Origin of the sequence: Kitasatospora purpeofusca (genome assembly GCF_036010405.1) — a bacterium.
Taxonomy (GTDB): Bacteria; Actinomycetota; Actinomycetes; order Streptomycetales; family Streptomycetaceae; genus Kitasatospora; species Kitasatospora purpeofusca.
In genome coordinates this window covers 9,085,243-9,200,585 of record NZ_CP108561.1, presented here as the reverse complement: position 1 = coordinate 9,200,585, position 115,343 = coordinate 9,085,243, and the positions used below count along the sequence as shown (strand labels likewise).

Genomic DNA, 115,343 nt, shown 5'->3' with positions numbered 1-115,343 from the left:
GCAGCAGGGGATCGGGGCGGTGCCCCGGCAGCTGGCGGCCGGGCTGCCGCCGGGGCGGCTGGTGTGCGGTGCGCCGGTGGACCGGCTGACGGCGGAGGGCGTGGTGCTCGCCGACGGGGTGCGGGTACGGGCGCGGACGGTGGTGGTGGCGACCGGCCCGGGCCCGGCGGCCCGGCTGCTGCCGGGTCTGGAGGTTCCGGCGGCGCGGGCGGTGACGACGTTCTACCACGCGGCCCCGGTCCGCCCGCTGGACGGACCGCTGCTGGTCGTGGACTCGCGGGGGCCGGTGCTGAACACCGTCGTGCTGTCCGAGGTGGTGCCGGACTGCTCCCCGGACGGGCGGGCGCTGGTGTCGACGTCCGTGCCGGGTGTGGCGGCGGACGAGGGCGCGGTGCGGCGGCGGGCCGGCGAGTTGTACGGCGTGGACGTGTCCGGTTGGGAGCCGCTCGCCGCCTACCGGATCCCCGAGGCGCTGCCGGCCGGTCCGGCGCCGCTCGAACTCAGCCGGACGACGCGCTTCGCGCCGGGCCGCTACGTCTGCGGGGACCACCGGGCGACGGCCTCGCTGCAGGGGGCGCTGGCCTCGGGGGCACGGGCGGCCCGGGAGGTGTCGGCCGACCTGGCGGGCGCGCGGCCCTGACGGTCCGGGTGGGTCCGGGCCGGTCTCCGGTCCGAACCGCTGAGGCCCGGGGGCCCGGGGAGGCCCGGAGAAAAATCCCGGCGGCCCGGGCGCGGCCCCGGGATACTGACCGCCATGGACGAGGCCACCGTGGACGAGGTCGAGGTCGTCGTCGCCCACTCCGAGCGGGCGACCCTGCGCGTCGGCGACGTGTTCCTGAAGGTGGACGGCGACCGGGCGCGCGCCGGGGTCGAGGTCCGGGCGATGGCTCTGGCGCCCGTCCCGACCCCCGAGGTGCTCTGGCACCGACCGCCCGTGCTCGCGATCGCCGCCCTCCCGGGGCGGGCGCTCGGACTGCTGGGCCGGCCGTCGACGGCCTCCCCGGCGGCGTGGGCGGCGGCGGGTGCGGCGATCCGGACCCTGCACGACGCGCCGCTGCCGCCCTGGCCGGGACGGAGCGCCGACGAACTCGCGGCGGCCCTCGACGCCGAGTGCGCGTGGCTGGTGGCCAACGGCGTGCTGCCCCGCGACCTGGTCGCCCGCAACCGCCGGATCGCGGAGGCCGCGCTCCGCCCGTGGACCCCGGTGTTCGTGCACGGCGACCTCCAGCCGAGCCATGTGTTCGTCGAGGACGAGCAGGTGACCGGCATCATCGACTGGTCGGAGGCAGCCTGCGGTGACGCGCTGTTCGACCTGGCCCTCCTGACGCTCGGGCACCGGGAGCGCCTCGGTGACGTCCTGGCCGGGTACGGCGCCGGGCCGGGCTCCGACCTCGACGTGATCCGCGCGTGGTGGGTGCTGCGGAGCCTGCTGACGGTCCGCTGGCTGGCCGAGCACGGCTTCGACCCGTCCGCGCCGGGCTGCGAGATCGACGTGCTGAGGGCCCGGCTCTGACGCCCCGCGTCGTCCGCGCGTCCGGGTTCCGGGGCGCCGTTCGACTCGATGCGGAAACGCTGCACAAACGACGCGAGTGGGCGGAGTGCATCGGATCGCTGCACGGTGGACGGGTGAGGTCAAGAGCGCTGGTATGCGAGGACGCCGCCCTCGACCCCGGACCGTCCGGGGCGGAGGCCGGGGATCTGCGCGGTCTCCTGACGCGCTCGGCGAGGGGCGACGACGCGGCGTTCGAGCTGCTCTTCCGCGCGGTGAGCGGGCCCGTGTACGGGACGGCGCTGCGGACCCTGCGCAGTCCGGCGCACGCCGAGGAGGTCGCCCAGGAGGTGCTGCTGGAGGTGTGGCGCACGGCGGCCGCCTACCGGCCCGAACGCGGCACGGTGCTGGCGTGGGTCCTGACCATCGCCCACCACCGCGCCGTCGACCGCGTCCGCTCGGCCCGCGCGGCCGCCGACCGGGAGCGGCGGCTCGCCCTCCCGGAGACCGACCCGGACTGCGAGCCGCCGGAGGAGCAGGCGGCGCGCTCGCTCGACCGGGTCCGGGTGCGGTCCGCGCTGGCGGGACTGAGCGCGGCGCAGCGCGAGGCCGTGGTCCTGGCCTACTACGGCGGGTACACGCAGCGGGAGATCGCCCAGCGGCTGGCGCTGCCGCTGGGCACGGTCAAGACCCGGATCCGTGACGGCCTGCGGCGCCTGCGGGACACGTTCGACCCCGGCCGGGCTCCCGACCGGAGCCCCGTCACCAGCCCAGTCGCCGGCACCGGCACCGACACCACCGGACCGGCGGGCACCGACAGAACGCCCCGCAGGGCGACCGTGATCGTAGAATCGCCGACCGGCCCCCAGCACGGCGCCGGGTGCCCCGGTGCCCGGACCGTCCGCTCCGCGGGAGGACACCATGGCTCTCGACCGACCGCCCGCCCCGGACGTCCCGCCCCCGGGGGCGCCCGATCCGCACCCCGGCCGCGGGGGCCCCACCGCGGGGAGGTCCTGGCCGTGGTGACGCCGCGCACCCCGCAGGAGGAGGCCCGGGACGCCGACGAACCGGGCCTGCCCACCGGAGGGGTCGCCCGGCGTCTGGGGGTGTCGCCCACGACGGTCCGTTCCTGGGAGCGCCGCTACGGCATCGGCCCCGCCGACCGCCGCGCCGGGCACCACCGCCGCTGGAGCCCGCAGGACATCGCCGTCCTGGAGGCGATGTGCCGGCTGACGGCCAGGGGCGTGCCACCGGGCGAGGCCGCCCGCGCCGCGCTGGCCCGGCGCGGGGCCGACACCGCCGACCTGATCGACGAGACCGGCCCGGCCGACAGCACCGGCCCCGACAGCACCGGCCCCGAGGACGGCGCACCCGGCCCTGCCCCCGGTGGCAGCCGGACGCTGCGGGTCGGAACGGTGAGCCCCGAATGCCGCGGCCTGGCCCGGGCCGCGGTACGGCTGGACGCACCCGAGGTCACCGCGATCCTGCGCGGGGCCGTCGAACGGCTCGGCGTGGTCGACGCCTGGACCGAGGTGATGATGCCCGCGCTCCAGGCCGTGGGGCGCAAGTGGGCGGTCGACGGCGAGCAGTACGTCGAGGTCGAGCACCTGCTGTCCTGGCACGTCTCCAGCGTGCTGCGCGGTGCGGCGGTGGAGGCCGTCCGGGTCCGGCCGGTGCGGCCGGTGCTGCTGGCGGCGACGCCCGGCGAGCAGCACACCCTCCCGCTGGAGGCCACGGCGGCGGCCCTGACCGAACGCGCCCTCCCGTTCCGGATGCTGGGCGCGGCCGTCCCGCCCCGCGCGCTGCTCGACGCCGTCCACCGGCTCGGGCCCGGCGCCGTGATGATCTGGTCCCAGGACCGGCAGACCGCGGACCGGGGGCTGGTGCGCCAGGTGAGCGCCGGGGTGTGGGGCCCGCGCGGCTCCCGGGGCCGGGCGACGGTGGTCGCGGCCGGTCCGGGCTGGGGCCGGACCAGGGCCCCGGAGGAGGCCGCGACGCCCCGTACGCTCGCCGGCGCCGTCGACCTCCTGGAGGAGGCGGTCACGGCCTGACGCCCGGCCGGGGCCCGCCCCGCCGACGCCCGGAACAAGAAACCCGCAATCCGGCAACCCCGAACCCCCGCAACCCGAAGTCCCCGACCGCGCCACCTGCGAGGCACCACCCGTGACCGTATCGATCGCCCTGTTCACCCAGGACCTGCGCCTGCACGACAACCCCGTGCTGCACGCCGCGCGCACCTCGGCCGACCAGGTCGTCCCCCTGTTCGTCTCCGACCCCGCCGTCGAGGCCGTCGGCTTCGCCGCCCCCAACCGACAGGCCTTCCTGGCCGACTGCCTCGCCGACCTGGACGCCTCGCTGCGCGGGATCGGGTCCCGGCTGACCGTGCGCCGGGGCGGGGCCGCCGAGCAGACGGCGCGGGTCGCCGCCGAGACCGGCGCCGCCACCGTGCATGTCGCCGCCGGGGTGACCGCCTTCGCCCAGCGCCGCGAGGAGCACCTGCGCAAGCTCCTCGGCGACCGCCTGCACGTCCACGACGCCTCCGTGACCGTGCTCCCGCCGGGCCGGGTCACCCCGGCCGGACGCGACCACTACGCGGTCTTCACCCCGTACCACCGCGCCTGGCAGCAGGCCCCCCGCCGTACCGTCCTCACCGCCCCCAGGACACTTTCCACACCGGACGGGATCCGCAGCGACACCCTGCTCGTCGACGGCGCGACCTCCCCCGGCCTGCCGCCCGGCGGCGAGAGCGCGGCCCGGGCCCGCTGGCGCCGGTGGGACATCGACGCCTACGCCGACATCCACGACGACCTGGCGGCGGACGACACCTCCCGGCTCTCCCCCTACCTGCACTTCGGCTGCCTCTCCCCCACCGAACTCGTCACCCGCGCCCTGCGGCACGACGGGCCCGGCGCGCAGGCGTTCGTCCGGCAGCTGGTCTGGCGGGACTTCCACCACCAGGTCCTCGCCGCCCGCCCCGACGCCGCGCGCCGCGACTACCGCGACCGGGACGACCGCTGGCACCACGACGAGGCCGAGGCGGAGGCGTGGCGGCAGGGCCGCACCGGCTACCCGATCGTCGACGCCGGGATGCGCCAGCTCGCCCACGAGGGCTGGATGCACAACCGCGCCCGGCTGCTGACCGCGAGCTTCCTGGCCAAGAACCTCTACCTGGACTGGCGGGTCGGCGCCGCCCACTTCCTCTCCCTGCTGGTCGACGGCGACGTGGCCAACAACCAGCTCAACTGGCAGTGGGTCGCCGGCACCGGCACCGACACCCGGCCCAACCGGGTCCTCAACCCGCTGCGCCAGGCCGACCGCTACGACCCCGACGGCGCCTATGTGCGCCGCTGGGTCCCCGAACTCGCCCACCTGCCGGGCCCCTCCGTCCACCGGCCCTGGCTGTTCACCGCCGACTACCCGGCGTCGATCCTCGACCCCGAGGCCCTGAACGCCCGCTTCCAGCACGGGCGCCCCTGACCGCCCCGGCCGTCGGGCCCGGGGGATCAGCCCAGGTCGGCGCACGGATCCACCTCGGATCGGGTCGTGGTGACCGATTTACGGACAGCGCTGTCGCGTCTACCGTCGTACGTGTTCGACCGGTACCGCGGGCGACAAGCACTTGAAATCGGATCAAAAAATGACTTTCAGTATTGAAACGGACCGACTGCGGCTGCGCCCGTACACCGCCGAGGAAGCCGAGCGGGTGGCCGCCGGCGACCGGCCGGGGAGCGGCTGGAGCCCCGGCTTCCCCCGCGAGGACGACCGGGCCGTGGCGCGGATGTTCCTCGCGGCGCCGCGCACCGAGCCGCTGTTCGAGCCCCAGCTGATCGAGCTGCTGAGCAATGACCAGGTGATCGGCGGGATCGGCTTCTTCGGCCTGCCGGACGCGGACGGCACGGTCGGGCTGGGGTACGGCGTCGCGCCCGAGGTCGAGGGCCGGGGCTACGCCACCGAGGCGCTGCTGGCACTGCTGCACCGGGGGTTCGCCGAGGGCGGCGTCCGGCGGGCGCTGGCCGACACCACCCATGACAACGCCGGCTCGCAGCGGGTGCTGGAGAAGGCCGGGCTGCGTCGGACCTCCTCCGACGACAACCTTCACTACTACGTTCTTGAGGGCTGATCACTTGCGCAAGCTGACGTACTTCGTGGCCACGACCCTGGACGGGTTCATCGCCGGTCCCGACGGGGGCGACCCGACCGGGCCCGACGGGTTCTTCACCGTCACCCCCGACTATCTGGAGCACCTGGTCGCCCACTACCCGGAGACGCTGCCGGGCCCGGCCCGCGAGGCCCTGGGCATCACGGCGACGGGGACGCGCTTCGACACCGTGCTGGAGGGGCGCCGCTCCTACCAGGTGGGCCTGGACGCCGGCGTCGCCGACGCCTATCCGCACCTGCGGCACCTCGTGTTCTCCCGCACCCTCACCGAGGCGCCGGCTCCGGCCGTCGAGCTGGTGTCCACCGACCCGGCGGCCAGGGTCCGGGAGCTCAAGGCCGAGGCGGGCGGCGGGATCTGGCTGGTGGGCGGCGCGGAGCTGGCCGGCGCCCTCTACCCGGAGATCGACGAGCTGGTCCTCAAGGTCAACCCGGTCACCGTCGGGGCGGGCACACCGCTGTTCGCGGGCAAGGGCAAGGAGGGGGTGAGCCCGCGGACCTTCACCCTGACCGACCACACGGTGCTGCCCGGCGGCACGGCCTTCCTCACTTACGCGAGGGCCGCGGCCTGACCGGCCGGCCTGCGGGGTGGCGGACTTCTCGGAGGGTCCACCGCCCCGCGGGCCGGGATCGGTCGGCCGAGACTCGACCGGCGAGGCCGAAGTCACTGCCGACGGGCCTCAGTTGGCGAGGCTGAAGTCACCGCCGACGGGCGCGGCGATCTTGTCGACACCGGTCAGCGCGGTGAGCGAGGTGACCGGGGTGCTGCTGTCGGTGGTGGTGCCGTTGGCGAGCTGGCCGGAGCCGTTGTTGCCCCAGGACTTGAGGCGCTTCTCCTGGGCGTGGGCGCTTCCCACGGACACGCCCCTGTCCGCCATCGCCGCCTCGCTCGGCTACGGCTCGGACAGTGCCTTCAGCACCGCCTTCAAACGGGCCACCGGCCTGTCGCCCCGGCACTACCGCGAGACCGCCCGCTCCGCGCCCGAGTTCCCCGCCCGGGGGTGACGGGGCCGGCCGGAGGTCATCCGTCGACGGCGGCACCGGGGTCGGCGGCGGCGGACGCCGGGCGGTCCGACAGCTCCGTCCACAGGTCGAGGAAGGCGCGCAGGGGCGCGCTCGGCCGGGTGCCCTCCCGCCACACGAACACCTTCCGCAACCGGACGGCGGGCTCCAGCGGCACGACGGCGAAACGCCGGTCGGCGGCCAGCACCGGACTCGCGCCGGAGGTGAGGGCGATGCCGATCCGCTCCGCGACCAGCGCGAGTTGCAGGGCGACGTCGTTCGTCGCACAGGCGATGTCCAGTCGCAGGTCCGCCGCGGCGAAGGCGGCCCGGACGAACGCGTGCACCCCGCTGTCGGGGCCGTAGCTGATGACCGGGCCCCGGACCGCCTCGTCGAGGGGCATCGGACGGTCCGCAGGTCGACTGCCGGCGGGGAGGACCGCGACGATCCGGTCCTCCAGCAGCACCCGCGAGGCGACACCGGCCGGTTCACCGTCCGGCGGCCCGGCGACCACGGCCGCGTCGATCTCCCCGGCGCGGACCCTGGCCAGCAGCGAGGGGCTCGACGCCCCGACCAGACTCACCGCGACCCGGGGGTAGCGGCGGTGGTACTCCCCCAACAGCCGGGGGACGCCGGTGCCTTCCAGCCCCCCGACGGTCCCCAGCGCGAACGAGCCGCCGAGCAGACCCGACCGCTCGGCGAACTCCAGCACGGCCGAGGCGGCCGAGGCCAGACAGGCCCGGGCGTGCGGAAGCAGGGCCGCACCCCCGGAGGTGAGCACCACCTGCCGGGGCAGCCGTTCGAACAGCGGCTCCCCCAACTCCTTCTCCAGGGCCTGGATCTGCTGGCTGATCGCGGGCTGGACGACATGGCAGCGGGCCGCCGCCCTGGTGAACGAGCGCTCCTCCGCCACGGCGACGGAGTATTCGAGCGTACGGAGCTCCATGGCCGACAAACTATCAATTCGGCAGCTGGGAGACGTGGTTGCAGCCGGGGTGCGATCAGCGGCCGTGACGGCTGCCATCACCAACGCCTATTGGACCCGGGCTCCGGGGGCGCCGATGCTGGTAACCGGGGTACCGGCCGGACCCGCGGCTCCGGCGAAGTGCGAGGGCAGACAGATGAGAGTGACCGTCGTCGGCGGCGGCATCGCCGGACTGACCTGTGCCCTGAGCCTGCACGCCGCCGGCTTCGCGCCCCGGGTGTACGAGGCGGCGCGGAAGGTCGAGGCGGTCGGCGTCGGGATCAACCTGCTGCCGCACGCCGTCCGGGAACTCGCCGAACTCGGCCTGGAGCACGGACTCGCCGCCGTCGCACTGCCCCCGCACCGGCTGAGCTACCGGGACCGGGCGGGCGCCACGGTCTGGGAGGAACCGCTGGGACGCGCCGCCGGGTACCGCTGGCCGCAGTACTCCGTGCACCGCGGCCGCCTGCAACTGCTGCTCCTGGCGGCGGTCCGCGAGCGGCTGGGACCGGACTCGGTCCGTACCGGCCTGCTGTTCCAGGGGTTCGAGCAGGACGCGGACGGCGTCCGCACCCGGTTCCTGGACCGGGCGAGCGGACGGCCCGTGGTCGACACCGCCGACGTCCTGGTCGGCGCCGACGGTTTCGACTCCTCGGTCCGCCGCCGGCTGTACCCGGACGAGGGAGCGCCGAACGGGAACGGCGTCCACATGTGGCGCGGGGTCGCACCGCACCCGAGGGTCCTCGACGGCCGGACGGTCGTGGTGGCCGGGGGCACCCCCGGCGCGAAGTTCGTCGCCTATCCGATCGAGGACAGCGCGACCGCCACCGCCGACACCCTCGTGAACTGGGTGCTGGAGGTGAGGCACGGCCCGTCCGCCCCGCCCCCGGGAGGCCCGGGCCGTCGCGTCCCCGCCGCGGAGGCCCGCGCCGCACTGTCGTCCTGGCACCTGCCGTGGATCGATCTCGGGGTGCTCGCCGAACGCTCCCCGGCGATCGTCGAGTACCCGATGGCCGACCGCGACCCCCTGCCGCGCTGGAGCTTCGGCCGGGTCACCCTGCTCGGCGACGCCGCGCACCCGATGTTCCCCATGGGCATGAACGGCGGCTCGCAGTCCGTCGTCGACAGCCGGGTGCTGGCCTGGTGCCTGGCGCGCGACGAGGACGCCGCAGCCGCGCTCGACCGCTACGACCGGATGCGCCGGCCGACCGTCAACGCGATCGTGCTGGCCAATCGGGAGCTGGGACCGGAGGAGACCATCGCGCGGGCCGAGGAGCACCCCGGGCCGCTGCCCCCGGACTGGCCGAACGGATCGCGGCCCGTTACCGGCGGCTCGGCGGGGCCACCGTGTCCCAGGTCAACACCCACCCGTCCTGGACGGTCCCCGCCGCGACCCTCGGAGCGATCGGTGGGGCATGATCATGTCCATCGGTCCGACAATCCGGGGGGAGTCCGACGATGGAACGCGCCGAGATGGAGACGTTCCTGACGCTCTGCGAGGAGTTGCACTTCGGCCGCACCGCCGAGCGGCTGCACGTCACCACGGGGCTGGTCAGCAGGACGGTGAAGCGGATCGAGCGGCGGATCGGCGCCCCGCTGTTCGAACGCAGCTCCCGCCGGGTGGCGCTGACCGCCGTCGGGGAGGGCCTGCGGGACGATCTGCAGCCCTTGTGGGAGGGCATCGGGCGGGCGCTGCGACGCGCCGAGCTGGCGGGCAGCGGTGTCACCGGCACGCTCACCGTGGGCTTCATGGGCGCGCAGAACGGGCGGGTGGTGCACGCCGCCCGCGAGGTCTTCGAGCACCGCAACCCGCGCGGCGCGGTCCGGGTGGTCGAGACGCAGTTGCACCAGCACGCGGAGCAGCTGCGGGACGGGAGCGCCGACCTGCTGCTGACCACGCTCCCGGTGGACGATCCGGACCTGACGGTGGGCGCGGTGGTCACCCGCGGCCCCCGTTTCCTGGTGCTGCCCGCCGGGCACCGGCTCGCCGACCGGGGCACGGTGACGCTGGAGGATCTCGGCGGCGAGACCTTCGTCGACCTGCCGGCCTGCGTCCCGGGCTACTTCGTCGACTTCCACATGCCCCGGCAGACCCCCGGCGGACGGGCCATCGCCCGCCACGGTGAGCCCTGCGGCACCTACGCCGAGGCGGTGGCCCTGGTCGCGGCCGGGCGGGCGATGGTGCCCGGTGACGGGCAGCTGCCGCTGCTCTACCAGCGCCCGGACCTCCGGTTCGTCCGGGTCGGTGACGCTCCGCCGGTCGAACAGGGGCTTGTGTGGCGCTGCCGGGACGACGTCGACGCTCGGGTGCGGGTGTTCACCGACGCCGTCCACGAGGTCGCGCCGGCTCTCGCCCCGCCCGGCGTGGCCAGCGTCGCCCCGGCTCCGGCCCCGGTCACCGTCGCCCCCGTCGGCGCCGTCGAGGCACCGGCGGCGGCTGCTCGCGGGCGCCGATGACGTCGGCGGGACGCCCGGAGGGTGCCCGCCGACCCGGGGCCGCGGTGACCGCGGCGGTCGTCACCGGTCCGGCGGGAACGACCGCTCCGGTCAGGCCGGGCGGGGCGGGTCGTTCCGGTTCGCGGTGTGGGCGAGGACGGCCGTGACGACGGCGTCCCAGGTGTGCTCGGGGAAGACCTCGTGGCCGGTGCCCGGCAGGGCGAGGAAGCGGGCGCCCGGGATCTCGGCGGCCAGGGCGCGCCCGTGCTCCGGCGGGAACAGCGGGTCCTCCTCCCCATGCAGCACCAGGGTCGGCGCGGTGATCGCGCCGAGCCGCGCGCGCCACGGCGGACCGGCGTCGAGCAGGTAGGGGTTGGTGGACTGCGCCGCGAGGTCGCGCGCGTGGTCCACGATCCGGGCGGCCAGCCGCCGCACCCCGTCCTCGTCGAACGGGCGCGAGGCGGCGGCGAAAGGGCGCTCGCCCTCGACGATCGACTCGACGACGGCCTCCCGGGCGGACGCGGGCTGCTCGACCCGGGCGTCCTGCTCGACCTGGGCGAAGAAGGCGGCGAGCCGTTCCGACACGGGCGGCAGGTCCGGCTGCTCCTGCCCGGGGATGCCGGGCGTACCGGAGGCGAGGGTGAGCGTCACCACCCGGTCGGGGTGGTCGAGTGCCAGGAGCTGGCCGACCGAGGCGCCCTGGGACATGCCGAGCACATGGGCGCGCCCGAGCCCGAGGGAGTCGATCAGGGCCGCAGCGTCCTCGGCCAGGTCGGGCAGCGTGTACGGCGGCGCGCCGACCGGGAAGGTCGTCGAAGCGCCCGCGTCCCGGGCGTCGTAACGGACGACGCACCGGCCGCCCGCGACCAGTCGGCGGACGAAGCCGTCCGGCCAGTTGAGCCGGCAGTGTCCGGCGCCGTGGATCAGCAGGATCGCGGGATCGGCGGGATCGCCGTGCAGTTCGGCTGCCAGCTCCGCACCGTCGACCTCGACCTTCTTGATCTCGACCTCGACCTCGACCGCGCGCCGGTTGTCCACCATCGGGCTCCGCTCCCGCCGGAATGTCGTCACGTGCGACCACGACTGTACGGAGGCCCTGTGACAAGCCCGGCCCGGCGCGCGCACCCGGTCCCGCCCGGTCCGCCCCGCTGCGCCCGTCTGCGCCCGTCTGCGCTTCCGGGCCGACGTGCTCATCATGGAAGTGCGGCCGACGGGCAGGAGGTCACCCGATGGAGCTCTTTCCAGCGATGCCACTCGACGAGTGGCGGGAGACGAAGGAGACGCTGCACCGCTTCACCCAGGTCGTCGGCAAGATCCGGCTCGCGGCGAGCGTGCGGCGCAACCACTGGTGGAACGTGCCCTTCCACCTCACCGGGCGCGGGCTCACCACCCGGCCGATGGGGCTGATCAACGGCAACCCGGTCTTCACCGTCGATCTCGACCTCGTCGACCACCGGCTGGTCGTCACCGTGGCGGACGGCAGGACGGCGTCCTTCCCGCTGCCCGGCCACTCGGTCGCCTCGTTCCACCGGCAGACCCTGGAGACGCTGGCCGCGCTGGGCATCCGGGTCGAGCTGCCGTTCCCCCGGCCCTACCGGCTGCCCGACACCGACCGGCCGTTCGCCGAGGACGTCGAGCACACGACGTACGATCCGGTCCTGGCGAACCGCGCCTGGCAGGTGCTCGGCCAGGTCGCGCTGGTGCTGGAGGAGTTCTCGGCGCGCTTCTCGGGCAAGGCCAGCCCGGTCCACTTCTTCTGGCACTCCTTCGACCTGGCGCACACCCGGTTCTCCGGACGCGCCCTCGACCGGCCGACGGCGGCGGACCCGGTGACCCGCGAGGCGTACTCCCGGGAACTGATCAGCTTCGGCTTCTGGTTCGGGGACGCCGACCTCGGCGAGCCGGCCTTCTACTCCTACACGGCCCCCGAGCCGGAGCAACTGGCCGGGGACCCGCTGGAACCCGCCGCCGCCCGGTGGGTGGAGGCCAACGGCAGCCACCTGGCCGTCCTGCGCTACGCGGAGGTACGTGAGGAGGCCGACCCGAGAGCGGCTGTCCTCGCCTTCTACGAGGCCGCGTACCGGGCCGGTGCCGTCCGGGCCGGCTGGGACGTCGACCGGCTGGCCTGCCCTGGTGGCATCACGGACCCCGGACTGTCGGCCCCGCCGCCCTGACCGGCCCCGAGCCGACCGGGCGGGTCAGTGCAGGTGCGACTGCCAGTCGGCCGGGACCTTGCCCAGCGGGCCGGGGGTCGGCTGGGCGAGCGGGTGCGCCGCCGGGGCCGCGAGTTCCGGTCCCTCGTAGTACTGCTCGGTCTCGATGTTCCAGAACCACTCCTCCCCCGGCTCGAAACTGGCCAGGAACGGGTGGCCCGCCTCCCGGGCGTGCCGGGTGCCGTGCTGCGAGGGCGAGGAGTCGCAGCAGCCGATGTGCCCGCACGCGGCGCACCGCCGCAGGTGCAACCACCACCCCGGCCCGTCCCCCGCCAGGCACTCCACGCAGCCGTCCCCGCTCGGCGGCACGGCCGGGTCGATCCCCTGGTCCTGCTGCTCGTCGTCCATCGGACATACCTCCCGATCGGGGCCGGAGCCGTCGGACGTCTCCGTCCGGCATCCACCGTCCGACATCCACCATCCGACTCCGACGGAGGTTCCGCGACCGGCGGCGTCCGGGCTTGAAGCACCCGCGCGGCTGTGCGTGACTGGAGGGGAGCAGCACTCCCCCGGCCGACATCGAGGTGACCCGGATGGGATTCATCGGCACGGTGGGCCTGGTCCTCCATCCCGAGCGCACCTGCGCACCCACCGTGGACACCGTGGTCCGCTGGAGCCGGGCCCGGGGCACCAAGGTCGTCGGGCTGGCGGCGGAGGTGTCCCGGATCGGCTGCGAGGCCATCCCGGTGGGGGCCGAGGAGATGACCACGAGCGCCGATCTGCTGATCAGCCTGGGCGGGGACGGCACCATGCTGCGCACCATGCGGCTCGCGGCCGGGGGCCACGCACCGGTCCTCGGCGTCAACGTCGGTCGGCTGGGCTTCCTCGCCGAGGTCGACATCCCGGAACTCCCCGCCGCGCTGGACGCCATCGACGCCCACCGCTTCACCGTCGAGGTTCGCTCCGGGGTGCACGCGCGGTTCGGGACCGCCGAGGAGACGGCGCTCAACGACATCGTGCTGCTGCGCAGCCCGGGGCACCGGTCTGCGGCGGTCGCCGTGCGGGTCCAGGGCCAGCCCTTCGTGGCCTACACCGCCGACGCGATCGTCACCGCCACGCCGACCGGCTCCACCGCGTACAGCTTCTCCGCGGGCGGCCCGATCGTCTCCCCCAACGCGGAGGGGCTGCTGATCACCCCGGTGGCGCCGCACGCCGCGTTCAACCGCTCGGTCTTCCTCTCCAGCGGTGAACGGCTCGACCTGGAGGTCCTCCCGCACAGCGGGGACCTCGCCGTCGAGGCGGACGGCCGCCTGGTCGGCCGTGTCGCGCCGGGCGACGACGTCGAGGTGACCATGCTGCCCGCCGCCGCCCGCGTCGTCCGGCTCGGCCGGACCACCTTCTACCAGCGGGCGCAGCGCAAACTCCGCCTCACCGGCTCGGCAGAACCCGGCTGATCCAGGCCGACCCCGGCGGCGGCGCCGTCCTCCTCTAGGGTGGTGGCCGTGGAACGTGTGCTGGTCGCCGGGGTGTCGGGGGCGGGGAAGACGACGATGGCGGCCCGGCTGGCCGTGCTGCTCGACCTGCCCCGCTACGAGCTGGACGCGCTGCACCACGGCCCGGGCTGGACGCCGCGCCCCGAGTTCCGGTCGGACGTCGAGTCCTTCGCGGCGACCGGGCGCTGGGTCGTCGAGGACCAGTACACCGGCAAGCTGGGGGACCTGCTGCCGGCCCGTGCCGACACCTACGTCTGGCTCGACCTGCCCCGACGCACCGTCATGCAGCGTGTCCTGCACCGCTCGGTGGTTCGCGCGGTCACCCGCCGCGAGCTGTGGAACGGCAACCGCGAGAGCTTCCGCCACTGGCTGGAGCCGGAGCACCCGATCCGCTGGGCCTGGACACGGCACTCCGCGCACCGTCGGCGGACCCTGGACCGGCTCGCCGCCCACCCCGGCCTGACCGTGGTCCACCTGACCTCCGCGCGGGCCGCCCGCACGTGGCTGCGGACGGCGGGGCGACCGGGCGCGAGCTGACGCAGGCCGCCGGAAGCCGGTCAGCCGGGGGGTGCGGTGAAGCGGTAACCGGAGTCGATCAGCAGCGGCAGGAAGGTCTTGAGCGCGGCAACCGTCTGCGAACGGTCCCCGCCGCCGTCGTGGGTGAGGACGATCGCGCCCGGCCGCAGCTCCTTCTCCAGTCGCTTGGTGATGACGTCCGTCCCCGGCGTCGCCCAGTCCTGCGGGTCGACGGACCAGGCCATCGGCCGCATCCCCAGCTCGGCGCCGACCTTCAGCACCGTCGGCGACCAGCCGCCGCCCGGGGCGCGGAACCACGTCGGCGCCCGGCCGGTGAGCCGCCCGAGCAGCTCGGAGGTGCGTCCGAGCTCGTCGCGCACCTTCGCTGCGGAGAGGCCGCTCAGGTCGGGGTGGCTCCAGGAGTGGTTCGCGATGTGGTGGCCGCGCGCGGCGACCTCCCGGACCAGGTCGGGGTGCGCGTTCGCGTTCTCGCCGATGAGGAAGAAGGAGGCCCGGATCCCGTACTGGTCGAGCAGTGCCAGGACGGCCGGTGTGTACCTCGGATCCGGTCCGTCGTCGACGGTGATGGCGACCACCTTCCGCCCGGCGTCGAGCTCGTACACCGGTCGGCTCTCGGCGGCGGTCACCACGCGCGGCAAGGGCTCGGCCGCCGACGCGGGCGGGCTGCTGGGCGCGGGGGTGGCGGTGGCGGGCGCCGGGGTGCCGGTGGCGGGCGAGGGAGTGGCGGGTGCGGGAGTGGCGAGTGCCGCGCTGTTCGGCGCGGGCGCCGGGGTCGGTGACTCGGTCGGGGCGGGGGCCACGGACTCGGCAGCGTCCGGGGCGACGTCCGGTCCACCGGCGGCCGCTTGCTCGCCGCGGGGTGGTCCCCGGAAGTCCCCGTGGCACCCGCCGACCCCGAGGAGTGAAAGCCCGGCCCCGAGCATGAGCATTCTTCGCGAGACAATCTGACGATCGGATGGCATGCCATATGCCTGCCCGCTCCCCCGGCGACCTGCTCAGACGACCACTGCTACGGGTGCACGAGACCGCTCCGGCAGCCCAATCCCCGCGTCGACCGAGGCCCCGCCGTCGTCACTCCCCGTCATCGTCGCTGCTACGCCGCAGGGAGCAGCGTTGCCGCGCCCGTACCGCGTACGGGCGCGGCAACGCCTGCGTCGACGGTGCCGTGAACGGCTACTTGACCGGGCTGACCCCGGTGCGGCCCGGCACGACCTGCTGAGGCCGGGGGGTGGTCGCGGCCGGCGAGGCCGGTCAGCCGAGCGGCAGCTCCAGGACGGCCTCACCCTGCGCCGGGGAGGTGATCGTCGTGGTGCTGTCCGGCACACCCGTGAAGGCGTAGAGCTTGTCGCGGCTGTTGACGACCAGGGCGAGACGGTGGCCGTCGGGCAGGTCGTAGGCGGCCGGCTGGAGCTTCCAGTCGAGGGTCCGCGCGGTGCCGGCGCTCAGATCCGTGGCGGTGAAGGGCTCGTGGGTGATGATCCGGGCACTGCCGTCCGGGGCCACGTCGAAGAGGTAGGCGACCAGGGTGACGGAGTCGGCCGCCTCCGCGCGGACGGCGAGCCTGACCCCGGCAGAGCCGCGGATCCGGCGGCCCCCCGCCAGCGCCTCGGTGGACCACAGCAGCAGCCGGTCCCGCTCGAAGGACGCCGGCCGGTACTCCTTCGGGTTGCCGAACCACTCCTTCTGGCCGGTGGCCATGATGTCGTCCATCGCGGTGGCGGCGGTCTCGCGGCCCGCGGTGAAGTCCCGGCTCCAGCCCTTGGAGGGCTTGTCGGACAGGGTGCCGTCGCCCTCGCCGCCGTTGCCGCCCAGGTACCAGGCCTCGCTGCTGACCTTGGCATCGGACCAGGAATCGAGCGGCTCGCGCCGCGCCGGGGCGGTGATCAGCCGGCCGCCGCCGACGACCGGCGCGGTCTTGTAGGTGAACATGACCTGGCTGTTGACCACGGGCCAGTCCGACACCTCGTTGTCCGCGCCGAGCAGGTGGTGGTCCAGCCAGGCGTACGCCTCCCGGATCGGCGTCAGCAGGCCGGGGAAGGGCAGTCCGCTCGACACACCGCTGATGCCGGTGCCCTCCGGGGCCCCGTGGTCACCGATCCAGAGGTTCAGGTGCTTCGGGACGGTGAGCTTCTCGAAGGTGTCGATCGCCTCGCCGACCGGGAAGAGGCCCTCGTGCCAGGTGTTCGAGTAGTAGGTCGGGATGCGGCGCCCGTTGGTGAGGCGCACGTAGGTCTCCGGGGAGCGCTCGGTGCCCCACTCCACCACGCGGTCCATGTGCTCACCGTCCCGGAAGTACTGGAGGATCTCCCGCGTCGGCTCGTCGAACTTGTCCGCCTCCTCGCCACCGGTGAACCCGACCAGCAGCCGCACGGCCTCCTCGTGCCGGGTGCCGTGGTCGTAGAGGCTGGTGGCGAGGTTCCCCCAGGTGCTCAGCGCGGCCACGGCGGCGACCCGGTTGTCCTCGTCGTGCGCGGCGACCAGCTGGCTGATCCCGGAGCCGTAGGACAGGCCCAGGAAGCCGACCTTGCTCGGGTCGAGGTGCTCCTGCGCGTAGTCGATGACGAGCGAGCCGTCCGCCCAGTCCTTCGGGCCGGCGACGTCGACGAACCCCTCGGAGGTGGACACCAGGCCCGGTGCGCCGATGCCCCGCGGGGTGTACGCCAGCACGTGGTAGCCGCGCGCCGCCAGCGAGAGGTAGCCGAAGACGAAGGGCAGCCAGCCGTAGGGGTTCCAGCCGGCGGGAACGATCACCACCGGGCGCTGCTCGGAACCGCTCTGCTTGATCGCGAACGCCGATAGCCCGAAGCCGTCCGCCGTGGTGATGCGGGGGAGAGTGACCTGGGCACGCTGCCGCACGCCCGCCGCCAGCTCCCGCAGCTCCTCGGGCAGCACGGCGTCCGTCCCCGTACCCTGGACGGCCGCGAGCAGCGCCTTGGCGACAGCGAGCACCGACGGGTTGATGTCGAGGCTCGCACCGCGCCAGAGACCGTGGGTGGCGATGTCGGTGAGTGTCGCGTCGGTGACCGAGGGGGTCGGCTCTCCACCAGCAGTAGTCATACGAAGTGCCCTTCTGTGATCAGCAGGGCGCCCGTGCCGGGCACCGTTCGGGCGAATCATGTTCCGGTACGGCGGACACAAACTGACGATCAGTCAGCTCCACTCGAACGAGTGACCCCCGGCGGGCCCGCGTCAACACCGGTAACCGGCACACCCCGCTCATTTGCCGGCCCTCATGGTGATCCCCTCGGTGAGGCGGCATCCGAGCCAGGCGTAGAGGCCGATCATCGGCAGGATCGAGATCGACACCCCGGGGAACAGCGCGCCGCAGTCCGCACCCGTGAACCGCTGCCGCTGCCGCTGCCGCTGGAAGTAGTTCAGCAGGGCGGGCGGCAGCATGATCCGCCAGAATGTCATAGCCGCCGACGACACCCACGCCGTCGTCCAGCGCGCCGCACGCGACGCCGGCGGCACCGGAAACCCGACAGCGTCGGTTGACGACTTCGCACGGCGGCAGGTGCCGACATCCTGGTCGGACCGTCCGCTACCGCACCCTCGGCCGCCACACTTCGGCGACCACTCAGTCCTTGTCGGCGACCTCGTGGTCCGCCTGGGCACTGATGTGGGCCTTGGCCGCCTGCGCAGCCGCGACCGGGTCGCGGCGGCGCAGGGCGGCCACGATCCCGTCGTGCTCGGCGATGACCTGGGCCCAGTTCTCCGGGCCGACCGGTGCCGAGATCCGGTGGCGGCGGACGGTGAGCAGCAGTTGGTCCGTCAGCGCGGCCAGGACCCGGTAGCCGGCGGCCTCGGCGAGGATCCGGTGGAACTCGGAGTTGAGTTCCGGCAGGCGCTGGAGCGAGCCGGTGCCCAGGCGCCCGCGCATCTGCTGCTGGACCGACTCCAGCCCGGCCAGCTGGGCGTCCGTGACGCGCTCGGCGGCGAGCCCGGCGACCAGGCCCTCGATCGCCTCGCGGGCCAGGAAGACGCCGCGCATCTCGGCGGCGTCCACCTCGGCGACGGTCACCCCGGAGTGCACCCGGGACACCACCAGGCCGTCCGCCTCCAGCCGCTTGACGGCCTCGCGAACGGGGATCTTGCTCACGCCGAGGCTCCGGGCGAGCTCATCCATGTTGATGCGCTCGCCCGGCTTGAGGTCCCCCTCGACGATGGCAGCCCGCAGGCTGTCGTAGACGAGGTCGGCCTTGCTCCTCACCACGGGCAGCCGTGCCCAGTTCGCCTGCGTCACCTTCTCATCGTATTCGATATGCCCCGGATACCGGCGGGCGGGTCGGGAGGCGCGGACCCGGAACTCGAACCGGAGCGGCGGGACAGCGAGGGAGAGTGTGAGGCCGGTGCGGGCCGCCGACCGGTCGGTTACGGACGCTGGACCCGAACCACGCGGCCTTCGAAGGCGGCAGCCGCCCCGGTGGCACCCGCAGCGGCCCCCACGGGTGCGAGTGCGACACGGCTGCGGGCGGGATGCAGGCCGGCGGGAGAAGCCGTCCCGTCGACAACACGAAACGGCAACACCGCCTGGCGCTCATTTCGTATATTCCCGCCGCTCGGCAAGGCCGACGACCACGAGGGCAGGAGCTCCCGTGGCATTGCCGTTCCGGCCTGCGGCGTCCCGGCACGTCGAGCCTCAGGCCCGGACCGCGCGGTCGCAGTACGGGCACACCCTGGTGCTCCACTCCGGCGGGTACCACGGCGCGTCGGCCCCGGGCGCCCGGTACGGGTCCCTGCGCATCCGGCCGGTTCCCGTGCCGCACAAGGTCGCGTCACCGGGATCCCCAGGCGACTCCGGGGCCGGCCGCGCCGCGTGCACGGCGCGCACGCCCTCGACGTAGTCGGTGGTCGCGCCGACCGCCGACGTGCGGACGAGTTCGGTTTCGAGCAGGACGAGGATGCTCACAGGTTCACTCTGGCCGATGCACCCCGGTGTCCGCACCTCAACCCCCGGTACGGGCCCCACCACTCGGCGGGGCCGTGGAGTCACGCGCAAGGCGTTCACCGGCGTCACGGCCGGCTCCGTCGCCGGGTCCTTCACCCGGCACCCGCCCCGGCGGCGTCCGCACAAACGGACCCGGGCCGCGGAGCGGCTGACGGTGCCGTTCCGCGGCCCGGGGGGCCGAAGGATACGGACATGGAGAGGCCGGCCAGGACCACCCGGCACCGGCCAACCCGGTCGGAGAGCCGGCCCCAGAACGGGACGGCCACGATCTCCAGGGCGGAGGCGGGGGCGATCGCCCGCGGCGGAGTCCCCATGAGCGCCACCCGATCCACCCGAACCGGAGCACGAAGCACACGGGAGCGAGGGCGGGGACGACTCGGCCGACGGACGCCCGGTCGGCCGAGCGGATCGGACTCCACCGGCCGGACGTCGACGCGCTGGGGACGCGGTACGTGTGCCCGCAGGAGAACGGCGCCCGGGCGGACGTACGCTGGGCCGAACTCGACGACGGCGTCACCTCGGTACGGATCGAGGGCAATCCGGCGTGACACGGTGTGGTTGAACCTCGACCACGCCCAGCACGGGCCGGGTTCCACCTCCTGCGGGCCCGGCATCCTGTTCGAGCACCGGCTGACCGCCGAGCCGGCCGCGTTCGCCTTCGTCCTGTCGGCGCGCACGGCCTGACCCCGGGCGCAGGACCCTGGGACGGTCCGGCGCCGGGGCAGGACCGTGGGACGGTCGGCGCCGGGCACCCTGGGTCAGGTACTCGGGAACCGGCGTTGAGTGCCCGGGGCGGGTGTCAGTTCTCCTGGAGGGTGATGTCGTCGCACCAGCCGTAGCCGGTGCCGGTGCGCGCGTAGCAGTAGATCTTGGCGGTGGTGGCGGTCGGGCCGGTGGTGAAGGTGGTGGAGCGCTGGGTGAACGCGGTGCTGGTGAAGACGGTGCTGGTGGAGGCGGTGGCGTCGTACTGCTTGGCGCCGAGGGAGAGTTCGGTGCCGCTCGCGGAGACCTTGCCCCAACCGGCGAGGGTGTAGCTGGTGCCGGGCTTGACCTGGACGATCTGCTCGGCGGCGGCCTGGGCGGGGCCGACCTTCACCGCGCGGCTGCCGCTGTGCTTGGTGCCGGTGTCCAGGGTGACGCCGCCGTAGCTGGTCCAGGGGTTGAGGTCGGTGTTCTCGAAACCGGAGTTGCGGACGGCGTTGACCGGGCTGCAGGCGCTGTCGTCGAACACGGACGCCTGGTGGAAGCCCCGGTCGGGACGGCACACCTGCGGGAGCGGGCTGCCGAAGTAGTCCTTGCCGCCGAGGGTCGGGATCGTGGTCCCGGTGCCGCGGACCGGCGAGCCCGCGGCCAGCTTGTAGTCCGCCGGGCTGCTGCCGCCCGCGTTGACGAACTGCGGGTCGTAGGTCTTCTTCTCCGGGTCGGCCGGCTCGTTGGCCGGGTGGTTGCCGAAGAAGGTGTTGGCCGCCCAGGTGAACTCGGCCGGGTGGTAGGTGCCCTGGTTGTTCAGGCCGTCGAAGCCGCCGGTGCCGAGGTTGTGGAAGACGTTGTTGGTGAAGCGGGCGTGGGTGGTGCCGTAGCCGTCCTGGACGATGTCCGCGGTCGAGCCGGCCGCGAAGTACACGGTGTTCTGGTACAGGTCGGCGCTGTCCTCGCCGGAGGAGGCCAGCCAGCGGTCCTTGTCGTGGTGGCTGAGGTTGTAGCGCACGACGGTGCCGGTCGAGCTGGAGCCCGAGCCGCAGGCCCCGCAGAACAGCATGAAGCCGCCCTCGTTGTCGTGGCTGTGGTTGAACTGGAAGACGGCCCGGTTGTTGCCGTAGTCGGAGTCGAAGGCCATGCCGTCGCCGTTGTCCGGGAGCCGGCGCACGTGGTGGACCTCGTTGTACTGGATCAGGCTGTCGTCGGAGTTGATCGTCCAGATGCCCGCGTTGGAGCCCATCGGCCGCATCGCGAGGTCGTAGGCGGTGTTGTGCTCCACCAGGCCGTGGTCGGCGGCGCGCAGCACGATGCCGTCGCCACCGGTGTTGCTGATGGTGTTGCCGCGGAAGACCAGGCGGGTGCTGGCGCGCCAGTTCTTCTTGGTGCCGCAGTCGTCGCCGGCGCCGTACTGGGGGCGGCACATCCAGGTGGTGCGGTTGGTCAGGCCCTCCCGGTCGACCTTGTCGATGCGGGAGTTCTGGACCAGGACGTCGTCGAAGTTGGTGGGGGTGGTGGTGCCGGAGACCCGGAACTGGATGCCGTTGGACCACTTGGTGGCGTCGCCGTTGACGTCGTGGACGTAGACGTCGTCGACCACGTAGTGGGTGCCGACGCCGTCGGGCAGGTCCGCGACCTCGACCAGCAGGCCGTTGCGCTCGCGCTTGGTGGCGGCGGTGTCCTTGAAGGTGATCTCCAGGTCGCGGATCTCCCACTGCTCGACGTTGTAGAGGTGGACGGCGGCCTTCTCGGTGGAGGAGGCGCTGCCGGCGACGACCGGCCGGTCCGTTCCGGTCCCGTAGGCGGCGAGGGTGACGGGTGCGGCGGCGCTGCCGGACCCCTGCGGCTTCAGGGTGCCGGTGCAGGTCGTGCCGCGCTTGAGCAGCAGCCGGTCGCCGGGCCCGAAGACGTAGGCGTTGGCGGTGGCCAGGCTGTTCCACGGGGTGGCTTGGCCGCCGTCCCCGTTCGACGCGGCCGAGCAGTCCAGGTACCGGGTGGTGCCGCCCGCGGCGGCTGCGGCAGCCGGTGCCGGCCCGGACAGCGGGAGGAGGAACAGCGAGGCGGCTGCGGCGAGCACGGCGGCGCTTCTCGATGTGGGGTTCAGGTGCATGGGGGGACTCCCGAGGTGGGGGAGGGAGGAGGGAGGGTGGGCGCCCGCCCGCACCATAGGACGGCCATCTGACCGGGTCAAGGCATCGCGATCCACTTGATCAATGTTCGGTCGAAAAACCAGCCAATTGACCATGTGATCGACGCTTGGGCGAAACTCCCACCCGCTCCCGGCGGCCCGACCGGCGGCCCGTCAGCTCGACCGGGTGGCGCCGCAGGACTCGCGGACCGTCAGCCGGGGCAGCAGCAGGAGGTGGTGGGCGGGGAGCGCGTCGTCCCCGCCGAGCCGGCGCAGGAGCAGCGCCACGGCCTCGGCCCCGACCGCCCGCTTCGGCGGCGCGACCGCCGTCAGCGGCGGGGCGCCGAGCTCCGCCAGCACATCGTCGTAGCTCACCATCGCCAGGTCGCCGGGCACCTGGAGACCGCGGGCGCGCAGCAGCGGCAGCAGCTGGATCGCGTCCTGATCGTTGTGGACCAGGACCGCCCGGACGCCGCGCGCGTGGGCCTCCGCCAGGGTGTCCGCCACGTCCTCCGCGTCCGCCACCGGGCGCACGATGTCGACGACGGGCTCCACCGGCAGGCCGAGCAGCGCGCAGCTCTCGGCGTAGCCGGCGCGGATCTCGTGCGCCGTCCAGGTGTCCCGGCGGGCGACCAGCGCGACCGAGCCGTGGCCGAGCGCGGCGAGGTGCCGCACCGCGAGGAGCACACCGTGGCGGTGGTCGGAGGCGACCGAGTCGAGCTCCTCGGCCGCGCTCCCCGGGGCCGGCCGGCGTTCCACCAGCACGGCCGGGACGGGGAGGCCCTCGACCCACTCCCGGCCCTCGGGGCCGTCGGCGGGGGTCCAGTTGGGCGCGAGCAGCAGCCCCTGCGCACCCGAGGTGAGCAACTGCTCGACCTGGACGCGGTCGGCGCTCGCCTCGTAGGAGGAGATCCCGAGCACCAGGCTCGCGCCGGCCCGGGCGGCGGCGGCCCTGGCCCCGGCGATGACCTCGTCGAAGTACTGGCCCACGGCCGGGACGAGCAGTCCGATCGAGGGCCCGTCGCCCCGTGCGGGGGCGTCCCCGCCGGTGACGGCGGCCGCCGAGGACACCGATCCGTGCGTGCGGCGGAGCAGGCCGGCCTCGGCGAGCGCCGCGACGTCGCGGCGGACGGTGACCGCGGGGATCTCCAGCCGCTCGGCGAGTTCCGTGATCCGGACCGATCCGAGGCTCCGCACCGCGTCGACGATGCGTGTGCGGCGTTCGTCGGCCGAGATCGACATGTCACTCCCTGCGGTTCGCCCTGCGGTTCGCTCCGGTCGGTGCGAGGTGATCTGCCCAACGCGGACAGGAATCTACCATTCGATCGGGATCCGATCCGTGGACCGACCGTCCGCCGCCCTCGGCCTCCCGCTCAGCCCGCGGCTGCCTCCGTCGGGGCCGCCGGCCCGGCAGCCCCGAGGTCGGGGGTGTCCCGCAGCTCGATCCGGGTGCCCGGCCGGTGGAGTTCGAGCACCACCACCTCGTTGACGCCCGTGCGCCACAGCGGTGCCGGGGCGTAGAGGGTGCGCTGCGGGCCGCGCTCCCAGTGACGTCCGAGGGCGAAGCCGTTGAGCCAGACCATGCCCTTGGTGAAACCCGGGAGCGCGAGGAACCCGTCGGCCGGGGTGTCGACGGTGAACAGGGCGCGGTGGAAGCCGGGCCCGTCCTCGGTGCTCGCCGGGCCGAAGCGCAGGACGCTCAGGTCGTCGAGCGGAAGCGGGCGGACCTCCCAGCCGAACTGGAACTGCCGGTCGACCCGGACCCCGCCGGTGATCCCCTTGCGGTCGTGGAGCAGCGGCCCGTAGTTGATCCGGCCCATGTTCTCCACCAGCAGGTCGAGCACCGCCCCGCCGGCCGGCACCTTGACCGGCAGCGCCTCGTCCGGGCGGTCGCGTTCGAGCACGCCGATCGGGGCGCCGTCGAGGAACACCTGGGCGCGGTCGGCGAGTCCGTCGACCCGGAGTTCCCCGTGGCCGAGCGGGCCGCGCAGCCGGGTGCGGTAGTGGATCAGGCCGAGGTTCTGGCCGAAGACCTCCATCGGTTCCGGCTCGGGGCTGTGGTGGACGGTGGCGAGGGCGTCGAGGGAGTCCGCGAGGCGGGCGCTCGCGGTGACCGGGGCGCTGCGCGGGGCGAGCCGGGCGGGCAGCGGCGGCGGCTGGTGCGGCTCGGTGCCGAGGTGGCGCCGGATCACCTCGCGGAAGAGGTGGAACTTGGCGGTGAGTTCGCCCGCCTCGCCCACCGGGGCGTCGTAGTCGTAGCTGGTGGTGTCGGGCTGGTACGCGGTCCCGTCGTGGTTGGCGCCGTTCCACCAGCCGAAGTTGGTGCCGCCGTGGCCCATGTAGATGTTGACGGAGGCGCCGGCGGCGAGCATCCGGTCGAGGATGTCGGCGCACTCCTCGGGGTCGCGCAGGTGGTGCGGGGTGCCCCAGTGGTCGAACCAGCCGGTCCAGTACTCCATGCAGACGAGCGGGCCGACCGGCTGGTGGCGGCGCAGGCAGTCCAGGGACTCCTCGGGGCGGGAGCCGAAGGTGCCGGTGGTGAGCAGGCCGGGCAGCCGCCCGCCGAGCTGGAAGCCGTCCTCGGCGCCGTCGGCGGTGAAGAGCAGGCAGTCGACGCCGCGGCGGACGAGGCCGTCCCTGAGGTGTTCAAGGTAGGCGGTGTCGTTGCCGTAGCTCCCGTACTCGTTCTCCACCGCGACGGCGACGACGGGTCCGCCGGCGGAGGCGAGCAGCGGGAGCAGGACGGGCACGAGTGCGTCGAACCAGGCGTCGACGGCGGCGAGGTAGGGGCCGTCGACGCGGCGGAGCCGGAGGGAGGGGTCGGCCAGCAGCCAGGCCGGGAGGCCGCCGAACTCCCATTCGGCGCAGATGTACGGGCCGGGCCGGACGATCACGTCGAGCCCGAGGCCGCCGGCGGTGCGGACGAAGGCGGCGAGGTCGCGGTCGCCGGTGAAGTCGCTGGTACCCGGTGCGGGCTGGTGGAAGTTCCAGGCGACGTAGGTCTCGACGGTGTTGACGCCCATGGCGCGCAGGCGCAGCAGGCGGTCGGACCAGAGTTCCGGGCGGATCCGGAAGTAGTGGACGGCTGCGGAGACGATCCGGTGCGGGCGTCCGGCCCGCAGGAAGGTGTCTCCGTCGAGGGTCAGCGCGGGGTGGGTGGCCCGGTCGGCCATGGGTGCCTCCGTCGATGCGGGCATGGGCGAGATCGACGATCGATCGCCGGTCCGTACCCTACGAGCAGGATGATCGGGCGGTCAATCAATCGATATAGACCCCGTCTATTGATCGAATTTCGATCGAACGATAGCCTTTGATCCGCTTCGCAGACGGAGCGAGCAGCGCGTCGGCACCACATGTCGGCACCGCATGTCACCACTGCGCGGCATCACCGCCGCAGCACCACGACGGCACAGAGCGAACAGAGGGAGTGGATGGCCATGTCCAGGGAGGAGCGACGCAGGCTGATCGTCACGGCGGTCGGTGATCTCGGCGGCCAGGTACGGCTCAAGGAACTCGCCGACCGCCTGGGCATCCCCGCCGTCACCGTACGGCGCGACATCGCCGCACTGGCCGAGGCCGGCCGGCTGGTCCGCTCGCACGGGTTCGTCTCGCTCGACCACCCCGGCCCCGACCGGTCCCCGGAGCACGACGGCGGCCCGGGTGCCGGACGCACCGTCGGCCTGCTGGTCCCCTCGGTCGGCTCGTACTTCGACGAAGTGATCGCCGGTGCCCGCGCCGCCGCCACCGACGCCGGTGCCCGACTGGTCCTCGGCATCGCGCCCTACCGGGCCGGCGACGACCCGGTCCAGGTGGAACGCCTCCTGGAGTCCGGGGCCCAGGGCCTGCTGCTCGCCCCGAACCTGCTCCCCGGACACCGCTCCCCCGCCGACGACTGGCTCGACGACCTGCCGGTCCCGACGGTCCTGGTGGAACGGCGCTCCCCCACCCCGGACGGCCCCGGCTCCCGACTGGACACCGTCGGCTCGGACCACCGCCACGGCGTGCTGCGTGCGCTGCTCCACTTCGCCGGCCTCGGCCACGACAGCGTGCTGCTGGCCGCCCGCGGCGACTCCTGGACGGCGGAGGAGGTGCGGACCGGCTACCGCGAGGGCACCCGGCTGCTCGGCCTGCCGGAGCTCCCCGTGCTGGACACCTCCAACACCGAGGGGGCGCAGACCGATGCCGGCCCGCTCGCCGACCGGATCGCCGGGGCCGTCGCTGCGGGCACCCGGGCGGTCCTCGTCCACAACGACCAGGACGCGATCCGGCTGCCGCCCCTGCTGCGCGCCCGCGGGCTGCGGGTGCCCGAGGACGTGGCGCTGATCGCCTACGACGACGTGTTCGCGGCGCTCGCCGCTCCCCCGCTGACCGCCGTGGCCCCGCCCAAGCGGGCCGTCGGCGCGGCGGCGTTCGACCTGCTGCTGCGCCGCCTCACGGGCAGCACCGACCTCCCGGTCCACCGCACCGCCCTGCTCCCCGTCCTGCGCGTCCGCACTTCCTGCGGGGGGCGGCCGTGACCTCGCGCACCGGCTGACGGAGGCCCGCACGGCGGCCCTGGGGCGGCCGGCGTGCGGGCCGCGAGGGGGGTGCGGGCCGCGAGGCGTGCGGCCGCGAAGGGGTGCGGCCGCGAAGGGGTGCGGGCCGCCGTCACGCACCGGCCGACCGGCACCCCCGCGAGCGCCGTCCGCGCATCCGGCGGGCGCGCACCGCCGGACACCCCGCCCCCGCACCCCGCTGCGGCGCGAGCGGGACAGCGAGGGATGCCGGGGAACCGCGTCACGCACCGGCTGACCGGACCCCGACGGCGCAGGCCCGGCAGCGTCCACTCACCGGCGGCCCAGCACCGCCAGGTACGCGGCCCCGGCCCCGAGCTGCGGGGCGAGCGGCGCGGCGCGGGGGTGCCAGGGAGCCTCGTACTCCCAGGCGATCCAGCCGTCCCGGGGCAGCATCCGCACGCACTCCGCGATCGGCAGCACGCCGCTGCCGAGGGCGATCGGGGTGAGGTCGTCCGCCGAGGCGACGTCCTTGACCTGCGCGTAGCCGAGGTGCCGGCCGAGGAGCCGGTGCGACTCGGCCGGGTTCTCCCCCGCCAGCCAGGTGTGCAGGAGGTCCCAGAGCGCGCCGACGGCGGGGTGGCCGACCTGGTCCAGCAGCGCCGCGAGCGCGCCTGCCGACCGGTGCGAGTCGTGCGTCTCGACCAGGATCCGGACACCCAGCGACCCGGCGTGGTCGGCCACCTCCTGCAGTCGGCGGACCGCCCTGGCGTCGGCGGCCGCGCCCGCGCCGGGCCCGCCGTGCGGGAACACCCGCAGCCGGTGGCAGCCCAGGTCGGCGGCGAGCCGCAGGTGCGCGAGCAGGTCCGCGACCACCGGTTCGTCCGGTCCCGGCGCGGCCACGCCGGTGTAGGAGGCGAGGGCGACCGGGACCAGCCCGGCGCGGCCGAGGGTCCTGGCCGCGGCCCGGCGCTGGAGGGCGCTCAGCTTGAGCCGGACCGGCTGGTCGGAGGCGCAGCGCAGTTCCAGGCCGTGCCAGCCGTGGTCGGCGGCCAGCCCGGCGACCCGGTCGAGGGGGGTACCGGGCAGGCCGAGCGTGGAGAGGGCGAGGGGCATGGCGGGCCTAGCTCCCCTCGCCGACCGCGACCGTGCCGGACGCGATGCGGATGCGGTGGGTGGTGCCGTCCGGCCAGGTCAGGCGCAGGTGCCGGGTGCCGTCGGCCGCTGCCCCGGTGACCTCCAATGTGGCTGCCAGCGGGGGCAGGAGGGCCGTACCGGTGAGGCGCGCCGCGCAGGCGAACAGCGCGGCGCCGTCGTCGGAAGCGCCGTCGTCGGGAGAACCGCCGTCGGGAGAACCGTTGCCGAGGACCGCGTCGAGGACCGGCACGGCCGCCTCGGGCCCGAAGGCGGTGCCGCCCGGTACGGCGAGCAGCGCGGCCCCGGTGAAGCCGTGCAGCCCGGTGAGCTCGCTGACGAGGCGTCCGCCGTCGGCCGAGGCGCGGGCGCCCGGCTGCACTGCGGCAGCGGCCCCGGCCCCGGTCCCGGCGGTCCGGCCGGCGACGGCCCAGCCGGTCTGCCGGACCCCGGTGCCGGGTGCCGCGCCGGTCACCAGGTGGACCCGTGCCTCGTCGGCGCCGTGCACCAGGGTGACGGTGGTGACCGTCACCCCGGCGAGCTCCTCGCCCCGGACGCGGGGACGGCTGAGGGAGGCCGCCCAGTCCGGGCCGCAGCCGACGGGCTCGATCCGGCCGCGCTCGCTCGCCGCGCCGTCGATCAGCAGGGCGAGGTGGTTGTCGGCCGGGCCGTCGTGGGTGGGGCCGGTGGCCGTGGAGTGGGCGAGGCGGGCGTAGTGCGGGTCGTCGGGCCGGACGTCGTCGGCCGGCTGGTCGTCGCTGCCGTGGTTGTGCAGGCGGACCAGTCCGTCGGCCGCCGTCGACTGGACCAGCCAGTTCGGCCGCGCCAGGATCCGGACGGTGTCGCGCTCCTCCGCGGGGGCGGGCTGCTCGGGTTCGGTCCAGACCGGGTGGTCGGGCGGGAGCAGCAGGCCGAGGAAGCCGCTGCCGGCCCAGTACGGCGAGGCCGGACCGGAGTAGGGCTGGACGAGTCGTGGTTCCGGTCCGTACCAGCCGAGGGTGAGCAGGCCGCGCTCGTCGATCGCGCCCCGGTCGACGAAGTGGCGCAGCGCGCCGGAGGCGATCCGGCGGGTGGTGCCGGGGGCGAGCGGGGTGTGGCCGGTGAGGGCGCCGGCCCAGAGCGGTGCGGTGGCGGCGAAGCGGTAGGTGAGGGAGCGGCCCTGGTGGACGGGGGCGCCGTCGCCGCCGAACAGGTGGGACTGGTCGGCGAGGTGGGCCGCGAGCCGGGAGCCGTACTCGGCGAGCAGGGGGCGGTCGGCGGCGAGGTGGGCGTGCAGGACGGGGTAGAGGTGCAGGGCCCAGCCGTTGTAGTGGTCGAAGGCGCGGGGGCGGCCGTCGGTGTACCAGCCGTCGCCGAGGTGGAAGCGTTCGATCCGCTCCAGGCCGCGGCGCACGGCGGCGTCGGCCGCGTGCTCCTCGATACCGGCCTCGGCGAGGAAGCCGCCGACCGAGAGCGGGAAGATCCACCAGTTGTTGTCGTTGGGGGTGCGGTGGAGGGCGTCGGCCAGCCAGCGGCCGACGCGGTCGCGGACGGGGGCGTCGAGGCGGTCCCAGAGCCAGGGCCGGGTGAGCCGGAGGGCGAAGGCGATCGAGGCGGCCTCGACCATGGCCTGGCCCCGGTCGGTGATCAGCGGCCAGGACTCCGGGTCGTCGTCGGTGAGTCCGCGTTCGGCGGTGGGGGTGCGGGTGCCGGTGTCGAGGCCGCGCGCGTAGGCGTCCAGCAGGCCGTGCGGGTCGTCGCCGTCGGCGCCGGCGATCCGCAGGGCGGCGGGCAGGAAGGTGCGGGCGTAGCCCTCCAGTCCGTCGGAGCGGCGCCCGGACCAGCTGGGGCCGGTCCCGGGGAGGTCGATCAGGGCGTGGCCGGGGCTGGCGAAGGGACGGACGGCGGTGAGCAGTCCGTCGGCCACGGCCTCCCAGTGCGCCCTGGTCCAGCCGGTGCGGGGGCTGAGGTGTCGGTCCTCGGGAGGCAGTGGCATCAGCTGGTGTCCTTCGTCGGGCGGCCGGGAGCGGGTGGGTCCCTGGCCGGAATCTAGGAATCGACCGATCATTCGTCAAGGCTTGCGGATCAAATGAACTGGTTGATCGGATTGTGACCTTGCTGCCGCAGGCCCGCCCCGATCATCATTCGGGCAGGTCAGGAACGTAAGGGGGCCCGATCCGACCGGTTCGTCCATTCGATCGGATCAGATCATTCGATCTCCATCCCTTGACTCCGATCGACAAGCTGCTCAGGATGGCTGCCAGCCGCCCCCACCCTCCACGAGTCCGTGACTGGCCGACCCACCGGACCGTGACTTCCCCCTCCGAGGAGCCGTGCCATGCGCTCATCCGCGTTCTCCCGCCGCAGAGCCCTCCGTGCCACCGCCGCCGCCACCGCCGTCGCGCTCTCCGTGACCCTCCTCGCCGCCTGCGGCAGCAGCGGTGGCGGTTCGACCTCCACCGCCGCCACCGAGGACGGCAAGCCCGTCGACCTCACCTTCTGGGGCTGGGCCAAGGGCACCAAGGAGGTCGTCGAGGCCTTCAACGCGAGCCACCCGAACATCCGGATCACCTTCGAGGAGATCCCGGCCGGGAACGCCGGCGGCTACGCGAAGCTCTCCAACGCCGTCAAGGCCGGCAACGCCCCCGACGTGTTCAACGTCGAGTACCCGCAGCTGCCGGACTTCGTCAGCCAGGGCGCCGTCCAGGACATCACCAAGCTCGTCGGCCAGGACCTCAAGGCCAAGTACCTGCCGCAGGCCACCGAGCTCACCTCGCTCGGCGGCCGGACCTGGGCCCTGCCGCTGGACGCCGCACCGCAGGCCTTCTACTACCGCAAGGACCTCTTCGAGAAGGCCGGCATCACCGTCCCCAAGACCTGGGACGAGTTCCGCACCGCCGCCCAGAAGCTCAAGGCGGCCCAGCCGGACACCCGGATCGCCACCTTCTTCCCCGACGACCCCACCACCTTCGAGGCGATGGCCTGGCAGAACGGGGCCCGCTGGTTCAGCACCTCCGGCGAGGCATGGAAGACCGACCTGACCGGGCCCGAGACCAAGAAGGTCTCCGCCTTCTGGCAGCAGCTCGTCGACGAGGACCTCGTCCGCGTCCAGCCCTCGTTCAGCCAGCAGTGGACCGCCTCCCTGCAGAAGGGCGAGACCGCCGGCTACCTCGGCGCCTCCTGGGGCGGCGGCGTGCTGAAGTCCAACCTCGCCACCACCCCCGAGGCCGCCGGCAAGTGGGCCGTCGCCGCGATGCCCAGCTGGGACGGCACCCCCGCGAGCGGCATGCTCGGCGGCACCACCTTCGCCGTCTCCAAGGACAGCAAGAAGGGCAAGGCGGCCGTGGAGTTCGCCGCCTGGGCGACCACCACCCCCGAGGGCATCAAGGCCCGGATCGCCTCCGGCACCTCCTCCACCTACCCCGCCGCCACCGAGCTCGTCCCCACCGCCGCGAAGGCCTTCAACAGCGACTTCTACGGCGGCCAGGACCTCTACGGCCTCTACGCGCACGCCGCCGACTCGATCAAGTCCGGCTGGACCTGGGGCCCCGTGATGGGCCTCACCAACGGCACCGTCAAGGACGCCTTCGGCAAGGTCGCGGGCAAGACCGGCACCATCGACGACGCGCTCGCCGCCGCCCAGCAGGCCACCCTCGCCGAGCTCAAGAACCGCGGGCTGAAGGTCGCCCAGTGACGACCCGCGCCACCCGCACCAAGAGCACCGCCCGCACCGGAGCCACCGCGCCCACCGGAGCCGCCGCCCGCGCCGTCGCCCCCCGGCGGCGCGGGCGGTACGGGGCGCCGGCCGTCCTGCTCGCCCCGTTCCTCGTCCTGTTCACCGCCTGCACCCTCGTCCCGATCGGCTACGCGGTCAGGCTCAGCCTGTTCACCGAGCACCGCTCCGGCCTCGGCTTCGGCGGCACCGAGACCGTCTTCACCGGCCTCGGCAACTACACCCGGGCCCTGCAGGACGAGGCCTTCCGCGACGGCTTCCTCACCATCGCCCAGTACTGCCTGCTCTACATCCCGCTGATGACCGTCCTGGCGCTCGTCCTCGCCCTGCTCCTGGACTCCGCGCTGGTCCGCGCCAAGCGGTTCTTCCAGCTCGCCCTGTTCGTCCCGCACGCCGTGCCCGGCATCATCGCCGCGCTGATCTGGATGTACCTCTACACCCCCGGCATCAGCCCCGTGCTGGACGTCTTCCAGTCGCTCGGCGTCCAGCCCGAACCGCTCGGCCACCCGCTGCCGGCCGTGATCAACATGGCCCTGTGGCAGTGGAGCGGCTACAACATGGTCATCTTCTACGCCGCGCTCCAGGCCATCCCCCGCGAGGTGCTGGAGGCCGCCGTCATCGACGGCGCCGGCCCGCTGCGGACGGCGCTCGGCATCAAGATCCCCCTGATCCGGCCCTCGCTGGCCATGGTCGGGCTGTTCACCGTCATCGGCTCGCTCCAGCTCTTCACCGAGCCGATGATCCTGCACAACACCGCACCCGGTGTGACCTCCACCTGGACCCCCAACATGTACGCCTACACCGCCGCCTTCGAGCGCGGCGACTACGGACTGGCGGCCGCCTCCTCGGTGCTGCTCGCCGTCGTCGCCGCCGGGCTCTCCTTCGGCGTCACCCGGGCCACCCGGTCCCGGTCCGAGCGCGCACGGGAGGCCCGCGCATGAGCACCCGTCGTCCCTGGACCCTGTCGAAGGGCGCCGTCAACGGCGCGCTCGTCCTCGCCACCGCCTACACCCTGCTGCCGCTCGGCTGGCTGGTCACCGCCGCCGCCAAGAGCACCGCCGACCTGCTCGGCGGCCGCTCCCTGACCGCCGCCAACTTCGACCTCGGGCAGAACCTGAGCGACCTCGCGAGCGCCGGCGACGGCATCTACTTCCGCTGGTACCTCAACTCCCTGCTCTACGCCGGGATCGGCTCCGTGCTCTGCGCCCTGGTGTGCGTCGGCGCCGGCTACGCGTTCCACGTCTTCTCCTTCCCCGGCAAGGAGACGCTGTTCGGCCTGGTCCTGCTCGGCGTGCTGGTGCCGACCACCGCGCTCGCCCTGCCGATGTACCTGCTCGCCTCCGAACTCGGCATCGTCAACACCTTCTGGGCGGTGTTCCTGCCCTCCCTGGTGAACCCCTTCGGGGTGTACCTCTCCCGGGTCTTCTGCGCCGGCTACATCCCCGGCGAGGTCCTGGAGGCCGCCCGCACCGACGGCGCGGGCGAACTGCGCACCTTCTGGTCGATCGGCCTGCGGATGGTGATGCCCGGCTTCGTCACCGTGCTGCTGTTCCAGTTCACCGCCATCTGGAACAACTTCTTCCTGCCGCTGGTGATGCTCTCCGACAACCGCCTCTTCCCGGTCAGCCTCGGCCTGTTCACCTGGAACGCGCAGACCAGGGCCTTCCCCGAGTACTACCCGCTGGTCGTCACCGGCGCCCTGCTGGCCGTCGTCCCGCTCGTCCTCGCCTTCGTCCTGCTCCAGCGGCACTGGAAGGCCGGTCTCACCGCGGGGGCCGTCAAGTGACCAGCCCCCACCCCGCCCCCACCACCCCGCCGCCGTCCCGGAGAAGCCCATGACCGACCCCCGACCGGCCGACCCGGCACCCCCGCAGGCACCCCCGGCCCGCCGCCCCCGCGCCGTGCTCGCCATGCACCGCGACCTCACCGGCCGGCTCTTCGACACCGACACCCTGGCCCGCCTCAGCGAGCTCGCCGAACTCGACCCCGCGCTGGTGCTCGACGACTTCGGCACCGAGGAGGCCCGGGCCGCCCTCGCCGGGGCCGAGGTCATCGTCTCCAGCTGGGGCTGCCCGGCGATCGACGGGACCGTGCTCGACGCCGCCCCCCGGCTGCGCGCCGTCATCCACGCGGCGGGATCCGTCAAGCACCACATCACCGACGCCTGCTGGGAGCGCGGACTGCGGGTCACCTCCGCCGCCTGGGCCAACGCCCTGCCCGTCGCCGAGTACACCGTCGCCGCCGTCCTGCTCGCCAACAAGCAGTTGCTGCGGATCCGCGAGGACTACCGGGGCCGCCGCGGCGCCCCGCACGACTGGCAGCGCGGCTACCCCGACGCGGGCAACTACCGGCGCACCGTCGGCATCGTCGGCGCCTCCCGGATCGGCCGCCGGGTCCTCGAACTGCTGCGCCCCCACGACCTCGACCTGCTGCTCCACGACCCGTACGTGGACGAGGCCGAGGCCGCCGGGCTCGGCGCGCGCCTGGTCGGGCTGGACGAACTCTGCGCCGCCTCCGACACGGTGAGCGTGCACGCCCCCGAACTCCCGGCCACCCACCACCTGATCGACGGCCGCCGGCTCGCGCTGATGCGCGACGGCGCCACCCTGATCAACACCTCCCGCGGCTCCCTCCTCGACCAGGACGCCCTGGTGCGCGAGCTGGTCTCCGGGCGCCTCGACGCCGTCCTCGACGTCACCGTGCCCGAGGTGCTGCCCGCCGACTCGCCGCTCTACGACCTGCCCAATGTGGTGCTGACCCCCCACATCGCCGGTTCCCTGGGCCGCGAACTGCACCGGATGGCCGCCGCGGCCGCCGACGAACTGGCCCGCTACGCGGCCGGGCAGCCGTTCGCCCACCCCGTCCTCGCCGAGGACGCCCACCGCACCGCGTGACCCCGCGCGCCCGGCGCGCCGCCCGACCCCGCGCCCACCGGCACCGGACCGACCTCCCGTCGCTCCGGTGCCGGCGCCGTGCTCGGGGGTGACGACCGCGAAGCCCGGGTCCGGGTCGTCGAGGTGGCCGAGGAGTTCCGCGCCCGGCCGGGCCACACCCGGGCCGGACGCACGCCCGTCCGGCACCTCCGTTCCACGCCACCGTCCGACGCGGCCGTTCCACGCCACCGTCCGGCACCTCCGTCCGGCGCGGCCGTTCGGCCCGACCGGAAACGGTAAAGGAATCCCCCTTCATCCGGCATTCATCGGCAAAATGCACAGCTCGGGATCGGTCATGAAAAGGGGCCCCTACGCACTGTTGTCATGCCAGGGTCGGGATGCGAGTATTGCGGCTGGGTGATCCGGACACGGAACGTCGACTCCGGATGCCCTTGATCGTTGTCGCCGCTTCGGCGAGCACGTCCACGGGGGTGGGTCTTTCACAGCCGGTTTGGGGGTGAGGAGTGTGCGATCAAACGGAAGCAGCAGTTCCGACCGTGCGGCCCCCGGGCCGGCCCGGTCGGCGGTGCCCCGCGGCCTCGCGGAGGCGCTCCGCGCCGGCCACGCCGCGACTCCCCGCCAGCCCGGTGTCCTGGCCGCCCTGCGCGGCGAGGACTGGCACTGGGCCGGGGCGAGCGGCGTCGCGGATGCCGCCACCGGGCGCGAACTGCGTCCGACGGCGGCCGTACGGGTGGCCTCGGTCACCAAGACCTTCACCGCGGCCGCGGTACTGCGGCTGGTGGAGCGCGGTGACCTGCGGCTGGAGGAACCGGTCTCGGCGCTGGCGTCCGGGGCGGTCCTCGGGGCGCTCGCCGAGGGCGGCTACGAGCCGGAGCGGATGACCGTGCGCCAACTGCTCCAGCACACCGCCGGTCTGTACGACTGGGGAGGCGATCCCGCCTACGACGCGGAGGCGTTCGCCGACCCCGGCCACCGGTGGAGCCGCCTGGAGCAGGTGCGCTGGGCGGTCGAGCACGGGCGCCGACTCTCCTCCCCCGGTGAGGAGTTCCACTACTCCGACACCGGTTACGTGATCCTCGGCGAGGTGCTCGAACGCGTCACCGGGCGGCCGCTGGCCGCCGCCTACCGCGAGCTGCTGCCGCTCCGGGAACTGGGCCTGGACTCCGTCCACCTGGAGTCGCTGGAGCCCACCCCCGGGGCCGGCGCGGACCGCGCGCACCAGTACGTGTCCGGCACCGACCTGTTGACCGTCGATCCGTCCTGCGACCTCTGGGGCGGCGGCGGACTGGTCTCGACGATGTCCGATCTGACCGTGTTCGTCCGGGCGTTGTTCCGGGGCGGGGTCTTCGAGCGGCCCACCACGCTCGCGACCATGCTGGCGCCCGTCGCGGCGCGTGGCGCGGAGGGGCGCGGCACGGGGATCCACCGGATCCCGCTGGGGTCGGGGCGGTGGTGGGGCCACTGCGGCAGCTGGGGCGTGGTCATGGCGTACGAGCCCGACCGCGATCTGGCCCTCGCCACCACGGTGACGAGACAGCCCGAGGACCCGGACGAACGGCTCCGCCCCGGGCGGGCACTCGTCCGGACGGCACGCTGAATTACCCGACAGTAAAAGCGCACCGAAATGTGCGTCGAGAAGAACATGTCATTGATAACAGCCGGTCATTGATACGGGCGCTGGCATTGAATCCATGAAACCGCACAGGACAGGCGGAGCCATGCGTAATCGTCCCCGCACAATCAGGACCACCGAGTCCCTGTTGGAGAACGGCCTCATCGACGAGGAGAGCCTGCCGGAGATTCGCGATGTCGCGAAGCGGTACGCCGTGAGCATCACCGGGGTGATGCAGGAGCAGATCGCGCACCTCGACGATCCGGTCGCCAGACAGTTCGTCCCCACCGGGGCCGAGCTCCTGATCACCCCGGAGGAGCGCGCCGACCCGATCGGCGACGACCCCTTCACCCCGGTCAAGGGGATCACCCACCGCTACCCGGACCGGCTGCTGCTCAAGCCGATGCACCTCTGCCCGGTCTACTGCCGCTTCTGCTTCCGCCGCGAGGTGGTCGGCCCCGGCGAGGGCATGCTCGGTCAGGCGGAGCTGGAGGCGGCCCTCGACTACATCCGGGCCCACGAGGAGGTGTGGGAGGTCATCTTCACCGGCGGCGACCCGCTGATCATCGCGCCCACCAAGCTCCGCCCGATCATGGCGGCGCTGGACGCGATCGAGCACGTCAAGGTGATCCGCTTCCACACCCGGGTGCCGGTGGTCGACCCCGAGCGGGTCACCGACGAGCTGGTGGAGGCCCTGGCCACCGAGACCCCCGTCTGGGTGGTGGTCCACACCAATCACAGCCAGGAGATCGGCGAGGCGGCGCGCGGCGCGCTGCGGCGGCTGAACCGGGGCGGCGTCCCGCTGCTCAGCCAGACCGTGCTGCTGCGCGGGGTGAACGACACCCCGGAGGCGCTGGAGGGGCTGTTCCGGACCCTCGTGGCCAACCGGGTGAAGCCCTACTACCTGCACCACGGCGACCTCGCGCAGGGCACCGGGCACTTCCGCACCACGATCGCCGAGGGCCAGGAGCTGGTCCGGCGGCTGCGCGGGCGGGTCTCCGGCACCTGCCAGCCCACCTACGTCCTCGACATCCCCGGCGGCCACGGGAAGGTGCCGATCGGCCCCTCCTACCTGGAGCCCGGCGAGGCGGCCGCGGACGGGACGGGCGGCGGCGCCGACACCCGTGTCGTGACCGATCCGTGGGGCGAGCGCCACCACTACCCGCCGCGCGTCCCCGCGGCGGCGGCGCCCGCGACTCCCACCACGACCACGACCGCGATCACGGCCACAACGACGGCCACGACCACGGCCACGGAGGAGGACCCGACCGATGACTGAGGACCTCGCGTCCCGGTCCGCGCCCGCACGCAGCCCCGGCACCGTCGCCTTCGCCGACCCCGGCGGCGTCACCTCGGCGCTCAGCTGGTCCGCCCCCGATCTGACCGCCGGCCTGGCCTGGTCGGCGCTCACCCGCACCTTCGCCGCCGAGGCGGCCGGCCGCCGCGCCGACCAGGTGAAGCTGCACGTCAACGGGAAGCCGGTGCTGGACCACGACTCCTGGCCGACCACCGACGAGGACGCCGCCGGACCGGCCGCCTGGCTGGACCGCCGGCACACCTTCGGCCCGGACGACGACCGCTTCGTCTACGCCCGTGCCGTGCAGGAGCAGGACCGGACGCTGTTCCGCACCGTCGTCGAACTGCTGGCGCCCCACCTCTGGCGCCTCGGGCTGCCGCCCGGCCATGTCGAGGTCGAGGTGTTCCACGGCGCCTACCGGAACACCCCGGGCGGCATCCACCGGGAGGGCTGCACCAACCTCCACCTCGTCCTGGCGGGCCGCAAGAGCATGCACTTCTGGCGGGGCACGGACTGGGTGCCGGCCGGGACGGCGCTCCGCGAGGACGTCGAGCCCGAGTCCGAACTCCCGGAGGATTACCTGCCGGACCTCGACCGCCGCTCGGTGGCGGAGCACGGCCACGTCCTCACCGCGACCACCGGCGGCGGCTTCTTCTGGCGCAGCGGCATCTGGCACGTGGGCGAGACCCACGAGCCGTCCGTCGCGCTGAACATCGCCTCCTACACCCGGACCCTGGACGTCGGGGCGGAGCTCCTCCCGCTGTGGGGCGACCGGCTGCACGGCGAGGTCCCGACCGACTGGCTGGCCGACTACCGGAAGCACGTCCGGTCCACCGGGGACGACGCCGCCCTGCTGGCGCGGCTGACCGCGCTCGGCATGCGGCCGGCCCCGCCCGACGCGCCCGGCACCGCGCCGCGCCACGTCCGCCGCGTGTCGACGGCGCCGGTGCTGTGGTCGCCCGCCGGGCCGGGGCGGCTGACCGTGGCCGCACTGGGCCACGCCGCGGACTTCGCGGACGGCGACGTCCCGCGCGACTGGCTGGAAGCGGCGCTCACGAACCGTCCGACGCCGCACGCTGTGCCGCAGGAGTGCGGGCGGCTCGCCCAGTGGCTGTGCGCCCAGCGGATTCTCGAACCGATCCCCGAACCGATGGAGGCATCATGACCGACACGTCCCCCGCGGACACCTGGCAGCTCTCGGACACCGAGGTCTTCAGCAAGTACGGGGACGCCTTCGTCCCGCGCCGGGCCGAGCAGACCGCCGCCGTGTGCGACCTGCTGGCCGGCATCCCCGTCCCGCACGTGCTCGACCTGTGCTGCGGCGAGGGGCGCCTGTCCGAGGAGTACCTGCGCCGCGACCCGGAGGCCCGGGTCACCGTGCTGGACCGCTCCCCCGAGATGCTGGCCCTGACCGCGAAGCGGCTGGAGCCGTACGCCGACCGGCACGACAGCATCGAGACGGACATCGAGGACCGGCTGTGGCGCACCGGCGTCCACTACGGCGGGGTGATGACCTCGCTGGCGGTCCACCACCTCGACGGCGAGGGCAAGCGGCTGCTGTACCGGGACATCCACGCGATGCTCGAACCGGGCGGCGTCTTCGTCATGGCCGACCTGGTGGAGCCCGCCGGTGCCACCGCCCGCACGCTCGCGGGCGACCACTGGGAGGAGGCGGTGCGGCGCGCCTCCGAGGAGCAGTTCGGCGGCGACGAGGCGGCCGTCGCGTTCGAGCGGACCGAGTGGAACCACTACCGGCTGCCCGGCCCGGACCCGGTCGACAAGCCGTCCTCGGTGGCCGAGCACCTGGACTGGCTGCGCGAGGCGGGCTTCGTCGAGGTCGACGTGGTCTGGATGTACGCGGGACACGCCCTGTTCACAGCGAAGCGGAAGGCGAACTGAGTGAGCGAGCAACCGAGCCGCACGATTCTGGCCAACATCGTCAGCGAGATCATGGCCGAGCAGCCGACGGACGCCTACCGGCGGGCGATGGCCGCCGCGACCCCGCGCAAGCTCTGGCAGGCGCGGCCGGGCGACTGCGTGGTGATGCTCGCGCCGTGCACCCCGGCCTTCCGCGACTACGTGGCCGAGGTCGTCGGCCTGGACGTGGACCGGGTCGAGATCGTCGCCCCGCCGGAGGTCCGCGGGGTGCACGCACTGGAGGTCGCCGCCGACCTCGGCGCCACCGAACGGATCGCCGAGCGACCCGAGTTGAAGCCGTTCGTGCTGGACGGGCCGGTGCTGGAGTTCGGCCGCCGCACCGGGGTGCGGGTGCTGCCGTACACCCGGCTGCCGGAGGACAGCACCCTCGACGCGCTGCGCCTGATCAACACCAAGGACGGCTTCCGCCGGACCGCCGCCGGCCTGGGCCTGCCGGTCGCGGACGGCGGCTTCGCCGAGACCGCCGCCGAACTGGCCGCCGCCCTGGTGGAGTTCCTGGCCGACCGGTCGGCCGCGATCATCAAGACCAACCGGGGCTCCAACGGCTTCGGCAACACCGTGATCCGGTCGAACGGGCCGGAGTCGGTCGAGTGGCAGGTCCTGGAGGCCGTGGCCGGGCAGCCCACCCGCGACTGCGGCTGGGTGTACGAGGAGTTCCTGCCCTTCACGGCGACGCCGAGCATGGAGCTGGAGATCGACGACCGGGGCGCCACCGACTTCTACAGCTGCGACCAGCGCACCGTGAACAACGCCTGGACCGGCATGGTGACCCCGGCCGCCGAGGGCCCCCACCACGAGCAGCTGCGCGGCGCGGCCGAGGCCATCGGCGGCTGGCTGCACGGGCAGGGCTACCGGGGCATCTACGACGTGGACTGCGGTGTGTACGACGGCGGTTACGTCGTCACCGAGGCCAATGTCCGCCGCACCGGCGGCACCTACCTGGAGGAGCTGGCGCGCCGGCTGCGGCCGGGGGACTCCCCGGTGCACTGGCGGGCGGACGTCAGGATCGGCCCGGACGGGCTGGACTTCGCGGGCGCCGCGGCGAAGCTGGCCTCGGCCGGACTCGCCGACCCGGCGGCCGACGCGCGGGCCGTGCTGACGGCCGACACCCGTGCCGTGGACGGCAAGTGGCGCTACCTGGTGGTGGGCCGGGAGGACGGGTCGGTCGCCGAGGTCGAGCGGCAGCTGGAGCAGATCCTGGGGATCGGCTGATGCTGCACTCCGCCCTCCACCCCGGCTTCAGCACGGTCGCGGGGACCGGACTGGTCGCGCTGCGCGACATCCCGATGGGCACGGTGCTGTGGGGGCCGTGCCCGCAGTGCCGGACCTGGGACACCGCCGAACAGCTCACCCTCTCGCCCCGGGTCGTCGACTGGCTGGACGAGTTCGGCTACCGGCTGGCCGACCGGAGCCTGCTGCTCCCCTGCCGGGACGGGTACCTGCTCAACCACTCCTGCGAGGCCACCGTCCTGGACCACGGCCTCGCCGGGGGCCTCGCGGTCCGCGACATCCGGGCCGGCGAGGAGGTGACCGGGGACTACCGCACCTTCCGCTACGACGAGCCGTGGGAGTTCGACTGCCGCTGCGGCTCGGGGAGTTGCCGGGGGTCGGTGCGTTCCTCCGCCGGTGAGCCGCCGGCCGAGGTGGCCGGCGAGTGGAACCGCCGGATGGCGCCGGCGCTGGCCGCCGCCGCCGACGTGCCGCAGGAACTCCCGCTGCGGGCCGGACAGGTGGACGGCGCCCGGGCGGGCCGCCGCGACCCGGAGGAGGCGACGTGACCGCCGTGCGACCCGAACGCACCGCCCGGGCCGAGCTGTTGAGGATCGAGAACGTCCCAGCCCGGTCCTGGCTGCCACTACTCGGCGAGCGGGACCTCTTCCTGCTGCCCGGCTGGATGGAGGTCGGGCCCGGCACCTACGGCGGCGGACTGCGCGACGCCCGGGCCGCCCTGGTCGAACGCGACGGCACGGCGGTCGCGGGCACGGCCGGCTGGCTCTTCGGGCACGAGTGCACCGAGGACCTGTGCCGCCCCGACGTCCTGCTGGAGATCCCCGAGGAGCGCGGGGTGCCGCTGTTCCCGACCCTGCTGGCCGGCGGCTGGTACGACAGCCGGGTCGCGCACCGGCCCGGCGACGCCGGACCGGCCGAACTCGCGGCCGTGGTCGACTCCCTGGAGGAGTGGGGGCGTTCGCAGGGCGCCGCCTCGGTCTGCTGGCCCAGCGTGGACGAGCGGGAACGGGACCTGGTCGCCCTGCTCGGAGAGCGCGGCTACCGGCGTTTCCCGCTGACGCCCCGGTGGGCGCTGGAGGGGCCGTGGACCGGCTTCGACGACTACCTGGACCGGATGACCAGCAAGCGCCGGGTCTCGGTGCGCAGCGAGAGGCGCCGGGTCCGGGAGGCGGGCATCACCTGCCGGACGGTGCCGCTCACCCGGGAACTGGCCCGCCCGCTGGTGGAGTTGGCGGAGGAGAACGTGACCCGGCACGGCGGCCGGGTCGACCTCGACCGCTACGCCGACTGGGTCGCGGCGCTGACCGGGATCGAGGACGGCCGGGCCGAGGCCCACCTGGCCGAGCGGGACGGGCGGATCCTCGGCTGCGTGGTGTCCAGCACCTACGCCGGGCGGGTGTACGCGCTGTTCCCGGGCTTCGACTACGAGCAGATCGCCGGTCTGCCCGTCTACTTCGAACTCGCCTACTACCACCTGGTGGAGCACGCCGCCGCGCACGGCTACCACGCGGTGGAGTACGGCCCGGCGGCGGACGAGGCGAAGAATCTGCGCGGCTGTGTCGCCCACCGGCAGGCCCTGTGGATCCGGGGCCTCGACCCGGCGGCGGAGCGGCTGGTCGCCGAGGTCGCCGCCGAGGCCGCCGAGGTCGGCACCTCCACGGCCGACGCCCCGGCCGGGAGCAGCGCATGAGCCCGCCGACCTTCGTGCTCGCGCCCGGCGGGCCCGGCCTCGGCGGCGAGACCCTCGACGGGCTGCCGCTGCCGCCCGGGTGCCGGCGCCTGGTCGGGGCGGGCGACTGCGGGCCGGACGACGACCCGTTCGCCGTCCAGACCGACCGGCTGGTCCGGCTGCTCGACACGGCGGGCGCCGAGGGGCCGGTCGTCCTCCTCGGCCACTCCGCCGGTGCCCGCCCGGCGCTGCGCGCCGCGGCCCGGAGCCCCGGCCGGGTCCGCGCGGTCGTGCTGCTCGCCGCCCAACTCCGGGACGGCACCGACCATCCCGAGCTGCTGCGGGAGCGCCTGAACACGCTCGACGGCCCGCTGCGGGAGACCGCGCGCCGGGCCCGGACGACCGCGCCCGACCGGGCGCCGGCCGACGACGAGGAACTGCGCGAACTCCTGCTCGCCGACCTGGCCCTCACCTTCCCCGTTCTCGGACCGGCCCAGCGCGGCTTCCTGGCCGCCTGCGCCCGCAGCTGGGACCTCCACGCGGTGCGCGCCGTGCTCTCCGGGCGGGTGCCCGAGGAGGACCTCGCGGCGACGGCCGCGCGGGTCGGCGTACCGGTGCTGGTCGTCAACGGCGAGCGGGACCCGTGGGCCGGTGCCCCGTCGGCGCGGGAGCTGGCGGCGGCGCTGCCGGACGGCCGGGCCCGGACGGTGCCCGGGGCCGGGCACGTGCCGTGGCTGGACGACCCGGAGGAGGTGGGCCGCCTGCTGGCCCGGACGGTGGAGGAGGCGGCGCCCGCGTGAGCTACCGCAAGGTCCTGGCGGACCGGATCTGTGCCCAACTGGCCCTGTCGACGGCGGTCGGCCGGTTCGCCCAGGTGATGTTCGACGTCACCGTGGTGATCTTCGTGGTGCAGGACCTGCACCGCCCTGCGGCGGCCGGCCTGGCCGTCCTGCTGGCGACCCTGCCCGGTCTGCTGCTCAGCCCGCTGAGCGGCGGCTTCCTCCAGGGCCGCAATGTCACCGCGTGGATGGCGGCCGACTACCTGATCAAGGCGGCCGCCACGCTCGGGATCGCCTTCGGCGCTTCGGCCGGCGCCGGAGGCATCTGGACCCTGTGGGGGCTGGCCCTGCTGTCCTCGCTGACCAGCGCGTTCGGCAATGTCGCCTTCCGCAGCTACGTCGCGCTCTCGCTGCCCGCACAGCTGCGCGGGGCGGCCAACGGCCTCGATTCGATGGTCTCGGGTCTCGCCGCGATGGCCGGGCCCGCCCTGGCCGGGATCGCGGTCACGGTGTTCGGCGGCCGGCACAGCGTGGCGGTGGTCGGCGCGGCCTACCTGGCGGCGGCGCTGGTCGCGGCCGCCTCGGGGCGCACCACCCCGGAGGCCGGCGGCGAGGTCGGTCTGCGCAGCGCCGCGGAGGCCGTGCGCGGGATCCTGGTCCACCCCGTGCTGCGCGGGCTGACCGGGGTGTACTTCCTGTACCAGGTCGCGGTCGGTGTCCTGGTGGTCTCGCTGCCCCAGCTGGTCTCGGCCGGGTTCGGGGCCGCCCCCTCCTGGACCGGCACCAGCTGGTCGATCGCGGGGGCGCTGGGAATCGCGTCCTCGCTGGCCGCCGGGCACCGGATCGCCGACGGCGCGGAACGCCGGTTCCTGATCATCGGCGCCGCCCTGACGGCGCTCGGACTGGCGGGACTGTTCCTGCACTCCACCGTGTTCTGGCTGGCCGCGATGTTCGTGCTGCTCGGGGTGGCCGTGGGGCCCATGGACGTCGGGCTGCTCAGCCTCCGGCAGCGGCTGCTGCCCGACACGGGGGCGACGGCGACGCTCGCCGTCTCCGCCAGTCTCAACATGGCCGGTTATCCGGCCGGGGCGATGGTCGGCGGTCTCGCGGCCGGTCTCGGTCTGGGCTCGCAGACCGGGGTCGCCCTCGGGTGCGCCCTGCTCTCGCTGGCCCTCTGTGCCCGGCTGCCGATGCTCCCGGTCGATCCCCGACCGGCCGACGGGCCGTCCGACGGGGCGGCCGACGGGGCGGCCGCTCGGGCCGCCGAGTCCTCGGCCGCCCAGTAGAGGTCCGCACCAGCTCGCTGCCGACCGGTGCACCTCCCGCACCCTTCGCTTGCGCACTCCCGCACCCTTCGCACCCTGCGCACTCCCGCACCCTTCGACCTGTCACTTCCGATGGAAAGTCAGGACCATGGCGACAATTGGAGTCATCTGCACGATCCTCGTCCGCCCGCGCGGCCTCGGCGGCCCTGCCGGGGCCGGCCGGAGCGGCCCATCCACTGACGCCCCGGCCGTCCGGTTCGCGCCGGGAGCGCGGTCATGATCCCCCGGACCGCCGACGGCGCGACCGCCGCCGGTTCCGCCACCGGTCCCGGCTCCGGTGCCACCGCGCTGCTCCTCGCGGAACTCACCAGGAACGGGCGGATATCGCTGCGGCTCGCCTGCTCCCGGCTGACCACCTGGGAATCGCTGCTGGTGCAGCACGTCCTCGGCCGGGGCGACGTCGAGTTCCTCGCGACCGACCCGGATCCGAACGAACCGGCGGCCCCGGGCACCGTCACGCTCACCCGCTCGCCACTCGCCGGCCTGTCCCTCTGGGCGCCCGGCGAACCGACCGGCCCCGAGGCCGAGCACGTCGGCGGCCTGCGGGTCCCGGCCGAGGTGCTCGACGCGGTGGCCGAGGAGACCCGGGTGTTCGAGGCCCGGGAGGCCGCCGACCGGCACGAGGCCGACACCATCCTGCGCACCTGGGAGAAGAACGGCGAGCTGGACGACCGGCTCGCCCGGCTGGCCGACTGGGTCGAACGGGTAGAGAGCGTCTACATCCTGATCGGACGGGACGTCTTCTCGAAGTCCGACGCGGGCACCAACACCCTGACCCGGCAGGGCCTGCTGACCGGCCTCCGGGCGTCCCCGGTCGACGACTGGCGGCCGGCCGACCGGCTGTTCGTGGTCCTCGCCTACTGCCTGTTCGTCAGCGGCCGTTCGGTGCGCTTCGAGGAGTTCAACGGCCTCCAGCTCTCCGCCACCGGCCTGCGGGAGTTCCTGCTCGACCGGCACGCCCAGTACTGCGCCGCACTGGACCGCGGACCGGGCGGCGCGTCCGGCCTCCCGCTGCTCGAACTGGCCCAGGTGGTGAGAGAGTTGATGCACGACGTCGACCGCTCGGAGCTGATGCGCTACCGCCGGATCAACGGGCTGACCTTCGTGAAGAACGAGCGGCTGCTCGACTTCCCGCTGCCCCGCGACCCGGAGACGATGCCGGAGCTGGTCGTCCGGCACGGCCGGCTGAACCTCGGGGTGGAGCCCACCGGCGACGTCCGGGCCGACCTCCGGGCGATGACCCTGGCCGCCGTCGCGCTCGACGCGGCCGCCGAGGCCGACCCCGGCCCGGCGCCCCTCGCACAGGGCGCGGTCGGCGAACTGCTGGCGGCGGTCGTGCTGTCGTCGATCGTGGCCACCGACGCCGACTACGGCATGAGCAGTTCGGTGCGCGACCTGTCCGGGCTGCGCGGCGTCCGGCCCGGCAGCCCGGACGGCGTCCTGGCGCTGAAGAAGGGCGACTTCTTCTGCTGCTGCCTGCCGCACCCGAGCCGGATGGCCGAGGTCGGCGAGGAGACCGCACCGATCCTGTGGCGGTCCGCCCAGCGGATGATGTACAACCGCTGGCACTTCGCCCCGGGCGAGTACGACCGGGCGGAGATCCCCGACAAGCGGCACTACTTCTTCCCGCCGCAGGTGCCCGACATCGCGGAGCACGCCGAGCACCACCACGGCGGACATGTCGCCTCCCGGGTGCGGTACACGATCCGCGCGCCCGGCGCGCAGGTCTGGCACCCGCCGTTCACCGTCTTCGGCCACGGCTACCGGGGCTGCTACGACATCCGGCTGGTCCGGATGGAGGGCCCGCCGTTCACCACCACCGAGTTGGCCGAGGCGGTGCGCCACTGCTCCCTGGTCGACGAGCTGTGGCGCACCCTCGCACAGGGCCTGCAGAGCGGCACCCTGCACGTCCCCCCGGTCGCCGGCTTCGACCGGTCCTGGTACGAGTCGCGGGGCTGGGAGCGGCTGCGCCCGTTCGGCCTCGCCGCCCGTACCCCGGCGGGGGCGGACCCCGTCTGACCCGGTGGCCGGCCTGCCGGAGGTCCGGCAGGCCGGCACTCCGGCCACTGTCCACTGTTCACCGGCCGCCAGCCGCCAGCCGCCAGCCGCCAGCCGCCAGCCGCTACGAGTAGTCGGCGAGTTCGATCCCGCTGTCCACGCCCGAGCCGTCGATGCTGAACTTGCCGGTGTTGCCGTACCGGTCCCACGCCGTGATCACCGGGCTGAAGTACACCCGCCAGGTGTTGACCGGCCCGTTCGGGATGTGCCAGCCGTCGCCTCCGGTGGTGGCGTGCACCCAGGTGAAGCACAGGTACTGCTCGGGGTAGGGCCGGTCGTAGACCCGCGCGTAGTCCCACCACTTGTTGCCGTCGGGGAAGTTGACGATCAGCCCGCCGTAGCCGCCGTCGCCGTCGTACGAACTGCCGTGCGGCTCCTGGTACCAGACGTAGGAGCCGTAGAGGTTCTTGTGGTGGCTGTCGGGCTTGATGTCGCAGGCGAAGAAGCCCTCGTAGCCGGGGTCGCTCCAGTAGCCCGACACCGAGAACGTGACGAAGTAGTTGTCCGTGGAGTCCAGCGACAGGTAGTAGTTCCAGGCCTCGGTGGACACGTACTTGGTGTCGTTCTCGTACCGGGTGGCCGTCCTGGAGTACTCCCAGTTGACGCCCGACCGCCGATGGGTCAGGGCCACCAGCGGGTCCAGTGCGACCTTGCCCTCGAAGGAGCCGGATCCGGCCGTGGTCGTGTACACCTTGCCGGTGTCCGTCTCGACCCAGGCCGAGACCGACTTCCGGTCCGCGCCGGGCCAGCAGCTGATGTAGAAGGTGAACTTCTGCGTTCCGTCGTCGGCGAGTTCGGCCTCGGGCTCGGCGGCGGGCTCGGGCTCGGTCTCGGCGGCGGCCCGGCTGCCCCCGCCGGGGAGGTGGTGGAAGTAGCGGTCCTCCCGGTCCGTGAAGCACCAGCCTTCCCGGCCCTGCCAGTTGAGCTTCTCACCGCTGACGTAGTCGACGAGGTTCACCCGGTTCGGCCAGGAGATGTCCCCGTAGTAGGTGCTGCCGTTCTCGTCGGTCGGTTTGACGCTGACGGTCACCGCGATCTGGTTCCGGCCGTTCGCGTAGATCTCGGCGCCCGGACCTCCGGTCTCCAGCATCAGCGAGAGCTTGGACACTCCTGCCCATTCGGTCATCTGCGGTCTCCTCCGCTTCTCCGTGTGACGGGTGCGCCGCCAGGGGTCCGAAAGAGAGGCCCTAGCGCTTGGTGAACGACACGGTGGGATGCAGCCCCAGGATCTCCCGCAGCACCCGGTCGTTGCGGCTGTAGCAGAACGCGGCGATGATCTCGGCGTTGGGCCGCTCCAGCACCGCCCGCAGCGAACTGCGCCGCATGCTCGGCAGGTTGTGGGCGGTCACCACGACCTGCGGGTCCTCCCCGTTCATCGTGGCCGCGAGGTCCTGGTCCTCCCCGAGGATCCGCCCGGAGACCTCGTTCGGTCCGCGCTCGCCGGTCCGGGTGCCGTGCGTCCCCGACAGGAGGTGGATCTCCCGTACCTCGGGCAGTCCCCGCGCTTCCCTGGCGGTGGCCTCGACCATGTCCGGGGTGGCCCGGTAGACACTCGTCCAGACGGCGTTCCGGTACCTCGGGTTGGGGGTGCGGGTGAAGTACCGCTCCGCGTCGTACCGGCCGTGCATGACCTCGGGCACCCGGACCACCATCGGCCCGCCGTCCGGCGCGTCCACCAGCGTCGGATAGTCCTCCAGCGCACGGAAGCCGCCGCCGAGCCCGTGGGCGGCCTCCCCGGCGGCCTCCGGGGCGCGGGCGCCGAACCGGGACGCGGTGCGGGCGAGGGCGGCACCGCCCTCGGCCAGGCCGGCCAGGCCCGTGCCCAGCGAGACCCAGCCCAGGACCGACGAGGCCCTGGGCGAGGCCTTCTCCAGGGCGCCGCCGACGATCGCGGTGACATCGGAGGCGACGCCCAGGGCGCCGACGACCAGGGTGGTGGTGGAGGCCGCGCCGAGGGCCGCGAGGACACCGCCCGCCGCCACGACGGCCAGCCCGCCGGTGACGACGGTCAGGGCGAGGCCCGCGACCCCGAGGCCGATGCCGAGCCAGGCCATCCAGCTGAGGTGGCCGGAGGGGTCGACCCGGTTCACCGGGTCGCCGGCGCAGTACGCGTAGGGGTTGACGCCGCCGGCACCGAAGGGGCTGAGCGGGTCCGGGGTGGCGAAGCGCCGGAGCGCCGGGTGGTAGTCGCGGGCGCCGTTGCCGAGGTGGTAGCAGCCGGTCGCCGGGTCCACGGGCCGGCCGGTGAAGCCGAGGATGCCGTCGCCGGGCCGCACCGGGCGCAGCCCGTATGGGGTGTAGGCGTACTGGTCCGGCTCGGTCCCGGACGCCGACACCCGTGCGGTCCCGGTGCCGTCCGCCCCCAGCAGGCGGGTCGCCGGCGGTCCGCCCGGGCCGTGCTGGGCCACCGGGTGGTCTCCGAGGTGCAGCAGCCGGGCGGAGCGGTCGTCCTCGGTGACGGTGGCGAGGGTCTCGCCCCGGTAGGACAGCACGCCGGTGCCGCCGTCCGGCGCGGTGCGGGTCAGCAGCCGGTCGAACGGGTCGTAGCCGTAGCCGCCCGCGCCCTCGGTGGCGGTCAGCCGGCCGAGGGCGTCGTACCGGAGCGCGCGCCCGGCGCCGTCGGTGGTCAGCCGGCCGGCCGCGTCGTAGGCCAACGGGGTGTCTCCGGCGGGGCCGGTGCGGCTGATGCCGGTCAACTGGCAGGGGTCGTAGGGGTTGTCGTAGTGGTAGCCGGCCGTTTCGGAGCCACCGTCGGCGAACTCGGTCCGGCTGTCGGTGAGGTTGCTCCAGCCGTCGTGGCGGAAGGTCTGCGCGGTGATCCCGCGGCCGAGTTCGTCCTGCGGCGGGACGGGCCCCTGGCAGGTGTAGTCGGTGAGCCGGTTGCGGCTGTCGTAGCCGAACGTCTCCCGGCGGAGGAGTTCGGCGCCCCGGTGGAGCGCCCTGGCGCTCAGGAGGTCGTTGTCCTGCCAGTCCTGGGTCGACGTCCAGACCTCGGGGGCGCCGCCTCCCGCCGGGGTCCAGGTGAACTCGCGGGCCACCTCCCGGCCGAGGTCGTCCAGGGTCAGGGCGGTGGCCAGGGTGGCGCCAGAGCCGAGGTCCTCGACGGTCCAGCCGGTCAGTCGGCCCGCGGGGTCGTGGACCGGGTCCAGCACCCGCAGGTCCGGGTCGGCGATCTCCTGGAGCCGGCCGAGCCGGTCCCGGGTGGTCCGCCGGACGGCGCCGTCCACCCCCGTGCCAGTGACCTCGTCGCCGCCGAGGGTGAACTGCCAGGTCGCGGTGGTGTCGGGCGCACCCGGGCGGGAGACGGTCTCGGCGCGGGGCAGCCCCGAGGGGTAGTAGTCGCGGGTGACGGTGACCCCGCCCTCCCGCGCCCGGGTCGGGAAGCCGGTGACGGGGTGCGGGGTGAGTTCCTGGGTGACCCGGTCCGCCCTGACCTCGGTCAGCGTGTTGTCCAGTTCGGGGACGACCGTGTAGCCGCGCCGCTGCCCGTCGGGCAGGGTGGCCCCGGTCGGGACGAGGTCGCTGTCGCGGTCGTAGTCGTAGGTCCACGCCCGGCCGCCGGAGACGGTGCCGGTCAGTCGGCCCAGCCGGTCGAAGGTCTGCGTGCCGTAGCGCGCCTTGCCGACGGTGAGTTCGGTGGCGAGGCCGCCGCCGTCCTGCCGGACGTCGTGGGCGCGGGAGACCTGGGTGCCGTCCGGGAGTTCGGTCAGGGTGGGCAGGCCGCGCGGGTTGTAGTCGTGGTGTGTGCTGCGGCCGAGTCCGTCGGTCACCCGGCGCACCCGGCCCCAGCCGTCGCGGTCCAGCGTCCGCACGCCCTTCGACACCCCGCGCAGGTCGAACCGCTCCACCCGCACCGGCTCGCCGTGCTGGTTGTGGGTGGTCACCACGGTGCCCGTGACCGGGCTGCCGCCGCCCTCCAGCCGGGTGGTGGTGGTCAGCGCGACCGGGTCGGCCCGGCCGACCCGGGTGGAGCCGTCGGTGGAGTCCGTGGCCGACACCCGGCCCCAGTCGTCGTAGCGGAGGGTCTCGGTCAGCTCGCCGCCGGCGCTGCCGTCGGGCAGGTGGTCGAGGTCCGTGACGGAGGCCGGGCGGCCCTGCGCGTCGTAGCCGACCCGCTGGACGACGTACCAGCCGCCGTCGCCGTCGACGGCCCTGCGCTCCCGCCGGACCGGGCGGCCCGCGCCGTCGAGAGCCACCCTGATCTGTTCGCCCGGCTCGTCCGGGTCCGCGGACATCATCGGGGAGGTGGCGGTCACCAGGAACGGCGCGTCGCCGCCGGTCCCGTAGGCGCGGGTCTGCGCCGCCTGGTGGGCGGTGCCCGGATTGACGGTGCGGGTCAGCATCCGGCCCAGCCCGTCGTACGTCACCGCCACCCCGTTGCCCTGGGTGTCGGTGGCCGACCACAGCCGCCCGGTGTACCGCGAACGCCGCTCCGAGCGGGTCAGGGTGAGCCCGTCGTCGGTGGTCAGGCCGTGGGTCTGGGTCAGGGCCTCCCCGTCCGCCGCGAAGCCGAAGGTGTGGGTCGCGGCGGCGGTGACGAAGCCGTGGTCCGCGTCCCCGCCGAGCGTCTCCGTCTCGTCCAGGCCGAGCAGGCGGCCGAACTCGTCGCCCGAGGTGCGGTACTGGAAATTCACCGAGGACAACTCCCGGCCGTCGGCGAGCCGTTGCTCCCGCGATTTCAGCAGCACGGGGCCGACCCGAGGCTCCCCGGTGTCGTACGAGGCGTACCGGTAGGCGGTGGTGAGGACCGGTGCGTCGAACCCGGTGGCCGGCGGCGTCCGGACGACCTCCTTCAGCCAGCGGGTGAAGCCGTGCGGATCGGGCGGGCAGTCCGATCCGCTGCCGCCCGCCGGGTAGTACGTCCAGTCCGTCCGGCCGCCGTCCGGAGCGGTCCGGCTGCGCGGATTTCCCCGCTCGTCGAAATCCGTGGTCGTGATGTCGCTGCGGGTGTTCCGCGCCGGATCGGTCCAGGTGACCGTGCGCCGCTTCGGAAGCTGGAACTGGGCCGGCTGCTGGTCGAATTCCTTGCCGGTCCGCGCGTAGTACTCGGTGCCGATCTGCTGCGAACAACCGTTCTGCGCCGTCGTCTCCTCGGTCAGGAGGTGGTACGAACTGTAGGTCCGGGTGACCGTCCTGGTGTCCGCCCCGCAGCTCCGGGACTCCGTCGATCCGTAGGTGTATCCGGTCAGCACCCCGTACAGGGGGTCGGAACCGGCGTCGTGGCTCGCGCCGGAGAATCCGCCGACGAAATTGGTGGAGGTGTAGTCGTAGTCCGCGGCGACCGTCGGCTGCCCGCCGCCCGGATCCTGCGCGAACCGGACCACCCGGGGCAGTGGCGGCAGGTCGCAACTGTCCGGGAAACGGTGGCCGTTGGCGGTGTAGGAGGCCGTCTCGGACATCCCGCCCGGCACGACCACCCCGGTCAGCCAGGAACCCCACTCCCCCTGCTCGCCCATCGGTTCGTAGCGGAGGCTCCACTCCAACGGCTCCCCCGGGCCGAGCCCGAGGTGCCGCACGCCGGACAACTGCCCGTTGCTGAGGAGGAGTTCCACGTCGTAGCCCTCGGAGCGACCGGGCAGCACATGGAGTACGTGCCTGGCGGCGGCGCCCAGGTCCACGGTCAGCAGAGTGTCGCTCTCGTCCGCGATCGCCCGCAGCCGGGGCTGCGCCTCGCCGAAGTCCCAGGTCAGGGAGAGGCGGTGGCCGGCGGGTGTCAGCAGTTCGGTGGGCACCTTGAGGCCGAAGGCGTTCTGCGGCCCGGTCAGGATCTCCACCTCGCCGGACTTGTGCACGATCCGGTAGAAGTCGCCGTCCTCGTCCTTGCCGATGCGCACCGTGTCGAGCTTCTTCTGCTGCGGCAGCACCGAGGTGTCGGTCTCGACGACCTTGTACCGCTCGCCCGTGGACAGCACCAGCAGGGCGTTGTCGGTGTCGTAGGTGGTGAGCCCCGGTGAGAAGCCCCGCCCGAACCCGATGTCGGTGCCGTCGAGCGGCGAATAGCCCAGCGCGAGCGGAAAGGACGGGCCGAGGTTCCGGTTCCCGACCAGATGGCCCAGCACGATCCGGACGTTGTACAGGCCGGTGCGGGGGTCCACGCCTCCCGACACCGAACTCCCGAAATTGGTCGCCTGCGTGAAGAACGAGGACACCGAAGGCACGAGCCACCCTCCCCTGGTATTCCGACGCCGATCCGCTCGGATCCTGGCCCCGCCCGCGCGTCCTCCGCGCCTGCCGAAAGGCGGCCGACAACCGGCCGGCAATGCGGCGGAACGGGATGGCGGGGAGTGCTGAACTGACCGAAAAGCGCCGGCTGGATCCGGCGGCAGTGACTCGACCCCGTGCAGAGGGCCGTGAAAAGGCCCGCGTGAAGAACTGCGAAGAGAAATGTTCCTGACGGACTGCCTTGAACACGCCGGGGCGACCTTTTCACTGTAACCCGGCCGCAGCCGATCGTGTCCCTCCCTGTAATAATTCCGCTCCGCCGACCGGCGTGCCGGTGGCGTCGGGCGGCGCGGAGGGCGCGCCCGGGTCGCTCCCCGTGCGCCGGGTACCGCCGTTCGTCACCGCCTCAGCGCCGGTGGCCGGCCGGGAGGCGGGTGCGGAAGGTGCAACCGGCCGGGGTGTCCTCGATGGTGAGGGTGCCGCCGTGGAGGGCGGCGATGTCACGGGCGATCGACAGACCGAGGCCGGTGCCGCCGTCGTCGCGGCTGCGGGCGTCGTCGAGCCGGGTGAAACGCTCGAACACCTTCTCCCGCTCGGCGGACGGGACGCCCGGGCCGTCGTCGGCGACGTCGAGGACCGCCCCGCCGGTCTCCCCGTCGAGGGCGAGCCGCACCGTCACCCGGTGGCGGGCGTGGCGCTCGGCGTTGTCGAGCAGGTTGGTCAGCAGCCGCCCGAGCCACATCGGGTTCCCGGTCACCGCGACCCCGTCGGCCAGCTCCGCCACCACCCCCGTCCGCCCGGCGCCCCGGCCGTCCAGGCAGGTGCGCACCAGCTCGGCAAGGTCCAGTTCCTCGGCCGGGCCGTTGTGTCCGGTGGAGTCGAGGCGGGCGAGCAGCAGCAGGTCGGCCGCGAGCGACTGGAGCCGGTCGGTGTCCTGGAGCGCGCCGGCCACCATGTCCGCGCGGACGCCGGGGTCGGGGTGGGTGTGGGCGACCTCCAGTTGGGTGCGCAGCACAGCGAGCGGGCTGCGCAGTTCGTGGGAGGCGTCGGCGATGAAGCGGCGCTGGCGGACCCCGGCGGCCTCCAGCCGGTCGAGCATGGCGTTCATGGTGCGGGCGAGACGGGCGATCTCGTCCTCGCTGCCGGGTTCGGGCACCCGGCGGGCGAGGTCGCGGTCGCCGATCGCGGCGACCTCGGCGCGGATCGCCTCGACGGGGCGCAGCGCGCGGCCGGTCGCCCGCCAGGTCACCATGCCGACGGTGGCCACCAGGACGGCGCTGAGTCCGCCGAGCGCGGCGGTGGTGAGGTCCTCGGCGGTGTCGGCGGTGTGCAGGGAGGCGCCGACCCGGACGGTGACCGGACCGTTCGGGGTGTCGGTGGTGAGGGTGGTGACCCGCTGGTGGTGCTCGCCGCCGAACATGCCGAGGTCGAAGCTGTCGTGGCCGTCGTCGGCGCCGGTGAGGGCGGGATGGCCGGCGAGGTTCTGGCTGGCGGCGACCACGGCCCCGGACGCGTCGGTGACCTGGATGAAGTCGGTGCCGGGGCCGAGCGGGAGCACGTGCGGCAGGGGGCCCTGGGCGGCGGCACCGGCCACCGCCCCGGCCTGCTCGCGGGCGGCGGTGTCGACGGTGCGGTGCAGGTTGACCCGCATCAGGAGCACCACGGCGGCGGAGGCGGCCAGCAGGACAACGGCGACGGCCGCGCAGGCGGCGATCGTGGTGCGGGTGCGGACCGAGCGGGGCGCCAGCCGCTCGGTCGCGGCGGTCACCCTCGGCGAGCCCAGCAGCCGGCCGGCCCGCCGGCGGAGGGCCGCGAGCGCCCCGGTGCGGGCGGGGCCGGCCGCCCTCGGACCAGCGGCTCCGGGGTCAGCCACCGTCGGCCGCCAGCCGGTAGCCGACGCCGCGCACGGTCTGCACCGCGGTCCGTCCGAACGGCGCGTCGATCTTGCGCCGGAGGGCGCTGATGTGGACCTCGACGGTGTTGGCCCCGCTGTCGGGGCCGCCGTCCCAGACCTCGTCGAGGATCTCCCGCTTGGAGACCACCTCGCCCGCCCGGCGCGCGAGGTGGTCCAGGACGGCGAACTCGCGCGGGGTCAGCGCGACCGGTGTCCCGGCCCGGGCGCAGGTGCGGGCGGCGGAGTCCACCACCAGGTCGCCGAGCACGGTGCGCTGCGGGGCGCGGGAGCCGATGCGCCGCGCCAGGGCCTTGAGGCGGGCGACCAGGACGAGGAAGGAGAAGGGCTTGGAGAGGAAGTCGTCGGCCCCGGTGTCCAGGGCCTCGGCCTCGTCCCACTCGCCGTCCTTGGCGGTGAGCATCAGGATCCCCGCGTCACTGCCGGCGGCCCGCAGCCGGGAGCAGACCCGGTAGCCGTTGAGGCCGGGCAGCATGATGTCGAGGATGATCACGTCGTAGGCGTGGTCGGTGGCGCGGGCGAGTCCGGACAGGCCGTCGTGGACGATGTCGACGGCGAACCCCTCGACCTCCAGGCCGTGCTTGATCGCCAGGGCGAGCCGCTGTTCGTCCTCCACCACCAGTACGCGCATGCCCCCAGGGTCGCAGGTCACCGCGCCGGGGAGCTGAAGACGTCTTCAGGTCTTCAGCGGGCCTTCAGCGCCGTTCGGTCATGCTGGCCGTGTCAGTGGGCACGAGGCCCGGCCTCCGGGCACGGCCGGGTCCCCTTCTCGGAAAGGCGCTTCCATGGTGCTACCCCCGACGGCCGTGCTGGCCGTCAATCCGCTGGACGCGGGCTCGCTGCTGGCCGCGTTCGGCGCGCTGGGCATCGCCGTGATCATGTTCGCGGAGACCGGCCTGCTGGTCGGCTTCTTCCTGCCCGGTGACTCACTGCTGTTCACCGCCGGTCTGCTGTGCACCACCGGCGAGCACAGCGGCCCGCACCTGAACCTCGGCCAGGTGCTGGCGGCTGCGGTGGTCGGCGCCCTCACCGGTGCCCAGGTCGGCTACCTGCTGGGGCGGCGCGGCGGACGCGCCCTGCTCACCCGCTCCGGCAACAAGCACCTGCACGAGGGCGCGGTGCGGGCGGAGGAGATCCTGACCCGCTACGGCCACCGCAAGGCCGTCGTGCTCGCCCGCTTCGTGCCGGTGGTGCGCACCGTCCTCAACCCGCTGGCCGGCGCGCTCGGCGTGAACGTCCGCACCTTCACGGTGTGGCAGGTCGTGGGCGGCGTGGTGTGGACGGTCGGCCTGGTCATGGCGGGCTACGCGCTGGGCTCCTCGGTCCCGAACGTCGACCGCTACCTGCTGCCGATCGTCGCGGTCGTGGTGGCGGTCTCGCTGCTGCCGCTGGTGCTGGAAGTGCTGCGCGCCCGCCGTCGGGGCCGGGGCCGGTGAGCGGGCCCGGGGGTGGACCCGTGGGTGCGCTCGCCGTCGACGGCCGCCCGGTCGACGGCGGCCTGTACCTGCGGATGGACCGCTGGGCCGAGCACCTCCCGGCGCCGCTGCAGCACCTCGTCGCCGCCTACGCCGTCGCCGGGCTGCTGCTGCTCGCCGCCCTGATGCTGCTCGGCTGGTGGCGCTCGCGCCGCGCCGACGACGTCCTGATGGCCCGCGCGCTGGCCGTGCCCCTGGTGGTCACGCTCGCGTTCGCCGCGGACACCCTGCTCAAGTCGGTGCTGCGCGAACCCCGGCCCTGCCAGGTCCTCGACGTCGGCCGGACCCTGGAGCCCTGCCCCGGCGCCGGCGACTGGTCGCTGCCCAGCAACCACACCGTGATCGTGTTCGCCGGAGCCGCCGCCCTGTGGCACGTCGACCGGCGCCTCGGCGCGCTCGGACTGCTGCTGGCCGCCGCGATGGGCCTGAGCCGGGTGCTGGTCGGCGTCCACTACCCGCACGACGTGCTCCTCGGAGCCGCGATCGGCGCGGCCGTCGGCCATCTGCTCGGCCTGCTGTCCGGCCGGGCCGCGCCCCTGGTCGACCGGGCCCGCACCGGCGGACTGCGGAGGTGGCTGACCGTATGAGCGCCCGTCCCTCGACGGCGGTCGGCGCCGTCCTCGCCCTCGGTGTCGCGGTGTTCGCCGCCCTCGCCGCCCTGGTCGCCGCCCACGGCTGGGGGCCGTACGGGTTCGAGCGCGGCACGCTCGACTGGGTGGTGACCCACCGGCCGCACCCGGCCGAGCGGACCGCCGAGCTGCTCACCGATCTGGGCACCGGAGTCTTCTCCTATCTGTTCGCCCTCGCCGCCGGAACCCTCCTCGCGCGGGCGACCCGCCCACACCGGTCCCGACCGGCCGCCGTCGCCGTGCTGCTCGCCCCGGTGGCGTGGCTGGCGGCGGGGCAGCTGCTGCGCCAGGGCCTGATGCACGGCTTCGGCCGACCCCGCCCGCCGGCCGCCGACTGGGCCTTCACGGCGCACGGCTTCGCCTTCCCCTCCGGGCACGCCTTCACCGGCGCCCTCTCGGCGGGACTGCTCGCCCTCGCGGTCACCGCGGCGCGCCCGGGCGCGGCCCGCCCCGCCGCGACGGCCGCCGCCGGCTTCGCGCTGCTGATCGGCTGCACCCGGGTCTACCTCGGCGTGCACTGGCCGCTGGACGTCCTGGCGGGCTGGGTGCTGGCCGCCGCCTGGCTCGCCCTGGGCGTCCTGCTGTTCCGGAAGCGGCTCCGCGCGCTCCGGGACGCAGCGCTGCGGGACGAAGCGCTGCGAGGTGACCGCGCTCCGAGGTGAATGCACTGCCAGGTGAATGCACTGCCGGGTGACCGCCCCGGGCGCGCCCGGATTCGACCCCGGTCGAAGGGCTTTGCCCGGGTGACGCGAGCACGGCGAGACTCGTCGAGGCAACAAGCCACCTGGAGAAGTGACCTGAGGAGAGTGACCGTCATGAGGATCGCGCCTTCCCTCGTTCCCCGCACCGGTGTCGCCCTGGGGGCCGTACTGATGGCGGCCGGCCTGCTGGGCGGGACCGCCGCCCACGCCGCCGACGGCGCCCCGGCGGCCGGCGCGCCCGCCGCCGCGGCACCGGCCGTCGCGGCCGCGCCCGCCTCGGACGCCGACCAGACCGTCATCCAGGGCACCACCGGCCTGAACCGGGGCCAGAGCTGGTCCTCGCCGGACGGCAGCACCGTGCTGTACCAGCAGTGGGACGGCCACGTGGTGCTCTACAAGAACAACGTCGCGATCTGGACGGCCGTCGGCACCTACGGCGTCGGGACGTACCTCTACATGCAGGCCGACGGCAATCTCGTCGCCTACGACGCCGCCATGCGCGCGGTCTGGAACAGCCGTACCCCGTACCACCCCGGCGCCTACCTCGCGATCCAGAACGGCGGCAACCTGGCCGTCTACTACGGCGGCACGCCGATCTGGTGGTCGAACTACCGGCCCGGCGGCACCGGCCCGATCGACCCCGACCCCGAGTGCACCCCCACCACGCACCAGCTCTGCCCGTAACGGAACACCTCGCACCGGCGACCGCCGGGGCCGCTCCCACCGGACGCGGCCCCGGCGGTCGGCGTTCGCGCGGCACGACACTGCCGGGCCGGGCCGGACCGGATTCTGCACGAAAGGGCAGAGCTCCCGGCCCCGTCATATGGAAGCCGTAAGGAGCGGCCGCGCGGCGGATTTCCGCGCCTATCGTCCTTCTCGGTCGGGACGAGAATGTCCCCGACGCGAGCAGAAAGACGATTCCGCCATGAAAACCCTGTCCCGCCTGAAACGCGCATTCGCCTGCGGGGTCACCGCCGTCGCCCTGGTCGGCGGCCTCACCGCGCAGTCCGCCCAGGCCGCGCCGTCGCCCGGTTTCCCGGTGGACAAGACCTGCGGGACCCCGGCCGTGCCGGGCGGCGGCAACTGCATGACCTCGCTGATCAGCTCCGGTTTCGACATGATCCGGGCCATGCGCGGCGCCGCCAACGCCAACAAGCTGGACAACGCGGAGTTCACGCAGAGAACCGCGTCGCAGCTGAGCCAGAAGTTTCCCGGTTTCAATGTCCTGGTGTTCAAGACCGTCGGCACCGACATGTACGACACCGAATTGTTCACGAACGAGCACAAGGCCGATATGAAGGGGGTGCTGATCGACACCACCTACAAGCTGAACCATTTCATGAACAAGGAGGAGCAGAAGGACCCCTCGGGGTACGACAAGTTCCGGATCTGGGTGTTCCAGGGCGACTCGACCTTCCGCAACCGGGGCGACGGCGGCTACATGAACTGGGCGTTCGTCGGCAACGACGGCGACAGCGTCAAGAAGGAGCCGTGGACCTGCCGGTCGGGCACCGCGCGGCCCTACAAGTGCGACGGCGACGTGCGCACCCTGCACTTCCCCGCCCGCTCCGGCTACGGCAGCAGGACCGGCAGCCTGACCCCCGACAGCGCCCCCGGCAACCACGCCTGCCTGGACGTGAGCGGCAACGGCAGCGCGAACGGCACCCCCGTGCAGATGTGGGAGTGCAACGGCGGCGACGCCCAGAAGTGGACCTACAACGGCTACAAGCTCCGGGCCGCCAACGGCAAGTGCCTCGACCTGGCGGACAACAGGGCCGCCAACGGGAACAAGCTCCAGGTCTGGGACTGCCTGGAGATCCCCGGCCAGCGCTGGCACATGTCAGCCAGCGGAGGCTTTCGGCACATGACGGACCCGGACGACCGCTCCAAGGACGTCTGCATCGACGACTACAGCGGCCGCACCGCCAACGGCAGCTCCGTGGTGGCCTGGGCCTGCGGTTCCGACAGCAACCGCGACGCGCCCAACCAGAACTGGGCCTGGGGCGGCACCCCGCCGACCACCAACCCCACCAACCCCACCACGCCCGGCAACGGTGCCGACGTGACCCTGAAGCTCGACAACGGCCTGGGCGCCCTCCCGGTCAGCGGCTCCGCCGGTGCCGCCGTGGTCCCCGGGATCCGGGGCGGCAACGAGTCCAAGTGGAAGCTCACCCCGGTGGGCGGCGGCCGCTACCGGATCACCAGCTCCTACGGCCTCGACCTCACCGAGAGCGGCGGCTACATGGCCGAGCTCCAGCCGTGGAGCAACTCCTCGAAGCAGAAGTGGGAGCTGTTCGGCGTCGGCAGCGGCAGGTACCAGATCCGGATCTCCGACGACGACTGCCTCGCCCACGACGCCGACTTCAAGCAGCTCGGCGTGTGGACGTGCAAGCGCGGCTGGCAGCAGGAGTGGGTGCTCGAATCGGCCTCCGGCGGAGTGGTCACCCCGGGCGGCGGCGGGGGCACTCCGACCGATCCGAAGGACCCGAAGGACCCGAAGCCCCCGACGGGCGGCGGCGGCGCGAGCGTCCCGACCGAGCGGCCGCTGTTCCTGAAGCTCGACAACGGCCTGGGCGCCACGGCCCCCAACGAGACCGCGAGCTGGGGCGCGCCGGTCCTGGGCGGCATCCTGGGCTACAAGGGGTCCACCTGGACGATCAAGCCGCTCGGCGGCGACCGGTACCGGATCGTCAACGACCTCGGCTACAACCTCACCGAGAACCCCGACACCTACGTGGCCGAGCAGCAGGCCTGGGGCGACACCTCCAACCAGAAGTGGAAGTTCGTCGCCGTCGGCAACGGCAAGTACCGGATCCAGATCTCCGACGACGACTGCCTCACCCACGACTCCGACCACAAGCAGCTCGGCGTCTGGACCTGCGAGGGCGGCTGGAAGCAGGAGTGGTCCCTCCAGCTCCGCTGACGGACGGCGGCCGGGGCCGGGGGCGGCGGACGCCCCCGGCCCCGGCCCGATCGGTCGGCGCGCGCGACTCCCCTGGCGTGTCGCGCCCGCCGACCGACTACCCTGGACCGCTTGCCAGTCCCGCCGTCCCGCCGTCCCTCCCGAGGAGCCCAGCGCCGTGTCCGACAGCTTCGCGCACCTGCACGTCCACACGGAGTACTCGATGCTGGACGGGGCCGCGAAGAACGGCAAGCTCTTCGCCGAGGCGGAGAGACAGGGCATGCCCGCCATCGCGATGAGTGACCACGGCAACATGTTCGGCGCCTACGAGTTCTTCCACTCCGCCGCCAAGACCGGCGTCAAGCCGATCATCGGCATCGAGGCGTACGTCGCCCCGTCCTCGCGCTTCCACAAGAAGCAGGTGTTCTGGTCCCCCGGCGGCCAGCGCCCGGCCAGCGCGGACGGCGAGGGCGGCAAGGACGTCTCCGGCGGCGGCCGCTACACCCACATGACCATGTGGGCGGAGAACGCCACCGGCCTGCGGAACCTCTTCCGGCTCTCCTCGCTCGCGTCGATGGAGGGCTACTACATGAAGCCCCGGATGGACCGCGAGCTGATCGCCGCCAACGCCACCGGCATCATCGCCACCACCGGCTGCCCCTCCGGCGAGGTGCAGACCCGGCTGCGGCTCGGGCAGTACGAGGAGGCCGTCAAGGCGGCCGGCGCCTACCAGGACATCTTCGGCAAGGAGAACTACTTCCTGGAGCTGATGGACCACGGCCTGTCCATCGAGCAGCAGGTCCGCGACGACCTGCTGCGCCTCGCCAAGCAGCTGAACATCCCGCTGCTGGCCACCAACGACTCGCACTACGTCACCGCCGACCAGGCGGACGCCCACGACAGCCTGCTCTGCGTCGGCGTGGGCAAGAACAAGGACGACCCGAACCGGTTCAAGTTCCAGGGCACCGGCTACTACGTCAAGACCGCCGAGGAGATGCGCGAGCTCTTCCGCGAGCTGCCGGAGGCCTGCGACAACACGCTGGCCATCGCGGAGCGGGTCGAGTCGTACGACGAGGTGTTCACCTACGTCGACCGGATGCCGCAGTTCGACGTCCCCGAGGGCGAGACCCAGGCCTCGTTCCTGCGCCAGAAGATCGCCGCCGGGCTCCAGCACCGCTACGGCGACAACCCGAGCCAGGAGGTGCTGGACCGGGTCGAACTGGAGATGGGCGTCATCTCGCCGATGGGCTTCGACGCCTACTTCCTCGTGGTCGCCGACATCTGCCAGTACGCCCGGGACAACGGCATCCCGGTCGGCCCGGGCCGAGGCTCGGCGGCCGGCTCGATGGTCTCCTACCTGACCCGGATCACCGAGCTGGACCCGCTGGAGCACGATCTGCTGTTCGAGCGGTTCCTGAACCCCGAGCGCATCAACCCCCCGGACGTCGACATCGACTTCGACGACCGCCAGCGCGACCAGATGGTGCGCTACGTCACCGACAAGTACGGCTCCGCCTACACCGCCCAGGTCAACACCTTCGGCACGATCAAGGCGAAGGCCGCCGTCAAGGACGCCAACCGCATCCTCGGCTACCCGTTCGCCATGGGCGACCGGATCACCAAGGCGATGCCGCCGGACGTCATGGGCAAGGGCGTCCCGCTGGCGGACCTCTTCAACGACAAGCACCCGCGGTACAACGAGGGCACCGAGATCCGCTCGCTGTACGAGAACGAGTCCGATGTCAAGAAGATCATCGACACCGGCCTGGGCATCGAGGGCCTGATCCGCGGCACCGGCGTGCACGCCGCGGCCGTCATCCTCTCCTCGACACCGCTGCTCGACCTCATCCCGCTGCACATGCGGGACAAGGACGGCGTGATCATCACCGGCTTCGACTACCCGTCGTGCGAAGCCATGGGCCTGATCAAGATGGACTTCCTGGGGCTGCGGAACCTGGGCATCATCGATCACTGCATCAAGATCGTCAAGGCCAACCGCGGCGTGGACGTCGACATCGAGAAGATCCCGATCGACGACCCCACCACCTACCAGCTGCTGGCCCGCGGCGACACCCTCGGCGTGTTCCAGCTCGACGGCGGCCCCATGCGCGCCCTGCTCAAGCTGATGAAGCCGACCGAGTTCGCCGACATCTCCGCCGTCTCCGCGCTGTACCGGCCCGGCCCGATGGGCATGAACTCGCACACCAACTACGCGCTGCGCAAGAACGCCCAGCAGGAGATCATCCCGATCCACCCCGAGCTGGAGGCGCCGCTCGCCGACGTCCTCGGCCCCACCTACGGCCTCATCGTCTACCAGGAGCAGGTCCAGCGAGCGGCCCAGGTGCTCGCCGGCTACTCGCTCGGACAGGCCGACCTGCTCCGCCGGGCGATGGGCAAGAAGAAGAAGGAGGTGCTGGAGAAGGAGTTCGTCCCCTTCCACGCGGGCTGCAAGGAGCGCGGCTACTCCGACGAGGCCATCCAGTCCGTCTGGGACGTCCTGGTCCCGTTCGCCGGCTACGCCTTCAACAAGTCGCACTCCGCCGCCTACGGACTGGTCTCGTACCAGACCGCCTACCTCAAGGCCAACTACCCCGCCGAGTACATGGCCGCCCTGCTCACGTCGGTCGCCGACGACAAGGACAAGATGGCGGTCTACCTGGCCGAGTGCCGGCAGATGGGCATCCGGATCCTCTCCCCCGACGTCAACGAGTCGGTGGTCGACTTCACCGCCGTCGGCAGCGACGTGCGCTTCGGCCTGAAGGCGGTGCGCAACGTCGGCGTCCCGGTCATCGAATCGCTGGTGGCCACCCGGGCGGAGAAGGGCAAGTACACCTCGTTCCCGGACTTCCTGGACAAGGTCGAGCTGGTGGTGTGCAACAAGCGCACCGTCGACTCCCTGGTCAAGGCGGGCGCCTTCGACTCGCTCGGGCACACCCGGCTCTCGCTCAGCACCGTGCACGAGACCGCGATCGACGCCGTCACCGGGCTGAAGAAGCAGCAGGCGATCGGCCAGGACGACCTCTTCGGCGCCCTCGACGCCGAGGAGGGCGGCGGCATCGGGCTGGACTTCCAGCTCACCGACCGCGAGTGGCCGCGCCGCCAACTGCTCTCCCTGGAGCGGGAGATGCTCGGCCTCTACGTCTCCAGCCACCCGCTCGACGGCGCCGAGCACATCCTCTCCCAGAACCGCGACACCTCGATCGCCGACCTGCTCGGCTCGGGCCGCACCGAGGGCGAGGTCCGCCTCTCCGGCCTCATCACCGCCGTGGACCGCCGGATCAACAAGGCCGGCAACGCCTGGGCGATCATCACCGTCGCCGACCGCGACGGCTCGGTCGAGGTGCTCTTCTTCCCCGCCACCTACAATCTGATGGCCGATCAGATGATCGAGGACAACGTCGTCTCGGTCCGGGGCCGCCTCAACGAGCGCGACGGCTCACTGAGCATCTTCGGGCAGGAGCTCACCACCCTCGACGTGTCCTCCGCCGAGCTCGGCACCAAGCCCCCGGTCCAGATCACCGTCCCGGCCGCCCGGGTCACCCCGGGGGTCGTCGCCGAGCTCAAGCTCGCCCTCCAGGCCCACCCCGGCGACGTCCCCGTCCGTCTGCTCACCACCGGCTGGGACAAGGACACCCTCTACGAGCTCGGCTTCCAGGTGAACCCCGACAACGGCTTCGCCTCCGACGTCAAGACCCTGCTCGGCAACCGCTCCTGGATGGGCACGAGCGTCCGCTGACGGAGCCCGGCGACGGGGCGGCGACAGTACTGCGAGGCGGGCCGGTGGCCACCACCGGCCCGCCGCGCCGCGCTCCGCCCCGCCGTGGCCTGCTAGGTTCCCTCCGGACGAACGTACGTACGGGGGGTAGCGCTGTGGTCGGGCCGGGAGCAATCGCGGGAATCGCACTGGTGGAACTCGGCATGGTGATGACACCGGGGCCGAACATGATCTACCTGGTCTCCCGCTCCATCGCCCAGGGCCGCCGGGCCGGGCTGACCTCGCTGGCCGGCGTCGCCCTCGGCTTCCTGGTCTACCTGTTCGCGGTGTCGGCCGGGATCGCGACCGTCTTCGCGCTGGTGCCGGAGATCTACCTGGCGGTCAAGCTGGCCGGGGCCGGCTACCTGCTGTGGCTCGCCTGGAAGGCCGTCCGGCCGGGCGGGAGCTCCGCGTTCGCCGCCCAGGAGCTGCCGCACGACGGGCCGCGGAAGCTGTTCCTGATGGGCCTGCTCACCTGCCTGCTCAACCCCAAGGTGGCGATCCTCTACATCTCGCTGCTGCCGCAGTTCGTCGATCCGTCGCGCGGTCACGTCGGCCTGCAGGGCGTGGTACTGGGGCTGACCCTGATCGTGGTCGGGGTCGCGGGCAACGCCTTCTTCATCGTCACGGCCGGCTCGGTCGCCGGGTTCTTCTCCCGGCACCCGCTCTGGCAGCGCGTGCACCGCTACGTGGTGGGCACCGCCCTGGCGGGCTTCGCGATCCGGATCGCCACCGAGCGTTCGGGCGCGGCGGTCGCCCTGCGCTGACCGCCGCGCGCCGACCGCCGCGCGCGGTGCGGCTCAGGCGGCGCGGCAGAGCCCCGTGGGGTCGGCGGCCGCGATCCGGGCACGGGCGACGGCCACGGTCAGGGGGCGGGCCTCGGTGGCGGCCGCCGAGCGGGTGCGCGCGAACACCACCAGGCGCAGCACCGCGAACCGGGCGACGCCCGCCAGCCCGGAGGCCGAGAGGTAGACGACCTGCTCGGCCACCGCGCCGGGCCGCGCCACCACCTGGTGCAGGACGAGCACCGCCGAGCAGGTCACCGCGTACGCGGCCACCGCCGATCCGGCCGACTGGACGTGCTGCCGCCAGGTCGCACGGCCGCCCAGGCCGAAGGTGAAGCGGGCGTGCAGCTCGGTCGCGAGCAGCGTGGAGGCTGCGGTGACCAGCGCGTTGACCAGGACCCAGGGGACCTGCGGGAGCCACCCGGCCAGGGCCGCCACGGCGAAGCTCGCGGCCACGCCCACGCCGCCGCCGCAGACCACGAAGCGGGCGAAGGCGACCAGGCCCCCGACCTCCGCCCGCTCCCGGCGCCGCTCTGCCGTCATGATCCGCCCCTTCGGTTCCCGCTCCCCCGGAACGCGCGCCCCCGACCGAGGGGCCGGGAGCGCGCGTTTCCTCTTGGCATCAGCATGGCGTAAGCAATGGCGCCATGTCCAGTCCGCATGGCGCCACAATGGCGCCATGCGCGCTGAGGGGCGACGCCTACCGGAACAGGCGGTCGCCGCCGTTCGCCATCCGATGGGTACCGCTGTGGCGGTTGACCCAGTCGCGGACGAGGTTGACGGCGTTGGCGCACTGCCAGCCGCTGTCGTACTCGCGCACGCCGGTGAAGGCGCCGTAGCCGGCGATGATGCCGTCCACCTGGGCGTCACCGAGGAGCTTGTCGACGTACCAGGGGTCGTTGTAGGTGGTCGTCCAGGAGAAGGTGGCCGCGAGCCGACCGGCGGACCGGTCGGCGGCGCCCTTCTTCAGTTCGGCGCAGGTGTTCCAGGTGGCCTCGGTGCAGTTGCCGAAGCCCTTGGTGATGTCGCTGTCCCCGTAGCCCATCACCCGGCGGCCGGCCGGGAAGCCGGAACCGGAGCGGTCGAAGGCGCCGCGCACCTGGTCGCGGGTGCCGGTCGTGGTGATGCCCTCCAGCGGACCGAGCCGGCCCGCCAGGCTCTGCCAGCCCCGGCCGCCGACGTCCGGGGTGCCGCCGCCGTGGTACTCGAAGAAGCCGTAGAGCACCTGGATCCCGGCGGCCGTCAGACGCTGGGCCTTGTCGCGCAGGCCGGCGACGCTGCAGGTGCGGTTGGGCTCCTCGCCGCAGTAGTTCGGGTCCTTGATGTCCAGCCAGACCAGCGACAGCCGGCGGCCCGCGTTGGCGTGGGAGAGGATGCGGTCCAGCATGCTGTCGAAGCTGGGCCCGAGTCGGTTCTCGCCGGCCGAGGAGCAGTCGTGCCAGGCGCGCCACTCGTTCGGGTTCCACCAGGCGCAGACGTCGATCTCGATGGCGTTGGCACCGTGGCCGATAGCGGCGTCCACCCCGTCGAGGGTGTCCACCCGGTGCGCGACGGCGTAGACCGGGCGGCGCGCGTCGGCCGCCTGCGCGGGGGCCGCGAGCGCGGTGGTCCCGAGGATCGCGCACAGCGCCGCCACCAGGGCGGGCACCGTCCGCAGCCGGGCGCCGCGCAGGCGGGTTCCGCGTGAGCGGGTGTCGCGGTGAGTCGTCGTCACGAAGTCGCTCCCTTCTCGTCGTTCGTCGTTCGTCGGTACTCGATTTGTCAGCTCCCCGTCAATCGATACCACCAACCACGGGTCGACGTACGGTGAACGGAGGGTTCCACGGCGGCCGCGCCGTCCGGTCCGCCGGCCTGTCGACTCCCCCGTCCTACCCGCGCGCGGAGATCATCTACAGTGCTGTAGAAGTCGGCTGACGAGGGGCCGGTACGGCACCGGACCCGTCACGCCGAGGACCGAACGACAGGAGAAGCAGTGAAGTCGCGCATACTCGCGAAGGTCGCCCCCGCCCTCGTGGCCGCCGGGCTGTTGCTGGGCGCACCGGCCACGGCCGCAGTCGCCGCCCCCGCCGTCGCCGCCCCCGCCGTTTCCCGCGCCGCCGCGCCGGCCGGCCCGACGACGGCCGTGCCCGCCGCTGCCGTCAACGCCGCGCCTGCCGCCGCCCACGGCACCCCCCTCGCGGCGGGCGACAAGAAGGACGAGAAGAAGAAGGGCGGCTTCTTCAAGAAGCTCGGCATCGCCGTGATCGTCGTCATCCTGCTGATCGTGCTGTTCGTGATCGGGCTGATCGTCGCGATCGTGTTCGCCGTCCGGGCGATCTTCCGGCGCCGCCGGACAGCGTGACACCAACGGACGGTGTGACACCAACGGACAGCGCGGCACCGCCGGACAGCGTGGCACCGCCGGGCCCGGGTCGACGCGCACGCGGGAGCGCGTGGCGACCCGGGCCTTACGCCGCACTGATTTGCCATTCCTTTACACTTCTGTAGAAACAGATCATCCTCTGCACGAAGGAGTCGCGGACCCCGCGATGGACGAACCTCCCAGTCATCACCCAGCCGTTCCCCGCTGCCCGTCGTACGCGCCGACCGGGGCGGGGGTGACCCGGTGAGCGAGGCGCTCCTGCTGGTCCTGGCCCTGCTCCTCACCGCGGCCTGCGCCCTGTTCGTCGCCGCCGAGTTCTCCCTCACCACCGTGGAACGCGCCGCCGTCGAACGGGCGGCCGAAGCCGGTGAGCGGGGCGCCGCGACCGCGCTCAAGGCCGTCCGGCGGCTCACCTTCCAGCTCTCCGGTGCCCAACTGGGCATCACCATCACCAGTCTGGTGATCGGTATGATCGCGCAGCCCTCGGTGGCCGCGCTGCTCCGCGGCCCGCTGGAGGCCGTCGGCCTGCCCGAGGCCGCCGCCGAGACCGGCTCGCTCGTCCTCGGTGTGCTGCTGTCGACCGTCGTACTGATGGTCGCCGGCGAACTCGTGCCCAAGAACTGGGCGATCTCCCGCCCGCTGGCCGTCGCCAAGGTGGTGGCCGCCCCGCAGTACTGGTTCTCGGCCGCCTTCGCGCCGTTCATCGGTCACCTGAACAACACCGCCAACCGCGTCGTCCGGCGGTTCGGCCTGGAGCCGGCCGAGCACCTCGCCTCCGCCCGCACCCCGCAGGAACTGGTCGCGCTCGCCCGGCACTCCGCCCGCGAGGGCGTGATGGAGCCCGACACCGCTGAGCTGTTCATCCGCTCGCTCAACCTGCGCGAGCTGACGGCGGAGAACGTCATGAAGCCCCGGGTGGACGTCCAGGCCCTGGCGGAGCACGCCACCGCCGCCGACGTCGCCGACCTCACCCGCGCCACCGGCCTGTCCCGCTTCCCGGTCTACCGGGGCAGCCTCGACCACGTCGTCGGCACCGTCCACATCAAGGACGCCCTCGGCGTGCCCGTGGAGCGGCGGGCGAGCCAGCGGGTGTCGGCCCTGATGACCGAGCCGATGCTGGTCCCCGAGACCCTCACCGTCGACCGCCTCCTCGACCGGATGCGCGGCGAGGAGACCCTCGCCGTGGTCATCGACGAGTACGGCGGCACCGCCGGCATCGTCACCCTGGAGGACATCGTCGAGGAGGTCGTCGGCGAGGTCCGCGACGAGCACGACCCCACCGGGACCCCCGACCTGGTCGACCTCGGCACCGCCGAGGACGGGCGGCACCGTTGGGACTCCGACGGCATCACCCGCACCGACGAGCTCGAAGCCATCGGCATGCCGGTGCCCGAAGGGCCGTACGAGACCCTGGCCGGCCTGATCGCCGAACGGCTCGGCCGGATCCCGCAGGTCGGCGACGCCGTCGAGGTCGACGGCTGGACGCTGGAGGTCGGCGCCGTCGCCCACCACGTCGCCGAACGGGTGCGGATCACCGCCCCCGAACCCGCCGCCTCCCCCGACGACGACCGCCCCGAGCACCAGGAGCGGAACCGATGACCGCCGTCCAACTGATCATCGGCCTGCTCACCATCGTGGCCAACGCCTTCTTCGTCGGCGGCGAGTTCGCCCTCATCTCGGTGCGGCGCAGCCAGGTCGAACCGCTCGCCGAGGCCGGTGACCGCCGGGCCCGCACCGTCGTCTGGGGCCTGGAGCACGTCTCCGCCATGCTGGCCACCGCCCAGCTCGGCATCACCGTCTCCTCGCTGGTGCTCGGCATGGTCGCCGAACCGGCCATCGCCCACCTGCTGGAGCCGCCGTTCCACAGCCTGGGCGTGCCGGAGGGCCTGATCCACCCGGTCGCCTTCGTCATCGCCCTGGGGACGGCGACCTATCTGCACATGCTGCTCGGCGAGATGATCCCGAAGAACCTCGCGCTCGCCGCACCCGAGCGGGCCGCCCTGCTGCTGGTGCCGCCGCTGGTGGCGACCTGCCGGGCGGTGCGGCCGGTCGTCTTCGGGATCAACGGCTTCGCCAACCGGATCCTGCGCCTGCTCAGGGTCGAGCCCAAGGACGAGGTGGCCTCGGTGTTCACCGAGGACGAGCTCGCCCGGATGGTCAAGGACTCCTCGGACGCGGAACTGCTCAGCGCCCGGGACACCGAGCTGCTGCACGACGCCCTGGAGCTGGGCTCCCGGCCCGTCTCCGAGGTCGTCACGCCGCGCGAGCGGATCGTCTTCGCCGACCCCGGCACCACACCGGCGCAGCTGGAACAGCTCGCCGCCCGAACCGGCTTCTCGCGTTTCCCGGTGCTCGGCCCGGACCAGCGGGTGGACGGCTATCTGCACATCAAGGACGCGCTCGAACACGACGGCACCCGCGACCGGCCGTTCCCGCCCGGCACGCTCCGCCCGATCGCCCGCGTCCCGGCGGCGATGCCCCTCGACGACGTACTGACCGCGATGCGCCGCTCCGGCACCCACCTCGCGGCCGCAGTCACGGCCGACGGGACGCCCCTCGGCCTGGTCACCATGGAGGACGTCCTCAAGGAACTCGTCGGCCCGGCCCCCACCGCCGGCGCCCGCTGACGCTCCGCCCCCACGGCCCGTGCCGCCCCCCCGCGGGGGGGCGGCACGGGCCGTCGCGTGCCCGGCGCGGATCACTCGGGGAGCCCGGGGCCCTCGGAGCTCCCGGCCCCCTCCGCGCGATCGCTCCCGGCGAGGAGGGTGTGCACCGTGGCGGCCATGGCACGGCGGGCCCGATCCTCGCTCAGGCCGGAGCCTCGCCAGTGGTACCAGGCACTCCAGGTGGTCACCGCGTCCAGACCGTCGAGCAGATCCGTGCGGGCGGGCTCGGGCAGCGGGTCGAGTTCGGTGGCGAAGATCTGGGTGAGCCGCAGTCGGGCGAAGTCCAGCATCTGCTGGACGGCCTCCTGGATCCGGGGGGAGGGGTTCTCCAGGCGCATGACGGCCAGCCGGGCCGGGGTGACACTTTCCAGGATCCGGGCGCGCTGCTCGGCAAGGGCCGCCACCCGAACGTCGCGCGGCCCTTCGGTGGGCAGCGGCCGGATCTGGGTGGCCAGCTGCTCCAGGCGACGGTTGACGGCCACTTCGGCGAGTTCCGCCATGTCCGCGAAGTGGTGGAACACCAGCCGCCGGGAGACCCCCGCGCGTTCGGCCACCTTGTCGGCGGGGAAGTGCGCCTGGTTCTCGTCGATCAGCGACAGCATCGCGTCGGCGATCTTCTCCCTGGTCCGGCGCCCGCGTTCGGTGCGCCCGTCCGGGCCGGGCCCGGTGGCTTCGCCCTGCTTCACGTGGCGCCCCTCCGCCCGCTCGTTGACATCTTTGCACCGCGAGTGCAAGTGTACGCATTGCACGGTGAGTGCAATGAGTTTGAAGCCGCCGCACCCGACGCGGCGCCGCCGAACCCGCACACGTTCACCCGGCACACTCACCACCCCCACCAGACCCAGCCACTCCAGCAGGAGCGAACCCCTTGCACCACCGCCTCCGCCGCAGCGTGCCCGCGCTCACCGCCCTCGGCCTCACCGCCGGGGCCGCAGTCCTCACCGCGCCCGCCGCGCAGGCCGCACCCGACTGCGGACGCGCCCCGGTCCAGTACTCCGTCGACGGCGGCACCCACTGGACGAACAACGCCGCCATGCCCGGCCCGGCCGGCACCGTCCAGGTCCGACTGGCCGGGGAACCCGCCGCCGGCTGCGACTACCACGTCTCGCTCGCCTCGTACGCGACCCAGGGAGCCACCTGGGCCACCTCGGGCCACCACACCCAACTCGGCCGGGCCACCACCACCCTGAACCGCGCGCACTACCGCGACGCCCTCGACGTCAGCGGCCATCTGCCGCCCTGCTTCGGCGAGTTGGCGCTCTACTCGGGCGACGGCAGCTACGACGGGAGCGACAGCGACAACCCCCTGCCGCTCTACCCCGGCGAACCGTACTCGGGCCTGGCCATCGCCACCTGGAACGGCGGCGCCGCGTGCGCCTCCCCCACCCCGACACCGAGCACCACCCCGACTGCCACTCCCACGCTGACGCCCACCCCGACCAGCACCCCGACCACCGCCAGGCCGACCACGGCAACGTCCACGGCCACCACCCCCGCACCGATCGCGCCCACCACTCCGACAGCGACCACCCCGGCACCCGCCCTGCCCACCGCCACCACCACCCCGACCGCCGCCACCACCGCTTCCCCCACGGCCACGGCGACGGCCGCCCCCGCCCTGGCCGCCACGGGAGCCGACAACGGGACCCTCACCGCCCTGGCGATCGGCGCCGTGGCCCTGGCAACCACCGGCGGCGCGGTCCTCTACACCGCCCGCCGCCGCACCACCCGCAGCTGACCCGCCGACAGGCGCCACCGATCCTCCTGCCCGCACCGTCGTCGGCCCACCCGGCGCTGAACGGCTCACCACCCGTGGGACCTGCGGAGTCCGACGTCCGGCGGGCGCACCGCCCGGTGCGCCCGCCGGGCTCGTGACCCTACGAGCACCTCACGGGCGCCGGATGCGATCGCGCCGAGGTACGACGCCGGGTCGAAGGGCTGCGGCGCGGTGACCTCGATGACGGGTGGAGCATCCTGTGACCGGTCCGGACGGATTCCAGGTCACTGCTCCGGGATGCGGCCGCACATCGCGTTGCCGGGGTCGGACGGGTCGGCGCTGATCCAGAACTGCTCCCACAGGAGGGCGAACTCGGGTCGGCTCAGGTAGCCGTCGCCGTCCAGGTCGAGCAGGTCGAAGACGTCGTCGGTCGGCACCGTCCGGCCGTGCCAGATGTCGACGAGCCGGCCGTGTTCGGTGCGGGAGATGCGGCCGTCGCCGTTCTCGTCCACCGCGTCGAAGACGGTGTCGGCGGTCGCCGTGACCACTTCGCGCAGGGCGGGGAGCCGGTCGACGAGGGTCAGGAACTCCTCCATGTCGACCTTGCCGTCGTGGTTGCTGTCCGCGACCGCGAGCAGGTGGTCCCACCAGCCCAGCATGAGTGCCTCGACCCTGACTCCGAGCGCCGGGTCCCGCTGGACGGCAGGCAGTCGGCTCCAGCGCTCCGCCAGGGCCCGGAAGTCGTTCTGCCGCAGGCAGCCGTCCCCGTCGGTGTCGAAGGCGGCGAAGACGTTGCGGAGCTTGCGCCGCTGGAACTCGTTGGCCATGAACGGGCCTCCCTGTGCCGAGCCGTGACGCCACCACGCGTGGCGACAGGCTGGCGACTGTAGACGCACGGCGCGCGGCCCCGTCCGGCTTCGGCGGAAGAGCCGGGGATTCCCGGCACAACCGCCCCGGGGCGCCCCGGCTGTGCTACGGGTCGTCCCATAAATGATCTTGTCGGGGGTGGACTACCGACCTCGACGGTTCAGGGTGACCAGGCCGCCACAAAGCAGCTCACGCTGTCCACTGTCTCGGCATACAAGAGACGATGAGTGGTCAGCTCCCAGTCGGCCCCGTCCAGTAGCTGCCAGGCTGAGCGACCCGATACCTCCAGCTCACGAGCGAGGTTCACGTCCATGACCGGGAAGAATCCGTCCACGTCGCCGCCGGCCAGCGCGGCGGCGATGCCCGCGTCGATCTCCTCGACCCTCGGGTCGACGCGCCGGACTCCGTCCGCTCCGGAGCGGGTCGGACCGTTCCCCATCACCAGCAGCCCCACGCGGTCCGCCCATCCCGCCACGTGAGAGCCGTCCTCACCGTTCGTGGGCCAACTCCGGTCGTCGTCCAACTCGTAGGCGCGCACCGGACCGGTCCAGCCTGCCTGCCGGAGCAGCCACGCACCGAGGCCGAGCGCCAGCGGCAGCCTGCTCGTCGGCGCCTCCGCAGCCGGGCCGTGCCCGAACCGCATGCCCACGGGGAGCCCGGGCTCCAGGAAGGTCCGCAGCGGTCCCTCCTCGTGGAGAAAGGATCGCGTACTGGGGCCGACCACGGCCACGATCTCGGGATCCTCCGCCAATACGGCTGCCACGGCCTCCGCGCACGCCGCGCGCAGTCGCTCCGGCGCGGCAGGTGCGCCCACGTCCGGCGCGAGCGTGAGCGACGGCAGACAGGGGCAAACGGCAGCGGCGACAAGCATGTTCCGCAGCCTAGCCGCCGCGTCCAGGCGCTCACGCCGCCGACCGGTGAGATCGGATCCGTCACTGTGCAGCGCCGATCCGCCGTCTGCGGATCCCCGCGCTGTTCCTGCTCGGGGCACGGGAAATTCGGTTGCCGCGGGCCGACGACTCGCCCATGATCTTCCGCATGGACTTTTGATGACTGCCACGTAGTACGTACCTGTCGCGCGATCGCCCCCGGAGCCTGACGACCCGGCCCCGGGGCGATGGGTCGCGCCCCTCGTGAGCATCCGTCGCAGAGCGGGAGCCGCCGAGTGGGTTCGGCGTGCCCTCCTGCTGAGTCCTGAAAGCACCCCACACATATGAATACCGACCGCAAGGCCCTGTGGGCCGTGCGTCAGTCCGCCCTGCCCACTGTCGTCCGGTCCTGCCCGGACTGCCCCGGCACGCGCCACCGCGCCTCGGGGAAGATCCGCGCCAACGCGAGCGGCAAGCTGCTCGACGTGTGGCTGCTGCTGAGCTGCGCCACGTGCGACCGGACCTCCAAGGTGCCCGTCCACGAGCGCGCCCACGTCTCGGCGCTGGAGCCGGCCCGGCTGGTGGCGTACGAGAACAACGACCCCTCAGTGGTGCGGGAGTTGGTGACGAGCGCGTCGCTCGCGGCGAAGAACCGGTACCGGCTCGACTGGACCGGGACGTGGGAGTTGGAGACCCGCATGCCGCTGTACGCGCTCGACGACCCGAACCCGCTCCCGGTGCGGGTGCGGTTCGAGCTGCCCGCGCCGGTCCGGGTGGAGCGGCTGCTCCAGCTCGGCCTCGGCCTGAGCCGGGCCGAGGTGCGCCGTCTGGTCGCGGACGGGCGGATCCACCTGCCGTTCGCGCCGGACGCCAAGGCGCACCAGGACTTCGAACTCACCCTCCACGGACCCGGCTCCGTGGACGCGGCCAGGCACGCGAAGTCCCTCGCCGGGCCCGGTGCCGAACGCACCGACCCGGCCCGGACCGGGCAACCGTCGGCACCCGGCCGGGAGCTCCCGCGCCGGGCCGCGGCGGCCGGGAGGTAGCAGCCGGTGGTGGCCGCCCTCCGCGCGATCCCTCGCGCGGAGGGCTGCCCGGCTCGGGGACAGGCCCTCCGGCCGCACTCCTGCTTCGCAGTCGTCGCGTCAGCGGCGGGTCGCCCTGACCACGCCGGTCTCGGTGCCCTGGTAGAGCGTTCCGTCCGGGCCGGTGGTGCCGGTCATCTGGAGCGGGTTGTAGAGCAGCCCGAGGCCGATCCAGGAGCTGGAGAGCTGGGCGCCGGTCCCGGGGTCGACGGTGGCGTAGGAGTAGGACGCGAAGGTCTGGGATCCCGCCGAGCCGGTCGGGCCGCTGACGGTGAAGGTGTAGATCTTCCCGTCGCCCAGTGAGAGCCGCGGCAGTGCGGCCGACTTGACGTTGCTGTTCCAGACCGGGTGGCAGCCGTTCCCGTCGGCGTCGAGGTCGACGCGGCTCAGCCCGCCGTCGAACCCGGCGGAGGCCGGGACGCTGGCGGGCGCTCCGGCCGGGAGGGCGGGGTACGGGTAGCCGTAGGTGTTGGTGACGAAGACGCTGCGGCCGGAGGCGATGACAGCGTCCTCGGTCCCGCTCGCGGGGAACTGGGTGAGAACGGGCGTGGTGCAGACGGGGTCCGGGCCGCCGGCGACCCGGTAGACGAGCAGGTTCTCGTGCGGCGCGGCGTTGTCGGTGATGGTGACGTACTCGGTGCCGGTCCCGGGGCCGAAGAAGCTGGGCGTCGCGCCCGTGCCCCAGCTGAGTTGGCCGGGCTTGCGGCCGGGGCCCCGGTCGTAGGGGGCGCGCCATTCGACGACCGGGGTGCCGTCGGGGGTCTCGGTGAGCAGGTAGAGCGCGTGGTCGGTGGCGACGGCGGTGTGGCCGGGGACGGTGGAGATGCTGTTCTGCACGCCCTCACCGGTGCTGAGGGTGCGGACCGCGCCGGTGGTGGTGTCGACCGTGCCGATGGTTCCGCCGCCGGTGGCGAACCAGACCCGGCCGTTCCAGCCGGGACTGAGGCCGGTGATGTTGTCCCCGGCCGGGACGGCCGCCCCCAGCGGGGTCGACTGGTCGATCGTCAACTTCCAGCCGTCGGAGACCGGGTGATGGCCTATCCGGAGAAGGTTGTTGCCGCCGTCCACGAGGACCAGGGCGTCGGTGTTGTCGAGGTAGGCGTAGACCCCGCCGAACAGGCTGCCCTTGGGCAGTGCCAGCGAGGCGAGGTCGGCGCCGGTCCCGGGGTCGAGCAGGTGCACGGTCGGGGTCTGCCCGAAGATCGTGGTGCAGAGGACCACCGGGCGGCGGTCGCTGCCGATCACCACCGTCGGGCAGGCCGAAGCGAGCGCCGTACGGCTCCAGTTGACGGCGCCGCTGCCGGGCCCGGAGTAGGGCGTGGTGTCGCTGGAGGCGCTGTCGCCGTGCATCGTCGCGGTACCGTTCGCGGCGGTGGCGGGGTTCGGCGGCGGCAGCGGCCCGAAGGCGTCGGCGGCGCCCTGGGCTGCGGCGGCGGGCGTGCAGAGTACCGCCGCGGCGGCCAGGGTCAGTGCGGTACGGACGGCGCGTCGGGTGCGCGGGCGCATGGAGGATCCCGTTCCTGTGGTCGAGGGGGAAGGGGAACCCGGTGGCCGTACCGTCCCGCTCGTGCGCGACACGCGCGCGCACCGCACACGTACTCACGTGCGTGCGCAGGGGTGCGGATGCGGGTGTGCGGGTGGGAACGGGGCCGATCGGCGCGGGTTCCGGAGCGGCCGGCCGCCTCGTGCAACGGACGAGGTGTCGGCGGAGTGCGGGCCGCGTCAGACGACGTGGCGACAACCCGTGGTGGTGGCACGGCCATGGTCGACATGGCGGCGGCTCACGAGCAGGGTCATGCCAGGGACTCTGACCGAGCCCTCGGCCGGTGACGAGTACGCGGCCACTCCGCGAGACGGCCGCATCGATGTCCGAGAACCCTGGCTCCGGGGGCAATCCGCCGGCCCGGCGGCCGCGAATGACGAAAGAGTGCTTTCCCAGCGGACCCAGGAGGTCTTCATGCGCAGCTGCCGACCCGGCGGCAGGCCCCGGCTGTCGATCGTGGCCAGGAGTGCCACCGGTCGCGGGGGGACGGGCCGGTGAGCGCCGTCGTGTACCTCGCCGGCCCCCGGTACCGGGGCCCGGATCTGAAGGAACTGGTCGCCAGGACGGCGCTCGGCGACCAGGAGGCGTTCTCCCGGCTGTACGACGCGGTGGCCGGACCGATGCTGGGCCTGGTCCGGCGGGTGCTGCGGGACCCGGCGCAGTCGGAGGAGGTCGCCCAGGAGGTGATGTTCGAGCTGTGGCGCACGGCCGCCCGGTACGAACCGGAACGCGGCGAGGTGATGGCGTGGGTGCTGACGATGGCCCACCGGCGGGCGGTGGACCGGGTGCGGACGGCGCAGGCGGCCGCCGACCGGGAGCAGAAGGTGGCCGCGCGGTCGCACACGCCCGCGTTCGACGAGGTCGCCGAGCAGGTCGAGGGCCGGCTGGAGCGCGAGCAGGTCCGCCGGTGTCTCGAATCGCTGACCCGGCTCCAACGCGAGTCGGTCACCCTGGCGTATTACCGGGGGTACACCTACCCCGAGGTCGCCGAAGTGCTGGGCACCCCGCTCGGCACCGTCAAGACCCGGATGCGGGACGGTCTGATCCGCCTGCGCGACTGCTTGGGGGTTGGTTCATGAACGCGGCACCCGACCTGCACACCCTCACCGGCGCGTACGCCGTGCACGCCCTGCCCGAGGAGGAGCGGGCCGCGTTCGAGCGGCACCTCGCCCGGTGCGCGGCCTGCGCGCAGGAGGTCGCCGAGTTCGAGGTGACCGCGGCCCGTCTCGGGGCCGCCGAGTCGGTGGAGCCGGCGCCCGCGCTCAAGGCCCGGGTGCTGGCGGGCATCGGGGAGATCCGCCAGCTCCCGCCGTCGACGGCGTCCGCCGGCCGGCTCCGGCGCGCGTCGCGACCGGCGCCGCGGTGGCCGCTGACGGCGGTGGCCGCGTGCCTGGCCGCGGCGGCGGCGTTGGGCGCCCTCGCCGTCCAGCAGCACGACCGGGCCGTCCGGGCCGAGGCCCGGGCGAGCCGCGAGGGCGAGCGGCAGGCGGCCGTCACCGGCCTGCTGACCGCCCCGGACGCGCGCACCTCCACCTCGGCCGCCGGCACGGCCGTCGGCACGGTGGTCTGGTCGGCCGGTCGCGGGCAGGCGGCGTTCCTCGTCACCGGCATGCCCGCGCTGCCGCCGGGGCGGACCTACCAGCTCTGGTTCAGCGACGACGGCACGATGCGTCCGGCCGGACTGCTGCCCTCGGGCGACGGGCAGTTGCTGCTCACCGGCCGTGTCGGCGGCGCCGTCGGGGTCGGTGTGACCGAGGAGCCCTCCGGCGGATCGGCCCGTCCCACCGGGCAGCCCCTGATGCTGCTGCCGCTGACCTGACCCGCCGACCCGACCCGACTGGACCCGACCTGACGTGACCTGGCGTGACCGGTCACCCTGCACGTCCGGACCGTGACGGAGACGTGCGTCCACGACCCGGTGGGCGGTACCGCCCACGCCGCGCGAACGGAGAGGTCATAGTCTGCGGCCATGACCGACACACAGCCTCTGACCCCCCAGGAAGCCCTCGGGACGCTGCTGGCGGGGAACCACCGGTTCGTCACCGGGATACCCGAGCACCCGAACCAGGACGCCGCCCGCCGGACCGAGACCGCGCCCGCCCAGGCACCGTTCGCGGTGCTGTTCGGCTGCTCCGACTCCCGCCTCGCCGCCGAGATCATCTTCGACCAGGGCCTCGGCGACATGTTCGTGGTGCGGACCGCGGGCCACGTCACCGGGCCGGAGGTGCTCGGCAGCATCGAGTACGGGGTCAGTGTGCTCGGCTGCCCCCTGGTGGTGGTGCTGGGTCACGACTCCTGCGGGGCCGTCGCCGCCACCCGGGCCGCCGTCGCCGCCGGCACCACGGCACCCGGCTACGTGCGGGACGTCGTCGAACGGGTCACCCCGAGCGTGCTGGCCGCCAACGCCGCCGGGCACACCGAGGACGCGGACTTCATCGCCGAGCACGTCCGGCACACCGTGGACCTGCTGCTGGAGCGCTCCCGCTGCCTCTCCGACGCGGTCGCCGCGGGCACCACCGCCGTGGTCGGCCTGTCCTACCGCCTGGACGACGGCACCGCCCACCTGGTCGCGGGCCGGGACGTGGACGTGGCGGCCGGCGCGGCGGCCGCCATCCCCGAGTGAGACCCCGAGTGAGACCCCTGGTGAGGCCCCGATCGAGGCGTGGAGGTGCGGGCCCGGGCGCGAGGGACTCGACATCCCGCGCCCGGGCCCGCACCGGTCTTCGGGCGACCCCGCTCAGACGGTGAGCAGGCCGGGACCGGCGGCCTTGTCGACGGGCAGGAAGTCGTCGGGGACGGGGTACTGGCCCAGCACGTAGTTGAGGATCGCCGCGTGCATCGCCTCGACGGGCGCGATGGTGGCGGCAGTGGCGATCCCACCGGGGCTGGTGACGTTGTAGGTCGCGAACAGGTACGTCTGCGCGGCCTGGTCCTCCAGCGACAGGGCGAGCTTCGCCACGGTGGCGACATCCGCGGCCGCGCCCAGGGCCTGGAGGGTGGCCGGCTGGTTGGACAGCGGCACATCCGTGATGGCGGGCTTGCCGGCACCGGTCAGGACCGAGTTCCAGACCTTGGCGTGGTCGACGTGCTGGCCCATCGCGGTGGTGATGAAGGTCGCGACCGCCGGGGGGACGGTGCCGAGCCGGCCCGCCTTCGCGGCGTCCAGGGCCGCCTGGTAGGCGCCCACGGCCTGGTTCTCCAGCGCGGTGGCCAGCGCCACGACCTTGAGGTCACCGGTGTACTGCCCGGAGGCCCCGGACCCCGAACCGGACCCCGAACCGGACGGCGAGCCCGGCGCCGGCGCCGGCGCGCCGCTGCCGGAGGACGTCGGTCCGGTGGACCCGCTGCTGGAGCAGGCGGCCAGGGTCAGCGCGGCGGCCGCGCCACCGGCGCCGAGCAGGAACCGGCGCCGGCCGAGGTCGCGGGGCCCGTCGGCCCCACGGGCCCGGACCTCCTCGACCAGGTCGCGGGCTCCGGCCCGCATGGCCGGCAGCGTGTCCTGGTGCGCCTCGTGGAGCTCGCGCGTCAGGCCCGCGAGTTCGCGCTCGCTGATGGGGAGCGTCCAGCCGCCCTCGGTGGTCGTCACTTCACGGCCCCTTCGCTGATCGGGGAAGCGTTGTCGGTGCGGTAGAACGCGTCGGGGAACCCGACGCTGCCGGCCGCCGCGGGCAGCTTGGACGGGTCCACCGGGATGGTGACCAGGTCGGCGGCGTTGCCCGCCAGCAGCGCCTGCACCGCGAGCAGGGTGGCGCGGTGCTGGGCCTCCACCGGGGCCACCGAGGCGAAGAGCTTGCGCAGGTCGGCGTTGCTCACCTGGGAGACGTTCTTGGTGTAGGTCTGCGCCGCCACGTCCTCCAGGGTGATGGCCAGCTTCACCACGTCCGCCGGGCCCTTGATGCTCGGCAGCATCTGGTCCACCACGGCCTTGTACTTGGCGTCCGGGCCGCTCTGGGCCCGGCCGCCGGCCCGGGTCGCGGCGGCGTTGAACGCCTGGGCGTGGGCCTCGTGCTGCTGCGTGGTCTTCGCGATGAACGCGGCCACCGTCTTGTTGCCGTCCTTGATGAACGGCAGTCCTGCAGCGGTCCGGTAGACGCTCACCGCGAGGTTCTCGATCGAGGCGGCGGTCTGCAGCGCCATGATGTCGTCGGCCATGGACCCCGACGGGGACGGGCTTTCGGCGAAGGCCCGGCGCCCCCCGAGGAGCGCGACCGTCCCGACCGCCGCGGCGAGCGCCCCGCCGCGCTCCCACCACCGGCGCCGGACCGGCTCGACCGCCTGCCCGAAGTCGGCCAGCGCGCTCCGCGTGATCCGCGAGGCGTCGCTGTTCAGGTCCTGCGACTGCTCGGTGAGTTCCACCAGCAGCCGGGTGTCGATGTGCTCTGGAGGCATCGTGCTCCTGTCCCGGCCGGGAGCCCGCCGCTCGCGGGCTCGTACGTGGGGCCTTCGGCGTCACGTACGGCGCGGCTTGCCCTCCACCCCGGCGTTCACCCGAACGGGTGACGGCGTGCGGTCGGCGGCGTTCTGCGGTCTCCTGGAGAGGAGGCGCCTCCGGGCCGCCGGCGGCGCACGCGACGGGACCGGGTGTTCGCGATGGCCGAGGTCTTGTCGATGCGGTGGACCGGGGTCACACCCGAGCATTACGACGCCACGCGGGTGGCGGTGGGCTGGAAGGAGCGGGACCCGGAGGACGCCCTGCTGCACGTGGCCTGGTTCGAGCCGGACGCGCTGCGCGTGGTCGACGTGTGGACGTCACGCGCCGCCTTCGAACGGTTCTTCGCCGAACGACTCGCGGCCCCGGTCCAGGAAGCCGGCATCACCGGCGAGCCGGAGATCGGGTTCCGCCCGCTGCACCGGCGCTACATCGCCCCCGGCGTGAGCGGGGCCGCCTGACCTCCCGGCGCAGAACGGCTAGAGGTCGAACAGGCCGACGGCGTGGCCGTCGTGGTCCACCACCGGCCACACGGCCAGTCCCCGGGCGCGCATGGCGGCCGACGCCGTGGCGGCGGGCATGTCGGCGGTGGCGAACGGGCCGCGGTCGAAGCCGATGTCGCGGACCGGGATCCGCTCGGACAGCCGGGAGCGGACCTCGAACTGCGCGAGGTGCGCGCGGGACAGCAGCCCCGCACAGCAGCCGTCGTCGTCGCGGACCAGGACGTGGTCGGCGCCGGAGCTGCGCAGAATGTCGATCGCCACGTCGACCATGACGTCGTCGCTGATCTGGAGCTCGGGGCGGCGCATGTGGTCGCCGACCGCGGCGGTGGCCGCGGGGCGTTCGAGGGTGAGCGTCATGGGCGGACTCCACAGGGTCGGTGACGGCGGGACGGGAACAAGGGACCAGGAACGGGCGGGGGCGCGCCGGTCGCGCTCCCCCGCCCGTTCACCGGGCGCCCTACGCGGACGCGGAGGCGCGCCTGGGTGCCCGGCGGCGGCCCGCGGAACCCGCTCCGGTGCCACCGCCGGTCCCGGCGCCGGAGCCGGAACCGCCCACGGGGCGGGCGGGGCGGCTGCGCCGGTTGCGGCTGGTGGACGGGCCGCGGCGGGAGCGCTCCACGACGGGGGCCTCGATCACGACGGGGATGCCGGTGGGGACCCGGGCGCCGGTGATGCGGGCCAACTCCTCGTCACCGGCATTGACGCGGGTGGTGATCGGGGTGATGGCGGCGGTGGCCATCATCCGGGCCATGCCGCGGCGCTGGTTGGGCAGGACCAGGGTGACGACGGTGCCGGACTGCCCGGCCCGGGCGGTGCGGCCGCCGCGGTGCAGGTAGTCCTTGTGGTCGCTCGGCGGGTCGAGGTTGACGACCAGGTCGAGGCCGTCGACGTGGATGCCCCGGGCGGCGACGTTGGTGGCGATCAGCGCGGTGACCTGGCCGTTGCGGAACTGCTCCAGGGTCCGGTTGCGCTGCGGCTGGGACTTGCCGCCGTGCAGGGCGGCGGCCTTCACGCCGTTGGCGAGCAGGTCGTCCACCAGGCGGTCGGCGCCGTCCTTGGTGTCGATGAACATGATCACCCCGCCGTCGCGGGAGGCGATGTGCGCGATCGTGGCGTTCTTGTCGAAGTTCTGCACCTGCAGCACGTGGTGCTCCATCGTGCTGACCGCTCCGGCGGACGGGTCCACCGAGTGCGTCACCGGGTCCTTGAGGAAGCGCCGCACCAGCCGGTCGACGTTGCGGTCCAGGGTCGCCGAGAACAGCATCGTCTGACCGCCCTCGGCCACCTGCTCCAGCAGCTCGGTGACCTGCGGCAGGAAGCCCATGTCGGCCATCTGGTCGGCCTCGTCGAGCACCGTGATGCCGACCCCGTCCAGCTGGCAGTCACCGCGCTGGATCAGGTCCTTGAGCCGGCCGGGGGTGGCCACCACGACCTCCGCGCCCCGGTTCAGCGTCTGCGCCTGCCGACCGATCGACATCCCGCCGACGACCGTGGCCATCCGCAGCCGCACCGCGTGGGCGAACGGCGTCAGCGCTTCGGTCACCTGCTGCGCCAGCTCCCGGGTGGGCACCAGCACCAGCGCCAGCGGGCGGCGCGGTTCGGCCCGCTGCCCGGCGGTCCTGGCCAGCACGGCGAGGCCGAACGCGATGGTCTTGCCGGAGCCGGTACGGCCCCGTCCGAGGACGTCCCGGCCGGCCAGCGAGTTCGGCAGCGTGGCGGCCTGGATCGGGAACGGAGCGGTGACGCCCTGACGGGTCAGCACCGACAGCAGCGCCTTCGGCATCTCCAGTTCCTCGAACGTCTCGACGGCCGGCAGCGACGGGGTGGTGCTCACCGGCATCGCGAACTCCCCCTGCAGGGAGGAACCCTGACGGGAGCCGCGGCCGCCGGAGGGCCGGTCGCCGTAGAAGGAACCGCCGCCGGAGCGGGACCCGTAGGAACCACCGGAGGAACGGCGGGAGGAGGAGCCGGAACGGGAGTCGGTGTTCCGGTAGGGGGAACGGGTGGAACGGTTCATGCGAAACCTTCCTTGGACGGCGCGTCGCAAGGGGGCTCCGCAGCGCAGGACGCAGGCAGGAGGCCGCGAGGAACGGGCCGAAAGTGTGGAGAGCGGAGCGTGGACGGTGAAACCGTGCGGCACGTCACCTGCAGTCGGCGCTCACCGCGGGAGGCGGGAGCGCGGAACCTCGAACCGTGAACTGTCACGGCGGGGCGCCGATCCGGACGCGGCGCTGTGCGTCTCGCGTGGGGGATGGCAGCCGGTGGCGAAACCGGGGCCGGAACGGCCCGTGATGCGCGTCGTGGCGCAATGCCGAGGAGCCCGCACCGGACGTGATGTACGCGGTTCGGGCCCCTCGCTACCAGGCGGGTGCCGTGGCAGAAAAACTACAGCGGACGAATGTTCTCGGCCTGCGGGCCCTTCTGGCCCTGCGTGACGTCGAACTCGACCTTCTGGCCCTCGAGCAGCTCGCGGAAGCCGTTGGCGTTGATGTTCGAGTAGTGGGCGAAGACGTCGGGGCCGCCACCCTCCTGCTCGATGAAGCCGAAGCCCTTTTCCGCGTTGAACCACTTCACAGTGCCATTAGCCATAAAGAAATCTCCTTCAAAGGGGACTTTCCGGAACGTGCACAGTGCGCGCTCCGAGTCACCGCGATGAGCACCCACCCGGGGAAGAGCCGGGAAACAAAAATGCGCCTGCCGATCATCAGCAGGCGCACACAAAGTTCATGGGAACCACTACTGCAACTACGACGACTGTAGCAGGCCCGGGCCCCCCGCGGACGGATATTTCGCCCCGGGTTCGACGCCACCCCTCCCGGGGGCCGCCGGCCGACCACACATTTTCCGAAGCAGCGGCCAGAAATTCGCGCCGCTGCCACCGGCCCTTCTCCTCAGTACCGCTGGGCCTGGGCGACCCTGGGCACCAGCGCCTTGTCACGGTCGAGCGAGCTGAAGGCCGTGGCGGTGGCCTTCGCTCCCGAGGCGACGTCCTTGATCCCCAGCACGGTGGTGTCCACCACCTGGTCGCCGTCCAGGAACTCGACCTTGATCGCGTAGGAGGCCGTCGAGGACGTGCTGTTCACCACCGTCACCAGCGCGGCGTTGAGGCCCGCGGTCTGCGCCTTGGGCAGACCGGTGAGCGTGATGTCCGACAGGGCGTTGCCGGTGCCCTCCGTCTTGGACAGCACCGATTGCGCCTCGGCCCGGCCGGCGGCCAGCTGCGCCGAGACGGACGCCTCGAACGAGGCGGCCGCCTCCGACCGCGAGGCCTCGGCCCGGGAGGCGGCGGCCGACGCCGCGGACGCGGCCGCCGAGGCCGATTCCAGCAGCGAGGACTTTGCGGAGGCCACCGAGGAGGGCAGCTCGCCGGAGAAGGAGCTCGCGTCCGGCGAGAACGGCCGCGAGGACGCCGTGGACGGCGAGGTGGAGGTGGACGAGGAAGCGCACCCGGCGGCGACCAGCACCGAACCGGCGAGCGCGATCGCGACGAGGCCGGCGTGGCGGTTCGACCCGCCGGACGCCCGCTCCCGTGCATGGAGGAAACGCTGCATTGGGGGATCCGCCTCCGCCTCACGGTCGGGCCACCAGCGGCCCGATCCTGCTCCCCACCAGCCTCGGCCCGGTCGCGCGCGACCGCCAGCCGGCCTGGTACGCGCAGGTGGTCGGGGCCGGGGCCGACACCGCGGTGAACACCGCCACGGAGGCGACGGTCCGCACGGACCCCAGCTCGGCCGCGCCGATCGTCAGCCCGGCGGCCGCCGACAGCAGGACCACCTTCGGATTGACCCCCGACAGCAGCGCCCCCAGCCGCAGGGCCTTGGCCGGCGTGGCATCCGTGAGCGTCCTCATCCACCCCGGGGTGCCCTTCGACGCCCCGGAGCGCCACTGCCGCAGGGCGGCCAGGAGGAGCACCGCGCCGAGACCGGTCTTGGCCCAGGACGCCCAGGTCGGCGTCTCCTCGCGGGCCTCGACGAACACCGCGAGCGCGGCGAGGGCGGACGCGACCACGAGGATCCCGGCCACCCAGCCGGCCAGGAACATCCCGGCGGCCGCTCTGGGCCGGGGCGTGAAGAGCAGGAAGATCGCCGGGACGACGGGGACCGGCGACAGGGCGATGCCCAGCGCGAGCGGGACGACCTCGCCGATCACGGTGTCCACGGGCATCCCTCCTCCCGGCCGCCGGAGCCCCGGTGGTCACGGACGGGCCGGGACCACCGGACACCTCGGCGGCGCAGGGCACCGCAGGAGCGCAGGGCGAGCCACCCTCGGTGCCGGTTTCCCTGCTACGAACCTACCCGCGCCGCCGCCCCGCCGCCGCCCGCGCGGCTCAGTGCTCGGACTGCCACCGGGCTTCGAGCCGGCGGGTGCCGTCCGGGGCCACGACCGGCCGCCAGGTCGCGCTCAGCCCGCCGCCCCGGCGAGCGGCCGCGACCGGACCCGATGCCGACGCGCCGCCCACGGCCTGGAGGACAGTGCTGTCGAGCGGACTGTCGGCGAGCCTGCGGACGATCGCCGCCAGGGTCGACCCCGCGGACTCCCAGGCGTGAATGCCGGAGTGGAGCGGCCGGCGCTGGAAGGCACTGGGAACGGTCACGTGGACCTCACCTCCGGTGGGGCATCCTTGGTCTCAACTGCTCGAACAGCCCGAGGCTAGTCCGGGCCGGATGCCCACCGACCTGCTCCTGACGCTTCCTTGATTCCGCCGGAGCCGTTACTGACGGCGCGCTGACACCGGCGCCGACGCCGGCGACGGACACCGTCAGGAACGGTTCATGACGCTTCGTCGATCCCCGCCGTTCACCTGACGGCCGTCCGGGCCCGGTCCGTCGCCGTGCCCGGGACGACAGGGCGCACGCCGCGTCGTCCCGGGCGACTGTCCGGCGAGGGACCGCGACTACTCCGCGTAGGGCTGGTCGGCGCCCGGGGCGCTGTAGCCGAGGCTCCAGATGTAGCCGTCCAGGTCGGCGAAGCTGCCGCCGTAGCCGCCCCACGGCAGGGCGCCGGCGGGCTTGAGTACCGTGGCGCCGGCCTTCGCGGCCTCCGCGATGATCTCGTCCACCCGCGCCTCGCTGCGGACGACGTAGGTCAGGACCAGGCCGCTGAAGCCACTGCCCTCGGCATCCGTGCCCACCTGGTCGGCCAGACCCTTGCGGTCGTAGAAGCCGACCGGCGAGGCACCGTCCGACTCGAAGAACACCGAGACGCCGAAGTCGTTCTTGATCTTCCAGCCGAGGCCCTCGGTGTAGAACTGCTTGGCCCGGTCCAGGTCCTGGACACCGAGGAGGATCGAGCTGACGTGCGCTTTCATGCCTTGCTCCTTGCGTTCCGGATTTGGACGCGTCGAACAACCGGGCCGGAGCCCGGCATTCCGTTCGATGCGCGATCGGCACTCTAGACGTATACGAGCCGGACAACCAGGCCAGGGCCGCGGTCGCGTTCGCGCTTGATCACCGGTCAATCCGTATGGCGGGAGCGGATGGAGGAATGTGACAGACGGTCAGTTCGGGAGAGCTGGGGCAGGGCCCGGTCGGCCGCGGCCTGGAGGGCGTCGAGGTCCTCGGCGATCTCCGCCCCGGCGACGGCGTCCGGCAGGCCGTCCTCCATGTACCGCAGGGGGCGGTAGGACAGGCCCAGGACGGCCCAGCCGATCAGCAGCACCCCGCAGGTGACGAGGAGCAGGCCGGTGCCCCGGCCCGGACCGGTCCCGAGGACCCGGCCCACGGTGCCCGCCAGTGACCCGCCCCGGTCCAGCAGGCCGGAGAAGCGCTCGGCGAGGGGCGGGGCGGTGAGGAAGGCCAGCGGGGTCATGGCGACGGCGAGCATCTGGTTGGTGGCGAGCACCCGGCCCTGGAGGTCGGGTCCGACCTTGAGCTGGATGATCGCCAGCCAGTGCGCGTTGAGGATGCTCATGGACGCCCACCAGACGAGTGCGCCCACGGCGGCCAGCGTCACCGACGGGCGCAGGCCGACCAGGACGACGCCCAGGCCGACGCCGCCCACGAACCCCACCATGCCGGTCGCCCGTCGGGCGGTGCCGCCCCAGAGCGCCACGACCAGGCTGCCCGCCACGGCCCCCGCGCCGCCGACCGCCGTCACCACGCCCACCGCGGTGGTGCCGCTGAAGGAGAGCACGCTGGGGACCGTCAGCGTCACCGCGAGCGTGCCCAGGTAGTTCTCCACCATGAAAAACACGATCATCACCAGCAGCGGACGGCGCCGGGCCAGGAACCGCCAGCCACCGACGACGGTCCGGGCGAAGGACTCCTCCTGCCGACGGAAGAGCCGGTCGGGGAAGCGCACCCGCAGCAGCGCGGCCAGGCCGACCAGGAACGACGCGACGTCCACGGCCACCACCCACGGCAGGCCGACCAGCCCGATCAGCGCGCCGCCGGCCAGCGGAGCGATCAGGATTCCCAGACCGGCGCCGAGGTTGGCGAGCCCGTTGGCCTGCACCAGGTACGGCTTGGGGACCAGTTGGGCGACGGCCGCCAGGTAGGCCGGGCGTCGGAACGCGGTCACCAGCGACATGACGCCCACGATCAGACCGACCTGCCAGAGCGCCAGGCTGCCGCTCCACAGCGCGGCCACCAGGGACACCGTGGCCGTCGCGGAGACGGCGTCGCAGGCGAGCATGACCCGGCGGCGGTCGATCCGGTCCGCCACCGCGCCGCCCAGCGGACCCGCGACGATCGCCGGGAGCATCGCGAGCATGCTGATCAGCGCGTAGTCGGCGACCCGCCCGCTGCGCTGGTAGGCCCAGACGCCGAGGGCGAACGAGGTCAGCGCGCTGCCGATCAGGGAGACCGTCTGCCCCGCGGCGACGAGGTAGAAGTCCCGGAGGTCCCGGCGCGCCCTCCCACCGACGACCGTGACGTCCGCGACCGGCTCCGGCAGCAGGCCGTCGGCCCAGGCACCGAGCCGCTCGCCGACGAGCGCGGCGAGCTGGGCGGCCTGGTGCTTGAGGAAGTAGTGCCCTGCTCCGGGGAGGGTGGCCAGCTCCACCCGGTCGGCGAAGGCGCCCCACTCCGCGAAGCGCTCCTGGTAGAGCTCCGTGGACCGGTCGCGTTCTCCGATCACGCAGAGCACCGGGGCCCGCAGCCTGCGGGCGTCCGGCCCGGTCAGTTCGCCGGTGAACCAGCCCTGGGCCTGGTCCACGTCGTGGCGCAGCGCGCGCAGCATGGTCCGCTGCGCGGCGTCGGCCGCTTCACCGTTCCCGTCGCTCCTGCCGTCGCCGCTTCCGTCGCCGTCGTCGTCGATGCCGCCGAGGGTGCGCAGGAAGTCCCGGTAGGCCCGGTCCGAGGTCCAGCGGGTGGCCGGGAACCTTTCGCGCAGCCAGGTCGACAGCCGCCCCGGCAGTCGCGCGCCGGGGAAGCTGCCGCCGACCAGCAGGCCCGTCACCGGGACGCCCCCGGCCTCCAGGCGAAGCGCCAGTTCGGTGGCGGCGGCCGAGCCGACGCAGTGGCCGTACACCACCACCGGGCCGGGGCCTGCCGCCGGGGCCGGTCCGGCCGGCCCCGCCGGCTCGGCCGGCCCCGCCGGCTCGGCCGGCCCCGCCGGCTCGGCCGGCCCCGCCGGCTCGGCCGGCTCGGCCAGCTCGGCGACGACCCGGTCGATCAGCACGGTCAGTGGGAGCAGCGGCTCGTCCGGCCGGGCCGGATCGTGTCCCGGCAGTTCCACGGCCAGTACGGCCGCGCCGGGCATCGCCGCTGCCAGTTCGGTGGCGAGCGGGCCGTAGGCGGCCGCCGAACCGCCGCCGTAGGGGACGCAGACCACGGTGACGGTCGGCTGCCGGCCGGGCGGCGGGCCCGCCAGCCGGTGCAGCAGGCGGCGCTCGCCGTCGGGTCCGTCCGCCTCGGCCGCGTCGAGGAACGCGGCCAGCTCGCGGACGGTCGGCCGGGTGAACAGGTCGATCACCCGCAGCGTCGGGTCGATGGCCCGGACGGCGCGCACCGCCCGGAAGGAGTCGCCGCCCAGGGCGAAGAAGTCGTCGTCGATACCGATATGGGAGTGGGTGTCGGTGCCGGTGCCGACTCGGGCGCCCGTGCCGTCGGCCGCGCCCGGTTCGAGGACCAGTGCCCAGGCCCGGGCGACGCGCAGTTCGGTCGGCGTGCTCGGGGCGGTGTGCCCGGTGCTCGCCGCCGGTTCGGGTGCGGGCAGGGCGGACCTGTCCACCTTCCCGTTCGGGTTCAGCGGCAGCGCGGGGAGCACGACGATCGCCGGGGGCACCATGTAGTCGGGCAGTCGCCCGCGCAGGGCCGTGCGCACGCGGGCGACGTCCACGGCGGAGCCGGGCACCGCAGGAGTCACCCAGGCGGTGAGCCTTGCGGCGTGGGCCTCGCCGACCGGGAGGACCACCGCCTCGGCGAGTTCCGGCAGTTCCCGCAGCGCCGTGGCCACCTCGCCCGGTTCCACCCGGAAGCCGCGGATCTTGACCTGGTCGTCGACCCGCCCGAGGAACTCGAACAGCCCGGCCCCGTTCAGCCGGACCCGGTCCCCGGAGCGGTAGCACCGCACCTTGCCGGTCACCGGGTCGGGGACGAAACGCTCGTCGGTCAGATCGGGGCGGCCGAAGTAGCCGCGCGCCACGCTCGGCCCGCCGATCCACAGCTCGCCGGGCACCCCGGCGGGCAGCGGCCGGCCGTCGGGGTCGACCACCCAGCAGTCCACGTCGGCCAGTGGCCGGCCGATCGGGACCGTCCCCGAACGCCTACCCGGCGGGGTCTCCTCCACGGCGTTGCCGAGCACGGACACCGTGGTCTCGGTGGGGCCGTAGTGCACCTGCACGGCCAACTCGGGCCGCGCGGAACGGATTCGGGCCACCAGGTCCCACGAGCAGGCCTCGCCCGCGAGGACGAGCAGCTTGCGCGGCAGCACGCGACCGAGATCCCCGTGGGCGGCGAGCAGTTCCAGGTGGCTGGGCACCATTTTGACCGCGTCGACCGGGTGCGCCGCCAGGTACTCCCCGTACGCCTCCGGGTCGGTCGCCACCTCGCGGTCCACCAGGTGCACCGTGCCGCCGGTGGTCAGCGCCCCGAACAGGTTGGTCAGGCCGAGGTCCGCCGCATGGGTCGACACCAGGGCGAACGAGCCTCCCGCGACCTCGCAGCCGGCCAGCCGCTCCGCCACGGCGTGCAGATAGTGGGTGATCTGGCGGTGCTCGACCGTGACGCCCTTGGGACGGCCGGTCGAGCCCGAGGTGAAGATCAGGTAGGCCGGTGCGTCCGGATCGACGACCACCCCCGGTGCCGTGCTGTCGGGGTGGTCCGGTGGTGCGTCCGGAGCGGAGTGACCGTCGAGGACCAGCAGCTCCGGAGCTGCGCCGGCCGGGCCCGGGCCGCGCCCGGCGAACTCCCGCTCCGCCAGGACGATCCGCGCGCCCGCCGTCGACAGGATGTCGGCCAGCCGGTCGTCCGGGTAGGCCGGGTCGAGCGGCAGGTAGACCGCGCCGGCCTTGAGCGTGGCGAGCAGGGCGACCACGAGCGGTGTCCGACGGTCGGTCAGGACGGCGACCGGGTCGTGCGGTCCGACCCCGGCCGCGAGCAGCCGGTGCGCGAGCCGGTTCGCCCGCCGCTCCAGCTGTCCGTAGGTGAGTTCGCCGTCGGGGCCCACGGCCGCCGTCGCCTCGGGCCGTTCGGCCGCCCAGCGCTCGACCAGGCTGTGCAGCGGCCGGGTGAGGTCGAACTCCCGACGCGGCCCGGACAGCAGCGGTCCGTCCACCGGTTCGAGCGCCACCTCGCGCACGGGGCGGTCGAGATCGGACAGCACGCCGTCCAGCAGGACCGTGTACCACTCGGTGATCCGCCGCGCGGTGTGCTGCTCGAAGAGGTCGGTGCGGTAGATCAGCGACCCCTGGTAGGTGTCGCCGGTCGCGTAGGTGTCGCCGGTCGCGTGGGTGTCGCCGGTGCTGCGGGCGTCGCCCGGGTCGCCCGGGCCGCTCGGCGAGGTGGCCGTGAACGCCAGGTTCAGGTCGAACTTGGCCGTTGTCGCCGGTGGTGCGAAGACCCTCGCCGCCAGGCCCGGGAAGCTCGGCACCGCCGCCGGGGTGTCGATCACGTTGAGGAGGACCTGGAAGATCGGCGTGGTGGAGAGGTCGCGCGCCGGGCGCAGCCGGTCCACGATCCGTTCGAACGGGACCTCGGTGCGGGCGAAGGCCTCCAGCGCCGCGTCGCGCACCCGGTGCAGCAGTTCCCGGCCGGTCGGGGCGCCCGACAGGTCGGTCCGCATGGTCAGGGTGTTGATGAAGAAGCCGATCACACGCTCGGTGTCGGGATGCCGTCGTCCCGCCTCGGGCACGCCGACCGGCACGTCGTCGACGCCCGACAGCCGGGCGAGCAGCTCCTGCCAGACCGCGAGCAGCACCATGAACGGCGTGCAGCCGAGCTCGGCGGCCCGCCCGCGCACCTTGGCGGTCAGCGCGGGGGGCAGGACCACCGGCAGTTCCGCGCCCGTCCGGTCCGCGACCGGTGGGCGGGGCCGGTCGGTGGGCAGGTCGAGGACCGGCTCCAGGCCGGACAGCGCACGGACCCACCAGCTCAGGTCGGCCTCCGCGCGGTCCCCCTCCTCGGGCCGTCGGGAGAGCCAGTGCGCGTAGTCCGCGTACTGGACCGGCGGCGGTGCGGGAGGCCCGGCCGACCCGAGCCGGGCCGCGTAGAGTGCCGCCAGTTCCGCCACCGCCAGCGTCCTCGACCAGGCGTCGAAGGCGATGTGGTGGACCGTCAGCGCCAGCACGTGCTCATCGGTGCCGAGCCGGAGCAGCATCGCCCGCAGGGGCGGTTCCGAAGCCAGGTCGAACGGCCTGCGCAGGTCCTCCCGGAGGCGGCGGTCGAGCGACTCCCGCCCGCCCGGCCCGGTCAGGTCGACCTCGGTCAGCGGCACCACGTCCGCCGGGCCGGTCACGGTCATCGGTTCGCCGTCGGTCTCGACGATCAGGCTCCGCAGGACCTGGTGCCGTTCGGCGAGGTCCCGCACCGCCCCCAGCAGTGCGGCGCGGTCCAGCGGTCCGTCCAGGTGCAGCGCGACCGGGATCCGGTAGGCGGTGCTCTCCGGATCCAGCTGGGTGAGGAACCACAGCCGTGCCTGTGCGGCCGACAGCGGGGCCGGGGCGTCGCCGTCCGGCCGGGCGGGTATCGCCGGGGTGCTGCGGGCGGCGGTGCGGCGGGCCGAGGCCAGCCGGGCCCGCAGGGCGTCGGCGAGCCGGGGTTCCTGGGAGTCCCGCCGCTCGGCGGACACCTCGGTCATGCGGCACCGCCGGCGGGGTGGGAGGCGGGGGTGGCGAGGTCGGACGAGTCGGTGGGACCGGCCGTTGCGACCAGGTCGGCCAGCAGCAGCGCCTCCAGCCCGGCGGCGAAGTCGGCCAGCACCGGGTGCTCGAACAGCAGCCGAACCGGCACGGCGAGGTCCAGCGCCGCCATCAGCCGGCCCGTGACCCGGGTGGCCGCCAGCGAATGCCCGCCGAGTGCGAAGAAGTCGTCGTGGGCGCCGACGTCGGCGACACCGAGCACCGCCTCCCACACCTCGGCCGCCAGCAGCTCGGCATCGGTGCGCGGGGGGATCCGGTCGCGGCCGGGTGCAGCACGGCCGGAGTCCGGACCGGGCGCGGGGAGGGCGGTCCGGTTGACCTTGCCCGAGGCCGTCAGGGGCAGGGCGACGAGCACGACCCACCGCCGGGGCACCATGTGGTCCGGGACGCGGGTGCGCAGGCGCTCCTCGACCCCGGGCGTGGTGAAGGCGGTCGCCGCCGAGGGACCCAGCGCGAGGTAGCCGACCAGGTGGGCGTCCGCCCCGGCGCCGAGCAGCACGACGGCCGCGTCCACCACCGCCGGTTCGGTGCGCAGGGCGGTCTCGATCTCGCCGAGTTCGACGCGGTGGCCGCGCAGCTTCACCTGCTGGTCGCGGCGGCCCCGGAATTCGAGGGTGCCTCCCCCGGCTCCCCCGGCTCCCCCGGCCTCCGGTCCGGCGGACCCCCACGGCCGCCAGCGGGCCAGATCGCCGGTCCGGTAACGCCGCCCGCCGGGTGCGAGCGGATCCGCGACGAACGGGTCCGAGACGAACGGGTCCGCCTCGAACGCGGTAGCGGTCGCGTCGGGCCGGTTCCGGTAGCCCCTGGCGACGCCCGCACCGCCGATCCACAGCTCCCCGGTCACTCCCGGCGGCACCAACCTGCCCATGGCGTCCAGCACATAGGCCCTCTCCCCGGCGAGCGGGCGGCCGATCGGCACCGCCTCACCGACGGGTGTCCCCACCCGGGCCACGGTCGAGTAGACCGTGCTCTCGGTGGGCCCGTAGGCGTTCCACAATTCGCCTGTGCGGGAGAGGAGTTCGCCTGCCAGGGCGGGGTCCATCGGCTCGCCGACGCTGACGACGCGCACCCCCGGCGCCGACCACCGGGCGGCGACCAGCATCCGGAGCGTCGTCGGCGTGGCGGTCATCAACGTCACCCCGGCCCGGTCGATGAACCGCGCGACGGCATAGCCGTCCACCGCGGCCTCGCGGTCCAGCATCGCGAGCCGGAGCCCGCAGGACAGGCCGACCCAGAGTTCGAACCCGAACACGTCGAAGGCCGGCGAGGTGAGCCCCAGCATGACGTCGCCGGGCCGGATTCCCGGCGTGATCCGCATCGCGGCCACGAAGGCCGCCAGGTTCGCGTGGGTGACCTCGACACCCTTGGGCAGGCCGGTCGAACCGGAGGTGTACAGCACATAGGCCAGCCCCTCGGGGGCCGGGTCGGGCAGCTCCACCGGCTCCGCGGATGCACTTTGCAAAGTCCCCGACGACTTTGCAAAGTGCGCTGCGCACTTTGCAAAGTGCACCCACACGGGCCCGGGGCTGCCCGCGCCGCCCAGATCGAGGACGCCGGCACCGACCGCCTCGGCCAGTTCGGCGGCGAGCGCGAGGGTCTGCCCGGCGGCGACGACGACGGTCGCGCCGGAGTCGGCGAGTTGGGCGCGCAGCCGTTCGACGGGCTGGTCCGGTTCCAGGGGGACGTAGGCGGCACCGGCGCGCAGGACGCCGAGCAGGGCCGCGGGGAGGTAGCGGTCGCGAGGCAGGCAGACCCCGACGGTGAACGACCCCGCCGGTCCCGCCTCGGGCTCGAACCCCGTTGCCGTCGCCGTCACGGTCGCGGTCGCCGATGCCGTTGCCGTCGATGCCGCGAGCAGGGCCTCGGCCACCCTCCGGGACCGCTCGGCCAGTTCCGCGTAACTGAGTCCACCGGCCGCGTCGCAGGTGGCCACCTCGGTCGACCGCCGGGCGGCCTGGTCGAGCACGGCCGCCACCACGGTCGGCGGGCCGTCGGCCGGCAGCGGGGCTCCGGTGCCGGCGGCGAGCAGTTCGGCCCGCTCCGCCGGGCTCACCAGCTCCAGGGCCGACAGCGGAAGGTCCGGATCGGCCGCCGCGGCGCACAGGATCCGGAGCAGCCGGTCGGCGAACGCCTCCGCGTCGGCCGGGGCGAACCGGTCCGTGTCGTACGCGATCCGGAGCTCGGGCCCCCGCACCGTCTCGTTGACGAACACTGTCAGCGGTGCCTGCGCCCCGCCGTCGGTCGTCTCGCCGAGCAGTTCCAGCCGGACGCCGTCCTGCTCCACCGCCACCGGAAGGCCGGCCGGCTGGAGCGAGAGCACGACCGGGGTGCCCATCGTGCCCCGGGGGTGTTCGATGCCGGCCGCCTCGAAGGCCTCCTGCACGGTGAACCCCGGATGGTCCATGACGCGGGCGGTGGTGGCGGCGGCACGGCCGACGGCGCTCCGGAAGGACTCCCCCTCCGCCAGCCCCAGTCTGATCGGGCTGATCCCGATCAGTGGCCCGACGACCGCCTCAAGCTCGGGGTGCGCCCGGTGCGCCACGGCCGCGCCGAGGACGACGTCGGACCGGCCGGTGAGGCCGGCGACCAGCACGCCGAGCGCGGTCAGGAACATCGCGAACGGAGTGGAACCGCAGTCGGCCGCGAGCTCGCGCAGCACGGCCGCCGTCCCGGCGTCGAGCGGACGGGCCAGCCGTTCGCCGCCCGGCCTCCCGGAACCCGGGTGCGCAGCGGGGAGGAGGTCGTGCGGCGGGACGGCGTCCGCCAACTCCCGCGCCCAGAAGGCCCGCAGCTCCTCCAGCCGCTCGGGCCGGGCGGTGAGCGCGCGCTCGTGCAGCGCGATGTCGCCGACCTGGACGGGCGGCGGCGCGAGGCCGGCGCCGTTGCCCGGACCGTCCTCCGCCCCGCCCGCCAGGCTGCCGACCAGTTCCGACATCAGTACGCCGATCGACCAGCCGTCGAACGCCACATGGTCGGTCACGACGACCAGTTCGGCGTCGTCCTCGTCCAGCCGGAGCAGTGCGGCCCGCAGGAGCGGTGTCTCGGCGGCGAGGTCGAACACGTGGCCGGCGGCCTCGCGCGTCAACTCGGCCGCCTGCTTCGCCTGTTCCGCCCCGGACACTCCCCTGAGGTCGTGTTCCTCGAACGGCACCGGGGCCGGCGGCCGGACCGAGGCGACCGGTTCCTCGTCGCCCGCCCGACCGGGGGCATCCCCCGCAGCACCGGTCAGCACGACGCTGCGCAGCACCTCGTGCCGCTCGACCACCGCGTCCAACGCGGCCCGCAGCCGCGCCGGGCCCGGCAGTCCGCGCAGGCGCAGCCGGAAGGCGATGGTGGTGGCGCGCCCGCCGGGACCGATCTGCCGCAGCAGCCACATGCCCTGCTGCGCGGCCGTCAGCGGGTAGCTGTCCCGTCCGGGGTGACGGACCAGCGCGGGCTCGGGCGCGTGGCCCGATCGGTCGGCCGAGCCGGCCCGCAGCAGCGGGGCGAGTCCGGCGACGGTGGGCGCGGCGAGGAACTCCGTCAGCGACACGGCGGTGCCGAAGTCGCGGCCCAGGACGGCGCAGACGCGGGCGGCGGCCAGCGAATGCCCGCCGAGTGCCCCGAAGTCGTCGTGGATGCCGACCTCCGCCGGGTCCAGGCCGAGGGCACCGGCGACGGTCTCCGCGATCCGCTGCTCGGTGTCGGTGCGCGGGGCGGCGTACTCGGTGTCGGCCGTGCGGCCGAATCCGATCTCGGCCAGCGCGGCGCGATCGGTCTTGCCGGTCGGTCCGAGGGGCAGTCGGTCGAGGACGGCGATCCGGGAGGGGACCAGGTGGTCCGGCAGCCGGTCCCGCAGCCAGGTGCGGAGCCGCGCCCCGGTGAGCGTCCGGTCGGCCGACTCGGCGTAGGCCAGGAGGAGTCGGGTGCCGTCCTGGTCGGCCGGGGCCAGTGCCGCGGCGTGCCGGACGGCCGGGTGTCCCGCGAGCGTCGCCTCGACCTCGCCCAGCTCGATCCGGAAGCCGCGGACCTTCACCTGGTCGTCGGTCCGCCCGGCGAAGTGGTGGAGCCCGTCGACGCGTCGCACCAGGTCGCCGGTCCGGTAGTGCCGGATTCCGGCGGCGTCCGTGACGAACCGTTCGGCCGTCAGTTCCGGCCTGGCCAGGTAGCCCCGGGCGACCAGTGGACCGGACACCCAGAGTTCCCCGGTCTCGCCGTCGCCCAGCGGGTTCCCGGCGCGGTCGCGCACCGAGAGCCCGCTCCCCGCGTAGGGCGACCCGATCGGCGGCTCGGCCCGCCCGTCCGCGGGCACCTCGTGCGTCACGCAGCTCACGGTGCACTCGGTCGGGCCGTAGCTCTGGACGACCCTGCGGACACCGGGGTTGGCGTGGATCCGGTCCGCCAGGGCCCGGGTGAGCGGTTCGCCGCCCGCGCGGACGGTGCGCACGCCCGGCGGCAGGGGCTCGCGTATCAGCGCGGCCAGCGCGGACGGCGTTCCGTAGACGGTGGTGACCCGGTCCCGTGCGGGAAGGGAGGACAGGGCGAGCAGGTTCTCGGCGAGGATCACCGTCCCGCCGCGGAGCAGCGGGAGGAACAGCTGCGTCACCGAGGGGTCGAAGCAGACCGAGGTAGCGGCCAGCATCCCGCGGAGTTCGTCGGGCGAGTACACGGTCGACTCCCAGCGCAGCAGGGCGGCCACGTTGCGGTGCTCGACCACCACGCCCTTGGGCCGTCCGGTGGAGCCGGAGGTGTACATCACGTAGGCGGCGTCCGTCGGGCCGCTGTCGTCGGCAGGATCGAGGCCGGTCTGCTCATCGGTACCCGGGCCGACCGTCTCGACCAGCAACAGGCCGTCGCCGGTGGCGCGGAGGACGTCGCCGCAGCGCCGGAGGACGGCCGCCGAGGTGATCAGCTGTGAGATCCCGGCGTCCGCGGCGATGTACTCCGACCGGCTCGCCGGGTACGCCGGGTCCAACGGCACGTAGGCCGCGCCGGCCTTCCATACTCCCAGCAGTGCGGGGAGCAGCCATTCGTCCCGGTCCAGGCACACGCCGACCAGTGAACCCCGCCCGACCCCCAGCCGGCGCAGTTCACGGGCCACCGCTCCGGCCCGCCGGTCGAGCTCCGCGTAGGTGGTCCGGACCGTGCCGGCCAGCACGGCGATCCTGTCCGGAGTCCGTCCCGCCGTTTCCTCGAACGCCCGATGCACCGGGCCGGTCCCGAACGTGTCCGCCGACGCCATTGTCGATCCCCCCTCGTGAACCTGCCATGACACCGGGGCGGGCCCTGTCGAGCGTCCCGGTGTTGTGGAACTCTGAGCGCTGGTCAGCTCTTGCCGTCGCCGCGGCGCGCGCGGTCGAGCAACCCGGGAAGGGCCGGCCCGAAGGCACTCAGGGCGGGCTCCCAGCGGCGCGCCCACCGTACTGGCCCGCCTCCGGCGGGGTCCAGGGTTGTGATCGTCAGGAACATGCCGTCAGCCCTTCGGGGCCGGGCGGCCTCCACCGCCGACGGCCCACCGCTTCCGACGGCGTCGAGGCCCCGGACCCCGGCACCGGGCCTGCGGGTGCGAGTCCCGGCCGGTCCGGCCCACGGCGGGACCGTGGACGGGTCGGTCGCGCGTCCCGGTCCCCGGCGGGGCGCGGCGGCGTCCCACGCCGGGGACCGGGACGGGGCCGGGAAGGGGACGGAGAGGGCAGGCCGGGGGCGGGACCAGGGGGGACGCCCCGGCCGCTCTCCCCCGGCCGGTCCGGGGCGTCCCAGGGACGGGAAGGCTCTGGTGGGACGGGTGGCGCGGCGCCGAGCATGGGCCGTGTCCGAGTCACGGACCGCAGACCCGGGGGCGTCCCGCCGGGGCGGCCCGTGACCGCTTTCCGAGATGGGGGAACCTTCCATGATCAAGAACGTGGTCCGGCGCGGAGCCGTCACCCTCGGCGCCGTCGCCGTCGCCGTCACCTCGCTCGCCGGCGTCGCGCACGCCGACCGGGGTGTCCCGTACGTCAAGCCCGGCCAGCACAGCTCCGCGGTCTCCTGCGTGCAGCAGGGCCTGCGCAACGCGGGGTACAACATCGAGGTCGACGGCCAGTACGGCAACGCGACCTACGCGGCACTGACCGACTTCCAGCACAACCGGGGCCTCTCGGCCGACGGCATCGTCGGCCCGAAGACCGGCGACGCCCTCTACTACGGCTACCTCAAGCCCTCGGGCAACCTGGTCCAGATCGAGTTCTGCCCCACGGTCATCCCCACCACCTACTGATCCCGCGGCCCGGACGACCCTTCCGGACGAACGCCCTGACGACCCGTCCGGGCGCCCCGCCCTGACGACCCGCCCGGACCGTCGGACCGCCGGAACCGTCCGTCCGCCGGATCCGGTCGGCCCCACCGCTGCCCTCGTGCCGTCACAGCAGGCGCGGGGGCAGCGGTGCTCCGCCGCGCCCGCGGACCTCCCGCCCCTCTCGCTCCCCCTCCGAAGGAACAGGTAGCCCTCGCCATGACCACCGACCCCACCCCCGCCCACCCCGGCCGCCGCCAGGTCCTCGCCGGCGCCTTCGCGCTCGGCACCGGCGCGCTGTTCTCCGGCGCGCTCACCTCCGGGACGGCGCACGCCGCCACCGGCCCGGCGATCGCCTCCACGGCCGCCTGGGGCGCCCGGCCCGCGTCCGGCGCGCTCAACATCCTGCCCGGCGCGCCGGACAAGGTGATCGTGCACCACACCGCGACCGCCAACGTCACCAACTACTCGCAGGCCGCCGCGTTCTCGCTGGCCAGGTCGATGCAGACCTACCAGATGGACAGCGAGGGCTGGATCGACACCGGCCAGCACTTCACCGTCAGCCGGGGCGCGTACATCACGGAGGGCCGGCACAACAGCCTGTCCACCCTGGCCGGCGGCACCCAGCACGTGGAGTCCGCCCACTGCACAGGGCAGAACACGGTGGCGATCGGCATCGAGAACGAGGGCACCTACAGCACCGTCGACCCGCGCAGCGAGCAGTACGCGGCGCTGGTCACCCTCATCACCCACATCTGCCGCCAGTACGGGCTGCGGGCCTACCAGATCTACGGGCACCGCGACTTCAACACCACCGAGTGCCCCGGCGACCGCCTGTACGCGCTGATTCCGCAGCTGCGCCGCGACGTCGCCGCCCAGATCGGCGGGGACCCGACCGGCCCGGTGTGGCCGGTGCTGAGCAGCGGCGCCTCGGGCGAGCGGGTGAAGACCCTGCAGTACCTGCTGGTGCAGCGGGGCGCCTCGCTGACCGTGGACGGTTCGTTCGGCCCCGCCACCCGCACCGCCGTCACGGCCTTCCAGAACACGGTGCACTCCTCGGCGGACGGCGTCGCGGGCAACCAGACGTGGAGCCAGGCGGTCGCGCCGCTGGCGCGCGGGGCCTCGGGCAGCGCGGTGACCGCCGTGCAGAGCCAGTTGGTCGCGCACGGCATCACGGTGGCGGTCGACGGTGCCTTCGGCCCCGGCACGCAGTCCGGGGTGGCGTCCTTCCAGAGCTCGGCCTCGCTGCCCGCCGACGGCGTGGTCGACACCCGGACCTGGAGCCGGCTGGTCGCCTGACGCCTGACACCCGGTGCCCGATGCCGTACGGCTCCGGCGCCGCCCCCGGTCCAGGTCACCGCGGGCGGCGCCGCTGTGCGTCGTACGGGGAGCGGCGCCGCGTCCGTCGCACAACGAATGAAGCCGCCTGCTTCGCAGGGCCCATGACGCCGCGTCCGTCACGAACGGTCGGCCCGGGCCGTCGCGGGACGTCCCCGGACCGCCGGGGACCGTGGTGGGACGCCGGTACCCGGGCCGAGAGTGGGCGGCACCGCCTGATCGTCCGACAGGCGCACCGGAAGGGATGACCGTGAAAAACATCGCAGCCCTGCGCGGCCTCGCCGCGGCCGTGCTCGCACTCGTCGCCTTCGCCCTGCTGCCCGCACAGGCGCAGGCCGTCGACTCGACCACCTGGATCCAGCGCAACCTGGTCGGGATCGGCTACCTGGCGAGCGGCGGCGTCGACGGCGACTACGGCCCGGCCACCACCGCCGCCGTCCGCGGCTTCCAGCGCGACAACGGGCTCGACGAGGACGGCGCGTACGGCCCCAGGACCGAACTCGCCCTCCACAACAAGGTCGCCGAGGTCCAGCGCGCGGCCGGCTCCGGCGCCGACGGGGCCTACGGCGCGGGGACGACCTCCTCCGTCGCCGCCTGGCAGCGGGCGCACGGGCTGGGCTCCGACGGCATCGCCGGCCCCGCGACCATGAACGCGATGGGGGTCGCCCGGACGGTGCGGATCACCGCGCAGTGGAAGTTCCCCGCCCTCGGCTGGAGCGTGAGCGGGCAGTTCGGCTGCCTGGAGCAGATCTACACCCACGAGAGCGGCTGGAAGGTCTACGCGACCAACCCCTCCTCCGGCGCGTACGGGATACCGCAGGCGCTGCCCGCCACCAAGATGGCGTCCGCCGGGTCCGACTGGCAGACCAACCCGGCCACCCAGCTCAGCTGGGGCCTGAACTACATCAAGTCGCGCTACGGGGACCCGTGCTCGGCGTGGAGCTTCTGGCAGTCCCACAACTGGTACTGATCGGCACGAGGGCAGGGCCCCACCCCGGGCCTTGGGTTCTAGGAGTCGTTGCAACACCCCAGCTCAGGGGATGCGATGGACTTCGAGATCCGCAAGGACCGGAAGCCTCAGGGGACCAGGAAACTGACCGCTGAGCGGGAGGCATACTTCCGGCTCATGCAGCAGGGCTACAGCAGTACGGAAGCCTGCCGGATCGTCGGCGTCAACGTCCGGACCGGCAAGAAGTGGCGTAATGGCCATCACTCGCCCGGTGGGCAGAGGAAGGCGGTACCTCCCATCCATGTGGAGGTGCCGCCTTCCGGTCCGTCCCGGTACCTGCGCGAGGCCGACCGCATCCACATAGCAGACCGGCTGCGGGAGAAGGTCGCCATCCGCAAGATCGCCGCCGAGCTCGGTCGCAGCCCCTCCACGATCAGCCGCGAGATCGCGCGCAACCGCCACCCGGTCAACGGCCAATACCGGCCGCACGCCGCACAGGCCCGGGCCGATGCCCGCCGGCCCCGACCCAAGCCCGGCAAGATCGGCCAGAACCCCGAACTGCGGGACTTCATTCAGCATCATCTGGGCAGGAAGTGGAGTCCGGAGCAGATCTGCCAGGCTCTGCGTGCACAGTTTCCCGATCGACCGGAGATGCACGTGGTCCACGAGACGGTCTACCAGGCCCTCTACGTCCAAGGCCGCGGCGAACTGCGCCGGGAACTGGCCGCCGCCCTGCGGACCGGACGCGCCCGGCGCAAGTCGCACCGCCAAGCGGCCTGCCGCCAGCCGCGGTTCGTCACCCCGATGGTCATGATCAGCGAGCGCCCCGCCGAGGTCGAGGACCGGGCGGTGCCCGGCCACTGGGAGGGCGACCTGATCATCGGCAAGGACGGCGGATCCGCGATCGGCACCCTGGTCGAGCGCGCGACCCGCTATGTGATGCTCCTGCACCTGGCCGAGGGCCGAACCGCCGAGCAGGTCCGCGACGCCCTGGTGACCATCGTCCAGACCCTGCCCGGCCACCTGGTGCGCTCGCTGACCTGGGACCAGGGCTCCGAGATGGCCGCCCACGGCTCGTTCACCCTGGCCACCGACATCCCGGTCTACTTCTGCGATCCCGCCAGTCCCTGGCAGCGCGGTTCGAACGAGAACACGAACGGCCTGCTGCGGCAGTACTTCCCCAAGGGCACCGACCTGTCCGCCCACAGCCCCGAACAGCTGGCCGCCGTCGCCGCCGAACTCAACGGCCGCCCACGCAAAACGCTCGGCTGGGAAACCCCAGCCGAGCGCCTGCATAAACTGCTCGCGGCCTAGATGTACTGACCACGGAGGTTGGTGACGGGGTTCACGGTGCGGTGATCTTGAAATGAGTGAGGGCCTTCTGGCCAGGTGTGGATTGCGACATCTACCCCAGCGCCAGAAAGGCCCTCATGCCACACCGTAACGCACCGCTGACCGAGACCGGACGCCTGCGCCTTGCCCGCTGCGTGGTCGAGGACGGCTGGCCGCTGCGGCGGGCCGCCGAGCGCTTCCAGGTCTCGCCCACCACGGCCAAGCGCTGGGCCGACCGCTACCGCGCTCTCGGCGAGGCCGGCATGGCGGACCGGTCCTCGCGCCCGCACCGCAGCCCCTGGCAGACCCCGACCCGCACCGAGCGGCGGATCATCAAGGTCCGCGTCCTCCGGCGCTGGGGACCCGCCCGCATCGCCTACCTGCTGCGGCTCAACCCGGCCACCGTGCACCGCGTCCTGACCCGCTACCGCCTCGCCCGCCTGGCCCACCTCGACCGCACCACCGGCCGCGTCATCCGACGCTACGAGCACTGCGCACCAGGCGAGTTGGTCCACGTCGACATCAAGAAGCTCGGCAACATCCCCGACGGCGGAGGCCACCAGGCCCTCGGACGCCAGGCAGGCCGCAAGAACCGCTCCGGAGCCGGCTACAGCTACCTCCACAACGCCGTCGACGACCACTCCCGCCTGGCCTACAGCGAGATCCTGCCCGACGAGCGCAAGGACACCGCCACGGCGTTCTGGGCCCGGGCGAACGCCTTCTTCGCCCGGGCCGGAATCACCGTCCAGCGCGTGCTGACCGACAACGGCTCCTGCTACAAGTCACACGCCTGGCGCGATGCCCTCGCCGCCGAGGGCATCGCGCACAAACGCACCCGCCCCTACCGGCCACAGACCAACGGCAAGGTCGAACGCTTCAACCGCACCCTGCTCGACGAATGGGCCTACGCCCAGCCCTACCGCAGCGAGCAGGAGCGCCGCGACGCCTACCCCGCCTGGCTGCACACCTACAATCACCACCGCGGACACACCGCACTCGCAGGCAAGCCACCCGCCAGCCGCGTTCCCAACCTCACGGGTCAGTACACCTAGACAACCGACCACGTGTTGCAACGACCCCTAGAAACCGCCGGGCGGGGTGGGGCCCTGCCTTTGTCGTACCCGCCTACACGCCGCCGCCGGGAAGGGTGCCGCGGCGCAGCTCCCGTCCCTGGGCGACGGACCGCGCCAGACCCGCCGTCAGGGCCAGTGCCAGCACGGTCAGCGACCACAGGGCCATCTGCCGGCGGTCCTGCGAGGCGGCGTCCCCCTCGCCGGGCACACCGGGGCGCCCGGCCGCGACCGGCGCGGCGGGCGCTGTGCGGCGGGCCTCCGCCAGGGTCCACAGCTCCAGCAGGCGCTGTTCGTCGGCCCGGCAGACGACGGCGATCCGCTCGACGGCGTCACGCGGCGGGAACTGCTTGCCGTTCACCCACCGCTCCCACGAGGACTTCGCGTAGTGGGTGTGCTCACTGATCCGGGCGTAGGTCAGACCGGACGCGGACTTCAGTGACCGGAGCTCCTCGGAGAGCCGGTCGGCGGGGTCCTTCGACGCGCCGCCGGACAGAAGAACGTGGTCCATCATGTGTTTCCCCCTGGTCGTTCCGTTGTGCGATCGAGGACGCGCGACGGAGCCGGGTGCCGTGCCGCGACTCCCGCCGGCCGGTCCCCACGGGCCGTACCGGTCTCCCGGCGGCCGAGCCCCCCGCCCCCGCGGTGCGCCCTCCCGCAGCACGGCCCACCCCGGGTCGCGTGCTACGGCTGGATCCACTGTCCGACATCCCCGGGACGAAGATCCACGATCTTGCGGATGTTGGGACGGGTACGACGTATGCCACCGCCCTGAGCTGCGGTTTGAGACACCGGGACCACCCAGGTTGAGACAACCCGGACCTCGGAGCGGCGCGGTGGGACGCCGTCGCCGCCCGCGCTGCGGAGCCGGCGCGCAGCACGCCTGACCAGGCGCGACGGCTCCGCCTCCGTCCCCGGCCGGCGCGCCCCCGAGGGAGGGCGTCCCAGGGACGCGAAACCTTCGCGGGACAGCCCCGGGGCTTCCTAGGCCGTGTCTCGTAATTGATCTTGGCGGGGATCATTGCTCCTCGGCTCGCAGCCACAGGATCAGTGAGGCGAGGACGACGCCCGCTCGGTAGCGGTTGGCCAGTTTGTCGAACCTGGTTGCCACTGCCCGGAACTGCTTCAGCTTGGCGAAGCACCGCTCGACCACGTTCCGCCCCTTGTAGGCGGCCTTGTCGAAGGCTGGTGGGCGCCCGCCGCGGCTTGCGCGGCGGGCGCGACCGGCGATCTGGTCCCGTCGTTCGGGGATGGTCGCCTTGATCCGTCGGCGCCGCAGCAGGGCGCGGATCTTCCGGGAGGAGTACGCCTTGTCGGCCACGACCCGGTCGGGCCTGGTCCTCGGCCGCCCGGCCCCGACACGTGGAACGCTGATCGCGTCGAGGACGGCGGGCAGCATCGTGCAGTCGGCCGTGTTGCCCGTGCTCAGCACGATCGACAGCGGCAGGCCCCGGCCGTCGACCGCCAGGTGGATTTTGGTGGTCAGCCCGCCCCGGGACCGGCCGAGCGCCTCGCGGCGCGCAACTGCTGCCGGATCATCCGATTCGTCCTCGGGTTGATCCCCTTTTTGCGGGCCCCAGCCGCGTGCTGGTGGGCCCTCGCGGCGGTGGAATCGATCGAGATGGTCCACTCCACGGTCCCCACCGCGTCGTTGCGGACCTGGACTTCTCGCAGGAGCGCGGCCCACGTGCCGTCCTTCTCCCACTGGGCGAAGCGCCGGTAGACGGTCTGCCACGGGCCGTACCGTTCGGGCAGATCACGCCAGGGGGCACCCGTGCGCAGTCGCCACAGCACACCGTTCACCACCTGGCGGTGATCCCGCCAAGGACGCCCAGCGCCGTCCCGCTGCGGCAGCAACGGCTCTATGCGAGACCACGCAGCGTCCGTTATCTCTCCTCGACCCACCACAAGATCAATTATGAGACACGCCCTAGTGTCGGCTGCCGACGGTCGTTGCGGCCGTCCTCACCCACGTCTCCCAGGAGTCCCGACATGCCCCTGTTCCCGCTCGTCAAGCGCGCCGCCGTCGTGACGGCCACCGCCGCCGTCGCCGTCACCGTCCTGGCGGGCACCGCCAGCGCGCGGCCCTCGGCCGGCGAGATCGCCTACGGCGACCGCGGCACCGGCGTCAAGTGCGTGCAGCTCGCGCTGAACGCCTCCCTGCACTCCGGCCTCCAGGCCGACGGCATCTGGGGCGCCCGTACCGAGAGCGCCGTGCGCCAGTTCCAGAAGGCCAACCACCTCGACGTGGACGGGGTGGTCGGCGTCCAGACCGGCTCCCAGCTGCTCGAGGTGATCGTCCACCACGAGCACGACTGGGGCAACACCTGCTGGGAGAACCTGCCGACCTGGTAGCCCGCCCGTTCCCGGGGCGGCCCGCCGACGGCGCCGCCCCGGCCCCTTCGTTCCCTCCTCCCCTTCATTCCCTCCTCCCCTCCCCTCGTCCTCTCAGCAGAAGTGAGGAACTTCCGTGAAGCGCTTCCCGGCCGCAGCGGCCGCGGTCTTCGCCGCCCTCCTGGCAGCCGTGCTGTCCGTCCCCGCCGCCCACGCCGCGAGCTGGCCCGTCGTCCGCAGCGGCGACCAGGGCGCCAAGGTGTCCATCGTCCAGTACCTGCTGAACGCCCGCGGCTACGCCACCGGCGCCGACGGCGCGTTCGGCCCCGCGACCGAGGCCAAGGTCAAGAGCTTCCAGAGCGCCAACGGCCTCAGCCCGGTGGACGGCGTCGTCGGCGGCGCCACCTGGCCGAAGCTGATCGTCACCGTCCGCCAGGGCGACAACGGCGACGCTGTCAAGGCGCTCCAGGTCCAGCTGAACGCCCGCGGCGCCAACCTCGCCGTGGACGGCGCCTTCGGGGTCGGCACCGACTCCTCGGTGCGCGGCTTCCAGCAGTCCGCGGGTCTGAGCCCGGTGGACGGCATCGTCGGCCCCGCCACCTGGTCCGCCCTGGTCTCCGGCGGCGGCAGCACCGGCGGCGGCAACGGCGGCGACCTGCTCAGCCAGTCCCAGGCGGCCTCGCTGCTCTCCTCCGCGGGCATCACCTGGTCCTCCTCCGGCAACTGCTCCAACCGCAACAGCAGCAGCTGCACCTCCTTCGACGGCCTGCGCCGCGCCTCGGCGGACGGCGCCGTCGCGCTCAAGCACGCCGTGGGCGGCTGCGGCCTGACCATCACCGGAGGCACCGAGACCGGCCACGCCGCCGGTACCTACAGCCACGCCAACGGCTACAAGCTGGACTTCGCGATGGCCGGCTGCCTCACCAGCCACATCACCGGCAACTTCGCCTACAGCGGTGTCCGCGGCGACGGCGCCACCCTCTACACCTCCTCCTCGGGCAACGTCTATGCCAACGAGGGCAGCCACTGGGACGTCACCTTCACGGGCTGACGGCCACCCGGCACGAGCACACAGCCCGAGGGGCACCGGACGCGTCCGGTGCCCCTCGGGGCCGTCCGTTCCACGGCCCCGGGGCGGGAACCGGAAGCGGAACCCGTGCTGCGCGTCAGCCCGCCAGCCAGTGCAGCTCGTGCGCCAGAGCCCCGGCGACGGCACGGACGCGGCGGTGCAGCGGCGACTGCTCGCGCGGGAGGACCAGATGGATCGTCAGGCCGGGCGCGCCCCGCAGCGGTCGCCAGGTGAGACCGGCCGGCTGCACCGCGGCCGAGGCTTCTCCGGCCGGGGCCAGGGTGACCCCGTCGCGCAGGTCGCGCTGCGACAGGTCGAAGGAGACCGCGGGCGTGCGGAACCGGGGGTGCGGTCGGGCGTCCCGGAACAGCGCGGACAGCTGATCGTGGACCACGGGGTTGGCCGCACGGTCCGGGAGCCGCAGCGGATACGCGGCCGCGTCGGCGATCTCGATCTCCGGGTGCTCGGCCAGCGGATGGTGCTCCGCCAGCTGGACCCCGACGCGCGCACGCCGCAGCAGGAACCGGCTCACGCCAGGGCCCGGTTGTTCACCGCGGGTGATCCCGGCATCGATGCGGCCGTCGGCGACCGCGAGGGAGATCTCCGGCGTCGCCATCGGGACCGCGCCGACCCGGAGTCCGCCGCTGCCGCGAACCAGCCTGTCCACCAGGGCCGGTGTCGTCCCTGCCCCGGTACTGAGGCTGTATCCGATGCGCAGCGTGCCCGGTCCACCGTTCGCCGCGCTCCGGGCGGCGTCCCAGGCCCGGTCCAGCGCCGCCAGCGCGGGCGGGGCGGACTCCGCCAGGGCCGCACCGGCCGCGGTCAGTACGACGCTGCGCGTGCTGCGGACCAGCAGGGCCGTGCCGAGCTCCGCCTCCAGCCGGCGCATCCGGGCGCTGAGCGCGGGCTGTGCGACACCGATCCGTGCGGCCGCGCGGGTGAAGTTCAACTCCTCCGCCAGCACCAGGAAGTAGCGCAGGCTCACCGTGTCCGGCGCCACGCCACCTCCCCGCCGATTGATAACGATCCGTTCTGACCCTATCCCGAACCGGTCTTTCCCTCGGCTGCCCATCGGGCCCTAACCTGCGCGTACGACGATTCCGTCGACCGCGGTACCCGTCGTCGGGATCGATCGGTTCGAGTATCGATTCAAGTGGCTGTTCAAGTGCCGATTCGACGTCGGCCGTGTTCGGCCGAATACCGGAGGTTTCCATGGCCAAGGGCTACTGGGTCAGTGTCTACCCCGCCGTTCCCGACCCTGCGGGACTGACTGCCTACGACGAGCTGGCCGGTCCGGCCGTCCGGGCCGGGGGCGGGCGGGTCCTGTCCAGCGGCGGGCGGGTCGTCGCCCACGAGGCCGGAATCACGCGACGCGCCGTTCTGATCGAGTTCGACAGCTTCGAACTGGCCGTCGCGGCCTACGAGAGCGAGGCGTACCAGCGGGCGATGGTGGCCCTCCCCGACGGCTTCGAGCGCGACTTCCGCATCGTCGAAGGCGTCGCCTGACCGACGGGTCCGACCGTCGCCGGACGTCGGACCGTGACCGGCCCCCGGGGTGGGGGCCTCCGTGGTCCCACCGGTCCTCCCTCAATCGACGCGGAAGCGCAGCGAGGGCGAGCCGTAGTAGTAGGGCGAGGTCGCGATCAGCGGGTCGTGGGCCTGCCGGTCGGCCCGTGCCCACTCCTTGAGGCCCAGGTGCATGCCGTCGCCCGTGAGGATCCCGGCCCGGCCGTCCCCGGTCCGGTTCAGGGTCCAGACCTGCAGGGCGTTCCCGTCGCAGACCGCCTGGCGGACGGGGGCGCCGTCGGCGGTGGTCCCGGTGTGGGTCAGGCAGAGCCCGGAGCGCGCGTTGCGCACCGATATCTGCCTGCTCCTCCCCGGTACGGGGATCAGGTCCCAGGACTGTGCGGGCCTTCCCGTGCAGGCGTTCCCGCCGGTGTGGGCGAGGTCCTTGTCGGGGTCGGCGCCGGGGTCGGCACCGGGGTTCGCCGGGGCGGAGGCGGCGGGGTTCTCGGGCGGCACCACCACGGCGGGCGCGGTGGTGGCACCGGCGGGCGCGGCGACGCCGTTGACGGTGACCGTGACCGTGGCGCTGTCCGCGTCCACCTCGCCGACGGTCACGGTCAACTTCGCGGCCGCGTCGTCGAGGGTGGTGACCGCGCCGTCGCGGTCACCCGAGGACGGCGAGAGCGGGTCGGCGCTCCGGTAGGAGTCGCCGGACACCCGGTAGGCGTAGACACCGTTCAGTCGGCCGTCCAGGGCTCCTTCCGGGCGGCGGTACTCCAGGACCAGCCGGTCGTGGCCCAGCGGCACCTCCAGGGCGCGTACGCCCTTCTGGCCGCCGTACAGGGGACGCAGGACGAAGGTGCCGGAGGCGGTCACCCGCTGGTGCTCCCCCGCCGCGAGCCATCCGGCGTGGACGAGCTGCGTGACCGACAGGCCGGGGCCGGCGCCGCCACCGCCCATGGGCGACTTCCGCCCCATCTCCGCAGGGCCGCCGCAGGCACCCAGGTCGCCGCCCGCGCAGACCCGGCGCGGCTGGTGGGGCAGACCGAGGTTGTGGCCGAACTCGTGGGCGACGGCCGCCAGTGTCGGACCGCCCTTGCCCGCCTTCAGCCAGCTGACCGGGCCGCCGACCTGCGCCAGCCCGGCCCAGGCGCAGGGCACCCGGGGCAGGACGATGGACAGGCTGTCGTAGTCCTTGCCCTTCGTCAGGCCCCGCTGCGGCAGCTGGCGTTCGATCTCCTGCCGGGCCGCGCGCGGGTCGCAGTTCGCGCGCCACGGCAGCGTCAGCGGCCCGAGGACCTTGTCCGGGACGGCGGGCACGTAGCTGAGGCGGCCCCGGGAGACGGCGCGGTAGTAGCTCTGCAACGAGCCCTCCGCCCCGAAGTACCGCTGCGCGATCCCCGCCCGGTCCGTTCCGGCGTCGGCATGGTGCTGGTCCTCGAAGTCCGCCAGGACCACCAGGACCACCAGGACACGGTTGCTGCGGGTCTCGTCCGCCGCGGCCGGTACGGCGCCCGTCCCGGCGACGGCTGCCAATACGGCGAAGGACGCTGCCCCGGCCACGGCCCGGGCGATGTTGAACTGCATGCTGCTCTGCACTCCTGCGTCGAAGAAATGTGGCGCGGGTGGGACGGCGGTACGCCGACCCCCTCCCGCGCCGTGACGCATTCGTTATCCACCGGACAGCGCCACCACCGCCGCGACGATGCTCACCGACGGGCGGATCATCGCGGGAGCGAGCCTGGACGGGGGCGCGGCGGGCCCGGTGGTGGACGCCGATGTCGCCTCCGGAGCGGTCAAATTCCGGTGCGTCACGTCCGGATGGGTCTCAGACTGCGGGCATGGATGAAACCACCGATCCCGCGGCCATCACGCCTGCGGAGCAGTCGAGTCGGCTACTGGGGTATCCACCTGGTGCGCGGCTGCTGATCGTCAACTGCGACGACTTCGGGATGTATCCGGCGATCAACGCGGCGGTGATCGAGTCGATCGAAGAGGGCATCGCGAGTTCATGCAGCCTGATGGTCCCGTGCCCCGCAGCGCCGCAGGCCTTGGAGATGCTCGGCCGACGCCCTCGGATCCCGTTCGGGATCCACCTCACCCTGGTGTGCGAGATGCCCGACATCCCGTGGGGGCCGCTGACCGCCAAGGAGCGAGTTCCTTCACTGCTGGACCCGGCGGGCGGATTGTTCCCACCGTCGCCCGCCGGACGGGCGGCCTTGCTCGGCCAGGCTCGGCCCGACGAGATCGAACTCGAGTTCCGCGCCCAGATCAACGCCGTCGCCGACGCCGGACTCGCACCGACCCATCTGGACTTCCATTGTCTGGCCGACGGCGGCCGCGACGACATCCTCGACCTGACCATTGTGCTGGCCGCGGAGTACGGCCTCGCAGTCCGGGTCTGGCTCGATCCCGGGCGCCGGACGATGCGCGAACGCGGGCTGCCGGTCACCGACAACGACTTCCTGGACAGCTTCTCCCTGGGCCTCGAAGGGAAGGCCGAACGATACGCTCGGATGCTGCGCGACCTGCCAGCGGGACTCAATGAATGGGCGGTGCACCCCAGTCTGGGTGACAAGGAGTCGCAGGCCGTTGACGGTGGCTGGCCCGTGCGCCGGACAGACTACGAGTTCCTGACTTCGCAACAGGCCCGTGACGTTCTCCAGCAGGAGGACATAGCCGTCATCGACTATCGAACGGTCCAGCAAGTCTGGTCCCGGGGCACGAGCTTCGGATGAGCGGTCCGGCCCGTCACCCGTGCGGGTGCGGGTGCGGGCCGCGCCTATCGGGGTGCTGAGGTCAGCCGACCTCGGCGGGTGCTTCGGCCCGGGCCCGGGTGCCGGCGAGCCGGCGCAGCCGCCAGCAGGCCGGCCGCTCGCCGTTCAAGATTCGATGGATCCGACCCAGGAGAACGCCGAGGTCGGCGGCCTGGCCACTCGGGAGGGCCCTACCCAGCGGTCGCGAACCAGTGGAAGCGGATCAAGAACGACGGCCTCGTCGAGGTCCCCGAGGGCATGGTCGTCCACGGCCTCCGCCACTTCTTCGCCTCGAACCGCCTCAGCCACAACCTGCCCGTCCACACGAAATAGACAGTTCGGCTGCTCGACCTTCGTCCCCATCACGTTGACGAGTGGATCGCCGCCCAGCTGGAGGCCGGGCGCGGCCGCGTCCACGCTGCGCAGCGCGCTGAACGACGCCGTCTCCTCCTGGCGGCTGCGCTACAACCCGGCCAAGCACTCCGTCCCACCAAAGCCCCGCGCCGCCGTCGACAACAACGGCCTGGCCTTCGGCCGACCCGGGACCGGGACCGGCCGAGCCCGAATCAGCCTCTCCCCCGGAGAACGGGAATTTCGGGGCCACGCCGCCCGACGCCTATTATCGCTTCCTGGGCCTGTGGACCTGATCCCCGGCTCACCAGGTACGGAGAGGCGTCACCCGGCCTGCTGCCGATACGTACCCGAGGAAACACGTGAGCACCGTACAGTCGATCCCCGTCCCGCAGGTCCTTCGTGAGGCCGGCCGCCGACGGACCTTCGCCGTGATCAGCCATCCGGACGCGGGCAAGTCCACGCTCACCGAGGCGCTGGCGCTGCACGCGCGGGCGATCACTTCCGCCGGTGCGGTGCACGCCAAGGGCGACCGACGCGGCGTGACCAGCGACTGGATGGAACTGGAACGCGAGCGCGGTATCTCGGTGACCTCGGCCGCGTTGCAGTTCGGCTATCGCGGCCACGTGATGAACCTGGTCGACACCCCCGGCCACGCCGACTTCTCCGAGGACACCTACCGGGTGCTGGCCGCCGTCGACTGCGCGATCATGCTGGTCGACGCGGCCAAGGGCCTGGAGGAGCAGACCCGCAAGCTGTTCGCGGTCTGCCGCCATCGCGGTGTCCCCGTGATCACCTTCATCAACAAGTGGGACCGGCGCGGCCAGGACGCGCTCACCCTGCTCGAGGACATCGAGACGCACCTCGGGATCACCCCCGTCCCGGTCGTCTGGCCGGTGGGCGGCGCGGGCAACCTGCGCGGCCTGGTCGAAGCGGGGAACACCGAGCAGATGCTGCGCTACACCAAGGTGCCGGCCGGCACGCACGCCGCCCTCGAGGAGCAGCTCACCTCCGAGAAGGCCGCCGAGCAGGAGGGCGAAGCCTGGACGACCGCGCTGGAGGAGCTGGAGCTGGTGCTCTCGTCCGGCCCCGGCTACGACCAGGAGGCCTTCGAGGCCGGCAGGATCAGCCCGGTCTTCTTCGGCGCCGCGCTGACCAACATAGGTGTGAAGCTCCTGCTGGACGCCGTGGTCGACCTCGCTCCGGCTCCCGGGCCCCGCCAGCTGGCCAAGGGCGGCAGCCGCGAGGTCGGCGAGGAGTTCTCCGGCCTGGTGTTCAAGATCCAGGCGAACATGGACCCGGCCCATCGCGACCGGATCGCCTTCGTCCGAGTCTGCTCCGGCGTCTTCGAGCGCGGCATGCACGTCACCCGGGCCGCCAGCGGCCGCTCGTTCGCAACCAAGTACGCGCACACCGTCTTCGGCGCCGAGCGCACCGTGGTCGACACCGCGTACCCCGGCGATGTGGTCGGCCTGATCAACGCGAGCGCGCTGCGGGTCGGCGACACCCTCTTCACCGGCAGGAAGGCCGAGTTCCCCCCGCTGCCCGCCTTCGCCCCCGAGTACTTCGCGGTGGCACGGCCCAAGGACATCAGCCGGTCCAAGCAGTTCCGCAAGGGCGTCGCCCAACTCGACGAGGAAGGCGTGATCCAGGTGCTGGTCTCCGACCGGCGTGGCGACCAGGCGCCGGTCATGGCCGCGGTCGGCCCGATGCAGTTCGATGTGATCCTGCACCGGATGGAGCACGAGTTCTCTTCCCCGATCGCCCTCGACCAGCTCTCCTACCGCGTGGCCCGGATCACTGACGCCGACGGCGCCGCCGCCCTGGCCAAAGCCCGCCTGATCAGCGGCGAGGTGCTCACCCGCCGCTCGGACGGCGTGCTGCTGGCCCTGTTCGCCGACAAGTGGCAGCTGAACGCCTTCCAGCGCACCCACCCCGACATCCTGCTCCAGCCGCTGATCGCCACGGCGGACTGATCGCCGACCTCTCGGCCCGGCGGCCGCCGTCGACGAGCTGCTGCTCGGCCTGCTCGGGCAGCAGGCCGACCGGCAGCAGTCGATCGGCGAGCCGGGCCGCGCTCACCGCGGCAACCGAAGGCCGACCGCTACCCGGCCGGGCCACCGACACCGGCCGGACCGAGGGCGTCGGGTGGCGCCAGGGCCGCCCCGCGTTGCTCGAGGCCGTCCGACGCCACCACCACGCTCACCCGCTCGCCGCCGCCGTCGGGCCCGGCGGTGAGCCGGAGTTCCCGGCCACCCGCAACGGGCGCTCCAGGGGCGCGGTCGTCCCGGAGGGCCGCGCGGTCAGCGCCGGCGGCCGCCGATGCGGCGGTCGTCGGCCAACGCGGTCAGCGGGCCGTACTCGCAGGCAAGCTCGTTCCACGTAAGAACCTCGCCGCAGCGGGCCGGGAAATCCTTCGGGTCGAACTCGGGCATGGTCCAGGTGCCGGTGCCCCGGTCCCGCAGCCACAGGTCCCCGTCACCGTCGACCACGGTCGGCGGGACCGGTACGGGCTCGGCCTGCTCGGTGGGCTCCCAGGTGACCCGGCCCGGGTGGGAAACGCGGCGCAGCTCCGTGGTGGCCAGCCGCGCGGCCAAGTCACGGGTGGACTCCTCGGTGTCCCTGACCGACGCGAGTCGGAACGCGTCGTCGAGTACGGGCAGGGCTGGATTCTTGCTGCGCTTTGAACTCATACGCTGACTTACCTCCGGTGAGGGGCGTCACATCCGTTGTGGCACCCCGTAGAGGAACACGGTATCCGAGGCGGGAGCCAGGCCGGCTACGCCCTTTCAAAGCACCTCTTCCTCCGACCCTCACCGCGACGGTCTTCAGCCGACGCAGCAGGAAGCGGTTTGGAGCACCCCGGTGGAGCAGATCTCCGCGACGGGCAGCCAGTGGTACTTCCATGACCAGCTGGGGTCGACCCGCGCGCTGACCGACACCGCCGGAGCCGTCGTCGGCAGCTTCGCCTACACCCCGTACGGGGCACCGGCCGGCCAGACCGGCACCGTCTCCACGCCGTCCGGACCGCGCAGGACCCAGTGGTCGACGGCCTCCAGGACCGCGCGGTCGTTGCGCAGTTCCCGCCGCCGCCCGGACCGGTACGTCCCGGGCGTTTGGTGGACGGCGGAGACGTACTCGTGCACAACGCGGGTGCCAGGCCCCGGTGCGGCCCGCAGCCGCTCCATCACTGAGCGGTGCAGCGCGGGCGTCCACAGCCGGGCGACGTCGGCCGGGGTCTCGGCCTCCGCGTCGAACAACGCCTCGACGCAGCGCTCCGGCCGGCCGCGACTCCGCGCCGAAGACTGTCGAACACCGTGCCCCGCGCCGCGTCGGCGCCGATCCCGAACCAGCCCTGCCGAACGACCCGCTGCCGAAGGCGTCGCCGGCCAGGGTGGCGGACGACCTCGGCCCCCGCGAACCGCGAGCGGCCCCGTGCGGGCCGCTCGAACCGCAGCCCACCGCTGATTGCCGGCCCGTCCACCAGAATCCCCGGGCCCCGGGCCAGCGCCGCACGGCTCTGTCCCCACACCACGCCAATCGAACTCGCCGACGGTAGCTGACCTGGAACCGTTCGACATCTGCCCTTGGCAACTACGTACGAGACCTTTGAGCGCAGGCACTCACCGACGGACGAACTCTTCGACTCCGCCGAGTGCTGCCTCCCAGGGATAGGTCACCGGATCCTCCTGACCGGGGGCGTTCGGAACGAACCCGCCTTCGCCGAGCAGCACCCGGACACCGGCCTCGCGCAGGGTGGCGACACTGCGGGGGAAGCTCGTCCTGGAGCCAGCTCGCCGCGGTCGGGGTGAGCCCGAGTACGACCTCCCATCCCCTGAACTGGGCCTGGCGCACGACCTGCGCCAGGCCCAGGACCGGCGGGGCGGCGGAGCCGAAGAGGTACGGGACCGGGCGCGTGGTGGACATGGCAGTCATCGAACCCCGTGGGGACGGTCGGCGGCAAACCGTGCCGAATTCGATGATGCACCCGACTACTTGGCGCTACCGTCGGATCACCGGGCCGAAACTCCTCAAGCGACGCGCCATGACCGACTTCACGCCTGACACCGTGGGCAAGCGGATCAAGCAGACCCGCAAGCTCCGACACATGACTCAGACCGAACTCGCCCTGAAGGCAAAGATCTCGGCGTCCCACATGGCCCAGATCGAGCAGGGCAAGCGGCAGGCCGGCCCGGCTGTTCTCGCCTCCATCGCCAGGGCGTTGTCCGTCCCCCGGCCTGCAGCGCGCGCCCCTCGGGGCGCCGCGCGTCGCTTCTGCCACGACGACGCAGGCTTTCGGAGCAGCAAGACGAGCGTGGTGCAGTCCGAAACACGGCGGAGTCGGCTCGGTCAAGCGGTTGCCGACCAGGCAAAATCCGTCACTGACGATCAGTCAGAAAAGTCAGCAAAAGGTCAGCATCGATACGAGCAGACCTCGCGAAACGCGCGTAAACGTGAGAGTCGACGCGCCCCGTGCCTTGCCCCCCGAGGAGGCAGGCACGGGAAGCGGAACTCGTCCTACGACGGCCCTACCGATGCCCTTCCGGTGCCGGAACAGTCCAGTCGACAGTGACCGGAACAGAAGC

Annotated in this window: 97 protein-coding genes and 2 pseudogenes (1 of these 99 running past the window's edge); 57 read left to right on the top strand and 42 right to left on the bottom strand. The window is 73.4% G+C overall.

Translation table 11 applies throughout. The features are described 5' to 3' along the window. The 6 genes from OG715_RS40025 to OG715_RS40000 all read left to right on the top strand — a co-directional run. Positions 1 to 640, top strand: partial view of an NAD(P)/FAD-dependent oxidoreductase gene (locus OG715_RS40025; RefSeq protein ID WP_266272296.1) — the 3' portion only. The gene continues 635 nt to the left of window position 1, outside the view; the window shows 640 of its 1,275 coding nt (coding positions 636-1,275); its start codon lies off the left edge, out of view; the stop codon is at positions 638 to 640. 129 nt (positions 641 to 769) lie between these two features. Next, positions 770 to 1,513: a phosphotransferase family protein gene (locus OG715_RS40020; RefSeq protein WP_266274539.1), complete on the top strand. Its 744-nt coding sequence runs from the start codon at positions 770 to 772 to the stop codon at positions 1,511 to 1,513. A gap of 113 nt (positions 1,514 to 1,626) precedes the next feature. Next, positions 1,627 to 3,540: a sigma-70 family RNA polymerase sigma factor gene (locus OG715_RS40015; protein ID WP_323182190.1), complete on the top strand. Its 1,914-nt coding sequence runs from the start codon at positions 1,627 to 1,629 to the stop codon at positions 3,538 to 3,540. Positions 3,541 to 3,652: 112 nt separating this feature from the next. Continuing rightward, positions 3,653 to 4,966, top strand: coding sequence for a cryptochrome/photolyase family protein (locus tag OG715_RS40010; RefSeq protein WP_266272297.1), 1,314 nt, complete (start codon positions 3,653 to 3,655; stop codon positions 4,964 to 4,966). 160 nt (positions 4,967 to 5,126) lie between these two features. Continuing rightward, a complete protein-coding gene (locus OG715_RS40005) occupies positions 5,127 to 5,609 on the top strand; it encodes a GNAT family N-acetyltransferase (protein ID WP_266272298.1) in 483 nt (160 codons plus the stop codon). 4 nt (positions 5,610 to 5,613) lie between these two features. Next, positions 5,614 to 6,216 (top strand): dihydrofolate reductase family protein, encoded by a 603-nt coding sequence (locus OG715_RS40000; protein WP_266272299.1) that lies wholly within the window; start codon positions 5,614 to 5,616, stop codon positions 6,214 to 6,216. A gap of 108 nt (positions 6,217 to 6,324) precedes the next feature. Here the strand turns inward: OG715_RS40000 and OG715_RS39995 are convergent, their stop codons facing one another. Beyond that, on the bottom strand, positions 6,325 to 6,507 hold the full coding sequence (locus OG715_RS39995) for a hypothetical protein (protein ID WP_407661072.1): 183 nt from the start codon (positions 6,505 to 6,507) through the stop codon (positions 6,325 to 6,327). On the opposite strand from OG715_RS39995, the gene OG715_RS42580 reads away from it, so the two are divergent. Then, complete coding sequence (locus OG715_RS42580) at positions 6,419 to 6,649, top strand: helix-turn-helix domain-containing protein (protein ID WP_407661071.1); 231 nt, start codon at positions 6,419 to 6,421, stop codon at positions 6,647 to 6,649. The two genes, OG715_RS39995 and OG715_RS42580, sit on opposite strands and share 89 nt — an antisense overlap. A 16-nt stretch (positions 6,650 to 6,665) precedes the next feature. Here the strand turns inward: OG715_RS42580 and OG715_RS39985 are convergent, their stop codons facing one another. Continuing rightward, positions 6,666 to 7,592: a LysR family transcriptional regulator gene (locus OG715_RS39985; RefSeq protein WP_266272301.1), complete on the bottom strand. Its 927-nt coding sequence runs from the start codon at positions 7,590 to 7,592 to the stop codon at positions 6,666 to 6,668. A 175-nt stretch (positions 7,593 to 7,767) separates the two neighbouring features. On the opposite strand from OG715_RS39985, the gene OG715_RS39980 reads away from it, so the two are divergent. Together OG715_RS39980 and OG715_RS39975 are read left to right on the top strand one after the other, a co-directional pair. After that, entirely contained in the window at positions 7,768 to 9,099 is a 1,332-nt protein-coding gene (locus OG715_RS39980; RefSeq protein ID WP_266272302.1) for an FAD-dependent monooxygenase, read from the top strand. Further along, positions 9,069 to 10,067, top strand: a complete 999-nt coding sequence (locus OG715_RS39975; protein WP_266272303.1) for a LysR family transcriptional regulator — start codon at positions 9,069 to 9,071, stop codon at positions 10,065 to 10,067. Before OG715_RS39980 ends, OG715_RS39975 begins: the two co-directional genes overlap by 31 nt. 90 nt (positions 10,068 to 10,157) lie before the next feature. On the opposite strand, the gene OG715_RS39970 is transcribed toward OG715_RS39975, so the two are convergent. Continuing rightward, positions 10,158 to 11,087, bottom strand: a complete 930-nt coding sequence (locus tag OG715_RS39970) for an alpha/beta fold hydrolase (RefSeq protein WP_266272304.1) — start codon at positions 11,085 to 11,087, stop codon at positions 10,158 to 10,160. Positions 11,088 to 11,275: 188 nt separating this feature from the next. Between OG715_RS39970 and OG715_RS39965 the strand changes: the two genes are divergently transcribed. After that, a complete protein-coding gene (locus OG715_RS39965; RefSeq protein ID WP_266272305.1) occupies positions 11,276 to 12,220 on the top strand; it encodes a DUF5996 family protein in 945 nt (314 codons plus the stop codon). Positions 12,221 to 12,244: 24 nt separating this feature from the next. Here the strand turns inward: OG715_RS39965 and OG715_RS39960 are convergent, their stop codons facing one another. Continuing rightward, positions 12,245 to 12,607: a UBP-type zinc finger domain-containing protein gene (locus tag OG715_RS39960; RefSeq protein WP_266272306.1), complete on the bottom strand. Its 363-nt coding sequence runs from the start codon at positions 12,605 to 12,607 to the stop codon at positions 12,245 to 12,247. 185 nt (positions 12,608 to 12,792) lie between these two features. Between OG715_RS39960 and OG715_RS39955 the strand changes: the two genes are divergently transcribed. Together OG715_RS39955 and OG715_RS39950 are read left to right on the top strand one after the other, a co-directional pair. Further along, on the top strand, positions 12,793 to 13,653 hold the full coding sequence (locus OG715_RS39955) for an NAD(+)/NADH kinase (protein WP_266272307.1): 861 nt from the start codon (positions 12,793 to 12,795) through the stop codon (positions 13,651 to 13,653). 48 nt (positions 13,654 to 13,701) lie between these two features. After that, complete coding sequence (locus OG715_RS39950; protein ID WP_266272308.1) at positions 13,702 to 14,229, top strand: P-loop NTPase family protein; 528 nt, start codon at positions 13,702 to 13,704, stop codon at positions 14,227 to 14,229. A gap of 20 nt (positions 14,230 to 14,249) precedes the next feature. Here the strand turns inward: OG715_RS39950 and OG715_RS39945 are convergent, their stop codons facing one another. The 5 genes from OG715_RS39945 to OG715_RS39925 form a co-directional block, all read right to left on the bottom strand. Continuing rightward, positions 14,250 to 15,029 (bottom strand): polysaccharide deacetylase family protein, encoded by a 780-nt coding sequence (locus tag OG715_RS39945; RefSeq protein ID WP_266272309.1) that lies wholly within the window; start codon positions 15,027 to 15,029, stop codon positions 14,250 to 14,252. A gap of 451 nt (positions 15,030 to 15,480) precedes the next feature. Next, positions 15,481 to 17,286 carry a CocE/NonD family hydrolase C-terminal non-catalytic domain-containing protein gene (locus OG715_RS39940; protein WP_266272310.1) on the bottom strand — a complete coding sequence of 602 codons (1,806 nt, stop codon included), beginning with the start codon at positions 17,284 to 17,286 and terminating at the stop codon, positions 15,481 to 15,483. Positions 17,287 to 17,445: 159 nt separating this feature from the next. Beyond that, positions 17,446 to 17,643: a hypothetical protein gene (locus OG715_RS39935; protein ID WP_266272311.1), complete on the bottom strand. Its 198-nt coding sequence runs from the start codon at positions 17,641 to 17,643 to the stop codon at positions 17,446 to 17,448. A gap of 163 nt (positions 17,644 to 17,806) precedes the next feature. Beyond that, a complete protein-coding gene (locus OG715_RS39930; protein ID WP_266272312.1) occupies positions 17,807 to 18,472 on the bottom strand; it encodes a GntR family transcriptional regulator in 666 nt (221 codons plus the stop codon). A 396-nt stretch (positions 18,473 to 18,868) separates the two neighbouring features. Further along, the gene (locus OG715_RS39925; RefSeq protein WP_266272313.1) at positions 18,869 to 19,138 is read right to left on the bottom strand and encodes a hypothetical protein; all 270 of its coding nucleotides are present in this window, start codon (positions 19,136 to 19,138) and stop codon (positions 18,869 to 18,871) included. 365 nt (positions 19,139 to 19,503) lie between these two features. Here OG715_RS39925 and OG715_RS42575 point away from each other — a divergent pair. Together OG715_RS42575 and OG715_RS42570 are read left to right on the top strand one after the other, a co-directional pair. Beyond that, positions 19,504 to 19,629: pseudogene (locus OG715_RS42575) on the top strand (hypothetical protein); the annotation flags it as partial. 106 nt (positions 19,630 to 19,735) lie between these two features. Continuing rightward, on the top strand, positions 19,736 to 19,861 hold the full coding sequence (locus OG715_RS42570; RefSeq protein ID WP_407661070.1) for a hypothetical protein: 126 nt from the start codon (positions 19,736 to 19,738) through the stop codon (positions 19,859 to 19,861). Positions 19,862 to 19,976: 115 nt separating this feature from the next. On the opposite strand, the gene OG715_RS39915 is transcribed toward OG715_RS42570, so the two are convergent. The 3 genes from OG715_RS39915 to OG715_RS39905 form a co-directional block, all read right to left on the bottom strand. Continuing rightward, positions 19,977 to 21,983: a carbohydrate binding domain-containing protein gene (locus OG715_RS39915; protein ID WP_266272315.1), complete on the bottom strand. Its 2,007-nt coding sequence runs from the start codon at positions 21,981 to 21,983 to the stop codon at positions 19,977 to 19,979. A gap of 192 nt (positions 21,984 to 22,175) precedes the next feature. Next, positions 22,176 to 23,243, bottom strand: a complete 1,068-nt coding sequence (locus OG715_RS39910) for a substrate-binding domain-containing protein (RefSeq protein ID WP_266272316.1) — start codon at positions 23,241 to 23,243, stop codon at positions 22,176 to 22,178. Between the two features lie 131 nt (positions 23,244 to 23,374). Beyond that, positions 23,375 to 25,198: a glycoside hydrolase family 35 protein gene (locus OG715_RS39905; protein WP_266272317.1), complete on the bottom strand. Its 1,824-nt coding sequence runs from the start codon at positions 25,196 to 25,198 to the stop codon at positions 23,375 to 23,377. 240 nt (positions 25,199 to 25,438) lie between these two features. On the opposite strand from OG715_RS39905, the gene OG715_RS39900 reads away from it, so the two are divergent. Next, on the top strand, positions 25,439 to 26,518 hold the full coding sequence (locus OG715_RS39900; protein ID WP_323182191.1) for a substrate-binding domain-containing protein: 1,080 nt from the start codon (positions 25,439 to 25,441) through the stop codon (positions 26,516 to 26,518). Between the two features lie 309 nt (positions 26,519 to 26,827). Here the strand turns inward: OG715_RS39900 and OG715_RS39895 are convergent, their stop codons facing one another. Both OG715_RS39895 and OG715_RS39890 read right to left on the bottom strand, forming a co-directional pair. Continuing rightward, entirely contained in the window at positions 26,828 to 27,610 is a 783-nt protein-coding gene (locus OG715_RS39895) for a sugar phosphate isomerase/epimerase family protein (protein WP_266272319.1), read from the bottom strand. A 7-nt stretch (positions 27,611 to 27,617) separates the two neighbouring features. Beyond that, positions 27,618 to 29,603 carry a DUF2264 domain-containing protein gene (locus OG715_RS39890; protein ID WP_266272320.1) on the bottom strand — a complete coding sequence of 662 codons (1,986 nt, stop codon included), beginning with the start codon at positions 29,601 to 29,603 and terminating at the stop codon, positions 27,618 to 27,620. A 342-nt stretch (positions 29,604 to 29,945) separates the two neighbouring features. On the opposite strand from OG715_RS39890, the gene OG715_RS39885 reads away from it, so the two are divergent. From OG715_RS39885 to OG715_RS39820, 14 genes are all read left to right on the top strand, one after another. After that, complete coding sequence (locus tag OG715_RS39885) at positions 29,946 to 31,301, top strand: ABC transporter substrate-binding protein (protein ID WP_266272321.1); 1,356 nt, start codon at positions 29,946 to 29,948, stop codon at positions 31,299 to 31,301. Between the two features lie 116 nt (positions 31,302 to 31,417). Continuing rightward, positions 31,418 to 32,281 carry a carbohydrate ABC transporter permease gene (locus tag OG715_RS39880; RefSeq protein ID WP_266274541.1) on the top strand — a complete coding sequence of 288 codons (864 nt, stop codon included), beginning with the start codon at positions 31,418 to 31,420 and terminating at the stop codon, positions 32,279 to 32,281. Then, a complete protein-coding gene (locus tag OG715_RS39875) occupies positions 32,278 to 33,126 on the top strand; it encodes a carbohydrate ABC transporter permease (RefSeq protein ID WP_266272322.1) in 849 nt (282 codons plus the stop codon). The genes OG715_RS39880 and OG715_RS39875 overlap by 4 nt, the downstream gene beginning before the upstream one ends. Before the next feature lie 49 nt (positions 33,127 to 33,175). Beyond that, entirely contained in the window at positions 33,176 to 34,234 is a 1,059-nt protein-coding gene (locus OG715_RS39870) for a hydroxyacid dehydrogenase (protein ID WP_407661069.1), read from the top strand. A gap of 565 nt (positions 34,235 to 34,799) precedes the next feature. Continuing rightward, the gene (locus tag OG715_RS39865; RefSeq protein WP_266272323.1) at positions 34,800 to 35,831 is read left to right on the top strand and encodes a serine hydrolase domain-containing protein; all 1,032 of its coding nucleotides are present in this window, start codon (positions 34,800 to 34,802) and stop codon (positions 35,829 to 35,831) included. 121 nt (positions 35,832 to 35,952) lie between these two features. Beyond that, a complete protein-coding gene (locus OG715_RS39860; RefSeq protein ID WP_266272324.1) occupies positions 35,953 to 37,125 on the top strand; it encodes a lysine-2,3-aminomutase-like protein in 1,173 nt (390 codons plus the stop codon). Then, on the top strand, positions 37,118 to 38,308 hold the full coding sequence (locus tag OG715_RS39855) for a hypothetical protein (protein ID WP_266272325.1): 1,191 nt from the start codon (positions 37,118 to 37,120) through the stop codon (positions 38,306 to 38,308). The genes OG715_RS39860 and OG715_RS39855 overlap by 8 nt, the downstream gene beginning before the upstream one ends. Continuing rightward, positions 38,305 to 39,042: a class I SAM-dependent methyltransferase gene (locus OG715_RS39850; RefSeq protein WP_266272326.1), complete on the top strand. Its 738-nt coding sequence runs from the start codon at positions 38,305 to 38,307 to the stop codon at positions 39,040 to 39,042. Before OG715_RS39855 ends, OG715_RS39850 begins: the two co-directional genes overlap by 4 nt. Then, positions 39,043 to 40,293, top strand: coding sequence for a preATP grasp domain-containing protein (locus OG715_RS39845; RefSeq protein WP_266272327.1), 1,251 nt, complete (start codon positions 39,043 to 39,045; stop codon positions 40,291 to 40,293). It abuts the gene before it with no gap. Next, entirely contained in the window at positions 40,293 to 40,859 is a 567-nt protein-coding gene (locus OG715_RS39840; RefSeq protein WP_266272328.1) for an SET domain-containing protein-lysine N-methyltransferase, read from the top strand. The genes OG715_RS39845 and OG715_RS39840 overlap by 1 nt, the downstream gene beginning before the upstream one ends. Then, the gene (locus tag OG715_RS39835; RefSeq protein WP_266272329.1) at positions 40,856 to 42,001 is read left to right on the top strand and encodes a GNAT family N-acetyltransferase; all 1,146 of its coding nucleotides are present in this window, start codon (positions 40,856 to 40,858) and stop codon (positions 41,999 to 42,001) included. The genes OG715_RS39840 and OG715_RS39835 overlap by 4 nt, the downstream gene beginning before the upstream one ends. Further along, the gene (locus OG715_RS39830) at positions 41,998 to 42,780 is read left to right on the top strand and encodes an alpha/beta hydrolase (RefSeq protein WP_266272330.1); all 783 of its coding nucleotides are present in this window, start codon (positions 41,998 to 42,000) and stop codon (positions 42,778 to 42,780) included. Before OG715_RS39835 ends, OG715_RS39830 begins: the two co-directional genes overlap by 4 nt. After that, positions 42,777 to 44,045, top strand: coding sequence for an MFS transporter (locus tag OG715_RS39825; protein ID WP_266272331.1), 1,269 nt, complete (start codon positions 42,777 to 42,779; stop codon positions 44,043 to 44,045). The genes OG715_RS39830 and OG715_RS39825 overlap by 4 nt, the downstream gene beginning before the upstream one ends. A 255-nt stretch (positions 44,046 to 44,300) precedes the next feature. Next, positions 44,301 to 46,103 (top strand): hypothetical protein, encoded by a 1,803-nt coding sequence (locus OG715_RS39820; protein ID WP_266272332.1) that lies wholly within the window; start codon positions 44,301 to 44,303, stop codon positions 46,101 to 46,103. A gap of 103 nt (positions 46,104 to 46,206) precedes the next feature. On the opposite strand, the gene OG715_RS39815 is transcribed toward OG715_RS39820, so the two are convergent. The 4 genes from OG715_RS39815 to OG715_RS39800 all read right to left on the bottom strand — a co-directional run bounded on the left by OG715_RS39815 (position 46,207) and on the right by OG715_RS39800 (position 54,847). Beyond that, the gene (locus OG715_RS39815; protein WP_266272334.1) at positions 46,207 to 47,268 is read right to left on the bottom strand and encodes a hypothetical protein; all 1,062 of its coding nucleotides are present in this window, start codon (positions 47,266 to 47,268) and stop codon (positions 46,207 to 46,209) included. Between the two features lie 61 nt (positions 47,269 to 47,329). Continuing rightward, the gene (locus tag OG715_RS39810) at positions 47,330 to 52,237 is read right to left on the bottom strand and encodes an RHS repeat-associated core domain-containing protein (RefSeq protein ID WP_266272335.1); all 4,908 of its coding nucleotides are present in this window, start codon (positions 52,235 to 52,237) and stop codon (positions 47,330 to 47,332) included. A gap of 473 nt (positions 52,238 to 52,710) precedes the next feature. Next, positions 52,711 to 54,177: a sensor histidine kinase gene (locus tag OG715_RS39805; protein WP_266272336.1), complete on the bottom strand. Its 1,467-nt coding sequence runs from the start codon at positions 54,175 to 54,177 to the stop codon at positions 52,711 to 52,713. Next, a complete protein-coding gene (locus tag OG715_RS39800; protein ID WP_266272337.1) occupies positions 54,170 to 54,847 on the bottom strand; it encodes a response regulator transcription factor in 678 nt (225 codons plus the stop codon). The genes OG715_RS39805 and OG715_RS39800 overlap by 8 nt, the downstream gene beginning before the upstream one ends. A gap of 154 nt (positions 54,848 to 55,001) precedes the next feature. On the opposite strand from OG715_RS39800, the gene OG715_RS39795 reads away from it, so the two are divergent. From OG715_RS39795 to OG715_RS39765, 7 genes are all read left to right on the top strand, one after another. After that, entirely contained in the window at positions 55,002 to 55,652 is a 651-nt protein-coding gene (locus OG715_RS39795) for a DedA family protein (protein ID WP_266272338.1), read from the top strand. A 20-nt stretch (positions 55,653 to 55,672) separates the two neighbouring features. Further along, positions 55,673 to 56,278 carry a phosphatase PAP2 family protein gene (locus tag OG715_RS39790; protein ID WP_266272339.1) on the top strand — a complete coding sequence of 202 codons (606 nt, stop codon included), beginning with the start codon at positions 55,673 to 55,675 and terminating at the stop codon, positions 56,276 to 56,278. Continuing rightward, positions 56,275 to 56,982, top strand: a complete 708-nt coding sequence (locus OG715_RS39785) for a phosphatase PAP2 family protein (protein ID WP_266272340.1) — start codon at positions 56,275 to 56,277, stop codon at positions 56,980 to 56,982. The genes OG715_RS39790 and OG715_RS39785 overlap by 4 nt, the downstream gene beginning before the upstream one ends. Positions 56,983 to 57,135: 153 nt before the next feature. Next, the gene (locus tag OG715_RS39780) at positions 57,136 to 57,705 is read left to right on the top strand and encodes a hypothetical protein (protein ID WP_266272341.1); all 570 of its coding nucleotides are present in this window, start codon (positions 57,136 to 57,138) and stop codon (positions 57,703 to 57,705) included. Positions 57,706 to 57,946: 241 nt separating this feature from the next. Beyond that, entirely contained in the window at positions 57,947 to 59,944 is a 1,998-nt protein-coding gene (locus tag OG715_RS39775; protein ID WP_266272342.1) for an RICIN domain-containing protein, read from the top strand. A 157-nt stretch (positions 59,945 to 60,101) separates the two neighbouring features. Next, on the top strand, positions 60,102 to 63,659 hold the full coding sequence (gene dnaE, locus OG715_RS39770; RefSeq protein WP_266272343.1) for a DNA polymerase III subunit alpha: 3,558 nt from the start codon (positions 60,102 to 60,104) through the stop codon (positions 63,657 to 63,659). 182 nt (positions 63,660 to 63,841) lie between these two features. Further along, positions 63,842 to 64,444, top strand: a complete 603-nt coding sequence (locus tag OG715_RS39765; RefSeq protein WP_266272344.1) for a LysE family translocator — start codon at positions 63,842 to 63,844, stop codon at positions 64,442 to 64,444. Between the two features lie 33 nt (positions 64,445 to 64,477). Here the strand turns inward: OG715_RS39765 and OG715_RS39760 are convergent, their stop codons facing one another. Both OG715_RS39760 and OG715_RS39755 read right to left on the bottom strand, forming a co-directional pair. Next, the gene (locus tag OG715_RS39760) at positions 64,478 to 65,005 is read right to left on the bottom strand and encodes a GtrA family protein (RefSeq protein ID WP_266272345.1); all 528 of its coding nucleotides are present in this window, start codon (positions 65,003 to 65,005) and stop codon (positions 64,478 to 64,480) included. A 157-nt stretch (positions 65,006 to 65,162) separates the two neighbouring features. Continuing rightward, positions 65,163 to 66,176, bottom strand: a complete 1,014-nt coding sequence (locus OG715_RS39755) for a PI-PLC domain-containing protein (RefSeq protein ID WP_266272346.1) — start codon at positions 66,174 to 66,176, stop codon at positions 65,163 to 65,165. A gap of 258 nt (positions 66,177 to 66,434) precedes the next feature. Between OG715_RS39755 and OG715_RS39750 the strand changes: the two genes are divergently transcribed. From OG715_RS39750 to OG715_RS39740, 3 genes are all read left to right on the top strand, one after another. Then, positions 66,435 to 66,803: a hypothetical protein gene (locus OG715_RS39750; RefSeq protein ID WP_266272347.1), complete on the top strand. Its 369-nt coding sequence runs from the start codon at positions 66,435 to 66,437 to the stop codon at positions 66,801 to 66,803. Between the two features lie 264 nt (positions 66,804 to 67,067). Further along, on the top strand, positions 67,068 to 68,423 hold the full coding sequence (locus OG715_RS39745) for a hemolysin family protein (protein ID WP_266272348.1): 1,356 nt from the start codon (positions 67,068 to 67,070) through the stop codon (positions 68,421 to 68,423). Continuing rightward, a complete protein-coding gene (locus OG715_RS39740) occupies positions 68,420 to 69,451 on the top strand; it encodes a hemolysin family protein (protein WP_266272349.1) in 1,032 nt (343 codons plus the stop codon). The genes OG715_RS39745 and OG715_RS39740 overlap by 4 nt, the downstream gene beginning before the upstream one ends. 71 nt (positions 69,452 to 69,522) lie before the next feature. Here the strand turns inward: OG715_RS39740 and OG715_RS39735 are convergent, their stop codons facing one another. After that, the gene (locus OG715_RS39735; RefSeq protein WP_266272350.1) at positions 69,523 to 70,176 is read right to left on the bottom strand and encodes a TetR/AcrR family transcriptional regulator; all 654 of its coding nucleotides are present in this window, start codon (positions 70,174 to 70,176) and stop codon (positions 69,523 to 69,525) included. Between the two features lie 182 nt (positions 70,177 to 70,358). On the opposite strand from OG715_RS39735, the gene OG715_RS39730 reads away from it, so the two are divergent. Next, on the top strand, positions 70,359 to 71,228 hold the full coding sequence (locus OG715_RS39730) for a hypothetical protein (protein ID WP_266272351.1): 870 nt from the start codon (positions 70,359 to 70,361) through the stop codon (positions 71,226 to 71,228). Positions 71,229 to 71,491: 263 nt separating this feature from the next. Here the strand turns inward: OG715_RS39730 and OG715_RS39725 are convergent, their stop codons facing one another. Both OG715_RS39725 and OG715_RS39720 read right to left on the bottom strand, forming a co-directional pair. Further along, positions 71,492 to 72,034 (bottom strand): EF-hand domain-containing protein, encoded by a 543-nt coding sequence (locus OG715_RS39725; RefSeq protein ID WP_266272352.1) that lies wholly within the window; start codon positions 72,032 to 72,034, stop codon positions 71,492 to 71,494. A 200-nt stretch (positions 72,035 to 72,234) separates the two neighbouring features. Then, positions 72,235 to 72,945 carry a hypothetical protein gene (locus OG715_RS39720; RefSeq protein WP_266272353.1) on the bottom strand — a complete coding sequence of 237 codons (711 nt, stop codon included), beginning with the start codon at positions 72,943 to 72,945 and terminating at the stop codon, positions 72,235 to 72,237. A gap of 342 nt (positions 72,946 to 73,287) precedes the next feature. Here OG715_RS39720 and OG715_RS39715 point away from each other — a divergent pair, with 342 nt between their 5' ends. After that, positions 73,288 to 73,989 (top strand): DUF1062 domain-containing protein, encoded by a 702-nt coding sequence (locus OG715_RS39715; protein WP_266272354.1) that lies wholly within the window; start codon positions 73,288 to 73,290, stop codon positions 73,987 to 73,989. Between the two features lie 99 nt (positions 73,990 to 74,088). Here OG715_RS39715 and OG715_RS39710 read toward each other — a convergent pair whose 3' ends face one another. After that, positions 74,089 to 75,534 carry a hypothetical protein gene (locus OG715_RS39710; protein ID WP_266272355.1) on the bottom strand — a complete coding sequence of 482 codons (1,446 nt, stop codon included), beginning with the start codon at positions 75,532 to 75,534 and terminating at the stop codon, positions 74,089 to 74,091. 531 nt (positions 75,535 to 76,065) lie between these two features. Between OG715_RS39710 and OG715_RS39705 the strand changes: the two genes are divergently transcribed. The 3 genes from OG715_RS39705 to OG715_RS39695 all read left to right on the top strand — a co-directional run bounded on the left by OG715_RS39705 (position 76,066) and on the right by OG715_RS39695 (position 78,194). Next, entirely contained in the window at positions 76,066 to 76,650 is a 585-nt protein-coding gene (locus tag OG715_RS39705) for a sigma-70 family RNA polymerase sigma factor (RefSeq protein WP_266272356.1), read from the top strand. Then, on the top strand, positions 76,647 to 77,390 hold the full coding sequence (locus OG715_RS39700; RefSeq protein WP_266272357.1) for an anti-sigma factor: 744 nt from the start codon (positions 76,647 to 76,649) through the stop codon (positions 77,388 to 77,390). Before OG715_RS39705 ends, OG715_RS39700 begins: the two co-directional genes overlap by 4 nt. 150 nt (positions 77,391 to 77,540) lie before the next feature. Further along, on the top strand, positions 77,541 to 78,194 hold the full coding sequence (locus tag OG715_RS39695) for a carbonic anhydrase (RefSeq protein WP_266272358.1): 654 nt from the start codon (positions 77,541 to 77,543) through the stop codon (positions 78,192 to 78,194). Positions 78,195 to 78,308: 114 nt separating this feature from the next. Here the strand turns inward: OG715_RS39695 and OG715_RS39690 are convergent, their stop codons facing one another. Both OG715_RS39690 and OG715_RS39685 read right to left on the bottom strand, forming a co-directional pair. Next, positions 78,309 to 79,157, bottom strand: a complete 849-nt coding sequence (locus OG715_RS39690) for a ferritin-like domain-containing protein (protein WP_266272359.1) — start codon at positions 79,155 to 79,157, stop codon at positions 78,309 to 78,311. Then, on the bottom strand, positions 79,154 to 79,960 hold the full coding sequence (locus OG715_RS39685) for a ferritin-like domain-containing protein (protein WP_266272360.1): 807 nt from the start codon (positions 79,958 to 79,960) through the stop codon (positions 79,154 to 79,156). Before OG715_RS39685 ends, OG715_RS39690 begins: the two co-directional genes overlap by 4 nt. Positions 79,961 to 80,161: 201 nt before the next feature. Here OG715_RS39685 and OG715_RS39680 point away from each other — a divergent pair, with 201 nt between their 5' ends. Further along, positions 80,162 to 80,461 carry a hypothetical protein gene (locus OG715_RS39680; protein WP_266272361.1) on the top strand — a complete coding sequence of 100 codons (300 nt, stop codon included), beginning with the start codon at positions 80,162 to 80,164 and terminating at the stop codon, positions 80,459 to 80,461. Between the two features lie 18 nt (positions 80,462 to 80,479). Here OG715_RS39680 and OG715_RS39675 read toward each other — a convergent pair whose 3' ends face one another. The 9 genes from OG715_RS39675 to OG715_RS39635 all read right to left on the bottom strand — a co-directional run bounded on the left by OG715_RS39675 (position 80,480) and on the right by OG715_RS39635 (position 97,023). Continuing rightward, positions 80,480 to 80,860, bottom strand: a complete 381-nt coding sequence (locus tag OG715_RS39675; protein WP_266272362.1) for a CBS domain-containing protein — start codon at positions 80,858 to 80,860, stop codon at positions 80,480 to 80,482. 100 nt (positions 80,861 to 80,960) lie between these two features. Next, positions 80,961 to 82,520: a DEAD/DEAH box helicase gene (locus OG715_RS39670; protein ID WP_266272363.1), complete on the bottom strand. Its 1,560-nt coding sequence runs from the start codon at positions 82,518 to 82,520 to the stop codon at positions 80,961 to 80,963. A gap of 368 nt (positions 82,521 to 82,888) precedes the next feature. Continuing rightward, the gene (locus OG715_RS39665; protein ID WP_030918248.1) at positions 82,889 to 83,092 is read right to left on the bottom strand and encodes a cold-shock protein; all 204 of its coding nucleotides are present in this window, start codon (positions 83,090 to 83,092) and stop codon (positions 82,889 to 82,891) included. Between the two features lie 302 nt (positions 83,093 to 83,394). Then, a complete protein-coding gene (locus OG715_RS39660; RefSeq protein ID WP_266272364.1) occupies positions 83,395 to 84,054 on the bottom strand; it encodes a hypothetical protein in 660 nt (219 codons plus the stop codon). 19 nt (positions 84,055 to 84,073) lie between these two features. Next, on the bottom strand, positions 84,074 to 84,661 hold the full coding sequence (locus OG715_RS39655; RefSeq protein ID WP_266272365.1) for a GAP family protein: 588 nt from the start codon (positions 84,659 to 84,661) through the stop codon (positions 84,074 to 84,076). Positions 84,662 to 84,830: 169 nt separating this feature from the next. Then, positions 84,831 to 85,097 (bottom strand): hypothetical protein, encoded by a 267-nt coding sequence (locus OG715_RS39650; RefSeq protein WP_266272366.1) that lies wholly within the window; start codon positions 85,095 to 85,097, stop codon positions 84,831 to 84,833. A 300-nt stretch (positions 85,098 to 85,397) separates the two neighbouring features. Continuing rightward, complete coding sequence (locus OG715_RS39645) at positions 85,398 to 85,811, bottom strand: VOC family protein (RefSeq protein WP_266272367.1); 414 nt, start codon at positions 85,809 to 85,811, stop codon at positions 85,398 to 85,400. Positions 85,812 to 85,957: 146 nt separating this feature from the next. After that, positions 85,958 to 91,741, bottom strand: a complete 5,784-nt coding sequence (locus OG715_RS39640) for a non-ribosomal peptide synthetase/MFS transporter (RefSeq protein WP_266272368.1) — start codon at positions 91,739 to 91,741, stop codon at positions 85,958 to 85,960. Continuing rightward, positions 91,738 to 97,023, bottom strand: coding sequence for a non-ribosomal peptide synthetase (locus OG715_RS39635; protein WP_266272369.1), 5,286 nt, complete (start codon positions 97,021 to 97,023; stop codon positions 91,738 to 91,740). The genes OG715_RS39640 and OG715_RS39635 overlap by 4 nt, the downstream gene beginning before the upstream one ends. A gap of 648 nt (positions 97,024 to 97,671) precedes the next feature. Here OG715_RS39635 and OG715_RS39630 point away from each other — a divergent pair. The 5 genes from OG715_RS39630 to OG715_RS39610 all read left to right on the top strand — a co-directional run bounded on the left by OG715_RS39630 (position 97,672) and on the right by OG715_RS39610 (position 102,723). Further along, positions 97,672 to 98,037, top strand: coding sequence for a peptidoglycan-binding domain-containing protein (locus tag OG715_RS39630; protein WP_266272370.1), 366 nt, complete (start codon positions 97,672 to 97,674; stop codon positions 98,035 to 98,037). 234 nt (positions 98,038 to 98,271) lie between these two features. Continuing rightward, positions 98,272 to 99,351 (top strand): peptidoglycan recognition protein family protein, encoded by a 1,080-nt coding sequence (locus OG715_RS39625; protein WP_266272371.1) that lies wholly within the window; start codon positions 98,272 to 98,274, stop codon positions 99,349 to 99,351. A gap of 289 nt (positions 99,352 to 99,640) precedes the next feature. Next, complete coding sequence (locus OG715_RS39620) at positions 99,641 to 100,360, top strand: aggregation-promoting factor C-terminal-like domain-containing protein (protein WP_266272373.1); 720 nt, start codon at positions 99,641 to 99,643, stop codon at positions 100,358 to 100,360. A 75-nt stretch (positions 100,361 to 100,435) separates the two neighbouring features. Then, on the top strand, positions 100,436 to 101,653 hold the full coding sequence (locus OG715_RS39615) for an IS30 family transposase (RefSeq protein WP_266271214.1): 1,218 nt from the start codon (positions 100,436 to 100,438) through the stop codon (positions 101,651 to 101,653). 116 nt (positions 101,654 to 101,769) lie between these two features. Further along, complete coding sequence (locus OG715_RS39610; RefSeq protein WP_266272374.1) at positions 101,770 to 102,723, top strand: IS481 family transposase; 954 nt, start codon at positions 101,770 to 101,772, stop codon at positions 102,721 to 102,723. Between the two features lie 73 nt (positions 102,724 to 102,796). On the opposite strand, the gene OG715_RS39605 is transcribed toward OG715_RS39610, so the two are convergent. Then, positions 102,797 to 103,252, bottom strand: a complete 456-nt coding sequence (locus OG715_RS39605; protein ID WP_266272375.1) for a helix-turn-helix domain-containing protein — start codon at positions 103,250 to 103,252, stop codon at positions 102,797 to 102,799. Between the two features lie 507 nt (positions 103,253 to 103,759). Next, a protein-coding gene (locus OG715_RS39600; RefSeq protein WP_407660941.1) for an IS5 family transposase occupies positions 103,760 to 104,646 on the bottom strand; the annotation gives its coding sequence in 2 pieces (ribosomal slippage) (positions 103,760 to 104,292 and positions 104,292 to 104,646; 888 coding nt in all). Positions 104,647 to 104,733: 87 nt separating this feature from the next. Here OG715_RS39600 and OG715_RS39595 point away from each other — a divergent pair. The 3 genes and pseudogenes from OG715_RS39595 to OG715_RS39585 all read left to right on the top strand — a co-directional run bounded on the left by OG715_RS39595 (position 104,734) and on the right by OG715_RS39585 (position 106,126). Next, positions 104,734 to 105,096, top strand: coding sequence for a peptidoglycan-binding domain-containing protein (locus tag OG715_RS39595; RefSeq protein WP_266272376.1), 363 nt, complete (start codon positions 104,734 to 104,736; stop codon positions 105,094 to 105,096). 115 nt (positions 105,097 to 105,211) lie between these two features. After that, positions 105,212 to 105,478: pseudogene (locus OG715_RS39590) on the top strand (peptidoglycan-binding domain-containing protein); the annotation flags it as partial. A 99-nt stretch (positions 105,479 to 105,577) separates the two neighbouring features. Next, positions 105,578 to 106,126: a peptidoglycan-binding domain-containing protein gene (locus tag OG715_RS39585; protein ID WP_407661157.1), complete on the top strand. Its 549-nt coding sequence runs from the start codon at positions 105,578 to 105,580 to the stop codon at positions 106,124 to 106,126. A gap of 115 nt (positions 106,127 to 106,241) precedes the next feature. Here the strand turns inward: OG715_RS39585 and OG715_RS39580 are convergent, their stop codons facing one another. After that, a complete protein-coding gene (locus OG715_RS39580) occupies positions 106,242 to 107,144 on the bottom strand; it encodes a LysR family transcriptional regulator (protein ID WP_266272377.1) in 903 nt (300 codons plus the stop codon). 212 nt (positions 107,145 to 107,356) lie between these two features. Between OG715_RS39580 and OG715_RS39575 the strand changes: the two genes are divergently transcribed. Then, positions 107,357 to 107,650, top strand: a complete 294-nt coding sequence (locus OG715_RS39575) for a DUF1330 domain-containing protein (RefSeq protein WP_266272378.1) — start codon at positions 107,357 to 107,359, stop codon at positions 107,648 to 107,650. Positions 107,651 to 107,731: 81 nt separating this feature from the next. Here the strand turns inward: OG715_RS39575 and OG715_RS39570 are convergent, their stop codons facing one another. Beyond that, positions 107,732 to 109,237 carry an RICIN domain-containing protein gene (locus OG715_RS39570; RefSeq protein ID WP_266272379.1) on the bottom strand — a complete coding sequence of 502 codons (1,506 nt, stop codon included), beginning with the start codon at positions 109,235 to 109,237 and terminating at the stop codon, positions 107,732 to 107,734. A gap of 254 nt (positions 109,238 to 109,491) precedes the next feature. On the opposite strand from OG715_RS39570, the gene OG715_RS39565 reads away from it, so the two are divergent. After that, the gene (locus tag OG715_RS39565; RefSeq protein ID WP_266272380.1) at positions 109,492 to 110,388 is read left to right on the top strand and encodes a polysaccharide deacetylase family protein; all 897 of its coding nucleotides are present in this window, start codon (positions 109,492 to 109,494) and stop codon (positions 110,386 to 110,388) included. A 144-nt stretch (positions 110,389 to 110,532) separates the two neighbouring features. Here the strand turns inward: OG715_RS39565 and OG715_RS39560 are convergent, their stop codons facing one another. Then, positions 110,533 to 110,823: a hypothetical protein gene (locus OG715_RS39560; RefSeq protein ID WP_266272381.1), complete on the bottom strand. Its 291-nt coding sequence runs from the start codon at positions 110,821 to 110,823 to the stop codon at positions 110,533 to 110,535. 296 nt (positions 110,824 to 111,119) lie between these two features. Here OG715_RS39560 and OG715_RS39555 point away from each other — a divergent pair, with 296 nt between their 5' ends. Continuing rightward, on the top strand, positions 111,120 to 112,733 hold the full coding sequence (locus OG715_RS39555) for a peptide chain release factor 3 (protein ID WP_266272382.1): 1,614 nt from the start codon (positions 111,120 to 111,122) through the stop codon (positions 112,731 to 112,733). 327 nt (positions 112,734 to 113,060) lie between these two features. Here the strand turns inward: OG715_RS39555 and OG715_RS39550 are convergent, their stop codons facing one another. After that, positions 113,061 to 113,450, bottom strand: a complete 390-nt coding sequence (locus OG715_RS39550; RefSeq protein WP_266272384.1) for a hypothetical protein — start codon at positions 113,448 to 113,450, stop codon at positions 113,061 to 113,063. Positions 113,451 to 113,726: 276 nt separating this feature from the next. Next, entirely contained in the window at positions 113,727 to 114,017 is a 291-nt protein-coding gene (locus tag OG715_RS39545) for a hypothetical protein (RefSeq protein WP_266272385.1), read from the bottom strand. A 665-nt stretch (positions 114,018 to 114,682) separates the two neighbouring features. Here OG715_RS39545 and OG715_RS39535 point away from each other — a divergent pair. Then, entirely contained in the window at positions 114,683 to 115,330 is a 648-nt protein-coding gene (locus OG715_RS39535) for a helix-turn-helix domain-containing protein (protein WP_266272386.1), read from the top strand. Positions 115,331 to 115,343 lie beyond the last annotated feature (13 nt).

Coding starts and splice junctions, on each gene's coding strand:
- OG715_RS40005 (WP_266272298.1), top strand. CDS start 5,127: ATGACTTTCAGTATTGAAACGGACCGACTGCGGCTGCGCCCGTACACC.
- OG715_RS39985 (WP_266272301.1), bottom strand. CDS start 7,592: ATGGAGCTCCGTACGCTCGAATACTCCGTCGCCGTGGCGGAGGAGCGC.
- OG715_RS39980 (WP_266272302.1), top strand. CDS start 7,768: ATGAGAGTGACCGTCGTCGGCGGCGGCATCGCCGGACTGACCTGTGCC.
- OG715_RS39975 (WP_266272303.1), top strand. CDS start 9,069: ATGGAACGCGCCGAGATGGAGACGTTCCTGACGCTCTGCGAGGAGTTG.
- OG715_RS39970 (WP_266272304.1), bottom strand. CDS start 11,087: ATGGTGGACAACCGGCGCGCGGTCGAGGTCGAGGTCGAGATCAAGAAG.
- OG715_RS39965 (WP_266272305.1), top strand. CDS start 11,276: ATGGAGCTCTTTCCAGCGATGCCACTCGACGAGTGGCGGGAGACGAAG.
- OG715_RS39960 (WP_266272306.1), bottom strand. CDS start 12,607: ATGGACGACGAGCAGCAGGACCAGGGGATCGACCCGGCCGTGCCGCCG.
- OG715_RS39955 (WP_266272307.1), top strand. CDS start 12,793: ATGGGATTCATCGGCACGGTGGGCCTGGTCCTCCATCCCGAGCGCACC.
- OG715_RS39940 (WP_266272310.1), bottom strand. CDS start 17,286: ATGACTACTGCTGGTGGAGAGCCGACCCCCTCGGTCACCGACGCGACA.
- OG715_RS39935 (WP_266272311.1), bottom strand. CDS start 17,643: ATGACATTCTGGCGGATCATGCTGCCGCCCGCCCTGCTGAACTACTTC.
- OG715_RS39915 (WP_266272315.1), bottom strand. CDS start 21,983: ATGCACCTGAACCCCACATCGAGAAGCGCCGCCGTGCTCGCCGCAGCC.
- OG715_RS39910 (WP_266272316.1), bottom strand. CDS start 23,243: ATGTCGATCTCGGCCGACGAACGCCGCACACGCATCGTCGACGCGGTG.
- OG715_RS39905 (WP_266272317.1), bottom strand. CDS start 25,198: ATGCCCGCATCGACGGAGGCACCCATGGCCGACCGGGCCACCCACCCC.
- OG715_RS39900 (WP_323182191.1), top strand. CDS start 25,439: ATGTCCAGGGAGGAGCGACGCAGGCTGATCGTCACGGCGGTCGGTGAT.
- OG715_RS39895 (WP_266272319.1), bottom strand. CDS start 27,610: ATGCCCCTCGCCCTCTCCACGCTCGGCCTGCCCGGTACCCCCCTCGAC.
- OG715_RS39890 (WP_266272320.1), bottom strand. CDS start 29,603: ATGCCACTGCCTCCCGAGGACCGACACCTCAGCCCCCGCACCGGCTGG.
- OG715_RS39885 (WP_266272321.1), top strand. CDS start 29,946: ATGCGCTCATCCGCGTTCTCCCGCCGCAGAGCCCTCCGTGCCACCGCC.
- OG715_RS39875 (WP_266272322.1), top strand. CDS start 32,278: ATGAGCACCCGTCGTCCCTGGACCCTGTCGAAGGGCGCCGTCAACGGC.
- OG715_RS39870 (WP_407661069.1), top strand. CDS start 33,176: ATGACCGACCCCCGACCGGCCGACCCGGCACCCCCGCAGGCACCCCCG.
- OG715_RS39860 (WP_266272324.1), top strand. CDS start 35,953: ATGCGTAATCGTCCCCGCACAATCAGGACCACCGAGTCCCTGTTGGAG.
- OG715_RS39855 (WP_266272325.1), top strand. CDS start 37,118: ATGACTGAGGACCTCGCGTCCCGGTCCGCGCCCGCACGCAGCCCCGGC.
- OG715_RS39850 (WP_266272326.1), top strand. CDS start 38,305: ATGACCGACACGTCCCCCGCGGACACCTGGCAGCTCTCGGACACCGAG.
- OG715_RS39840 (WP_266272328.1), top strand. CDS start 40,293: ATGCTGCACTCCGCCCTCCACCCCGGCTTCAGCACGGTCGCGGGGACC.
- OG715_RS39830 (WP_266272330.1), top strand. CDS start 41,998: ATGAGCCCGCCGACCTTCGTGCTCGCGCCCGGCGGGCCCGGCCTCGGC.
- OG715_RS39820 (WP_266272332.1), top strand. CDS start 44,301: ATGATCCCCCGGACCGCCGACGGCGCGACCGCCGCCGGTTCCGCCACC.
- OG715_RS39815 (WP_266272334.1), bottom strand. CDS start 47,268: ATGACCGAATGGGCAGGAGTGTCCAAGCTCTCGCTGATGCTGGAGACC.
- OG715_RS39800 (WP_266272337.1), bottom strand. CDS start 54,847: ATGCGCGTACTGGTGGTGGAGGACGAACAGCGGCTCGCCCTGGCGATC.
- OG715_RS39795 (WP_266272338.1), top strand. CDS start 55,002: ATGGTGCTACCCCCGACGGCCGTGCTGGCCGTCAATCCGCTGGACGCG.
- OG715_RS39785 (WP_266272340.1), top strand. CDS start 56,275: ATGAGCGCCCGTCCCTCGACGGCGGTCGGCGCCGTCCTCGCCCTCGGT.
- OG715_RS39780 (WP_266272341.1), top strand. CDS start 57,136: ATGAGGATCGCGCCTTCCCTCGTTCCCCGCACCGGTGTCGCCCTGGGG.
- OG715_RS39775 (WP_266272342.1), top strand. CDS start 57,947: ATGAAAACCCTGTCCCGCCTGAAACGCGCATTCGCCTGCGGGGTCACC.
- OG715_RS39765 (WP_266272344.1), top strand. CDS start 63,842: ATGGTGATGACACCGGGGCCGAACATGATCTACCTGGTCTCCCGCTCC.
- OG715_RS39760 (WP_266272345.1), bottom strand. CDS start 65,005: ATGACGGCAGAGCGGCGCCGGGAGCGGGCGGAGGTCGGGGGCCTGGTC.
- OG715_RS39740 (WP_266272349.1), top strand. CDS start 68,420: ATGACCGCCGTCCAACTGATCATCGGCCTGCTCACCATCGTGGCCAAC.
- OG715_RS39725 (WP_266272352.1), bottom strand. CDS start 72,034: ATGGCCAACGAGTTCCAGCGGCGCAAGCTCCGCAACGTCTTCGCCGCC.
- OG715_RS39720 (WP_266272353.1), bottom strand. CDS start 72,945: ATGCTTGTCGCCGCTGCCGTTTGCCCCTGTCTGCCGTCGCTCACGCTC.
- OG715_RS39715 (WP_266272354.1), top strand. CDS start 73,288: ATGAATACCGACCGCAAGGCCCTGTGGGCCGTGCGTCAGTCCGCCCTG.
- OG715_RS39710 (WP_266272355.1), bottom strand. CDS start 75,534: ATGCGCCCGCGCACCCGACGCGCCGTCCGTACCGCACTGACCCTGGCC.
- OG715_RS39700 (WP_266272357.1), top strand. CDS start 76,647: ATGAACGCGGCACCCGACCTGCACACCCTCACCGGCGCGTACGCCGTG.
- OG715_RS39695 (WP_266272358.1), top strand. CDS start 77,541: ATGACCGACACACAGCCTCTGACCCCCCAGGAAGCCCTCGGGACGCTG.
- OG715_RS39685 (WP_266272360.1), bottom strand. CDS start 79,960: ATGCCTCCAGAGCACATCGACACCCGGCTGCTGGTGGAACTCACCGAG.
- OG715_RS39680 (WP_266272361.1), top strand. CDS start 80,162: ATGGCCGAGGTCTTGTCGATGCGGTGGACCGGGGTCACACCCGAGCAT.
- OG715_RS39675 (WP_266272362.1), bottom strand. CDS start 80,860: ATGACGCTCACCCTCGAACGCCCCGCGGCCACCGCCGCGGTCGGCGAC.
- OG715_RS39670 (WP_266272363.1), bottom strand. CDS start 82,520: ATGAACCGTTCCACCCGTTCCCCCTACCGGAACACCGACTCCCGTTCC.
- OG715_RS39665 (WP_030918248.1), bottom strand. CDS start 83,092: ATGGCTAATGGCACTGTGAAGTGGTTCAACGCGGAAAAGGGCTTCGGC.
- OG715_RS39660 (WP_266272364.1), bottom strand. CDS start 84,054: ATGCAGCGTTTCCTCCATGCACGGGAGCGGGCGTCCGGCGGGTCGAAC.
- OG715_RS39645 (WP_266272367.1), bottom strand. CDS start 85,811: ATGAAAGCGCACGTCAGCTCGATCCTCCTCGGTGTCCAGGACCTGGAC.
- OG715_RS39640 (WP_266272368.1), bottom strand. CDS start 91,741: ATGACCGAGGTGTCCGCCGAGCGGCGGGACTCCCAGGAACCCCGGCTC.
- OG715_RS39635 (WP_266272369.1), bottom strand. CDS start 97,023: ATGGCGTCGGCGGACACGTTCGGGACCGGCCCGGTGCATCGGGCGTTC.
- OG715_RS39630 (WP_266272370.1), top strand. CDS start 97,672: ATGATCAAGAACGTGGTCCGGCGCGGAGCCGTCACCCTCGGCGCCGTC.
- OG715_RS39625 (WP_266272371.1), top strand. CDS start 98,272: ATGACCACCGACCCCACCCCCGCCCACCCCGGCCGCCGCCAGGTCCTC.
- OG715_RS39615 (WP_266271214.1), top strand. CDS start 100,436: ATGGACTTCGAGATCCGCAAGGACCGGAAGCCTCAGGGGACCAGGAAA.
- OG715_RS39610 (WP_266272374.1), top strand. CDS start 101,770: ATGCCACACCGTAACGCACCGCTGACCGAGACCGGACGCCTGCGCCTT.
- OG715_RS39605 (WP_266272375.1), bottom strand. CDS start 103,252: ATGGACCACGTTCTTCTGTCCGGCGGCGCGTCGAAGGACCCCGCCGAC.
- OG715_RS39595 (WP_266272376.1), top strand. CDS start 104,734: ATGCCCCTGTTCCCGCTCGTCAAGCGCGCCGCCGTCGTGACGGCCACC.
- OG715_RS39575 (WP_266272378.1), top strand. CDS start 107,357: ATGGCCAAGGGCTACTGGGTCAGTGTCTACCCCGCCGTTCCCGACCCT.
- OG715_RS39570 (WP_266272379.1), bottom strand. CDS start 109,237: ATGCAGTTCAACATCGCCCGGGCCGTGGCCGGGGCAGCGTCCTTCGCC.
- OG715_RS39565 (WP_266272380.1), top strand. CDS start 109,492: ATGGATGAAACCACCGATCCCGCGGCCATCACGCCTGCGGAGCAGTCG.
- OG715_RS39550 (WP_266272384.1), bottom strand. CDS start 113,450: ATGAGTTCAAAGCGCAGCAAGAATCCAGCCCTGCCCGTACTCGACGAC.
- OG715_RS39535 (WP_266272386.1), top strand. CDS start 114,683: ATGGCAGTCATCGAACCCCGTGGGGACGGTCGGCGGCAAACCGTGCCG.